Consider the following 115,343-nt stretch of genomic DNA (forward strand, 5'->3'; position numbering starts at 1 on the left):
GTACTACAGCTATGGTACCAATAAAGCTGATGTACTGCATTACAGTGTAGACGGACTGAACAACTTCGGTTTCCGCGTGGGTGTTTCATTCTAACCCGAGCAACTACTTGATTTTACATTAATAAGCAAGAGCCCCTCTACTTCGGCAGAGGGGCTCTTCATTTATTTATTTGCTTTGAATCGCTTTATAGATCGCATCCTGTATCTGTTCGCGAATTTCCAGACGGCTTAACTTCCGGTTGGTAACGTCCGGATAAATCCGGTTGCTCAGAAATACATAAACCAAGCCATTGTCGGGGTCTACCCAGGCACACGTTCCGGTAAACCCGGTATGACCATATACTTTTGCCGGTGTATGCTTTCCGCAAGGGCTCTTTTCCGGATTACGGGTATCCGGCTTGTCAAATCCAAGTCCGCGACGGCTGATTTTGGAAACTTCCGTTGTAAACAACTGGCAGGTTTCCTTGCTTAAATAACGCTGTTCGTTCAACTCACCACCGTTCAGCAACATCTGATAAACCTGTGCCACTTCACGTGCATTCGAGAACAATCCGGCATTTCCCGAAACGCCTCCCTGGAAAGCGGCAGCCTCATCATGCACAAATCCCTGAAGGGTAGTCTTACGCAAGAAGCGGTCGACAGAAGAAGGTATGACTTCCGATTTCGGAAAACGGCGCAAAGGAAGGTATCCTGTACGTTCCAGTCCCATCGGTTCATAAAATTCACGTTGCAAGTAGGCATCCATCGGCATTCCCGCAAGTTTCTCAACCAGAAGACGCAACAGGATAAAACCGACATCGCTGTATCGGTAAGTTTTAGGTTTCATCGGTGCGTCTGCAATCTTCTTCTCCATTTCCTTGAAGAAAGAAGGATTCAGCCACAGACTATCACAGATTTGCAAGGTGTAATCTCCGGTTTTAACCTTTGAAACATATTCCTTTTTAAATGCAAAATTAGGATTCGCCCATGTGGAAGTTCCCACCTGCAACGGATGCCGTGCATCTTTGCGGGACATGAACAGTCTGCCTTCATAACTATCTTCATCGATGGCTTCCCGATAAAAAGCAATTCCGGGCGGCAAGCCGGATTGATGGTAAAGCAGTTCCTGAATGGTTATGTCTTTCTTGTTAGTATGCTGGAGGAAAGGAAGATAGTCTGCTATTCTGTCCGTCAGATTAAAACGTCCCTTATCGTAAAGTTTCATTAAAGCAAGCACCGTACCAGTAGTCTTGGAGAGTGAAGCCAAGTCATAGATATCGGTCGGCTGCACACGTGCGCTTCCCGTTCCGGTGTGAGTGCCGAATGTCTTGTCTACCATCACATGACCCTCTTTCATCACGATCACCTGGCAACCGGGATAAGCTCCCTGACGAACACCGTCCAAAGCGATCGAATCAATTCGTTGCAGGGCGACAGAAGAAAGCCCATGTTCTTCCGGAATAAAATGCAAAGGTGTTTTCGGAGTAATCGTGACACCATCTCCTGCCTGAAAGAGTTCTCCAAGGCTGGCCGATAATCTTCCGTCCGCCGTAGCTTTGGCAAAGAGCACATCCGCCACCTGCCGCTGCACATCTTCATTAGGGCTGTGTCCCAGCACCACTGCCGAGGCACGGGCAACCGCACGCTGTATCTGCAACATCATCTTACCCTGCGTAAAGAAAGCATAGATGACCGGAGTTTCAGTAGTAAATTTACCGAAGAAAGTCTGATAAGGTGACAGCTTCTGTTCACTTACGGCGACAATAATCCGTTTATAGGCAGTCAATGAGTCCCGTAACCACTGATTCGCCTCTTCCGTCATACCGGGACGAAGGCGGAAACGTGACAAAGAAGTGTATTTCGACAACTGTTCCGCCAACGCATTGGTTTCACCCGCGTCACCGACTTCGAGCAATGCCATCGTTTCTTTTTGATTCGTATGCAAAGGGAGAACATGATTTTCATTATTCAGCACAGTAATCGCAGCCAAATTCAACCGGCGGATTAAATCACGTGTCTGAGGAGTATTGATCCGTTGTCCCAAACCAGACAGTTGAACAAACGGTTTCTTTTTTAGTCCGAGTACATATTTATAAGTCAATACCTTGCGGCATTTCTCTTCAATATCTTCGCGTGTCAAGTCTCCCTTATCAATGGCATCGAGTACAGCGGCTATCTCCTCCTTCAGGTTCCGGGGAGCCAGTACCATATCATTCCCTGCCTTCAGTGCCTGCAGACTGACATTTCCATTCCCCGAAACACCTTTCATGGCAAGTGCATCCGTGAAGATCAGTCCTTTGAAAGCAAATTCTTCTGTCAGCAAATCGTATACGATATTACGGGATAAAGAAGAAGGAAGTCCGCCTATCGGTTCAATAACCGGCACTTGCAGGTGTCCGACCATCATACCGCTCAATCCGGCACGGATCGCTTCTCTAAAAGGATGGAGCTCTACACTGTCCAGACGTTCGCGAGTGAAGGGAAGTACCGGAAGTGTTTTGTGCGAGTCTACATCCGTATCACCATGTCCGGGGAAGTGCTTGCAGACGGAAAGTACGCCTCCGCTTTCCAGGCCGGAAGCATAAGCTACTACCTTATCCGCCACCTGCACGGGGTCTTCACCGAAGGAACGGGTATTGATCACCGGATTCTTAGGATTGATATTCACATCCGCCACCGGAGCAAAGTTGACTTGCACACCTAACTGTGCACATTGGCGTGCCATCTCGCGACCGTATTCATAGATTAATTTATTATCCTGAATACATCCGAGCACCATATTTCGGGGAAAGACAGGAGTACCACGCAGACGCATTGCCAGCCCCCATTCTCCGTCAAAAGTGATCATTAACGGTAAATTTGCCATGCGCTGGGCTCGATTAGTCAGTTCCGCCTGGGTCTGCATCTTCCCACCGGAAAACAACAGTCCGCCGACTTTATAGGTATCGACGGCATCCTTCAGCAGTATCTGGTTGTGCTTGGTATCTACCGGAGCAATCGTATATATAAACAACTGACCGACTTTCTCTTTAAGCGTCAGCTTATTCATAATGGAGTCTACCCATTGTCGACAACGGACATCTTGTTTAGCTTTATAAAGTAGTAAAGGTTCTACGGGAGTATCTATTGCTTCTCCCCTGGCCTTGACAGGGAGAAATAGCAGGATAGCCAGTATATATGTTAGTAATCTCATTTTTTATTCAAAGTCAAATCTAGTCGTCCAACATAAATTCCATTCTTTCCGGTGTGCATAACGGGGACATTTTTCCCGTCTATGTTCAAATAATTCTTGGGGCTTTCCATAAAGGTATGAGAATGCCCACCCAGAATAACATCGATATTACGAGTGTTGGCTACCAGCTTCTCATCCATCTGAATGCCCAGATGTGACAGACATACTATGACATCACATCCTTCTTCTTTCAGTTGTGCGGCAATGTCATTGGATACGGCGATCGGGTCTTTATAGATTACCCCTTCGCATTTATTGGCCTGTATCAGTCCTTCCGGCTTCGCTCCCAACCCGAAAACTCCGATCTTCAAGCCGAAACGATCCAAAATGACATAGGGCTTTACGATATCTTTGAGTATTGTGGCATCAAGATCATAGTTGGCACATACTACCGGAAACTTGGCTAATTTAAATAGACGAGCCATGTTGTCCAAACCGAAATCGAACTCGTGGTTACCGATTGTCATTGCATCGTATCCCATTTCATTCATCAGGGTGACTTCTACTTCACCTTTAAACATATTATAATAAGGAGTGCCTTGCGAGATATCGCCACAGTCGAACAGCAGTACATCCGGATTTTCTTTGCGGAACTGCTGCAGGAAACTTGCCCGACGGACAAATCCACCCTGACCGTAGTTCCGGTCACCTTCCTGAGTCATAGGTTCAATCCGGCTGTGTACATCACTGGTTTGCAGTATGATTAGTTTTTTTGTTTCCTGGGCAGTTGCCAATGCAGGTAGTAAAAAGAGGAAAAGCATCAGCCACTTTCCGGTTCTTCCTTTGAATATATTCAAGACGGAAGTTATATGATTATGAGTTGTCATAGGATACTGAGATTTCATTGTAAACCTTGGTTATTTATTCTCTTTTCATTTTTTATTTCCGGTCAGATGCCGGAACAATGGTGATACGTCCATCCAGTTTAGAGGTAATCTTCTTGCCTGCAGCTGTCTGTTGCCTTACGTAGTCGAGGAACAGTCCGCGCAATGTCAATCCATCCGGACATTCACGCTTATCCGCGTTGATAAAGGGAGTGAGTCCGTCGTTTCCATCCGCCAGATAGTCAATGGTAGCTACGGTATAGTCTTTGTCATCTTCGATCTCTTTTCCCTGTACGGTTGCTTTCAGGAGTATTCCGTCTTTTGTTATTTCCAGACGTGCTCCGCTCAGTCCTTCACCGTGCAAAGAAGCTATGACTTCCATCAGTCTTTTTATTTCCGCACCTTTCATCGTCAGTACGCAGAGAGAATTTTCAAAAGGAAGTATTTCGAAAACAGCATCGACTGTGATATCACCCTGTGGAAGTATGTTGCGCAAACCGCCCATATTCATGATTCCAATATCGGCAGGATGCTTCAGTACACGCTCTGCAGAGAGTCGCAGCACTTCGGCGACCAGATTGGAAAGCAAGCTCTCAGGACGTCCTTTGTCCATCGTCATCTCGCTGACGCCAATCACCTCATACATCATCTTATCTATTTTTTCTTTGTAGGGTTTAAGCAGGACGGCAGCCTTTTCGTCGGGGTGAGCATCCCAGGTTGAATCCATGCAAATCCGGGTTCCTTCTATCTGGGCAACTTCATAATTTGCCTGAACTTCACGGGTAGATTGGCAGGAAGTGAATAGTATTAGTCCTGTCAGAATAGCTCCCGAAGTATACTTTACGTAATTTCGTTTCATCTTCTTTCTTTTGTTTATGCTACAAATGTACATTTTATATTTTAAAGTCATGCGGAAGAAGAAGAAACTTATAGCAAGTTTAGTCCTATTTCAAGGGGAATTAGCTGCAAAATGCACTTAAAAATGTTAATTGAAAGTATTCTGAGGCAGGGTTGATTTAATTTAAAAAAGGACGTTCCCAGGGAAAAAGGGGAAATTAGGAACGTCCCTTGAATAGAGTTAGCGAAAAGTCCGGTCTTTCGCAAGTGCAGACCTTTCCTCTCTTCACTAAAATAAACTAAGGACTATAGTGGGGAAATCCTTAGTGGGGAAAAACGACTATCAGCTTCTTCACAGGAGCGCATAATCGCAAAGTAGTCGCATTCGGTACTTATTCCATCAATGATATTTCTACACCATTAGAAATTCTTTTGTACCGATGAAGCAACATATTTTTTTAGAATATCTTCTTATAGTATCTTGCTAATGACTTTGTTTATTCAGCGATACAAATACTCACACGGTTTTCTTCTGGTGCTTTATATGGCTGAACAGTGTCTCCTTTGGAATCAACCATAATTCTGTCAGTGGTTATTCCTTTTGCCTTCAAAGCATCCGCAACATTGCCTGCGCGTTTTTCAGACAACGACTTGTTGATTTTAGGATTGCCTGTATTTACATCGGCATAGCCTGTCACTTTAACCTTTGCAGCCGGATTGTTCTGCAGATATTCTACCAACATATCTATTTTTGACTTTTGATCGTCTTGTATCTTCGCTGAGTTCAAAGCAAAGAAGATATCCTGTTTCATTGGCTGTACTACAACTTCTTTCTTCGGCTGTGGCTGTTCTACCACGGGAGCAGGCTTCGGTTGTTCCACTACTACAGGTTCTGCCTCATAATATACAGGTTTAGTTTCCGTATAGCCTTTACCGAATTTAATATTCAAACCAATGAGAGCATTGAACTGCCAGTCAGCATTTCCTGCCTTCTTTGAGTTGAACTTGTCGGATAAGACATTTGCATTACCTTCGATGTTGATGGACAAGCGATCATTCAGACGCAGATTACATCCTAAACCCATGCGCCCGGCAACGAGAAACTTTCCGTCCTGCCAAAGATATTCCATCTCATAGGTTCGTGTATCAAGTGCATTCGCCTCATCGTTATCAAAGCCACGATTTAATCCTCCTCCGAGAAAGACATAACCATTGAATACACGTTTGGGATTAAAACCACAAAACAATGTGCTAAGATCAGAAACGATGTCAATGTTACCTTGCAAATATTTGTACTGGTAATCCTGTTGCGGAGAAACCCAGCCTCCTTTTGCCTGCCATCCGCTGACACCAACACGTGCCCACCATGCAGGAGCAAACTGATAACCTACGTTTATCGCTGCTGCAGGAGAAATAAGATCACTAAACTTAGCTTCGCCAAGTGTGTGAGCAGCACCTACTTGCACTTGCATAAACCAATGAGGTTTGAATTCAGTTTTACCTTCTTCTTTTATTCTTTGTTCTTGTGCGAAAATGACTGTACTACTTAACAGTAAGGCGAATACAGGCATCCACAATTTCTTTATGTTCATGCTTATCTTTTCTTTTTAATATGATACTGCATTAACTTTATTAAAGAAGGGTATCCTTCTTTTGAAAAAGATACCCTTCTTATCTTTGTCGATATTGCTATCGTGAGAAATCAATCAATTACTGATGAGTCGGAGTAATTGTCAATGTTACTGTGCTGGTTACTTCACCGAAAGTATATTTAACCGTTACAGGAATAAATAGTTTGAATGGCGCATTTATAGTAAACTTACCGTTTTCATAAACAAGATCACCAAATGTTATGTCATTACCTGATTTCTGAAGATCACATGTATAAGCAATTGACATATTAGGTGCAACGTCCTTCAACAATTTTGGAGCAGCTTCACTTGCATTCAATGTTGTCATGATCTTATCCTTATCAATTGAAATTGCATTGCCAGTAACTCCATAATAAGTATAGAAGTCTACAGGTGTAACAGCAAATGCCTTACCTCTCCAATCAGTCAAACCAAGCAGCTTGCTCATGTCGATCTTAGCAGTTCCTGTAGTTGCATCTTGCAGTTCAGCAGACTTCAAGTCAACTACATTGATAGGACGTAAGAACTTCACATCGAACTTGTTACCAGTCAATGGCAAGATTTCATCATAGTCATTAGTTACCACAATTTCAATACCTACAGTGAACGGATCCACGTTGTAAGCAGACTTATTCAACAATACTTGTGCATTCTTGTCATCCTTATCGTAAGTAATAATACCGGCAGCATCAATTGTAGCAATCTCAGTTGCAGGTTCACTATTCTTACTAGCATTCAATTGAGTACCATTATTTGCAACAGTGAATGTGTATTTATCAGTTCCGATAGTTACATCCTTAGCTCCTGAGAAGATAAACTTCGCAGTCAACTTATCCTTCGTAAATGATGGGAAGTTCGCTTCTGTAACGTTAGAAACAACAACCTTACGACCTTCAAATACATCAAACAGATCGAGTTTGAAGTCTGTTACTGCTACAGTAACCGGTTCTTTCACATCAGCTTTTACATAAGACTTATCAGGTGACCAAGCTTCAGTAATCTTCTGGTCATTCTTAATTACTCCACTAGGCATTGCGATGCTTGCTTTCATCGTAATTGTAATATCTCCACGAGTTCCGTCTACTGATTCATAAGTCACAGTAGCGAACATCTCTGTCTTCGACTTTTTAACAAGAGCCAAAGCTTCCGCCGGAGTTACTGTCCACTCTACTACTGTAGTAGCAATAGCTTCAGGATCCGTTACTTCTGTTACTGTTCCTGTACTTCCTTCACCCAAAGCGATAGCACCTCCATCATCTTTCTTCAATGTATATGCTGTATGGAAGTCAGGCTTGTTCAACTTCGCTTCAGCATAAACATCATTCATGTTGAGGTAAGTCAATTTGGCAACATTGTTCTCACAACCATAGTAATAAGTATCTTTAGTGAATACTTTACCGAATCCGTCAATTGTACCCTTAACAATCTTTGTCTTAATCCATCCTACAGCAACTACCTGATTAGGAACCTTAGTGGTATCTACCAATTCTACACGTAACAATGGCTCGCGATGTTCAGTTGCTTCAGAATCCTGACCTTTATATTCAGGGTTAATAATACCTTTAGCAGCATCACTACCATTAAAGAATGAGTTCTGTTCTGTCTCATTATTAGCTCCACCAATGTAATTGGAAGCAGTGAAGACATATTTCAGACCGTTATCTTTAATATTAGTCATCTTAACTAATTCAGTACCATTGTTTTCTTTATAATAAGTAGAGATTTTATCTGCTAATTTAAGTGTACCATCTGTAGCTACAGTGTAATCTGCATTTGCATCAATAGCTTCTTGTGCCTTACCTGCATTAGCATTAGGAGTAGAACCAGTACGAGAAATGCTTTGTCCATATAAGATTACGTCTTCTGCATCAATTTTTGTTTCTAGAACGAAGTCGCTCATAAGTACCTTATATATACTAGCGTAATCAGAGGTAATTACTTTAGCTTCGTCAGCACCAATAGCTTTGGTCTGAGCCTGCAAAGCATATACAGCTACCTTACCAGAATTCAGTGCCGGTATCTTTTCTGCATCTGCATCCATTGCAACTTTAAGATAACGTTGTCCGTCTTCGGTTACGACATCTGATTTCTTTATATTAGCAGTTGGATCCATTGCAGCAGCACGAGAAACTGGATAATAATCCTTATCGCCTGAAAGGAATTTCAGGCTTTCAATCTGTGCCATTGAAGCACTAGCCGGATTCATGTGATAATAGGCCCAAATTTGTGGAGTAATAAAAGAAGCTGTAGCAGCAACCTCATATGTTTCACCGCTTTCTGTCGGTTTAGCGTATGCTTTCTGCGACCATGCATTATAAGTCAGATTATTAGCTTTCAATGCAGAGATTCCACCTACATAGCAAGTCGGTTCAAATATTAATCCTTTCAAAGGCATAGCATCGATAACAGAAAATTCACCTGTTACTTCTTTACCGTTTTCGATCGTTACAATTCTATATCCTGTAACGACTCCTTTTTCATCAAGGATAGCAGTAATAGATCCTTTTGCAGTCTCAGGAATCGCAACAGAAGTTTTTGTGCCATCATAATAAACATAGCCACCTTTTACAGTCAGTAACAATGGATCAAATTCCTTATACGTCGGAATTTCAGGGATTTCAGGAATGTCGATAGTACCAGAACTAACTTCTTTGCCATCCTTCTTCAAAGTAATCTTACCATCCTTTGTCACATCAAGAGTATACGATGGCAATTCTTCAGGCATTGGTATAGTGTACTCTTTACTATCCGCACCAGTCACTGTTAATTTGCCTGTAGATGCATCATACACCACAGACTTCACATAGCCTCCCACTTGAGCTTGCAATTCCGAGAGAGTTTTTTCAATTCCATCGACTCTGGCATTTACCGCATCAATGTCATCATCGTAGTCTTTACAACCTACGAACGATGCACCGGTAGCAAGCGCCAACGCTCCGAAAAACATCACTCTAACAAATTTTTTCTTCATAACTACTTAAAAATTACATTAATAATATATTATTAAACACTAAGTTCAAATAATATTCGCCCGTTACTTTGTAGGTAACGGGAAACAGTCTGTAGCTACTCCTGAAGAAGCGTCTGAAGGGTAGATTAAAACATGAGTATCAAAATATATTTAACCCCTGCTTTAGAACGGCAGCAGAGGGGAGGGAAATCTTTTGCAATAATAAGAGAGCATGATGTGTTCTTCACAAAAAATCCGCAGTTTTGTTTGGTGTATTTCCTTTTTTTAGTAGTTTATCAGAAAAAATATCTTTTTTGTTTGCATGTTTTCCAAAATATGTTCATCTTTGCAGCGTATTATCTCCCCGTTACCTACAAAGTAACAGGCTTTAATTCAAATGATTACCCACCGAGAAAGACTTCCTAAAGGAAGAGAAGACCATCACATTCGCTTCATCAATTTTCTTATTCTTGAAAGGTTTCAGATAAGTCTCTGTGACAGTGATAGATGAATGTCCCATCGCTTCTGAAATGACACCGGGATGTACCTCACAATAATAAGCCATCGTAGCCCATGTGTGACGCGCCGTATATGAACTCAGATCCGTAGTCAGTCCCAACACTTGTTTCAGAATCATCAGCTGATAATTAAAGTTACGCAATGCCAACTGGTATTCCTTATATGCCTCTTCCGTTCCTTCCTTGCTGGAAATCAACGAAAAGAGATAAGGAGAAGCAGGATCGGTATTCATATGCTGTTTGATCAATTTCACCGCTTCCGGCAAAAGAGTCACAGTCAGCATTCTGCCCGTTTTCCTCCGACGATAAGTAAGCACATTTCCATCTATATCATGCTTTTTCAGATAAGCAAGATCGACGAAAGGCATACCACGCAGCAAAAACATTAATATGAAAAAACCACGAGCACGCTGCAATTCCCTGTTTCCCGAATGCAACTGTTTCGGAAGTTCTTTCATAAGACGTTCCAAATCCTCTTTTTCCAATGCACGCTTTTTATCAGCGCGTGTCCCCGTATAGACATACCGGAAATGATGCGGTACATAAGGTGCAATGCGTCGGTCTACTGCCCGATTGTACACAGCTCTCAGCGTACGCATATAGGTAGAAACCGTATTCCAGCTACAATTTCTTCCACGCAGATACGCTTCAAAACTTTTCAAAAACTCCGGAGTCACTTTTCGAAAAGGCAGATTCCCGCTTTCATTGAATGCAAGGATTGCACTCATGCTACTCCTGTAAATATGGGCGGTCCCATAATTCCCACTTTCCCGTAGCCCGTCGGCTACCTTTTTCATAAATGAAATTAAATTCCCCATTTTTTACTGTTTAAAATGATCAATAAAGGCTGCTGCAAAAGAGAAGTGAACCCTTCTCCACATTCCCCGGCAGCGCCTTTTTTCCTATTCCCAATCATAAAGATACAAATCTATTGCCACATTTGTTTGATGTAACCCTAAAAACATTCGATACCAGTTCCCAGCCGATCATTTTCTCCAAAACATTTGGCTATCTGATAAATAATTCGTTACTTTGCACCGCTTTCGCGCAATCGCTGTCAAGAGAAGAGATACTTGGTATGTTGCGTTGTAACGATAAAACAATTTAATAATAGCAACAATGGATTTAATTAAAATTGCAGAAGAAGCATTTGCTACCGGTAAACAGCACCCGAGCTTCAAAGCAGGAGACACTGTAACAGTAGCATATCGTATCATCGAGGGTAACAAAGAACGTGTACAGTTGTACCGTGGTGTTGTTATCAAAATCGCCGGTCATGGAGACAAGAAACGTTTTACTGTACGTAAAATGTCAGGTACTGTAGGTGTAGAAAGAATTTTCCCAATCGAATCACCGGCTATCGATAGCATCGAAGTGAACAAGGTAGGTAAAGTTCGTCGCGCTAAATTGTATTACCTGCGCGCTCTTACTGGTAAGAAAGCTAGAATCAAAGAAAAAAGAGTTAACAACTAAGCTGAACTCTGAGATTCGAAATAAAAAAGAGGAAGTTCCGGTAACGGGATTTCCTCTTTTTTATTTCAAGTCTTTCTCTTCCATACTTTTGTCATAACGAGCGTTTGAACATAGTGACACCATCCTGCTGGTATAGTGTTACCATACCTACCGGATACCGACAGTATGTGATCAGGATAGTGTCATCATCGCAAAAGTCTCTATTGTTCGATTGGCAACAATAGAGAAAGCGGAATTCAATGTCCCATTTTTAAGATTTCCACTATTAATAAACAGAAAAAATCTGTGTTTCAGACAAATTATTGCATAAAATCACTTATAAATATGCAATATACAACTATTTTTCTGCATAAAACCAAAGCAATATGCAAGTTTTCAAAGGATTAAAAAGTGGGTTTGGTTTTAAAGGAACGAGGCGTTGGTTTTAAACCAACGGTATCTTTCTTTAAAACCAAGTTCATTTTACCCAAAGATTATCACAAACTCATCTACTTTCAGACGATTTGAATTCTATTTCAACTCCTGCTCCCAACATTCAACAAGTATCATTTTGTTTACCTAAAAACGATATTCTCAAATAATGCACTATTAGTAAGTGCACAAACAGATCAAATAAATAGCAAAACACGAGATATACAAGCATGAAGAGAACCATAGATGCAAAATTTATCGGTTATTCATAGAGCGGATCAGGAATTGATATTTTTTTAGCAACCATAGATGCATAAAATGTTCTAAAGTCTATTTCGAAGGAAAGATTCGTTTTTCCATATAAGTACCTATCACCTACCTCCTCACTTTATATATTGAAAAATAGTACATTGTTTTGTTTTTCAATACATAATAATTATCTTTGAATAAAAGAGTGCAATCATGAGAGTATAGCCAAAAGTAAAATAATTGAGATGTTAAAAACGTATAGATATGGCAAAGATTCAGAATGAGACTGCTTATAAAGCTGCAATGGAAAGAATAGAAGAACTTCTTCCATTAGTTGATGATGACACTCCTTTATCTGACAAAAATCTTATTGAACTAGATTTATTGTCAGCACTTGTAGAGGAATACAAGGATGAGTATTATCCAATAAAAACTCCTTCTTTGGTTGATATCATAAAACTTCGTATGTATGAAATGGGACTTAGTCAGGCTAAATTATCAGAATTGCTTGGAGTCAGTCCTTCCCGTATCAGTGATTATTTTACTGGCAGAAGCGAACCAACCTTAAAAGTAGCTCGTAAAATTAGCAGAAAATTGAATATCGATGTCAATATTGTATTAGGGGTATAAGATTCTTTGTTATTTTTCAGCATGCCTGTAAAACAAAAAATCCCCGGAAACTCAACGCCCCCGGGGATCCAATTACCTTTATTATAAAAAAATGATATTATTCTTTCAGATCTTTCAATTCCCAAGCCAAAGCACTGGCGCCCAGTACAGCAGCATCAGAATCTTTCAGTTCGGAAACAAGCAATTTAGTCTTGCCTTTATAGATATTCAGGATATTGTCATCGATTGCTTTCTGAATCGGTTTCATGATATAATCACCCGACTTAGCCAAACCACCGAACAATACAATTGCTTCAGGGCTGGAGAATGCAATAGCGTCTGCCAAAGCCTCACCTAAAATATTACCTGTAAATTCGAAGATTTCCTGTGCCAGTTTATCACCTTGTACAGCTGCATCATATACATCTTTTGAAGTGATGTTTTCAGCAGGAATATTACGAAGCAGGCTTGCATCAGTACGAGCAGCCAGGAATTCACGAGCAGTACGAGCTACACCGGTAGCCGAACAGTAAGTTTCCAGACAGCCTTTACGACCGCAACCACAAACACGACCGTCACGACGTGCAATTACGTGGCCCAATTCTCCGGCAAAACCGTCATGACCATAAACCATCTGACCGTTGATAACGATACCGCTACCTACACCTGTACCCAGAGTGATCATAATAAAATCTTTCATACCACGGGCAGCGCCGTAAGTCATTTCACCGATAGCAGCAGCATTAGCATCATTGGTCAAAGCAGTAGGAATACCCAGTCTTTCTTCAAACATAGCAGCCAACGGAAGAATTCCTTTCCAAGGCAAGTTCGGAGCAAATTCAATAGTTCCGGTATAATAGTTACCATTAGGAGCACCGACACCGATACCTCTGATCTTATCTACACCACCATTAGCGATGATCAACGGAAGCAAGTTTTTGCATACTTCGTCAGCATATTCTGCAGCAGTCGGATAGCCGGCTGTTTTAATCGAGCTACTGGCAATAATAGTTCCGCGTGCGTCTACAATCCCAAAGACGGTGTTTGTTCCGCCTATGTCAATACCTACTACGTAGGGTTTCTCCATGTTTGAATTCATGATACTTTATTTAAAAGGGTTAGTTAATTATAAAGTTTACTGCACACAAATTACGTAAAGAAGATTGAGTCTACAAAATGTTTTTTCAAAAAAGTTCACTCTGTTTGCAACTTTTCGTATCTTTCATGCGTCTAATAGTGAAAAATAAAAAGAAAAAAGAAACTTAATAAGGGAAATTGTGATAAAACTAACAGACATTAACAAGACCTACAACAACGGAGCACCTCTCCATGTACTCAAGGGCATCAATCTCGACATTCAGCGAGGTGAGTTCGTTTCCATCATGGGAGCTTCGGGTTCGGGCAAATCTACTTTACTAAACATATTAGGAATACTCGATAACTACGATACCGGGGATTATTATCTGAACAACGTACTTATCAAAGACTTGAGCGAAACGAAAGCCGCCGAGTATCGAAACCGTATGATCGGATTTATTTTCCAGTCATTCAACCTGATATCATTCAAGGATGCCGTAGAAAACGTGGCACTTCCCTTATTTTATCAAGGTGTGAGCCGCAAAAAGCGGAATGCACTCGCTCTGGAATATCTCGACCGACTGGGACTAAAGGAGTGGGCACACCACATGCCAAATGAGATGAGTGGCGGACAAAAACAACGTGTAGCCATCGCCCGCGCATTAATCACCCAGCCGCAAATCATCCTTGCCGACGAACCAACAGGTGCTCTGGACAGCAAAACTTCCGTAGAAGTAATGCAGATATTGAAAGACTTGCATCGAATGGGAATGACCATCGTCGTCGTAACCCACGAAAGCGGTGTTGCCAACCAAACGGACAAGATCATCCATATCAAAGATGGTATTATCGAACGGATTGAAGAGAACCTCGACCACGACGCCTCTCCATTCGGCCAAAACGGAATTATGAAATAAGTAATAGGTAATAAGTATTAGGTATTAATTCCATGCGGTCACAGCGCAGCCTAATACTTAATACCTAATACTTATTACCTATTACTTATAACTTATTACTTAAAATATGATTGATATTTGGCAAGAAATATATAGTACCATCAAACGCAATAAGTTGAGGACTTTTCTCACCGGATTTGCCGTCGCATGGGGAATATTTATGCTCATCGTCCTGCTGGGAGCCGGCAACGGGCTGATTCACGCGTTCGAACAGTCGGCTTCGGAACGGGCCATGAACTCCATCAAGATTTTTCCGGGGTGGACCAGTAAATCATACGACGGTCTGAAGGAAGGAAGGCGGATACGACTGGATAACAAAGACTTGAATACGACCAATAAGAATTTTCCGGATCATGTCATCAAGGCCGGAGCAACCGTATATCAGGGAGGTGTGAACCTTAGCTTCGGACCGGAATATGTCAACCTGAATCTTTCCGGAGTATATCCCAACCATACGGAAGTGGAAGTAGTAAAGCTTTTCAAGGGACGTTTCATTAACGAAATCGATATTAAAGAACGACGGAAAGTAATTGTACTCCACAAAAAGACTGCCGAAATCCTGTTCGACAAAACACATACCGATCCCATCGGACAATTCGTGAATGCGGGTAATGTTGTCTATCAGGTAGTAGGACTGTACAATGACAAAGGTGACAGCGGAGACAGCGACGCTTATCTTCCGTTCACAACTCTGCAAACGATTTATAATAAAGGAGACAAGCTGAATAACCTCATCATGACCACCAAGAATTTGGAAACAATAGAGTCTAACGAGGAATTCGAAGCCCACTACCGTAAAGTGATCGGCGCCAACCAGCGTTTTGACCCGACCGACCATAGCGCCATCTGGATATGGAATCGTTTCACCAATTATCTGCAGCAACAGCAAGGATCGGCGATGCTTCGTATTGCCATTTGGGTGATTGGCATTTTCACCTTATTAAGTGGAATTGTCGGAGTTTCGAACATTATGCTGATTACCGTTAAAGAGCGTACCCGAGAATTTGGCATCCGCAAAGCGCTCGGAGCCAAACCGCTTTCTATCCTTTGGCTGATAATCGTAGAGAGTGTCACGATTACCACCATATTCGGATATATAGGTATGGTGGCAGGTATCGGAGCCACCGAATGGATGAACAATGCCTTCGGAAACCAGACTATGGATAACGGTATATGGTCCGAAACGGTATTCCTGAATCCAACGGTTGACATAGGAATTGCCATCCAAGCTACACTCACATTAGTAATAGCCGGAACATTAGCCGGATTGTTCCCTGCCCGCAAGGCAGTCAGCATCCGGCCGATCGAAGCACTTAGAGCCGATTAAAGATTATGAGAATAGACATAGATACTTGTGAGGAAATCCTCATCACCATCACAAGAAATAAAACAAGAAGCCTGCTGACGGCATTCGGTGTATTCTGGGGAATCTTCATGCTCGTGGCGCTTATCGGCGGCGGACAGGGATTGCAGGATATGATGCAAAAGAACTTTGAGGGATTCGCCACCAACTCCGGCTTCCTTGCCGCCCAAAAAACGGGAGAAGCCTATAAAGGATTTCGTAAAGGACGCTGGTGGGATCTGGAAGCCATCGACATCGAACGCCTCCGCTCGCAGGTAAAGGATGTGGAAGTCATCACCCCTTCCGTTGCCCGTTGGGGATCCAACGCTATTTATGGAGACAAGAAATACGATTGCAGTGTGAAAGGATTATATCCCGACTATCTCCATATCGAATCACAGGAAATGGCATACGGGCGTTTTATCAACGACGTAGATATCCGAGAAGCGCGTAAGGTCTGCGTTATTGGCAAGCGTGTTTACGAAAGCCTGTTCAAACCGGGAGAAGACCCGTGCGGCAAATATGTACGGGTAGACGGCATCTATTATCAAGTCATCGGTATGTCTTCTTCCGAAGGAGATATGAACATACAGGGACGTGCCTCGGAAGCTGTCACCCTTCCATTCACCACCATGCAGCAGACTTATAATCTGGGCGGACAAATTGATGTAATCTGCTTCACCGTCAAACGAGGAGTAAAGGTATCCGATGTACAACCCCAGATGGAAGGAATCATCAAGGCAGCACACTATATTGCCCCTAATGACAAGCAGGCGCTTATGTATCTGAACGCTGAAGCAATGTTTTCCATGGTGGACAACTTATTCACCGGTATCCATATTCTGATCTGGATGGTAGGTTTGGGTACATTGCTGGCAGGCGCCATCGGTGTATCGAATATCATGATGGTGACAGTGAAAGAACGCACTACAGAAATCGGCATACGCCGTGCCATCGGTGCTCGCCCCAAAGACATCCTGCAGCAAATCTTATCTGAAAGCATGGTTTTGACAACTATCGCCGGTATGTTCGGAATTTCTTTTGCCGTCATGGTGCTGCAACTGGTTGAGATGGGAGCGAACTCCAACGGAGGAGATGCCCATTTCCAAGTCAGCTTCGGATTAGCAGTCGGAACCTGCGCCCTGCTGATCGCATTAGGTATGTTGGCAGGACTGGCACCTGCTTACCGTGCGATGGCTATCAAACCGATTGAAGCGATCAGAGATGAGTAGAAGTGGAGAGTTGAGAGTTAAATGAAGAATTAAAAATTAAACATATATATTCAAAATGAAAAAGTATCTGAAAATCACATTATTGGTAATTATTGCCATAATCCTTGTCGGAACGTTCGTATTTCTTTATCAGAAATCCAAGCCTAAAGTAATCGTATATGAAACACTGGCAGCAGAAGTCACGGACCTTGAAAAGACTACAGTAGCCACCGGAAAGGTAGAGCCGAGAGATGAAATTTTAATCAAGCCTCAGATTTCCGGTATTGTAGACGAGGTATTCAAAGAAGCGGGACAGAGCGTAAAAAAGGGGGAAGTAATCGCCAAAGTCAAAGTAATTCCCGAACTCGGACAACTGAACTCCGCAGAAAGTCGCGTCCGCCTGGCAGAGATCAATGCAAAGCAGGCCGAAACAGACTTTACCCGTATCAAGAAGTTATATGAAGATCAGCTTATCAGTCGTGAAGATTACGAAAAAGGAGAAGTAGCGGTAAAGCAGGCACGGGAAGAGAATCAGACTGCCAAAGATAATCTGGAAATTATAAAAGAAGGAATCACTAAAAACAGTGCTTCATTCAGTAGCACCATGATCCGCTCTACCATTGACGGACTAATTCTGGACGTACCAGTGAAAGCCGGTAACTCCGTAATCATGAGTAATACATTCAACGATGGTACCACCATTGCTACGGTGGCAAATATGAATGACCTGATTTTCAGGGGTAATATTGACGAAACCGAAGTAGGACGCATCCATGAAGGAATGCCGATTAAACTGACGATCGGAGCTTTACAGAATCTGACTTTTGATGCTATTCTCGAATATATTTCACCGAAAGGAGTAGAAACCAACGGAGCCAATCAATTTGAAATCAAGGCTGCCATCACTGTTCCGGATACCGTGCAGATTCGTTCCGGCTATTCCGCCAATGCAGAGATTGTGCTCCAGCGTGCCAGCAAAGTACTGGCAGTACCCGAAAGTACGATTGAGTTCAGCGGTGACTCTACATTTGTGTATATCATGACGGACTCTGTACCACAACAGAAGTTCGAACGTACACAGGTGACTACCGGAATGAGTGACGGTATCAAGATTGAGATAAAAAAAGGTGTAACCGCTCAGACCAAATTACGCGGTGCTGAGAAAAAAGATAAATAACTAAACTTCGACTATAACAATGAGAATAAAATTAGCATTCATACTTTTGACCGGAGCTATGATAGTTTCTGCACAGGAATCCGAAGTACTATTAAAAAATTATACATTACGCCAATGTATCGATTACGCCATTGAACATAATATCACTGTACGACAATCTGCCAATGAAGTAGAACAAAGCGCTGTTGAAGTTAGCTCGGCAAAGTGGGCACGGCTACCGTCCCTCAACGGTTCCGCTGGAGAGAATTGGGCATGGGGACGTAGTGGAGTTACCGAAAAAGACGCTGATGGAAAAGAATTTCAGGTATATAAAAATACATACAATTACGGTACAAACGTATCACTCTCCGCCAGCATCCCATTGTTTACAGGTTTCGAATTACCTAATCAATATGCGCTTGCCAAACTAAATTTCAAGGCAGCCGTAGCTGATTTGAATAAAGCCAAAGATGATATCGCTATCCAAGTCGCTTCCGCCTATCTGCAAGTACTATTGAACCAAGAGTTGAGACAAGTCGCTATCAACCAGACCAAGCTAAGCAAAGAACAGGCAGATCGGATTGCCCGTCTGCAAGAGGTAGGGAAAGCATCTCCTGCGGAAGTGGCAGAAGGTATGGCACGTGTTGCCCAAGACAAGTTATATGCAACCCAAGCTGATAATAATTATCAGATAGCACTCCTTGATTTAAGCCAGTTGCTAGAATTAGAAACTCCCCGGCTATTCTCCATCCAAAATGCTGATACGACATTTATTCTTAATCCATTGACACCGCCAGACGAAATTTACCAGTATGCACTTACTTCAAAACCGGAAATTCAAGCTGCTCAGTACCGATTGTCCGGAAGCGAAAAAAGTATTCGCATTGCACAAAGCGGTTTTTACCCACAACTCAATTTAGGAGGCAACTGGGGCACAAGTTATTCTTCGGCTCTAACCCCCACTTTCGGACAGCAAATGAAAGACAATCGTAACAAGAGCTTAGGTCTCAGTCTTAGTGTTCCTATATTTAACAGATTTACTACCCGAAATCGTGTCCGCACTGCACGTCTGAGACATCTTAATATGAGTCTGCAACTGGATAACGCCAAGAAAGTACTTTATAAAGAAATCCAGCAAGCCTGGTATAATGCAGTAGCTGCAGAAAGTAAATATAACTCCAGCGAAGTTGCAGTGAAAGCCAACGAAGAATCTTTTCGGTTGATGAGCGAAAAATTCAATAACGGTAAAGCTACTTTTGTGGAATACAATGAAGCGAAACTAAACCTGACCAAAGCACTGTCGGATAAACTGCAAGCTAAATACGATTATCTATTCCGTACTAAAATACTGGATTTCTATAAAGGAGAAATCATAGAATAGAACAGATTTCCAGCTATTTATCAAAAGCCTTAAAAATAGAATACATCGGAAACGTATTCTATTTTAAGACTTTACTCATGTTTTCAAACTTCCCCAAAAGCACTTGTTATTTATGTAAGAGATTTCTAAAACATATCCACCGGTTCATCCGTTACTATAGAAAGAACCAACAGTTATGAAACATATAATCATCGCAGTGATTCTAACAATTAGTAATGTATTTTTAGGAATTGCAAAACCAATGAAAAGTCAAGCGGAAATTTATTTTGCAGGAGGATGTTTTTGGGGAACCGAACACTTCCTGAAACAAATCAGAGGAGTAGAAAGTACTCAGGTGGGATATGCCAACAGCACTGTTGCCAATCCCAGTTATGAACAGGTGTGTTCGGGCAAGACAAATGCTGCCGAAACAGTGAAGGTTGTCTATGATCCGGAAGAAGTAAATCTGAGTTTATTGCTCAACCTCTATTTTCAGACAATCGATCCGACCAGCCTCAACCGACAGGGGAACGATCGTGGTACACAGTACAGAACCGGTATATATTATATCAATAAAGCCGATCTCCCCACCATCAATCAGGCGATCCAGGCATTAGCCACTCAATACAACAAACCGATTGCCGTTGAAGTGGAGCCATTGAAAAACTTTTATCCGGCAGAAGTCTATCACCAAGATTATCTGGATAAGAATCCGGGCGGATATTGCCATATCAATCCGGCTTTATTTGAAATGGCACGAAAAGCGAATGCTCCCAAGACCGCAACTTATCAAAAACCGGACGATGCCACTCTCCGTAAGAAATTATCTGCCGAACAGTATGCAGTGACTCAGAAAAATGCCACAGAGCCGGCTTTCCATAACGAGTTCTGGAATGAACACCGCCCCGGCATTTATGTAGATATCACTACCGGAGAACCGTTGTTTGTTTCCACAGACAAATTTGATTCCGGTTGTGGATGGCCCAGTTTTTCCAAACCGATTCAGAAAGAGCTAATCGCAGAGAAGAAAGATACTACTCACGGAATGATACGGACAGAAGTACGCAGCAAGACAGGAGATGCGCATTTAGGACATGTATTTACAGACGGGCCAAAGGACAAAGGCGGATTGCGGTATTGTATCAATAGTGCTTCGCTGCGTTTTATCCCGAAAGAAAAAATGAAAGAAGAAGGATATGGAGAATATCTGCCGCTCATTAAATAGAACAACCTAGTAAACAGCACCGCTTTCAGACAGATACAATAAAAACGGCGGATTCCCTCGTTTGGGTAATCCACCGTTTTCGTTTGTTAAAACCTTAAGAGAGAAAGAGAATTTCACAATCCCCGGTATTATTATCTTCCGGCAAGCAGCAAGTCTGCTTCATCTGTTACCGGAATCTGTATATTCATAGCCCAGTTGCCGGCTGATTCTTCAATCCATTTATAGTCATTCCACTTGTAGTTCATATACGCGATCGGCATATTAGCATCATTCAGTTCATAAACACTCTTTTCTACAGAATCATCATAAGCTCTGTGAGAATTATTCCAACGTGCATATACCAATGTGATTTCATTAGAAGAATAAGTATAATCGATCTTGAAATACGGAATCCATTTTTCAGTGGATGAGTCCCACTTGAAAGCTTCTTTAGCTGCTACTCTCTTTTGATCATCATAAATAAAATCATATTTCATGTGACGATAGAGAGAACCATCCAGTCTGTAAATCACCTTCGAAACAACAAGATCATCTACTATCTCTTCATTAGTAATGAAGTTATTGTCCTGTGCTTTCAACTCTGTATTAGCGATACCAGCAGCTACCATTGCCACTAAAACCATCATTCTGAATAATACTGTAGTTTTCATAATTGTATATTTTTTATTAGTTCAACTTTCTTTTTTTGTTCTTCTGTTTATTAGACGGAACGTCTATATGGAATGGTTGCAACTATCTGAACTTTTTTTCATCTTTTTTGTTGCCCGCCTTCGACTCTATAAATGCAAGGGGTATGCCAAAACGATAAACAGCTAATAATCAACACAAAGAATAAAAAATAAGATGTACGAAAATGAACAGTTGTACGCTCATAAGCGGACACACTAATAAAAAAGACTGTTTATATCTTGTTGAACAGAATATTATCTACCTTTGCAGCCAATAACTTATTAAAGGCAAAAGATGAAAAAGAACAGCAAAAAAAGTATTCTTCTTCTATCAATCGGAGGAGGCTTGTTTATCTGCCTTATCAGTATCTATTTGAGCCGCAATATGCTTCTGCAAAGCATAACTAACAAGCGCACGACTCATATTGAACAAACATACGGACTGCAAATTCATTATCAGAATCTACAGATGAAGGGATGTAACGAAGTTACCCTGCAAGGGCTTTCCATCGTTCCCGCCCAACGGGATACCCTTCTTACACTACAATCCGTCAACGTCAGGCTGAATTTCTGGAAACTGCTGAAAGGAAATATTGAAGTCCGCAATGTCCGTATGGACGGACTGGCAATCGCTTTTATCAAACGGGACAGTGTAGCCAACTATGATTTTCTATTCTCCGGACACCGCCCGGAAGCAACCACAGAGGCAGTCATAGAAACCAATTACGTCCATCGCATCAACCGAATATTAAACTTAATATATGGTTTCCTCCCTGAAAACGGTCAACTGACTCAACTTAATATAACCGAACGAAAAGACAGCAATTTCGTAACGGTCAATATCCCCACCTTTACAATCGAAAACAATCGCTTTCAGTCCACTATCAAAATAAAAGAAGATACACTGACTCAACAATGGGAAGCAGCAGGAGAACTGAACAGAAAGGTACATACCCTGCAGGCAGAACTTTTTGCCACAGAGAAAAAGAAAGTTTCAATACCGTATATCAACCGCCGTTTTGGAGCAGAAGTTACTTTCGATACCTTATATTATAGTATGACTAAAGAAAATCGTACCGAAAACCAACTGCAACTTGACGGTAAGGCGAAAGTAAGCGGACTTGATGTATTTCACAAAGCACTTTCTCCCGAAGTGATCCATCTGGATCGCGGACAACTCACGTATCAGATGAATATCGGCAAGCAAACGCTGGAACTGGACAGTACGACGACGGTATTATTCAACCAAATACTATTTCATCCCTATCTGCGGGCAGAAAAGAATGAAAATCAATGGCACTTCACTGCTGCCACAGATAAATCATGGTTTCCGGCCGACGAACTATTCAGTTCTTTGCCCAAAGGCTTATTCAGCAATCTGGAAGGTATAAAAACAAGTGGTGAGCTGGCTTATCATTTTCTGTTAGATATTGATTTTGCCCGACTAGACAGCCTTAAGTTTGAGTCCGAATTGAAAGAAAAAGATTTTCGGATAATAGAATATGGTGCAACATCTCTTTCAAAAATGAGCGAAGAGTTTGTCTATACCGCCTATGAAAACGGAGTACCGGTCAGAACATTTCCTGTCGGACCTTCATGGGAACATTTTACTCCTTTGGACAGCATTTCTCCATTGCTGCGGATGTCGGTCATGCAAAGTGAGGACGGAGCTTTTTTCTACCACAAGGGCTTTTTGCCTGATGCGATGCGTGAAGCTTTGATTTATGACCTGCAAGTCGAACGTTTCGCCAGAGGAGGCAGCACAATTACCATGCAGCTGGTAAAAAACGTATTTCTCAACCGGAACAAGAACTTTGCCCGCAAATTGGAAGAAGCGCTCATCGTATGGCTGATAGAGACAGAAAGGCTGACTTCTAAAGAACGTATGTATGAAGTTTATCTGAACATAGCCGAATGGGGACCGCTGGTTTATGGTATTCAGGAAGCCTCTGCCTATTATTTCAACAAACGCCCTTCGCAACTCACGACCGAAGAAAGTATTTTTCTGGCTTCTATTATCCCGAAGCCTAAACACTTCCGCAGTTCCTTTGCGGAAAACGGACGGTTGAAAGAGAATATGGAAGGCTATTATAAGCTGATTGCCGGACGCCTCGCCAAGAAAGGATTAATAAGTGAAATCGAGGCGGATAGTATCCGCCCCGATATCCAAGTTACGGGCGACGCCCTGAATAGTCTAGTCGGCGAAACGCCGGAGTCCAGTTCTCCTACCGCTGAGGAGCAATAATTTATTAATAAAGGAATAGGTTTTATCTTCTTGAGCTGCTTCCTCTTTCTGAAGAACGGGAAGAGGAACCTCGGTTGCTGTTGCTTCTCGAACTTTCTGAAGATGAGCTTCTTTCTGTTGATCTGCCGGATACGTTCCCTCTGCTGGAACTACTGCCGGAATTGCTGTTCCTACCGGAGCTGCTGCCACCCCGATTTGAACTATCATTATTCCGATTGGTGGTACTGCTATTAGGTCTGCTTGTTCGACCGGAAGAACTGCTTCCACGGTTTGTGCTCGTACCACTACTTGTCGGACGGCGACTGAAATTCGAAGACCCTGTACTCGTTCCCGGACGACTTCCTGAATGACGATCTCCTTCACCTCTGTTGTGGTCTCTGCCCGGAGTTACTTCCTTATTCGGTTTATCATCTTTGGACGGAGTAGATGGTCTGCCCGGAGTAGACGGTCGTTCATTGACCGAAGGTCTTTCAGAGTTGGAAGGTCTTCCGGAAGTGGACGGCCTGCCCGATGTAGATGGTCTGCCTGAAGTGGACGGTCTATGGTTCGTTTCTGGACGAGGACGGGAAGTATTTCCCGGACGTCCCGAAGTATTAGGTCGTGACGTTGCTCCCGGACGTCCCGAAGCCCCCGGTCGGGTAGGTGCATTATGCGGACGAACGGAAGTGTTCGGACGGAAACGTACAGAACCGAAGTCTGAACGACGATAAGAATGGAATACCCGCTGATCTCTTACCCGATATGGCGTAGGATAGTGCACAAAATTATTATATCTTCCCCGATAGAAACTTACATGATGGATGTGAGGACGATAGTGCGCGCCACTGTAAGTCCGGTAATGATAAGGTACACCAAAATAGAATAAACTACGATTCGGATAATTGATATAAATCCGGAAATTCCATCTTCCACCGGTGACATAAATCGGACGATAGAAATACTCAGCTCCCAGGAATCTGCGGTATTGCGCATCGCTCAACACCCAACGAAGATCATCGTTACGAATATCCAGCGCTTCATAGTAATCATCTAATGCCCACTCATCACCCCGTACTACATAATCCATAATATTACGAAGCGAATAAATGAAATCATAGTTAATCTCATACACATCATTATATTGAGGATTATTCAAGTCCAGTTCGTATGCCATCTTATCAGTAAGGAAACGTGTCTCCTTACGTACCTTGCTGGTACTCATTCCCGCCATTACAGTGGTACTGGCAGTCACGACTAATAATATAAATAGAATTCTTTTCATGGTTTCATTCTTTTTTAGTTACGTCCGCTATCGTAAGATTCCGCAAACTCCCTCATCTCTCTTTTGTCCATCTCAAAAGTGAAAACATCTGTCAGTATGGAGAAGTTCTTCTTATCTGCGATTTTCGGATAAAGTTTCTTTATCATATTCTTTTTATCTGTCTGAAAAGTACACATATCCACCAATTTACGGCATTGGGCACAAGTGAATCCCGAAGGGGGTACAACTTCATCCAGCATCCTGATACGGTCAGACTCAAAAGATTTACCTCTATATTCATTGAAGAAACGGTCAAAATCGGCTGAACTCATAGCTCTGGGCCGTACATATCCTATGTCTCCCGGTCGTTGGTCACCGTGGTAAGCCTGGATATATTCCTTCATCTTGTCACGGTCAAAAGACGAAAAGAGCTTATTGACCACCGGAGCAAAATTTTCTTTATCCACTATTTGCGGATACATACGTTTCATCACAGTCATCTGAGCATCCGAACCACTTATCTGATCAATGATCTTTCCGCACTGGGCAGAAGTAAAATTGCAATCCAACAAAACATCATCTATATATTTAATCTGCTCATCAGACATGATCACCATCCGGAAATCACTAAGAAAACGATCAAATTCATCATGCATCATAAGCGTTCTGCGACGGGAACTTTCTTCATAGCGTGGCGGACGAACCGGATCCGTATTGGTTACAACAACGGAAGGAGACATCACAACCGGAGGCAGCGGAAGAAGTATCTCATCACCATTAAAGGTATCCATACTCGTAACTCTTCCATCTGCAAAATATACAATAATCTTGATCGAGTTGCCGTAAAGCACTGAAGAAATCCGGTGGTACTCCCATTCCTCGCCATCTCCGTCAAAACGTCTGTAATCCGGTTTGCCCAAGATTTTTTCTACATTCTGCCGTGACATTCCCTGCTGAACTTCCATCACTTGCTTGTTGGATACGTAATAAGTAGAACAACTACCGAGTATTACCCACAACGTGAAAAACAGGATTATATGTATATTTTTCATAACCGTATCGTTTTTAGTGAACTAATGTATGATCAGCGTCCTTCGTATTCCTTGATGAAATCGTTCATTTTGGTCTTGTTACTGGAGAATGTAAGAGTACCGATCACTGTAAAGAAAGCCTCTTTATCTACAATATTAGGATACATCATTTTCATAATCTTCAGCCGTTCATTATCAAAGGTATAGAACTTCACCAATTGAAGACACTGCTCCGATGTAAAATCAGAGTTCGCCAATGCAGTTGTAATCAACCCCATACGATCTTTTTCAAAAGGCTCATTCTTCACACTATCAAAGAACTTCTTGAAAAGTTGGTCATTCATCACTCTGTCGTAGCGGTTATAGTCCGGACGGTGTCCACCCTGACCGGTTCCCGGTCTTCCGGGTCTGCCCGGACGGATATCTCCACGTTCCTCTACAATAATATCTTTTACTTCGTTTCCGTTAAAGTAAACGCGGTCATTATACAACCGTTCTCCTTTCCATACACGTTCTCCCGGGCGAGTCGGGCGGGAAGCGTACACTTCAATGGTATAATTTCCCGGTTTCAGATTGGCAACGAAACAAGTAGTAGTAGGATAACACATCTGCCTTCCGCCAAAATAAACAAGAATCGGAGTATCTCCGCCATCAATCCGGATTCCGCTGACAGACTGCGCTTTTAAAGAAAGGGCAGCGAGCAAAATACAGAAACTTATTATTATCTTACGCATAGCTTATCTGTTTTTAAAATTATTATCTTTAACTGATATCACAAAAATAGGGTGAGAAAACTCCCCACCCCAATGATTCTCTCTATTCCTGCATAGGGATTTCCCTATTCTGTTTAGGATTCTGCCAAAGTAATGCCGTTCTCATGCAAAGAAATCAATCGTTTCTTATACAAGTCACCTACACCTTTCTTAAAAGTTTTCTTGCTGACACCAAAGGTATCGTAGATATCCTCCGCAGGACTTTTATCGTTCAGATTGATCCGTCCGCCATGTTCCCGAATATATTCCAACAGAGTCTTCGAGAAATCATCTACTTTCTCAAATCCCGGTTTCTGAAGTATCAGGTCCACCTTACCATCTTCGCGTACCTGTTTCACAAACGCCTTCATCTGCATACCGGTCTCCAACGCACGGAATATTTCATTTTCATACAGCAACCCACTATACTTATTGTCTATAATCGCTTTGAAACCCAAGTCCGTCTTCTGCCAGATCAGGATATCCACTTCCGCACCCGGAGCATAATCGGGCATATCTTTCGACAGGTAGCGTTCTACCTTCGCCGAAGCTACAATACGATAACTTTCCTCATCCACATGAGCATGGACCACGTAAGATCTTCCCACCTGCATTTTCATCTTCTGCTCACTGAAGGGTACAAACAAGTCTTTCATCAATCCCCAGTTGAGAAATGCCCCGAACTGGTTCACCCAAGAGACTTCGAGACAGGCGAACTGCCCTACCTGCACCAACGGAGTCAGTGTCGTGGCAATCAGTCTTTCGTCAATATCCAGATAAAGAAATACATTCAACATATCCCCTACCTTACAGTCTTCGGGTACATAACGGGTGGGCAACAGGATTTCACCTTCATCTCCTCCGTCGAGATATAAGCCGAAATCGACTTCCTTTACCACTTCGAGCTGGTTGAATTTTCCTAATTCGATACTCATACTTTTATCTATTTATTATATAACGAACAAAGATAAGAAATAAAAACGAGACTAAAAGCAGAGCTCAGAAAGAAGGTTGTAAAAGAGCGATTTATGCGATAATCAGAGAAAAGTGGAGTCAGGCATTTTCGTTGAAGAGGCTAAGGTTGTTCCGAACTCTTAACGAACAAACATGACCAAGCTGCAAGCGGTTCTGATAAAAATCGTACTGTCGTACTCTATCCAAAGAGTATTTTACCAGAAATCTTATATGTTCTAAGCCTTGCACAACCTTTGCCCTGCAACGTAAACTACCGCCCCATAAAGACACACATAATTCTGTAAAAACAAGCATCCTGTGAAACGAATTGGCATATCATGGTTGTTATTTTGCGAACATAACAGTCTGCGATATATCTTATCGATTTATTTCTTGATTCAAATAGTTTTTGTAATTTTGTAAATGAACTAAAGAAACAGCAAAAAAGAAATAGATTATTTAAAGACATATAGCATAACTTGCGGACTATTATTTGATTCGGTTAAATCTGGTAAATTAAACAAGGAATCTAAAATATTGGTCGAAGCAGGTTTGTACCCTCTAAGGGCGCAGACTGTTTTACCTATTTTGATTCCGGGCTTACCAGAGCCTAACCGAAAAATAGAGAAAAGATAGTGTTGCGTCCTTTTTTCTTTTTAGGCAACCGGAACATCGATAATCCGATAAATATCGGTTAATTAAATTAATCAACTATGACAAAACAAATTAAAGTAATTCTGAAAATAGTTAGAAATGGAAATGGAGTAGTAATTACTCCGGAAATGGAAATTATACGAAAGGTGATTTTTTATGTTGAATTATTAAAGTAGGATATTATGAAAACATTTATATCGTGGATTATTGCCAATTTTGAAGGAGTTATATTTTGCATTATTTTTTCGATAATAGCTATATTTCTATTTAGTAATCCACCAATAAAAGACGATGGAACAATAATCTCACACAAAGGGCTACTTGAGCTTCTAATACTATCTGCAGTTTTTATTGGAGGATTAACCTTACAAACGAAAAATGTTGGTGTAGGAATAATAAAATATTTGCTGATAGTAGCCTTTCTCATTTGGAAACCTGGCTTAGATGATTCTCTAATACAGAATTTCCTAAGTTGGACTTTCCTCTGGATATTATTTATTGGAAGTAGTGTAATTGGACTTATATCTGCAATCTACGCATTCTTAAACTTTGATGATGTTGTTTCTCTCCGAATGCTATATCGTAACAGCTGTGTATCTTTATTTGAAGCAAACTGGCTATATACCATTGATCGATTTGCAGGTCTTTCACTCTCAATATTTTTAAATATAGGTTGGTTTATTATGATATTAAAACTATAGCGTCATGAACAATATTTTAGACAAATCATTAGATTCTCAATTTGATAAAATTGAAAATCTCACGTGGTTCCCTTGGGTGGGGAAAGGTTATAAATGTGCTAAACGAAAACTCTTAGTAGTTGGTGAATCTCACTATCTCAATGAAGATAGTGATGAAAATAATGAGAAAAGGAGAGAATTAATTATAAGAGATAAAGAACACACTAGAAATTGCTTATATGAGGTATTAATTAATAATTCTTGGTCTAGCAAAACATATTCTAATATAATGGAGGCCTTGTGTGACAGGGGTATTCTACCAGATAACAAAACAGCATTATCGGAAATCGCATACTATAATTTCATCCAAAGGCAAATGGATTATTCTAAAGATACTAAAGAACGTCCCAATATTAATGACTATAAAATTGCTTGGAAATGTTTTCTGCACATTATTGACATATTACAACCTACAGACTGCATTTTTGTTGGAGTTGAGTCAGTGACTTTATTTGAAGAAATAATGGATAAATATGGAGTTCAGTATACTGACATTGATGTACTGGAAAAACTCAATGACGCTTATCCTAAGAAAACCTCGATTAGATTGGACTCAAAAAATAATATCAATATTATATTCATCAAACATTCTTCTTGCTATTTTAGTCCCGGCAAGTGGCATGATTTCTTGAAACAACAAATACCGGAAGCTATAGAATGGCTAAATCGGGTTTAGAAAATATAATTATAACTACGGCATATCCTTTTATAAAAGAGGCTGCCGTAGTTTGGGTACAAAACTCCATTCTCTCTGATAATTACTCCTGCTGTCGTGAGAAATGCGGACTGATAAATGATAAGGGAGAGTTTGTTATACCTCCGATATATGACAATATAAAATATAACGGAGGAGCAAATATAGCTGTCAATATTGGATTTGAAGAGCATGAATCATATGAAGAGTCTGGAAAATGGGGCGTGATCGACTTGAATAATAATATTCTGATCCCACTAAAATATTCGGAAATTTATCTGTGGGAGAATGGTCTGTATGCTGTAGAATTTCTAAAAAAATGGGGAGTTATTGATATATCCGAAAAGATAATTATTCCATTCGAATATGATTGGATTTCGTGGTCAGATCAATATGGATGGATTCAAGCTCTCCTTCAAGGGAAATATGGGAGCATTACCATTGAAGGAGAAATAATGATCCCATTTATATATGATGAAATGCTATGCTGTGGAGATGCCCAATTAATTCCGGTAAAACACGGGAATCAAGCTTATTATATAGATAGGAATGGACATAGAGTTCTACTATAGTTTAAAAATAAATACAATTACTAATCTTATTTTATGGCAAAAGGCTTATTTGACAGATATATTTGGTTGATAGACACAATTTATCGTGCTGGAAAAATTACATTTGAAGAAATTAATAAGCGCTGGTTACGCACCGAAATGGGTAACGGAGAAGAAATTCCATTACGAACATTCCATAACCACCGGAAAGCGATTGAAACAATGTTTGATATCAATATTGAATGTAACAAACGGGCTGGTTACTATTATTACATAGAAAATGCCGATGATATTGATAAAGACAAGATAAAAAAATGGTTACTTAACACCTTTGCCATAAATAACTTAGCTAACGAAAGCCATCGTCTTAAACAAAGAATCTTGTTTGAGGATATCCCCTCCGGAAAACAATATTTATCCTCAATTATTGAAGCAATGCTGGAAAACCGGATTATTGAGATTACTTATCAGAGTTATTGGAAAGAAGAAGCTAATACATTTACAATTGAACCATTCTGTGTGAAAGTGTTCAAACAACGCTGGTATATCATAGCCCGCAGTCCTTATTATGATACTATAATGATTTATGCGCTCGATCGTATTCAGAACTTACAAGTTACGGATATAACGTTTAATTATCCATCAGATTTTGATCCACAAAGTTATTTTGAGTTTAGTTTCGGTATTGTCGTAGATGAAATTTGTAACATTGATAAAATCCGAATTAAAGTATATGGCAAAAAATGTCAATATATTAAAGCTTTGCCCTTGCATCACTCGCAAAGTGAAGTTGAAACGACCAAAAGCTATTCCATTTTTGAGTATTTATTAAAGCCGACCTATGATTTTTGCCAAGAACTATTATCGCATGGTGATGAAATAGAGGTATTGTCTCCAACATCACTCAAAGAACAAATTAAAGAGATTGTAAAAAACATGAGTAGATACTATAATTGAATAATATTTGCCTATTCTATATTCGTACAAAGTTGTTTGATGAAATGCACAGAAGTTCAGCACAATTACATTGTCGCCAAATCATTTCCAGCAACTTTCCATATCTCTACTTGGTGGTGTCATTCATATTGATACAGGAAAGTTTCTTATCCTCTGCAAAGATAATCTATTTTAGGCACATCCCTTTCACCAAAGGGATATAACTTTTCGTTATCAAACAAAACTATTTTCAATGAACAATCATCCGATTAAGTCGTTATCTTTGTAGCGGTAATAAGCAAGAACAGATTATTCATCTTTAAACATATATAATTATGGAATTTTTAACCAACGAGAAACTTACGATTGTAGGAGCAGCCGGAATGATCGGCTCCAATATGGCTCAAACAGCTATGATGATGAAACTCACTCCGAATATTTGTCTATATGATCCTTTTGCTCCCGCTCTGGAAGGTGTGGCAGAAGAATTATATCACTGCGGTTTCGAAGGCGTGAATCTGACTTATACTTCCGATATCAAAGAAGCATTGACAGGAGCCTCTTATATCGTATCTTCCGGTGGTGCAGCCCGCAAAGCAGGCATGACCCGTGAAGACTTGTTGAAAGGAAATGCTGAAATTGCCGCTCAGTTCGGTAAAGATGTCCGCCAATACTGTCCGAATGTAAAACATATCGTTGTCATCTTTAACCCTGCTGATATCACAGGATTGATCACACTGCTATATTCTGGTCTGAAACCATCCCAGGTTTCTACACTGGCAGCACTGGACAGCACCCGTCTGCAGAATGAACTGGTGAAATATTTCCATATTCCCGCTTCCGACATTCAAAACTGCCGTACGTATGGCGGACATGGAGAACAGATGGCCGTATTCGCCTCAACAACCAAAGTAAAAGGTGAACCGCTGACTGATTTCATCGGAACTACCCGTCTTCCGCTGACAGAATGGGAAGCATTAAAAGTACGTGTCATACAGGGTGGCAAGCATATCATCGATCTTCGTGGCCGTTCTTCTTTCCAAAGCCCGGCTTATCTTTCTATCGAAATGATCGCTGCCGCAATGGGCGGACAACCGTTCCGCTGGCCTGCCGGTACTTATGTTTCCAATGGTAAGTTCGACCACATCATGATGGCTATGGAAACTTCCATTACGAAAGATGGCGTTACTTACAAAGAAGTGGCCGGATCTCCTTCCGAACAAGAAGAACTGGAAAAGAGCTACGAACATTTGTGCAAACTTCGCGATGAAGTGATTGAAATGGGTATCATCCCGGCAATCAAAGACTGGCATTCTTTGAATCCCAATATTAACTAAATATTATTATCAAGACTAATTAAAAAGCCCTCTCTATAAATAGAAGTTCTCTCATATCACTGGATAGAGAGAACTTTTATTCGTTTTATGTAAGTTCCACCAAATTCCTATCTACTATCAGACATCAACATCCGGCCCTCATCTCAGTTTATGGCTTCTATGTCTACCGCCATAAAATACAAAGTTATCTGCCAATGATTTTTAACCAAAAATGATAAATCCGTTAACCGAGATATTTCTCATTAAAAATATCTCAGCCAACGGATTAAACGGCTAATAGTATGTCCTATTGGATAGATACTCCGTAAAGTTTGAACTCTGCCATACGGAAATGCCATCTTTCAGTAGATCCGACAACAGTCGTACCCTCACAGTTCCAGGTCTGTACCAAACGTATATATTTAACAGGAGTGGCACTATGGCAAGCCGATGTAGTAAAGGAAGCACCTACATTAATAGCTCCTGCTGCATCCAGCTCAGCCATAGAATAAGACTTCTTAGCATCAGGAATATCCGTAAATGAACCATCAGCCGACCATATAACATCAAAACCTCTTAATAAAGCAACTGGATTCTCATGACATTGAGTGAATGAAAGTGCAAAGTCCGTTACCCCCTCCGGAAGAGTGAGTTGAAAATAGGGATTAGTCTTCGTTTCACTAAAACCTCTGTTAGGGAATGGTGTTTGTACAAAAGTGAGAACATCTTTGTCAAACAAGTTCTCACTTGTTCCGTTTGCAAAGGCTGTAAAGTTAAAACTCAACATAGAAGCATCCAATCCTTTATTATTATACGTATATTCCTTACCTGTCACAGTCAAGATAAATTCATCTGTACCATAATCAAAACTGATTCCACTTACTTCTGTAATCCTAATAGCAACTTTTCCACCTATGACAAGATTTGTCAAATCACTGCCATTTCTTGCTGACACAGAAACTTTCAATGTAGCTTCTTTACCCGGTTCAAACGTTACGACTCCATCATTTTCCAGCGTAACTGTATTGGAAGGCAAAAATCCTTCTTTTCCATCGTTATTTACAATTTCCACCTTAACTGTAAAGTCCCATTGGTTGTCTATTTCCAGACCTAAAGGTATAACGAACAAAGCAGGTTCTGTTTCACTCGTAAATCCTTTGACACATTCTTCCTCCGAGACTTTAAATGCCACTTTCGGAGTAGTAATCACGGGCTTCACAATATACAGATTATTCATCGAATTCACAGAATCGGTAGAACTGACCAATGAAATGGGCAGGACAAAAGTCTTGTCTGCATTTTCCGGCTGCTCCATCAACGTCTGTATATCATTCGTTTTCATTACCACCTTGGAGATCTTATAAAGTTCTCCCGGCTGAAAATCAATTTCGCTTCCCTCTATCATATATGTTGTGGAAGGTAAAATCGTATAATCTTCGTTATATTCTTTCAACGCTTCATCCGACAATACAGTCAACTTAGCCTGAGCAGTTAATAACGGATCATATCCTGACTTCATGACTGTAATATCAAAAGAAGCATCTTGACCAGTATTGTAAAGGTTAATACTCTCTTCTCCGGTTTGTTTCAGAGACATAATCTTATGATATTCTGCCGGATATGTATCATCATACTCATCACATGCAGTATAAACAAACACAAGTCCGCATAATAATATTAATAAACTTTTCTTCATAAACCTACACTTTTTAAATATAATACAATTAATAGCCATAAGCCTGAACCATTTGTGGATTTCTATACACTTCGGCATTCTGGATAGGTGCCAGATATAAACGATCATCCCATCTGTACGGCTGGTTAATAGCTGTCGGTACATTAAAATCTTCAAATGACACATCCTTCACCATTTCATTCAATCCTTCGCGCTTGGCACCAAAGTATTTCTTACCCTCTGCCCAGCGGCGCACGTCATGATAACGGTGTCCCTCATTCCAAAATTCGATGAAACGTTCATTATGGATCATTTCAATCAGTCGTTCCTGTTCTGGCACAGTAGTAGGCGTAGGAACACCAGCACGATCACGGACAACCTTTAGATTCGCCAATGCGTCTGCCAAATTTACGCCACCTACATTAGCCTGACATTCTGCTAGGTTCAGATATAATTCTGCCAAACGAATTATGGGTATAGGTTTTGATTCTCCAGCTTGAAAAGCACCACCATCAAATACGAATTGTGCTGTCGGATTCACAAATTTCTGAGTCATAAAACCTGTAACATTGTAGTTACGCGGACTTCTAGCAAGATCATACCCATGTCCGGCGGACGTTTTCATGTTCAATATACATGGCGAACCTGCATCACCACTGCTTGTCTTAAATAACTTTGAACCGTAATCACCACCGTCGAACGCCATCCAAGCATAGAAGCGTGGCTCACGATTAACGTAAAGATTAACAATATCCTCCCTTTTATTTCCTGTTACTCCAGCTCTCTTAAACCATTCCGTTCTTGGGGTGAAATCTCCGGTAGCCGCAGCTTCTTCAGGCAACATTCCATCTTCCGTGTAGAAATGTTCAATCGTATATAATGTCGGAGAAATAGCTGAATATCCCCCAGCCCAAGCTGTCTTGTTTCCTGTCTGGAAAATATGTACTGGTATTCTTCCTTGTATTCTACCATTGATATTTATGCCTGTCAGTCCCCAAATCAGTTCTTTATTAGCAGGATAACGGCTGGCAACCGCATAACGGAGCATCATTACCCTTTCTTTGAATTCTCTATTCTCAGCGATATCATTATCTTCTTTTCCAGGTACATAAGGCAGCCATTTATCATTATTTCCCAGTTCCGTCTGATACAATTTCATATCAGCTTCCTGTGTTCCATAAAGCCGGCATTCACCCTCATTCGTTGCAAAGTCCAGAGCAGCCTGGCAGGCTTCCATTGCTCTTTCCCATTTTTTACCATTATAGCTACTACTCACCAATTCAATACCGTAATCGTCGCGTCCGACAGACTCCTGATATTTAGCATCAGCCCCCGTAAAGAATTCCCTATCACCGGGAGTAGATGTTTTATTCTTCCATGAAGAATAAGGAAATTTTCCATTCCAGAGAGGAGAAGCGGCATACATTAGGATGCGTGCCTTCAATGCTTTAGCCATAGTGGAAGTAGCACGTCCCCACTCTGTTCCTTCGCGAGTTGGCGGCAAATCTTGTGCTGCAATGTCGAGCCGACTTACAATCCAATTCACACAATAGTCAAAATGACATCTTCCGCCGAACTCTGAAGCCGAAGTGTTCTGAGGTTTATACTCTGTAACGATGGGTATAGGACCGTATTTACGAAGTAACGCAAAATGATAATAAGCAATCAGGAACCGGGCTTCTGCCAGCCATTGTTCTTTTTCACCGGGCAACCATTCATGCAACAACGTTTCTCCGGGATGTTCCTCCACCTGCCTCAAAAAGAGATAGCATTGACCGATATATTTATAATAAGTATCCCAAAGGCCATCAGTGTTGGCTGCCGAAATCAAATTAAATGCATAATCATCCCAATAAGCGCCACTGTCGTTTCTCCACTCTATCGGCAATGCATACTCATCTGTAGAACCGCAAAGCGCAGCCGTATGGTCAATAGGAGTATCAACCGCCTGAAGTCCTGCATAACAGGTAAACAGGAAGCCTAATGTACTTCTTCGGGTTTTTGTTGCATCTTGCAGCCCAGCCTGTTCCGGCGGAACTACATCCAAATAATCACAGGAAACAAGATTAAATGAAAGAGCAGCCAAAATCAGACTAACTCTAATTATGTTTTTTAATATATTCATATTTTCCATGGTTTAGATAATTATAGATTAAGTTGTATGCCCACATTTACTGTATGCTGTAATGGATAGCTGTTCCAGCTTGCCAGTTCCGGATCCCATAACTTAAACGGACTGAAACGAAGCAAATTTGCACCGCTGACATAAATACGCCCGTAAGGAATCTTATAACCGATTTCCAGATTCTTTAAACGCAGGAAAGAGCCATTACGCAGCCAGTAGGTACTATTAGCTGTATTATTACCAATATCACCGGTTGTCAATCCCATACGGGGATACTCGGCTTTCGGATTCGGGTTATCTACCGACCAGTGGTTATCAGCTATAAATTTCAACACATTCTTATTAGGTATGCGGTTTCCTTCCAGAAAAGGATCTAGGTTATTAATCATAATGGAACGTAATGCCGATCCGCTAAAGAAGATACCAAAATCAAATTTCTTATAATTAATAGTACCACCGAAACCATATTGCATACGTGGCACGGATCCATATTTGGAAATCATACACTGGTCATCTTCCGTCACTTTTCCGTCTCCGTTCAAGTCACGATACTTAATATCACCCACCATCGGTTTACTATTACCTACCATCTGTTCCGGGCTGTTATCAATTTCTTCCTGACTTTGGAACAGGCCTTCTGCAATATATCCGGTTATTCTAGAATATGGTTTCCCTGTTTCGGATTTCCAGATAGTAGGATAATCCGGTTCGTCTTTATAAACCAGCTTATTCTTATTATAGGTTAGATTTGCCTGAAAACTGACTCCTAAATCTCTAGAGACATTTTTCTTAAAACTAATGCTGAACTCAACACCCTTATTGTCCATCTTACCTACATTTCCCCAGGGTTTTGCTTTATCATATCCTAAAGAGACAGGCCATGACTGACGTTCCATAAATATATCATAACGTCTGTCATAAAAATAGTCTATCGTCATATTCCAATGATTAAACAGGGATACATCCATACCGATATCGAGCTTTTTAGCTTTTTCCCACACTGCATCCTGATTGGCATAATAAGAAACTTCCGGTCCCCCCAATGTATGGTTCATCGACTCACCGAATGTCCACTTTATCTGCTCCAATGCATTATTTGTCAATTTATCAATATATAAATAATAGCTTCCACCCGGCTGTTGCAAGTCATCGCTACCTACTAATCCATAAGAGCCTCTCACTTTTAAGCTATTCACCACATGTTTCAAAGGTTCAAAGAACTTCTCGTTACTAATGACCCATCCTAAAGACATTGCCGGAAAAAAGCCAAAACGTTTCTTTTTTGCAAGGCGTTCCGTACCATTATAACCAAAATTGATTTCAGCGAGATAACGTTGGCCATAGTCATATGTAACACGTCCGGAAACTCCCTGATTACGATTAGGGAGAATTGCACTTCGATATTCTCTTTGTCTATACATCAACATAGCTCCGACATTGTGTAGACCAAATTGACGGTTATAGCTAATATTCCCTTGAAATTCAAATGTCTGGTCAGAACTTCTGGCAATATCCGACTCTGTTATATAATCTGCACCTTCCTGAATACGCTCCATATCATACTCCATCGGGTTATCTTCACTATATCCCACTGCTCTGAAGAGGTAGGGAGTTATGGAACGATTATAGGAACTACTAGACCAATTTTTAAAATTCACCCAAAGATTTGCTTTTAACCCTTTTGTGATAAAACCGAAGTCTTGTTCAGCTTTAATGACAGTGTTCAATGTATTCGCATTCTGTTCTTTATAAGAAGTCATCATCTGCGCATAAGGATTAGGATACTTATAATCTGAACTTTGAAAATCAGAGCCATAACGAATATACGTATCACCAGATTGCGCCGGATAAGTGACAGGGAAAGTAACCGGCGTCGTCGTCAAAATCATCTTGAATAAATCGGCACTATTAATATTAGGTCCTTTATTCTGACGAATCTGAGCATTCATATTCATTTTGATTGTCGTTGTAGGAGTCAATTTATATGAAATATTATTCTGAAATGTATAGTTCATGATATTGATATTGTTATTCCACGAATAAGCTTTCTGTGTATTCAGCAAACCACTGTCATGACTAACATTTAAACTCATGTAATACTTCACTTTTGTCCCCCCACCCGATACATTAATATTGGCACGCTGCGTCATAGCCATCTTGTTAAAAATAACATCTTGCCAATCAACGTTTGGATACACATAAGGATTTACACCATCTCGAGTCAACTGTATTCTTTTATCCGAATACAATAGCTGTTCTCGCGGTTTATTCGGATTCCTTGCCAAGTCAGCCTCATTATAAAGTTCCATATATCTGGGGCCATCTACAAATTCCGGAAAATCGGAAATAATATTAAAGGAATTCTCAGCACTGACACTAACTTTCGTTTTCATGTTATAATCGCCCCCCTTGGTCGAAATAATCATCACACCGTTCGCACCACGCGCACCATAGATAGCCGTTGCGGAAGCATCCTTCAGAATAGAAAAACTTTCGATATTCTCAGCGGGCACATAATTCAGGTCAGCTGCTGAGATTTCCACATCATCCAACAAAACAAGAGGTGTCGTACGTCCACCGAAAGTTGAGATTCCCCGAATGTAAAAATCAGCTCCGGAACCAGGTTCACCAGTCTTGGTAGTAGCAATCACACCAGCCAGTTTACCGGCAAATGAGTTGGTCAACTGCGAAGTCGGCATTCTCAGAATATCACCTTTAACACTTGTTATAGCACCTGTTACACTTACTTTCTTTTGTACACCGGAACCTACAACTACAACTTCATTTAATGTCTGCTGATCTCCCGACATCGTAACATTGACTACCCGCAAGTCCTCCACCGGAGCTTCACGTTTCTGATAGCCTACATACGAAAAGACCAACACCGCTTTCGAGCCGCTTATGGTAATAGAATACCTACCGTCCAAGTTAGTAACAGTACCCACTTTCTGACCTTTCACAACGACATTTACACCCACCAGCGGTTCACCGTCTACTGCATCTGTCACTACACCGGTTACAACTCTCTTCTCACCATTCTGTTGTACGCCCAGCCTGCTTACCTTCAAAACCACTTCGTCACCTTTGACCACATAGGTAACATCACTTCCTTCGAACACGGCTGCCAATACTTTTTCTATCGTACCCTGACAGTCGATGTTCTTACGCTTCGCAGCATCCAAATCTGCCGCATCATAGAAAAACACGTATTTACTGTTTTCCTCGATTTGCCTGATTGCCTGTGCTTCGCTAATATACCCTTTCACCTTTATAATCCCCTGTGCTGCTGCCATAATCAGAGGAGAACAAAAGATTCCAAACCAAATACACACCAGGTATTTCCACCTACAATGTTGACGTTTTTCTTCCATACTAAATAATTAAAAGGTTAACTTAAAAAAAATATCACAAATATTTTTTATACATTGTCAATGACAAATGATATATTCTCCATTTTTCTTTTTATACTGCCAGCCAGTGCTGAAGCAGAACTTTTCGATCACTTCCTCCAATGATTCATTGTAACGAAGGCGTCCGTTCAGCATATTCTTTGTTGGCTGTTCATCTTCTAACGAAATCTTCACATTATATATTCGTCCCACAATTTCTATCCATGAACGCAAATCAACGTTTGTAAACTCATAATTACCGTTTTTCCACTTCACTCCTTTCATCTCGTCCAACTTTACGGTTGCATCCTTTGTATTGAAGGTCAGTTCTTGCGAAGGTTTCATCTCAATTGTCTGCCCGTTACTTTCTACAGTAAAATCGACAATCCCACTAAATAATGTGACTTTAGATACATTCTCCTGTTCCTGATTTACTAAGAAAGAAGTTCCTTTCACCTCTACAAAAGCATTATTAATGTAAACGATAAAATGTTCTCCATTCTGCTTATGCACATCAAAATGGGAATTACCCTTCAACCATACTTTCCTATTGTGAGCGAAATCTTCGGAATAACGGATAGAACTTCCCGGATGCATCCAGACCTGAGAACTATCGGGCAGCATATATAGGCGTCCCTCCTTTGAAATAACCTCTACAAAAGCATCTTTTACCGTTTTTTGCATTTCGTCTGAGAAGTACATCCATGTTGCTCCAAGTAGTATGACAAGGCTTACGGCAGCAGCAGACAACCAGTATGGCATATACAGACGCCTTTGAGGCATTCCGTAATCCAAGCATTTCCGCTTCACCGTTTTCCACATTGTCCGTCCCATTGCATCGTCAAGTTCTTCTTCACTGCGATCCATATTCCATTGTGCATGCATTCTTTCTTCAAACTCCTGATGATGGAAGAGTTCTGTCTGCTCCTTCTCATTTAGTTTATCAGCCAACAATGCTTTTATTTTTTCATGTAGTTTTTTATTAGTATCCATCCGTTTTTGATTTCTTTGTTTTATCGGTAAAAAATAAAATTAAAAGCCCTTCTATAATAAATACGCAACACATTTGCTTACTACTACATCACATTGAACTTTTTCTCAAAAAAAAACAGAAAGCACCCAGAGCCTATATTAACCTATCCTTTTTTTCGTACTTTTGCATAATGAATGAAACATATGCATAATGAGTAAAACTTTAGTTTTAGCAAAATTTAAACAGGGAGATGAGTCTGCATTCACCTTCCTGTATGAACATTACTGGCGAAAAGTATACCGATTTTCGGAAATTTATCTGACCGATAAAGATGAGATAAAAGAAGTTGTGCAGGATGTATTCATTAAATTGTGGGAATCACGCGCACAAATTAATGAAAACAAGGATATAGACGGATTACTTTTCATCATGACACGTAACGTTATTTTTGATTATTTCCGTAAAAGTCTGAATAAGGTAACAATGAAACTCACCGCCTTCGAAGTTGCCGAGAAAATAGCCGTACCCGGCGAAGACTTCGAAACCAAAGATTTACTGGAATATATATGGAAACTGGTTAGTTTACTTCCTCCACGACAACAGGAAGTCTTCACTATGAGCCGAAAACAACAAATGACCAACAAAGAAATAGCCGAACAGCTCTCTATCACCGAAAAGGCTGTAGAGCGCAATCTCTATCTTTCATTAAAGTTCATCAAAAAGAATTTGAATCTATTTATCCTTTTTATGATACAGTTATAAAAGATCATATTAATAGCATAAAATGGATTTTCACGCACTCTTCCTGACTTTCCTTTATAAATTATGATACCAAACTTCTTATTCGTTAAATTATAATTTCACCCGAACGGAAAGGACTCATATATTGCAGGAACTAAACATCTTAACTCGTTTTAACACAACACAATATAGTGCTGAATGAAAAAAACACGTATTTATTAATGAGCACTAATAACACCTTAATAACCTATAAACAAAAAAACATGAAACAGTATGTACTATTAGCTTTCCTTTCTCCAGTAGCATGCCTAATGGCTGCCACAGGACAGAAAGGTGGAAAAGTAAAAACGAAAGTAAACACTCCCAAGCAACCCAATGTCATCTTTATATATGCAGACGACCTAGGTTACGGTGATCTTGAATGCTATGGAGCAAAGAATGTAAAAACTCCCTATGTAGACCAGCTAGCAGAAAGTGGCATTCGATTCACTAATGCACATGCTACAGCGGCAACAAGCACACCGTCACGCTACTCCATGCTCACCGGGAAATACGCCTGGCGTGTTCCGGGAACCGGTGTAGCAGCCGGTAATGCAGGTATGATTATCCGTCCTGAAACTTATACCATGGCAGATGTATTCAAAAACTCCGGGTATGTTACCGGAGCTATTGGAAAATGGCACCTGGGACTGGGTGACAAAACAGGCACGCAAGACTGGAATGCCCCGCTTCCCGCAGCACTAGGAGACCTAGGATTTGATTACTCATACATTATGGCAGCTACAGCTGACCGCGTACCATGCGTATTTATCGAAAACGGAAAAGTAGCCAACTATGACCCTTCTGCCCCTATCGAAGTCAGTTATCAGAAGCCATTTCCAGGGGAACCATTGGGTAAAGACCATCCCGAACTACTGTACAACATGAAACACAGTCACGGACATGACATGGCTATTGTTAACGGAATTGGTCGTATCGGCTACATGAAAGGTGGTGGTAAGGCGTTGTGGAAAGATGAAAATACTGCCGATTCTATAACGGCACATGCTATCAATTTTATTAATGAACATAAAGATCAGCCCTTCTTCCTGTATTTTGCAACAAACGATGTACATGTGCCACGTTTCCCGCACGAGCGTTTCAGAGGCAAGAACAAAATGGGCGTACGAGGAGATGCCATCGCTCAATTCGACTGGACCGTAGGACAGATAACAACTGCCCTTGAAAAAATGGGATTAAGAGAAAACACGCTGATTATCTTATCCAGTGACAATGGTCCGGTAGTGGACGACGGCTATGACGACCATGCAGAAGAGTTGCTGAACGGACATAGTCCGGCCGGTCCTTTCCGCGGTAATAAATACAGTGCATTCGAAGGAGGTACGGCAGTACCTGCCATTGTCAGCTGGCCAAAAGAAATTCCCGGCTCGCAGGTATCCGACGCTTTAGTTTCTCAAATTGACTGGTTTGCTTCAATGGCGGCTTTTGTTAATGCAAAACTGCCTAAAGGCAGCGCTCCTGACAGCCAAAATCGTTTGAGCACATGGTTAGGAAAAGACCGGACGGATCGTCCGTGGGTCATCGAAGAAGCATCGACAATGTCCGTGCGTACCAAAGACTGGAAATATATTGAGCCTCATGATGGTCCTGCCATGATTACTTGGGGACCGAAAGTAGAAACCGGCAGTTTGAAAACTCCGCAACTTTATGATATGAGGACAAGTGAATTTGAAAAAGAGAATTTAGCGGATAAGTATCCTGGCGTAGTCTATGAAATGCAGAATATTCTGAGAAGAGTCAGAAAGTAAAAATAGACTAACTATCTATTGACAGTCAAAAACAGCACACTCGAAATTCTAATATAAACTAAGTACCCCCAATTAGTTAACGACCGGAACCCGACGACCTTTTTAAATCGTCTTGAGTTCCGGTTTTTTATATCTGTTTGCTCTCCGAGGTATCAAGTCATTTCTTTAGATACTGCAAAGAGCACTCCGCACACACCCCCTTTACTACATAATTCACACTATGCAAAGTGAATCCTTTCGGTAAGTCGATAACCGGAATATGAATCTTTTCCAGACAGAATGTCCGATGGCATTTCTCGCAATAAAAATGTGAATGCAGGTCTTTCAGGACACAGTTGCAGGAATCATCGCAAACGGCATACTTCCACGAACCGCTTCCGTCGTCTATGCTATGTATCAGGTGATGAGACAAAAAAAGCGTGATTGTACGGGATATAGTCGATTTATCAACCGTATCCAGCAACGTTTCAAGATCAAGCTGAGACACGGCACGCCCCGCTTCCATCATACTTTTCAATATGAGAAGTCTGATAGCCGTCGGCTTGATGTCTCTTTTTGCCAACTTATCCAGATAAACTTTTTCTTCCATATTCTTTTATTTTATCATTTTCTGTATCCTTACGGCATTCATGATAGCAATCAGTGCTACACCAACATCGGCGAAAACAGCTTCCCAAAGTGTAGCCAGTCCACCGGCTCCCAAAATCAGTACCAGCAATTTCACTCCAAATGCCAGTGAAATGTTCTGCCATACAATCCTTCGCGTCAGTTTTCCTACCTTTATCGCTTCAGCCACTTTGGAAGGCTGGTCGGTCTGTATCACCACATCAGCCGTTTCAATAGCCGCATCACTGCCTAGTCCGCCCATGGCAATACCTACATTACTTAAAGCCAGTACCGGAGCATCATTCATACCGTCGCCCACAAAGGCAACCTGATTCTCCGTATGTTGGCGTAATTCTTCCAAATGCTTCACTTTCCCGTCGGGGAGCAGATCACCATAGGCTTCCGAAATACCCAGCTTCTCTGCAAAGTTACTAACAATACTTTGTTTATCACCGGATAATATCTGAATGTTTTGAATTCCCAATGCTTTCAGGTTCTGGATGGCGATCCTTGCATCCTCTTTCAGACTGTCGGATAATAGCAGATAACCGGCATACTTGTTTCCTATCGCACAGACAACGATCGTATCTGTGATGAAAAGAAGTTCGGGTGGATATTCTATCTGAAATTTTGAAAGCAAACGCCCATTACCTGCCAAAACCTGAATTCCATTTACGGCAGCTTCCAGTCCGAGACCTGCATACTCCTTACTATCGGTTACAGAGGAAAGTTCGATATCCCGCTGTCCGGCATAATTCACCACAGCCTTAGCAATGGGGTGTGTACTGCTGCTTTCTACCGAGGCTATCATCCGGATTAATTCTTCTTCGGATACACCGGATTCACAGTTACAAAACTGTACTTCAAACGTACCTTTAGTAAGGGTTCCCGTTTTATCAAACACGACTGTATTAATCTTCGTAACAGCATCCAGAAAATTTCCACCTTTAAATAAAATTCCCAACCGGGAAGCTGCCCCGATGCCTCCGAAGTATCCTAACGGAATACTAACCACCAAAGCGCACGGGCATGAAATCACAAGAAAGACCAAAGCCCTGTACAGCCAGTCATTAAAAGTAAATAAGAACTGGGGAGTGATCAAGGAATAAATAAACGGCAGTAAAACAATCAGAACCGCCAGCCCTATCACAATCGGAGTATAAACACGGGCAAATTTACGGATAAACAGTTCTGCCGGTGCTTTTCGTTCGGAGGCATTCTGAACAAGTTCCAGAATACGGGCAAGAGCACTTTTATCAAAAGGTCTGATCACCTTGATACGGATTACTTTATCGGTAACAATCATTCCGGCAAGTACTTCCTCACCCATCCGGATACTTCGGGGGACACTCTCACCTGTCAATGCCGCCGTATTGAAAGCAGCTACCTCATTGAGCATCATTCCATCCAAAGGAACTCTTCCTCCTGTCTTTATTTCAATTGTTTCTCCTACTTTTACGTTTTGAGGATTCTCAATAACGACACGTTCATCTCTGACTACCGCCGCTTCTTCCGGACGGACATCCAGCAGAGCTCCGATATTACGCTTCGCCTTATCAACAGCCTTTTCCTGAAACAGTTCTCCGACGGAGTAAAACAACATCACCGCTACTCCCTCCGGATATTCACCGATATAAAACGCTCCAAGCGTAGCTACAAACATCAGCGTAAACTCACTGAAATAGTCCTTATCCTTCATACTCTCCCAAGCCTCTTTCATAACGGGCAGGCCGACCGGAAGATAAGCCACGACATACCATATCAGAGAGAAATATCCTTCACGGAAGAAAGGTAACTCCAGAGCGTTCATGATGATTCCACTTATCAACAGGATAAATGAAAGTCCCACTTTCCAATATTCAGCGAATATTGATTCTTTCTTTTCAATATGTTTTTCGGGTGCACATTCGTGTGTATGTGCGCAACAACTACAATGTCCCATAATCATTCTTTCTTTTTTATCTGCTGCAAAGGTAGCGAATGATTCGTGCAACAAAGTTGCAAAAGAAGATGCCATAGCCAATCTCCAAATAAATATCGTTCAAGGGATTGGCATATAAAGAAAGTTTCCTATTTTTGTATCTAAACAAAAAAATGGGCACAGCCCCACATATATAAATGGGAATAAGTAATATAAAACAATTATATAGCGAATGGAAATCGCTTCAGCCTCTTAAGCCTGAGGACCTGAAACGTTGGAATGATAAATTCAAGTTAGAGTTTAATTATAACTCTAACCACTTGGAAGGAAATACACTGACATACGGACAAACAAAACTATTATTAATGTTCGGTGAAACTTCGGGTAATGCCAGCTTGAAAGATTATGAAGAGATGAAAGCTCACAACGTAGGACTGGAAATGATAAAGCAAGAGGCGCAGGACAAAGAACGTCCGCTGACTGAAAGTTTTATTCGCGAGTTGAACCGTACCATCCTTGTGCAGGACTATTGGAAGAACGCCAAAACACCCGACGGACAAGACATCCGTATGCAGATAAAAGTAGGCGAATATAAATCACGCCCCAATTCCGTACTGACCGCAACAGGAGAAGTTTTCAGTTATGCTTCGCCCGAAGAAACTCCGGCATTTATGACGAGCTTGGTAGACTGGTACAACCTGGAAGCAGACAAAGGAATACTGACTCCTGTTGAATTGGCGGCGTTGCTTCATTACCGTTATATCCGCATTCATCCCTTCGAAGATGGCAACGGACGCATTGCCCGTTTATTAGTAAACTTTGTGCTGCACCGTTATGGATATCCGATGATCGTTATTCACTCCGAAGATAAATCCAACTATCTGAACATCCTCCATCAATGTGATGTAGAAGCAGGATTAACCCCTTCAGATGGTGCTAATGCCACTTTGAATGATATATTACCATTCGTCAACTATTTGAGCAGTTGCTTGATACGCAGTCTGACACTCGCAATCAAAGCCGCCAAGGGAGAAAGCATAGAGGAAGAAGGTGATTTCGATAAGAAAATAGCGATGTTACAGCGTAGATACTCAGATAAAGCTATCGAAAAAAGCAGTCGTTCCGTAGAACAGGCAAGAAGTGCTTTTTTTGAATTGGCCGTTTATGTGGAGCAAAAGATCAGTGGACTCCAAAAGCTATTTGACAGAACATTTATAACCAACACTCCCACTTGGAACATGGCTAGAAAAATAAATACACCCAATCCTGATGAGCCAATTATCCAGTCACACATTTTATATACTAAGTCAAAAGAGTATGGCTTTGTAGAGGATATCATACGTTTATCCAAGAAATCTCAGGTTGACTACTTTAAGCTAAAATATGATGCAGTAACTTTTCATTTTAATCATTGCCGATATGCAGGCGATAATACTTTTGATTTCCCATTCTGTATTTATATTCAATACTTATCAGATGGATGTGAAATAAGCTGTGACATCACATCCGATTCTGTGAAACTGTCTTATAATCCGGATGTTTTGGCTGAAGAAGGCAAAGAATACATGGATACTGCTTGCAACGAACTACTCAAACTACTTGAAGAAAAAATGAATGATAAGTCACCAGAAAACTAAATCAATAACTCATAATCCACCACATCCAGCCAACGGCCAAACTTTAATTTTTCCTTCTCGAAGCAGGATACTTGCTTGAATCCGATTCAGCTATGCCGCCAGCGAAACAGTACAAAAAGCCATCGGCACAACGACGCTCCACAAAATAATGGTCGTCTATCGTGGCATGGAGATAGTCGTATGTGAAGAAATCCCCGCTTTTCGTTGAGATTTCAGAATAAACACTTATCTTTGCATACACCTTTCTCCCCGTCAGCGTGACGTGAATGTAGGAGAAAGGTGTTTTTTATAAATATTGGAATATAAACGTATTACTTCTTCGCACATAAAGTTGGCTTACTTTTAAAATCAAGGAGAAGTGATGCAACAGATATTCCATGCTAATTGTTATATAGAATCCCTATATATAAAATTGGCATGGATGTCTGTTGTTTATCACTATTCTTGATAGGGTCTAGCCAACACCTATGTGTGGATAGTGAAACGACAACAGCGTCCGTGCCTTTCCTTTTTTTACCCCAACCCCACATCCTTTTTTTAGGGAGAGTGCATGGACGCCCAGTCGTTTTTAGAAGACAATCAAAACAACGAAAGCGATATGGATTTAGAAGAAACACTGGCACTTAAAAGAACCAATCACGAAAAGCTCATCCGGAATATGGATAAAGCTATCAGGAACGAGATGCTCAAATATGAAGAAGCAGAATTCTACATCCGCTTGCAGAGCGAATGTTTCAACCTCTACCCGATAGTCGTTAAAGCATTGGCACTGCAAATTATGGATAACAAAAAGCGTAGCATCTTCTGCTCCATCGTAAAAGGACACAAGCTAAAACGTCTGGCTGACTTTCACAAGCAAACACCGGAAGAAATAGCAATAGAATTCCGTTCTATCGTATGCGAATTGCGACGCAAGATTAATAACGGAGCGTTTACAGCCAAAGAGTCTGTCAATCTCCGGCTAAAAATGGAACGGGATATATTAGAATATAGAATACGGGATTATGATGAATTATGCCAAAGGTTACAGTTGAAAAACAAAATATTGCACGACCAACTTGACATGCTTCGGGATAATCAGAAAAGGCATTCGAAGGACGAACAAGAAATAACACATGAAAAAGAACAGGAAATAATACGGAAAACAAGAAAAGCATTGCTGGAAGAATTGCAGCGAAAGATGGAAATACAGATAGAAGAACAAACCCAAAACCTGCATCACGAATCTTTCGTCATGCGCTGTATGCAATGGTTGAAAAATGCCCTTAGGCTTCCAACCGTCTCTCACTAGAGTTAATAAAACACTTTGTTATTGTCACTTGTCACCTTTAAAGGATAAGCTCCTTATTATTAAGGCAGTAATGGTGATAATAGGTGGTGATAATAAGGTGATAATAGAATTTTTTCTGGTTTCTATTATCACCTGCTTTTAATAAGAAACAGGATTAACACGCTGATTAACAACTATAAAACAGACTATTCAGAAGCATTATCTGCATGTGTTAAAAACTCCATTTTCAGCGTGAATATGCGTTGTTTATGCCATATATAACTTAATGTATGCCGCCTGCATTAAGCCATAGCATAGTAACCTTAACAAGCTAACAAGGTTTGACTAATATATTTAGTACGTTTCATGTATTCGTTTCACGTGCGTGGACCGTTCGGTTCACGTACATGAACCCAATAGATCACGTACGTGGACTGATGGACCCATGTACGTGAAATGACTTCTTCTTACTGACAGAATACATTAATCTAACCTACATAATAGCCTAATGAACGGTTCTCCTACTATTAATCCCGGGTGATTATCTTCCCCTTGTATGGATAAACATTGCCACAAGCTTAATTAAGTGGTATGGGCGAAGGCTGTTTCCATGAAAACTGGCGCGACTTATTTTTCACGATTGCCAACCACCTTATAATACTCAATTAAATACTGTTGTAAGAATAACGAGTACAACACTCATTATTAACCATATAACATCCCTGGCAATCCAGCCAAGCGCCAAAGCCGTTATCAGTTTTATAAATTTATATTGTTTATATGAATAACCAAAACTCATTGAAATATTTCGGCCAGCCCAAAAGAAAGCAGCACCAAAGCCCAAATACAGTACTGAATTTAAGATTTGAAATAAAGGTGAAAAAACAGGACTTGCAATTAGTCGCGTCGACACCATAGCAGCTGTCACAAATTGACTTAAGATTGAAAAAGGTATAGATCCTAGAAAAATAGAAATAATAACTCTGAATACAATGTTACGCAGTTGCAGGTTATGATCCATTTTTTTTACTACAGTGTAATAAGCTATTGTTCCACAAATGAGAATAAGACATAAGTAGTAAACAGCAGAAAGATACGGTGCGTAATTTATTATTTTATCCATGTCTTTTATATTATATTTATTTTTAAGTTTGCGTGTACTATGTAATGGGAGTTGCCTTAAGCAAACTTAAAGCAACTCCTGTCTTAACTATTTAAAAGTATTACTGATTAGAGTTCCAGTTCTTTCCGGTCATTGCGGATAAATTCCAGCAACCGTTCCACCGCCTCTTCTTCGGGTATGTTTTTCTCTACACAAACTTTACCTTTATAAAGGCTGATCTTTCCGCGTCCGGCACCTACATAGCCGTAGTCAGCATCCGCCATCTCACCGGGGCCGTTGACGATACATCCCATGATACCGATCTTCAAGCCTTTCAGATGTGAGGTAGCCGCCTTGATACGCGCAATTGTCTTTTCCAGATCATAAAGCGTACGACCGCAGCCCGGACAAGAAATATATTCCGTTTTAGAAGTACGGGTGCGTCCTGCCTGCAAGATACCGAAGGCAGTAGCATCTACTACCGCATGACTCAGACTTCCTTGATTGAACAGAAAAATTCCGTCACATAAACCGTCAAAAATCAATGCTCCCATATCAACGGCGGACTTGATCTGCAAGTCTTCCGCCTCGTCCTCCGCATAATGCTGGAAGAAAACAACCGGATTCTCCAGACCTTCCGTCATGAGTTGATGCACCAATGCACGGTGCTCACCCAGGCGATTCGGATGATTGCTCTGAGAAATAACCACAACTTCGGGATGCACCTTAAGACAGGCAATCACTTCATCCGTCTGCGCCATGTAAGGCATAAACAGGAATTTCAGTTCTGCACCGCACTCGCCCATCAACGGCAACTGCGCATGATTGAAAGCAGGCCATGTTCCGACCTCCCCTTCCCATACATCGGCATCAAGGATATATTCCACTCCTTCTTCCCGCTGTTCGGGCAACGTTCTTCCGGCATAGATATAATCCGGAGTAAACTGCGGATTGACTTCCGTCTTCCCATCCATGCGGTCGGCAATAACGACAGGGAGATGTTCGCCCCCGATATTGCGCACTGCCCGCGTCTTGCGGCGCGAAGGAGAAAGATAATTAAATTCCGGTGCCTCCATGCCCGGGATATACGGATGATCCTGCCTCAACAGAACATAATCCACCAGCTTGCGCGCTACGGGAATTTCCGCTTCGGGAGCCTCACTAAGCGACACACGAATCGTATCTCCCAATCCGTCACAAAGCAGCGCACCGATGCCCAAAGCCGATTTTATACGTCCGTCTTCTCCGTCTCCGGCCTCCGTCACTCCAAGATGCAGGGGAAATGACATTCCCTCCTGCTCCATTACGGCAACAAGCAAGCGGACGGTCTTCACCATCACCACCGTATTGGAAGCCTTGATCGAAATCACCACATCCGTGAAATGTTCCGCCACACAGATACGCAGGAATTCCATGCAGGATTCCACCATCCCTTCGGGAGTGTCTCCGTAGCGGGACATGATACGGTCGGACAGGGAACCGTGATTGACTCCGATGCGAATAGCCGTATGATTCTCCTTACAGATATTCAGAAACGGCACAAAGCGGTCGTGAATCTTCTGTATCTCCTGCGCATACTCCTCGTCGGTATATTCCAGTTTTTTAAAAGTACGCGCTGCATCTACATAATTGCCCGGATTGATCCGTACCTTTTCTGCATATTGAGCTGCTACATCGGCTACCTTCGGATTAAAATGCACATCGGCCACCAACGGAACCATATATCCCTGACTTCGTAGTCCGATATTGATATTCATCAGGTTTTCCGCTTCCTTGACGCCTTGCGTGGTCAGTCGTACATACTCGCCGCCGGCATCGACGATGCGTTTGGCTTGTTCCACACAAGCTTCTGTATCCATAGTAGACGTGTTCGTCATCGACTGGATACGAATAGGATTGGGGCCGCCCAAAGGTACAGCCCCAATATTTACTTCGGATGTTTCTCTTCGAAAGTAATTGAATAAATCCATCTTTTCAATTGACAATTGACAGTTGACAATTGACAATTGAGAATCGAGAATCAACAACAAGCTCAACAAAGCACCCACAGCGCCGGCCCATTGTCAATTGTCAATTGTCAATTGTCAATTAATTAGTTTTATATTCGAACTTCACTTCTTTCAGTTCTTCGTTTGCCTTTACGATTTTCTTTTTCAGTCCTTCTTTGTAAGCAGCAAAAGCCTCAGCCAATGCCGCATCGCTCAATGCAAGCATCTGAATGGCAAGGATAGCCGCATTCATCGCTCCATTGATAGCAACCGTAGCCACAGGAATGCCCGGAGGCATCTGAATGATGGAGTACAGAGCGTCTACACCGTCGAGCACAGAGCCTTTTACAGGTACTCCGATCACCGGAAGTGTTGTGTTGGCTGCGATGACACCCGGAAGGGCGGCAGCCATTCCGGCAGCAGCGATGATTACTTTAATGCCACGGCTACGGGCATTTTTGGCAAACTCTTCCACAGCCTCCGGCGTGCGGTGAGCAGAAAGGGCGTTCATTTCGAACGGTACATGCATATCATTCAGCAGTTGCGCAGCCTTCTCCATAACAGGAAGGTCGGACGTGCTACCCATGATGATACTTACAATTGGAGTCATTTTCATCTAATCTAAAAGTTATTACATACATTCATTTACCTACCACCTCCCCCTACGGGGAGAGGCAGAAGTACTGCTTATTCAAATTCAGCCGTTGACCACTACCTTGTATGCTTCGGCATCGAGCAGGTCTTCCGCAGCACTGGCATCAGCAGGCTTCATCTTGATCAGCCAGCCTTCGCCGTAAGGATCTTTGTTTACCAGCTCCGGATTTTCTTCCAAAGCTTCGTTCTGTTCGAGTATCTCGCCTGCCAACGGTAAGAAAAGATCGGAAATGGTCTTTACCACTTCAATCGTTCCGAAAGTTTCTCCGGCTTCCAACGTTTCTCCTACGGTAGGAATATCAACGAATACAATATCGCCCAATTGTTCCTGTGCGTAATCTGTGATACCTACGTAAGCGATGTCTCCTTCTACGCGAATCCACTCGTGTTCATTCGTGTACTTCAAGTTCTGTGGAAAGTTCATAATAATTAGTTTTTAGGATTTATATTGTTTTTAAAATAAAAATACTCTGAATATAAGGTTGTACGCCGGATGGAGTATCAAAAAGGAGCAGACCAGCCCGACTACAAAACCGGAAAGAACCTCGCCCAAGGTGTGATGCCCCAGCACAATCCGCGCGGAGCCCAATATGCCTGCAATCAGAATAAACAGGCACAACCACACTACCGGATTATAGCTGAACAGCGCACTGAACGAAACCAGTCCGCCGATAATACCGCCCATCCCCGCCATGTGTTCGCTCAGTTTCCATTTCAGATTGACCAGAATGCAGATGATCGATATCACCAGGGAAACAAAAATGATTCCGGTCATATACCAGGGAATATTCAGTTTCCGCATCATCAGCAGGCAGAACACATACGAGATGATAGTCAGCAGGATAGGTACATAACGTTTCTTACGCTCACTCAGTTCCTGACGGGCAAACCCGTTGATCTTCCGGAACAGGAAAATGGTGATGGTGGGCGTCAGTATGGTGAAGCAGTAAACGATTCCCAACACAATTCCCTTATAAAGTATCGGCATGATACGGAGATAAGAAAACAGGAATAACACCAGAAACGCCAGAAACGGTATAGAAAATGGAGTAAACACGATGGAAGTGATCCGTGCCACCCGCAACATTGTTTTATCCGCTATGATATGCTCTTTTTCTTTATCCATCAGCACCTAATACTTAATACTTTATAGTTAATACTTTAAACTCACTTTCTCAGTCTTGCCACCGGTATATTCAACTGCTGACGGTATTTCGCCACCGTACGGCGGGCGATAGGATAGCCTTTTTCCTTCAGGATATCCGCCAGTTCGTCATCTGTCAGCGGTTTCTTTTTGTCTTCTCCGTCAATGCATTCTTTCAGAATCTTACGTATCTCGCGTACGGACATTTCCTCTCCGTCTTCCGTCGTATAGCCATCGCTGAAGAAGAATTTAAGCGGATAGATGCCGAAGTTGGTCTGTACGTATTTGCTGTTGCTGACACGGGAAATCGTAGAGATATCCAGTCCGGTACGTTCTGCCACATCTTTGAGAATCATCGGTTTCAGCAATGACTCGTCGCCTTCGAGGAAGAAAGGACGCTGCAAGTCGATAATCGCCTGCATGGTAGTCATCAATGTATTCTGCCGCTGCTTCACCGCATCGATAAATCCTTGTGCCGCATCCATCTTCTGTTTCAGGAACATCATGGCTTCTTTCGACTCTTTGGACTGGTTCGCCTTATTTTTGGTATGCTCCTCCACCATCTCGGTAAAGTCGCGGCTCATCCGGAGTTCGGGAACATTGCGGTTATTCAGGCTTACGTTAATCGTTCCGTCATCGTAGGTATCCACCAGAAAATCGGGAACAATCTGCTGTAGGTTTCTTCCGATCGTCTCTCCGAGCGAAGCGCCCGGACGGGGATTCAACTTGGTTATTTCGGCAATCGCCTCATTGAAAGTCTCTTCTCTGACATCCAGTTTCTTAATGATTTTCTCCCAGTGCTTCCGGGTAAATTCTTCATAACAGTCACTGATGATGCGCTCTTCCAGGTTCAATATCGGCGACGGCTTCTTCTCTTCGCTCTTCTTGCGCAGAATCTGTATCATCAGACATTCCTGAAGGTTGCGTGCTCCGATACCTGCCGGGTCAAAATCCTGCAGGATGCACAGAGCCTCTTCCAGTTCTTCTTCCGTAGATTCGATACCGGCGTAGATAGCCAGTTCGTCACAGATACTTTCCAGCGATTTGCGGAGCAGTCCGTCATCGTCCAGCGAACCGATCAGATATTCCACCAGTTCGCACTGGTGTTCGGTCAGGTTACGTTCACGGAGTTGTTCTTTCAGGATTTCATAAAAAGAGGTGGCGTCGGAGAAAGGAATATCTTCCGCCTGCTCGTCCCGCGAGCGGTTGTTCTCCTGCAATTTATAGTCGGGGATATCGTCTTCGGTGAGATAATCACTTAAAGAATCATAATCATTGGCATCGTTATCCATGCCTTCTTCCGGACTGACGCCATCGGCATATTCATCTGTAGCAGCGTCTTCTTTGCCTTCTTCAAGCGCCGGATTTTCCAATAGTTCAGCATGGATACGGTCTTCCAGCTCGACTGCGGGAAGCTCCAACAACTTCACGACCAGAATCTGCTGTGGCGATAGCGTTTGTATCTGCTGTTGCGCCTGCGATTGTATTTGACGGGAACCTTGTGCCATATTCGTTTTTGCTTTCTACTGTTTCTCGCTACAAAAGTAACTTTTTAACGAGAGATTACACAGATTAGTGGGATTATTTTTAATCCTATAACACAAAATTCTTTATCTTTGTTGCACGAACTTAAAAATTAGGACAGTATGTTTGCCAAAGAGACGTATATGCAGCGCAGAGCCCTGCTGAAAAAGAATTTAGGCTCCGGAGTTTTGTTATTTCTGGGAAATGACGAGTGCGGGCTGAATTATGAGGATAACACGTTCCGTTATCGTCAGGACTCCACTTTTCTTTATTATTTCGGTCTTTCGTGTGCCGGACTTTCGGCCATCATCGATATTGACGAAGACAAAGAAATTATTTTCGGTGACGAATTATCCATCGATGCCATCGTATGGATGGGCTCGCAGCCTACGTTACGCGAAAAATGCGAACGCGTCGGCATCAGGGAAATGATGGCTTCCGCCGATATCGTCGGCTATCTGCACAAATGCGTCCAGAGTGGAAAAGCAATTCATTATCTTCCTCCCTACCGCCCCGAACATAAACTGAAACTGATGGACTGGCTGGGTATACCACCTGCACGTCAGGAAGGTTCCGTACCTTTCATCCGTGCCGTCATAGCTCAGCGCAACTACAAGTCGGCGGAAGAAATCGTAGAAATAGAAAAAGCCTGTGACGTGACTGCCGATATGCACATCACCGCCATGAAGGTGCTTCGTCCGGGAATGTACGAATATGAAGTAGTAGCGGAAATGAACCGTGTGGCAGAGTCCAACAACTGCGAACTGTCGTTTGCAACGATCGCCACCATCAACGGGCAGACGCTGCACAACCATTATCACGGAAACAAAGTGAAACCGGGCGATCTGTTCCTGATTGACGCAGGCGCGGAAGTCGAGTCGGGTTATGCAGGCGATATGTCGTCCACGATTCCTGCGGATAAGAAATTTACAACCCGCCAGCGCGAAGTTTACGAAATTCAGAATGCGATGCATCTGGAATCTGTCAAGGCGCTTCGTCCGGGCATTCCTTATATGGATGTATACGAACTGTCCGCCCGTGTCATGGTAGACGGAATGAAAAATCTAGGACTAATGAAAGGAAATACGGAAGATGCTGTCCGCGAAGGCGCGCATGCCCTGTTCTATCCGCACGGATTAGGACACATGATGGGACTGGATGTTCACGATATGGAAAATCTGGGTGAGATATGGGTAGGATACAACGGTCAGCCGAAGAGCACGCAGTTCGGACGTAAGTCACAACGCCTCGCCATTCCACTGGAACCGGGATTCGTACATACCGTAGAACCGGGCATTTACTTCATCCCCGAACTGATTGATATGTGGAAAGCAGAAAAGAAGTTCACCGATTTTATCAATTACGACAAAGTGGAAACTTACAAAGACTTCGGCGGTATCCGTAACGAAGAAGATTATCTCATCACGGAGACAGGTGCCCGCCGACTCGGCAAGAAAATTCCGCTGACACCCGAAGAAGTGGAAGCTTTAAGATAACCTCTGCTTTAAAGGATAAGGCACCGGAATTCACATAAAACGATAAATGCCTGTACTACAACAAGTATAGGCATTTATTATTTCAAGGGGACGGTCATATTTTTAAGTATTAGTGTCAAAATTCTTATGCCTATACAGGACAATAAGCACTATATTTGCAAGTATCCCCCATCATAACAAACTATTAATACTTTAAACTAATGGCACGAACTACTTTGTTACTTTTATCTATTCTTTTTCTGCTACCCACGAATGCAGCAATCAAAAAACTACAGGTTGAATATCTGACCAATCCGATCGGGCTGGACATAACAGTTCCCCGATTCAGCTGGCAACTAGCGTCAGCGGAAAGAGGAGTCAGACAAACAGCCTATCAAATCACGGTAGCGACCGATGCAGCCTGTCTAAATCCGGTCTGGACTTCCGGAAAGGTGGCATCTGACGAATCATTGCACATCTGTTATGCAGGACCGGCTCTCACCCCTTCCACCCGCTATTATTGGAAAGTAACCGTGTGGAACAACAAAACCGGAGAAGAGACTTCGACGGAAAAGGCTTTCTTCGAAACAGGACTGCTGTCCGACGGATGGTCGGGAGCGCAATGGATCAAGGCAACTCAAATAAACAAGAATTCCAAAATCAATCCGGAAGACAAGAAACAGACAAAGGCACGAATGCTGCTGGAAATGGATGTCACCCTGACTTCCGGCAACGCATCCGTTCTTTTCGGCGCACGCGATGCTTCCAACGTATTCATGTGGTCTGTCAATACGCTGGACAATGAAAAAGAACCTTTGATCAGAAGACATATTTATGACGGAGGACGCTTGCAAAGTTCGGATACTCCGATCGGCAAATTCTTCACCAAATCCGACTTGCTGAATAAAGAACACCATCTGGCAATCGAAGCAAAAGATGGAGTGGTCAAGACTTATATTGACAAGGTACTGGTGGATACCTATACCGACACCGATTCCAAACTATCGAACGGATATATCGGCTTCCGGGCATTCAGAGGGAATAACACCAACGAAACGGCCATGTTTGACAATATCGTACTGACAGAGTACGAACAGAAAGGCGACAAGGAAGAAGCCAAAGTTGTTCTGAAAGAGGATTTCGAAAAACCTCAGTCCACCTTTGAAGAAGGAGAAATCGTAACTGTGGGAGGTAATCGTAAACTGAATATGGTTTCCGCTTCCGGAGACTATCGGGTATTGCAGGCTTCTATGAGCAGAGTACCCATGTTCCGTAAAGAATTCAAGGCAAAAAAGAAGATAGCATCCGCCCGCATCTACAGTTCGGCTCTGGGCGTCTATGATTTGTTTATCAACGGACAACGGGTAGGAAACAAGATGGAAGACGGCAGCATACGCTATGACGAATTGAAGCCGGAATGGACGGATTTCAGCAAAACAGCCCACTATCAGACGTATGACATCACCGATTTGCTCCGGAAAGGAGAAAACGCAGTCGGCGCCCAGGTATCCTCCGGCTGGTGGAACAGTGATGTCGCTCATGGAGAGTATGGCGCCCACGAAGTAGGATTCATCGCAAAGATTTTACTGAAATATACGGACGGCACTTCGGAAACGGTAGTAACGGACCTTTCCTGGCTGTCATCCATGGACGGTGCCATACGAATGGGAGACATCTACCACGGAGAAACCTATGACGCCCGCAAAGAAAGTGCATGGACGAAGCCCGGATATAATACTGCCAACTGGAACAAGACGGCTGTCAACCCTCACTTCAAAGGAGAGTTAATCGCCTTTGCCGGCCCCACCGTTCAGGTGCGTCCGCATCTGAGCCGTATCCCTTTGTCTACTACCGTTTACCAAGGTGAAAAAGATGGTAAAATCAATGTAGTGAGCGTTACGGACAAACCGGCTCCTATCCGCTTAAAGAAAGGTGAAACGGCCGTCTACAACTTAGGTCAGAACATGGTCGGCTGGGTTCGGTTCAAAGTAAAAGGTGCATCGGGAACGGAGATGAAACTCCGTTTCGGCGAGATGCTGAACGACACAGGAGATAAATCGCGCGGAGACGACGGTCCTGCCGGAAGTATATATACCGCCAACCTCAGAAGTGCAAAAGCAACATTGAAGTATATCCTGAAAGGAAGCAAGGAAGGCGAATCATTCCATCCGTCCATGACCTTCTTCGGTTTTCAGTATTGTGAGATAACGGCAAGTGAAGACATCGAGGTACTTTCCCTGATAGGGGAAGTGGTCGGTTCCGCTACCGAAGAGGGAGCTTCGTTTGTCACCAGCAGCCGGTCAATCAATCAGTTATACAGCAATGTCATGTGGGGACAAAGAGGCAACTATCTGAGCATCCCTACCGACTGCCCGCAAAGAGACGAACGTCTGGGCTGGACAGGAGACACACAAGTGTTCTGCCGTGCCGCTTCTTATAATGCAAACGTATCCGCCTTCTTCGAAAAATGGATGAGAGATATGCGTGACGGTCAGCGAAGTGACGGCGCCTATCCGGATGTAGCCCCACACTCATGGGTAGGCTACGGACAGGCAGCCTGGGCTGATGCCGGTATCATCGTTCCCTGGACTATCTATCTGATGTACGACAACAAAAAGATATTGCAGGACAATTATGCATCTATGGAAAAATACATGGAGTTCCTGTCCCATCAAAAAGGAGACGGTTATAACTATAACGGTGCCGGAACAAATTATGGCGACTGGCTATCGTACGAAGATACCGAACGCCGCTATGTCAGTGTATGCTACTACGCATATACGGCACAATTGATGGCCAAAATTTCGGAAGCACTGAAAACGGACGACTGTGATGCCTACGCCTCCAAAGCAAAGGTTTACAGAAAGCTGGCACAGGAAATCAAGAAAGAATTCCAGACACGCTACATCGATGCAGACAGAGATTTGAAACAAAAGAGCCAGACGGCCTATCTGCTTGCCTTGAAACTGGATTTATTCCCGACAGAAGAAGCACGGAAGAAAGGAGTGGAAACACTGGTCCGCAAGATTGCCGGCAACGGTAACCGTCTGAGCACAGGATTCGTGGGTACAGCCATCCTGAATCAGACATTAAGCCAGTTCGGAGAATCAAATACGGCTTACGATCTACTGCTGCAACGGAACAACCCTTCCTGGCTGTATAGCATAGACCAGGGAGCAACCACTATCTGGGAACGCTGGGATTCGTATACCAAAGAGAAAGGTTTTGGTCCCGTATCGATGAACTCGTTCAATCATTACTCCTACGGAGCAGTCTCCGAATGGATGTACCGCACAATGGGCGGTATAGATATCGACGAAACACGTCCGGGATTCAAGCACATCGTATTACAGCCGATTCCGGACAACCGTCCGGAAGTTGCCGCCGGTCAGGAACGGATTGACTGGGTAAATGCTTCGTTCCCTTCCTGTTATGGAGATATCAAGAGCAGCTGGAAAAAGGAAAATGACGGAGCGGTTTCTTACCAAGTGACAATACCTGCCAACACCACCGCCACTCTTCACTTACTATTACCTACTCTTGACTATGTAGTAGAAGAAAGCGGAAAAGCTGCCGTGAAAGCGGAAGGAGTTTCTTCGGTTACTTTCATGAATGGAAAGGCAGTATTAGAACTACAGTCCGGTACATATCAGTTTGTGGTTAAAAAGGAAAACAAATAGACAGAATGAAAAAAATATATTTAGTGACTGCACTTGCATGTTGTGCACTGCAACCGACCCTTGCACAAAAGCAAGAAGAATGCAAGCCCGTGAACCTTCATTGCGACCACCTGATCAATCCGCTGGGTATCGACAATGTCAATCCCTGATTGTCGTGGATGCTGAACGATGCCCGACAAGGAGCCCGGCAGACTGCTTATCAGATAATAATCAGCACAGACTCACTGAAAGCAAACAACGAAAACGGGGAAATTTGGAACTCGGGGAAAAAGGAATCGGATCAAATCCTTGTCACCTATCCGGAAAAGAATCTTCAACCCTTTACCAAATATTACTGGAAAGTGAATGTATGGGATAAGGACGGCAAAAAGGCTACTTCGGACATCAACAGCTTCGAGACTGGAATGATGGGAATGGAGAACTGGCAGGGTGCGTGGATTGGCGACAACAGAGACATCAACTATAAGCCCGCGCCCTATTTCAGAAAAACATTCGACACCCAAAAGAAAGTCAAATCCGCCAGAGCGTACATCGCCGTCGCCGGTTTATATGAATTATACATCAACGGAGAGAAAATCGGGAATCACCGGTTAGACCCGCTGTATACCCGTTTCGACAGACGGAATTTCTATGTGACTTACGACGTAACCAGCCAACTTCAGAAAGGTAAAAACGCAATTGGCGTACTGTTGGGGAATGGCTGGTACAACCATCAGTCAAAAGCCGTCTGGGACTTTGACCGTGCACCGTGGCGCAACCGCCCCGCTTTTTGCATGGACCTGAGAATTACCTACGAAGACGGCACTACAGAAGTAATCCGCTCCGAAAGAGACTGGAAGACTTCATCGGGCGCCTTGATCTTCAACAGCATCTATACAGCGGAACATTATGACGCCCGCCTGGAACAGAAAGGCTGGAATACGGCAGATTTTGACGATTCGAAATGGAAGGAAGCAGGTTACAGAGCCGTCCCTTCTCAAAACGTCGTATCCCAGCAGGTACAACCGATTCGTATCGTAGAAACAATACCGGCAAAAGCGCTTAAGAAAGTGAACGACACGACGTATGTATTCGACTTTGCCAGAAATATGTCCGGAGTGACCCGCATCAAGGTATCCGGAGAAGAAGGAACGGTAGTAAGGCTCAAACACGGCGAACGCATCTATGACAACGGACGGGTGAATATGTCAAACATTGACGTATACCATCGTCCGGTAGATGACACAGACCCATTTCAAACGGATATTCTCATCCTGAGCGGAAAGGGAGAAGACGAGTTTATGGCACGGTTCAACTACAAAGGTTTCAGATACGTAGAAGTGACAAGCAACAAGCCTGTCGCACTCGATCAAAACAGTCTGACTGCTTATTTCGTTCACAGCGACGTTCCGCAAAAAGGCGAAATCAACACGTCAAACCCACTCGTGAACCGATTGTGGTGGGCTACCAACAACGCCTATCTGTCCAATCTGATGGGGTATCCCACCGATTGCCCCCAACGGGAGAAAAACGGATGGACGGGAGACGGACATTTCGCGATTGAAACAGCACTATATAATTATGACGGCATCACAGTCTACGAAAAATGGCTAGCCGACCACCGTGACGAACAGCAACCCAACGGAGTATTACCCGACATCATTCCGACCGGAGGATGGGGATACGGCACGGACAACGGTCTGGACTGGACGAGTACAATCGCCATTATTCCCTGGAATATTTATCTGTTCTACGGAGACAGCAAATTATTAGCCGACTGCTACGAAAACATCAAACGATATGTAGACTACGTAGACCGTACCAGCCCAAGCGGACTGACTTCATGGGGAAGAGGAGACTGGGTTCCCGTGAAATCGCATTCGTCCAAAGAACTGACCTCATCGGTATACTTCTATGTAGACACCAAAATACTGGCCAATGCCGCGAAGCTGTTCAACAAGCAGGAAGATTACGAACATTATCAGGCGCTGGCGGAAAAGATCAGACAAGCGATCAATGACAAATATCTGAACAGGGAAACCGGAATATACGCCAGCGGTGTTCAGACGGAACTAAGTGTACCGCTGATGTGGGGTATTGTCCCCAAGGATATGAAAGCAAAAGTAGCCCGCAACCTGGCGAAGAAGGTGGAAGAAGCCGGTTTCCATCTGGATGTAGGTGTATTGGGAGCCAAAGCCATACTGAACGCCCTGAGTGAAAACGGAGAAGCCGAAACCGCTTATAAAGTAGCCGCACAAGACACCTACCCGTCATGGGGCTGCTGGATTGCCAACGGAGCCACCACCCTGCTCGAAAACTGGGATTTGAATGCTACACGTGACATTTCGGACAACCACATGATGTTCGGAGAAATCGGAGGATGGTTCTATAAAGGCTTGGGCGGTATCTTCCCCGACCCACAGCAGCCGGGCTTTAAACATATCCTCCTGCGCCCCAACTTCCCCAGTGATTTAAAGCAGTTTGAGGCCAGACACCGTTCTCCGTACGGAGAGATTCATTCCCAATGGGAACGTAAGAAAAAGAGTGTTGTGTACAGCGTGACGATCCCTGCCAACAGCAGCGCCACTTTATACGTGCCCGATACTGTGAAAGGAGAACGTGTCATAAAGTTAGAAGCCGGAAAACATACATTCGAGTGGAAGTTGCTCTAAATTTACACTTAATAGAACATTTTATCGACCTCTGTCTTTCTAATCTTTCCTAATATTGCGGCGTAATTAACAAACCGATCAGATGGAAAATAGAATGAGAAGACGAATGACAGTTATATTGAACAGTAAAATGAATATGAGAAGATTTTGCGTTTCAGCAGCGTTGTTACTGACAACGCTGCTTGCGGTTGCCGAAAACAATCCCTACCGGAGTGACGTATTTTGGGTAACCGTACCCGATCATGCCGACTGGCTTTACAAAACCGGAGAACAGGCAAATGTAGAAGTACAGTTTTACAAATACGGCATTCCGGGAGATAACATAGCGATTAATTTCGAAATAGGCGGAGAAATGATGCCTGCCGATACCAAGGGAACAGTCATCATGAGAAAAGGAAAGGCAACAATCCCCGTAGGCACCATGAAGAAACCGGGCTTCCGAGACTGCCGCCTGACCACCACCGTAGACGGAAAGAAATACTCCCATCACGTCAAAGTGGGCTTCTCGCCGGAAAAGCTCCGTCCGTATACCACCATGCCTGCCGACTTTCAGCAATTCTGGGAGAACGAAAAGGCGGAACTGGCCAAATTTCCGCTGATATACACCAAAGAGCACGTAAAGAAATACTCGACCGACCAAATAGACTGCTATCTCATCAAGCTGCAGGTGAACCAACGCGGACAAAGTATCTACGGCTACCTGTTCTATCCGAAGAAAAAAGGCAAATACCCCGTCGTACTATGTCCTCCGGGCGCAGGAATCAAAACGATCAAGGAACCTTTGCGACATAAGTACTACGCCGAACAAGGCTGCATCCGCTTTGAAATCGAAATCCACGGGCTGAACCCGGAAATGAGCGAAGAAGAATTCAAAGAAATCAGTGCCGCTTTCAACGGCAGAGAAAACGGATACCTGTCCAACGGTCTGGACAGCCGCGACAACTATTACATGAAACGGGTATATCTGGCCTGTGTCCGCAGCATCGACCTGCTGACCTCACTGCCGGAATGGGACGGAAAGAATGTAGTCGTTCAAGGCGGCAGCCAGGGAGGAGCATTAGCACTCGTCACCGCCGGACTGGATCAACGGGTAACGGCCTGCGTAGCCAATCATCCGGCTCTAAGCGATATGGCAGGTTACAAAGCCGGACGTGCCGGAGGTTACCCCCATTTCTTCCGAAATACCGTAGACATGGATACTCCCGAAAAAATCAGAACAATGGCTTATTATGATGTGGTGAACTTTGCCCAATTAATCAAGGCAGATACTTATATGACATGGGGATTCAATGATAACGTTTGCCCACCGACTACCAGCTACATTGTATATAATGTATTGAATTGCCCGAAAGAAGCATTGATCACTCCTATTAATGAACATTGGACCTCCAGTGACACAGAGTACGGACACCTGCTTTGGATAAAGAAACATCTGAAATAAAAGCAGTAGAAAAGGAAAAACCGCCGAAAGCGGAAGTAACTGTTATCATATCATTATTCAGGCACGGCTTACAGAGTTTTTACGGTTCTGTTTTAATCGAAACCATATTAATCTGTGTAAACCGTGCCTGAATAAATTCGCAAGAGAGTTTTAGCGTCTCTCTATTCTTTTAGTCTTCCCATTCCGATTTCGGGAAGGTTTTCTTCCCATACCATTTCATCCAGGCATAGGATTTTCTTTTTCTCATATAAACGGCATCACCACAATAGGTCAATGCCTCCCAGTTAAAAACCGAATGAGAACTAATTGCTTTTTCAAACCAGTAAAGCAAGTGATATGTCATGAACGGAAGCACCATCCACCACCATGAGAACCATAGTGATAAACCCAATGCTGGGATTAAAGTCAATAAAAAACACTCCCAGAATTGCCGTGCATGTATTCTTAACTCCATTTCTTCCCAAACTTCCAAATACTTGTACCGAGTAAAGAATAACCCTCCTATCATAAAATAATGCTTCTTTTTCCCTAGAAAGCATTTTGCTAGTAAATTGTTATAAAATATCATATACCCTTTTTTTGTTGTGTAATAACATAAACGGAAAGAACGTACAAATGTTCATTATTTAAGCCTAATCTTACAGTTATTTCCTTTCCCTGGAATACAACAACATATTGCCACGCTTGTTTTTTGCGGCGCGAAGTTACGAACTTATATTTATACAATAACTATAAATTCCAAAATAATTCTCTTAAATAAATTTATTATCTAATATTTGAAGCTACTTCCTCCCAAAAACTCCCTGAGTAAAGACGTCGGGGGAATTTCCTTATCTTGCACCGGAACGAAATATTTAATGAATTTCAGCAACCGGTACGCCTCACAATATTCCGGACAATTGCGCGGAACACCCATCAAAATAGGTTCTGCATGCAGGCGAAGCACTGCAAATTCAAACAACAGCGCCGAATTGAACATCACATCCGCATTCTCCTGATAAGGGAATATCCATTTATCTTCACCGGCACGCACACTAGGCCAGCGGGAGATAGTCTCGCGGGCCGAATATCCCCGGTAATTAAAGTCGCGGATAATGCGGCGAAGCAAACGATTGTCTGTCGTAGGAATCCAGTTATGATCGTCCAAAGAAATAGTGGTCAATGCCGAGACATAAATCTTGAACTTCTTTTCATCCGGGATATGCGGTGTCAGTTCCGGATTCAACGCATGAATACCTTCCAGAATGAGAATCGTATTATCTTCAATTTTCAGTTTATCACCTTTATATTCCTTCTTCCCCAGAGAGAAGTTAAAGCGCGGAAGCTCCACTTCCTCACCACGCAGCAAAGCCTGTAACTGCTGGTTAAACAATTCCAGATCGAGCGCATACAGAGACTCATAATCATAGTTACCGTTTTCATCCAGAGGTGTCTCTTCACGGTCTACGAAATAATTGTCCAAGGAGATCGGGAAGGGTTTGAGCCCGTTCGTCATCAACTGGATGGAAAGACGTTTGCTGAACGTGGTCTTTCCCGAAGAGGACGGACCGGAAATCAAAATCAGTTTCACCCGGTCGCCGTTTTCCCCACGATGGAAGATCGTATCAGCAATCTGGGCTATTTTCTTTTCCTGCAATGCTTCCGCTACATTGATTAAATCCGTAGCGTGCCCTTCCTCGCAGGCGAGGTTAAAGTCGCCGGCGTTATTAAGTCCCATGATATAGCTCCAGTTGAGATACTCCTTAAATACATCCAGCATCTTCTCCTGCTTCACCACTTCCTCCAGCACATCCGGATTCTCTTTATTGGGAATGCGCAGCAAGAGGCCATCATAGTATTTCACGATGTCGAACAACTTGATATATCCGGTACTGGGGAGCAGATTACCATAATAATAATCGACCGTATCGCCCAGCGTATAATAATAGGTATATAGCGAACCGGAAGTTTCGAGCAGCCTCACCTTATCATTCATCCCGCGTTCGCTGAACACACGCACGGCCTCAGCCGTATGGCATTCGATGCGGTGATAAGAGATATTTTCTGCGATAATCTCCTGCATACGCTGTTTGATACGCGTCACATCTTCCAATGTAATGGGGCGGCCGATCCTCAGATTACAAAAATAACCTTTGGATACCGGGTGTTCCACAAACAGCTTCCCTTCGGGAAAAAGTTCACTGACAGCTTTGAACAAGACAAAGCAGAGTGACCGCACATACGTACGCATACCGGATGAATCGCGCACATCCAGAAACTCTATATCCTTGTTATTATATACTTTGAAATTGAGACCTTCGGAACGGTTATTCACCTTGGCACTGACTACCTGATAAGGAAAATTAAGATTAAAACCGTAATAAATATCCAAAAGTGAGCTTCCGATAGGGAATTCTTTATAAATATTATTATTTTTGCAACATATTTGTAACATCTGTTTCATCGTAGTCTTTTTAATAAGGTGAATAACATGGGACTAAATATACTTAGTAATCAGATAGAGAACAAACAACCACTAAAATTATTATAGATGGAATATTCTTTTTATGATTTTTTAAAGCTCATAGGCTCGTTAGGGCTCTTCCTTTATGGCATGAAGATAATGAGCGAGGGCTTACAAAAAGTCGCAGGTGACAGGCTACGAAGTATCCTGACAGCTATGACCACCAATCGGGTAACGGGGGTATTAACAGGAGTGTTAATCACAGCCCTTATCCAGTCCTCCTCGGCGACAACAGTAATGGTCGTCAGTTTCGTCAACGCCGGTTTGCTTACACTGGCCGAGTCTATCAGTGTCATCATGGGTGCCAATATCGGTACGACGGTTACGGCATGGATTATTTCAATTTTCGGATTTAAGGTTGATATGGCCGCTTTCGCTCTTCCACTTCTGGCCATCGCCCTTCCGCTCATCTTCTCCGGCAAGAGCAACCGCAAGTCCATCGGTGAATTCATTTTCGGTTTTTCCTTCCTTTTCATGGGACTTTCTTACCTGAAAGCAAATGCTCCCGACCTGAACGCCAATCCGGAAATGCTCGCCTTCGTACAGAACTACACGGATATGGGATTCTTCTCCATTCTCCTGTTCTTATTCATCGGTACCATACTGACTATGATCGTACAGGCCTCAGCCGCCACGATGGCAATCACATTAATTATGTGCGCCAACGGCTGGATCAGTCTGGAACTGGGAGCAGCGCTCGTACTGGGCGAAAACATCGGAACTACCATCACGGCCAATCTTGCCGCATTAACAGCCAACACACAGGCTAAGCGGGCAGCATTGGCCCATTTTGTTTTTAATGTATTCGGTGTGATCTGGGTATTGATCATCTTCCATCCTTTCATGGAACTGGTCAACTGGGTAGTGGATACTTTCTTCCAGAGCAATAATCCGGAAGTAGCCATTTCTTATAAACTGTCCGCTTTCCACTCTATCTTTAATATCTGTAACGTATGTATCCTGATATGGGGAGTGAAACTGATCGAACGCACCGTATGCGCATTAATCCACCCGAAGGAGGAAGACGAGGAACCTCGCCTTCGGTTTATCACCGGTGGTATGCTTTCTACTGCGGAGCTTTCTATCCTGCAGGCACGCAAGGAAATCCACCTGTTTGCAGAACGTACCCACCGTATGTTCGGAATGGTGCAGGACTTGATGCACACCGAAAAGGACGATGACTTTAACAAGCTGTTCAGCCGCGTAGAAAAGTACGAGAACATCAGCGACAATATGGAACTTGAAATAGCCAATTATCTGAATCAGGTATCCGAAGGCCGCTTAAGTTCTGAAAGTAAGTTGCAGATACGTGCCATGCTGCGCGAAGTGACGGAAATCGAAAGTATCGGCGACAGCTGTTACAACCTGGCACGCACCATCAACCGGAAACGCCAGACGAATCAGGACTTTACCGAAAAGCAATACGAGCACATCCACTTCATGATGAAGCTGACCGACGATGCCCTCGCACAAATGATTGTGGTGGTAGAGAAACCGGAACACCAAAGCATTGATATCAACAAGTCTTTCAACATCGAAAACGAAATCAATAACTACCGTAACCAACTGAAAAATCAGAATATTCTGGATGTCAACAACAAGGAATATGATTATCAGATGGGAGTCTATTACATGGATATTATCGCCGAATGTGAGAAACTGGGCGACTATGTAGTGAATGTGGTAGAAGCCAGCAGTGATGTAAAAGAGAAGAAAGCCTCTTAAATAAAGAGGAACTCAATCAAAGAAATGGATAGTCAATTTTATGCTGCAACGCATAAATTGGCTATCCATTTCTTTTTTATTTCCACACAGACAAAACAACCCTGAAAATACAGTTCATCCGACGTTACTTTCCCCCCGTATTCCATCCGGCTAATGCCCGTTTGTACGGACACCCATACTTTACAAAGCTGTTACATTTTTCACAGACGTTAACGATTACATTTCTTTTCCGTGAAGTTCCCGTTAAGCTTTTACTGCGCCTATTGCAGGTCTTTTTTTTGCATATACATTTGCGCCAAAATACACAGGGGCCTATGTTTTGTACCATTTTCCAATGATCGGACAGAGGCATTCCAAAAGAAAACCAAATCTCTAATTTAAAGCAAAAAAAATGAAAATTAAAAAAGTATTGATGGGAGTTGCACTGGCAGCAATGTGTTTAATGAGCGCACAAGCGCAACGCCGCAATGAGATTCAAGTTCCCAATCTGAATGGATACACTACTTTAAAATGTGACTTTCACATGCACAGTGTTTTTTCGGACGGTCTGGTATGGCCTACCGTACGTGTAGACGAAGCATATCGAGAAGGACTGGATGCCATTTCTCTGACAGAACATATAGAGTACCGCCCGCACAAAAAAGACATCATAGCAGATCATAACCGCTCTTATGAACTGTCTCAGAAGCAGGCGAAGAAGTTAGGAATACTTCTAATCAGAGGCAGTGAAATCACCCGTTCCATGCCTCCGGGACATTTTAATGCAATCTTCCTGAACGACTCCAATCCATTGGAACAAAAGGCATATAAAGACGCTTTCAATGAGGCAAAAAAACAAGGAGCCTTTATCTTCTGGAATCATCCAGGCTGGGCACGCCAGCAGCCGGACTCCACCCTGTGGTGGCCTGAGCATACACAGCTCTACAATGACGGCTGCATGCACGGCATTGAAGTAGCCAACGGTGGTCTTTTCATGCCCGAAGCCATTCAATGGTGTCTGGACAAGAATCTGACCATGATAGGAACTTCCGATATCCACCAGCCTATCCAGACAGACTATGATTTTTCAAAAGGCGAACACCGCACGATGACGTTTGTCTTTGCCAAAGAACGTTCTCCGGAAGGTATCCGTGAAGCACTCGACAATCGCCGCACTGCCGTTTATTACCGCGAACTGGTGATCGGGCGTGAAGAAGTCCTCCGTCCCTTCTTTGAAAAATGCGTAGACATAAAAGAAGTGAAACGCACCGAAAAAGAAGTGACATTTTCTGTCATGAACGCTACCGATCTGGTGCTGAAACTGAAAAAGACCGCACATGATCCTTCTTTGGTCTATTTCCGCGAAATGACATTGAAACCACATACGCAGCATACAATCTCTGTGAAGTTTGACAACGGTATCAAAGGAGGCGACTGCAATTTTGAAGTTACCAACTTCATCGTAGCCCCCGATAAAGGTTTGGATTACACCATCAAACTATAAAGTTCCAGCCATCAAAGCCATGTAATATCAAGATATCCGACGAACTACATGCGGATAATCGTTTAATTTTAAATTATTACTTTATGAATCGTTACTTATCCCTAGCCTGCTGGCTGGTAGCTTTCTTTTATTTATCAAGTTGCGAAAGCTACAGTGAGCCCACCGAGAAAGCCCACCAAGCCGATCAACCGATTGTACTGACCTCCTTCTATCCCAAAGAAGGCGGAGCACGTGACAAAATTCTTCTGGACGGAAAAAACTTCGGCACCGATGTGAGTAAAATCAAAGTATATTTCAACAATGCCAAGGCCTCCGTCGTTTCATCAAGCGGAAGCCGTATTTATGCCATTGTACCGCGCCTTCCGGGCGATAATCCCCGTATCTCTGTAGTGGTCGACACCGATTCCGTCGCTTACGAAGAAACATATGCTTATCATACACAGGCATTGGTCAGCACGGTCACCGGAAACGGTGAAACGAGCTTCCTTGCCGGAACACTCTCCACCGCTCAGGTGTATGGCAAATATCTTGATCTGGATGCCGAAGGCAATCTTTTCATGTCATGGCGTGACGGCGGTACATTTGGAATCGCCCGGATAAACGAACAGCAGAACATTGTGACTCCTCTCATTGAAGCAGATGCCGCCAACCGTATCTTATATGCCAACGGCTTAACGGTGGACCGTGCCACCGGAATGCTGACCGCCGCGCACGAATCGGTCAAAGAAGTGACATTTACTTTCGACCCGCGTGAAGCCTGGTACCCCCGCCAGCGTAACATAAAATACTCACAGTCGGATCTGAACTCAATCGTAGATGCCGACAAATACAAGAATTTCGTCACCTTCTGCCCTTACGACGGCTATCTATATACACGATACCGTGATGGAAAGATCGCTAAAATAGATCCCGACACATTCGAAGGACACATTATCCATCAAGGTCCCAGCGGATCACAATACGGACAGGCGATTAATCCTGCGAAGCCCTGGCTTTTGTATATAACGCTTCACTCCAACGCCCCTACCGCATACAGACAAGGGATTTCGGTGCTCGACCTCCGCGATCCGGATGGAACAGGCGGATTTAAGCGTCTCAATGCTCCCGGCGGCAGCGCTTTCCGTGACGGTCCGATTGAAGATGCCCTCTTCAATTATCCCAAGGATATCAAGTTTGACAACGACGGCAATATGTTCGTAGCCGACTATGGCAACCATTGCATCCGCATGATATCTGCCGACAATATCGTCACGACAGTTGCCGGACAGCCCGGCGTCGCCGGATACAAGGACGGAGGACCGGTAGAGTCCTTATTCAAGAATCCCTGGGGAGTGGCTGTCAATGAACAGGGAGACATTTACATCGCAGACTGGGGTAATGCACGCATTCGCAAATTGGTTATCGAATAACAAAGTAAACTCACAATGAAAATCAAACAGATTTTATACTTAATGTCGTTCTGCTTATTGCTTTCGGCAACAACCTTCGCGCAGCAAGTTCAGGAATTTACCATTTCCGGAACAGTCGTGGATAAGGACAAGCTATCCATGCCCGGCGTATCGGTATACATCAAAGACAAGCCCTCCAAAGGTACCACAACCGACAATGACGGTAATTTCAAGCTGAAAGTGGTTTATGGAGACAAAATGATATTTTCTTTTATCGGCTTCAAACCGTCGGAGCACGTGGCCATCGAGCCCCAAACCGACTTAACGGTCACACTGCTTGAAGACAACAATTCCCTTGATGAAGTAGTTGTCGTCGCACTGGGAAACGTTCAGCGGAAAATCAGCTCGGTAGGTGCCATTACGACGGTCAGCACTAAAGATATCCAGTCCCCCTCCCCTTCCATCAGTAACTTGTTGGGAGGCAGGGCAGCCGGTGTCATTTCCTTGCAGAGCAGTGGCGAGCCCGGTCAGAATATCGCTGATTTCTGGGTACGTGGTATCGGTACGTTCGGAGCCAACAGCAGTGCCCTTGTACTGATTGACGGTCTGGAAGGCGACCTCAACACCATCGACCCTGCCGATGTCGAAAGTTTCTCCATTCTGAAAGACGCGTCGGCAACTGCCGTGTACGGAGTAAGGGGAGCCAACGGAGTCGTCTTGGTCAACACCAAGAAAGGCCTTTCGGGCAAAATTCAGATTACCGGACGTTTCAACACCACGCTGTCCGTCCTCAACCGTCTGCCGGAATATCTGGGAGCTTATGAGTATGCGCAGTTAGCAAACGAAGCCAGAGCGGTACGAAACGAAACACCTTTGTATGACGATACGGAAATGGGAATTATACGCGACGGTCTCGACCCCGACCTCTATCCCAACGTAAACTGGCAGGATGAGATACTCAACAAAACATTCTGGCGGCACACTTATTATGTAAGCGGACGTGGCGGCAGCGATGTGGCACGTTATTTCCTGAGCCTGGGCGGTAAAAACGAAAGTGCGGCCTACAAGGTAGACAAGAACAGTATATACAGTTCGAACGTCAGCTACAACACCTATAATTACCGTATCAATCTAGACGTGAACCTGACCAAATCAACGAAAGTTTATTTGGGTTCGGACGGATTCCTTTCCCAGTTGAATCAGCCCGGCGTAGCCAATACCGAATATATATGGGGAGCACAGTCGCGGCTTACTCCATTGTCCATTCCCACCCAATACTCCAATGGTATGCTGCCCGGACGCGGTGCCGGAGAGCTGTCATCGCCTTATGTCATGATCAACCATACGGGAAAGGCTGCCAACGAAGTGTACAAGGGCAAATCAACTTTGGCAATCAATCAGGACTTTTCCGAATTGATCAACGGGCTTAAACTACGTGTACAGGGAGCATACGATATCCACAGCTACTTCAATGAACGGAGAAGCGTGCAGCCGGCCCTCTACAATGCGCTGGGCAGAGCAAGCGACGGATCGCTCATCATGCAGGAGACCGTACAGGAGAAAAAAGCCTCGTACAGCAAGTCCACCCGCCAGTACCGCAAATACCACTTTGAGGCTACACTCAATTATGACCGGCTTTTCGGTACAGATCACCGGACATCCGCGCTGGTCTATTATTACATCAGCGATTCCAAAGACACGGACGACGCTACAAGTAATTTATCGGCCATTCCCTTGCGCTATCAGGGAGTATCCAGCCGGTTTACTTATGGCTACAAGGATACTTACCTGCTGGACGTCAACTTCGGATATACCGGTTCCGAAAACTTCCAGCCCGGCAGACAATACGGTTTCTTCCCGTCCGTCGCATTGGGCTGGGTACCTACCGGCTACAAGTTTATACAAGAGGCGCTCCCTTGGCTCGACTATCTTAAAATAAGAGCTTCGTATGGTTCGGTAGGTAACGACCGGATTACCGATGTCCGCTTCCCCTACCTTACAAAAGTGAACGAAGGCACCGGATCAGCTTGGGGCGTTCCCGACATCGAGATTATCGGTGAGACACGTATCGGAGCTGATAACCTGGCGTGGGAAAAGGCCATCAAGTCCAATGTGGGTATTGAAGGAAAGTTGTTTAATAACAAGATCGATTTCGTTGTCGATATTTTCCATGATCAGCGTAACGGTATTTTCCAGCAACGCGTACAGGTACCCGAGTTCGTAGGAGTGGTCTCCAATCCATACGCGAATGTGGGTAAAATGAAAAGTTACGGTGCCGACGGAAACATCAGCTTCACGCAGGATTTCACTCCCGATTTCGGCTTCACCTTACGGGGTAATTTCACGTACTCCAAAAATAAAGTACAGAACTGGGAGCAGGCTTATCTGGAGTATCCCTATCTGGAATACAATAATTTCCCGTACAATTCCATCCGCGGATATCAGGCAGTCGGACTGTTTAAAGATGAAGATGACATCAAATACAGTCCCAAGCAGACTTTCGGGGAGGTAATGCCCGGTGACATCAAATATAAGGATATCAATGGAGACGGTATGGTGGACAAGCTGGACATGGTGCCGTTGACACACAGCACTTATCCGCTGCTGATGTACGGACTAGGGGCAGAAATCCGCTACAAGAATCTGACTCTGGGTGTATTGTTCAAGGGAACCGGCAAGACCTCTTTTTTCTATGTAGGTCAAAAAACAACGGTAAACGACGAAACCCGCCTCAACGGAATGGGATATATGCCTTTCTTCGAAGGTAATACCGGAAATGTACTCACTCTGGCGGCAAATCCGGCCAACCGATGGATTCCCAAAGATTATGCCATCGCACACGGGATCGACCCATCCCTTGCCGAAAACAAGGATGCGCGTTTCCCGCGCCTGCAATATGGAAATAACAGCAACAACAGCCAGTTATCCACCTTTTGGCAGGGCGATTCACGCTACATACGCCTGCAGGAAATCACCCTGAGCTACCATCTTGCGACAGCTTTTCTGAGACGCATAGGTGTTTCTTCACTGGATATCCAATTCGTAGGTAACAACCTCTATGTATGGGATAAAGTGAAACTCTTCGATCCGGAACAGGCACGCTGGAACGGCCGTGTATATCCCATCCCTTCCACCTATTCCCTGCAATTATATGTCAATCTCTAATAAATACATCACCCGATAGAATGAAAACATCCCTAATAAAAAAAACAGCAAGAACGTTCTTCTTGGTTCAGGCAGTCATGTTGGTAACGTCCTGCAGCAACTTCTTAAACATAGACAATTACTTTGATGATGAATTCAACATCGACTCGGTTTTCACCAATGCCCGATATATGGAAGCGTATATGTGGGGAGCGGCAGCCATGTTCCCGGATGAGGCACAGACCATCCGTAACGGGTACACACCGGGACCGATGGCGACCGACGAAGGATTTAACGGACTGACCGGAAGCGGAACGGCCAATATCTATCACGGCATGGATTTCGCCAACGGAAAGATCACACAGGATTTCTTCGGAGACGGCTCCCCCAACCTGAACCAATGGGGCAAGTATTACAAAATCATCCGTAAGTGCAACAGCATCCTGCAAAACCTCGACCGCCCGAAAGACCTGACAAACTCGGAACGGCTCAGACTGGAAGGATACACACGTTTTATCCGTGCCTTCGCCTACTACAATCTTTTGGTCGATTACGGTCCGGCAATCTTGCTGGGAGACGAAGTAGTGAATACCAACGAACCTATCGAATACTACGACCGTCCCAGGGCCACCTATGACGAAACAATGAACTATACTTGTGAGGAGTTCGAAAAAGCGGCACGGCTGCTGCCCTCACCTCAGGATGTTTCTACGCTGGACTTCGGACGCCCCACCAAAGGAGCCGCACTCGGCCTGGTAGCCCGCCTGCGATTGATACACGCCAGCCCGCTATTCAACGGGGGGCCTGTTGCCAGCTCCTATTTCGGCAACTGGAAACGCAAGACCGACGGTGTGCATTATGTCTCCCAGCAATATGACGAAAGCCGGTGGGCAGTAGCTGCCGCCGCCGCAAAACGGGTGATGGATATGGGAGCGTACAAGCTCTATACGTATGCAAAAGACGACAACACGCCGGAGCTTCCCGCCGGAGTCACTTCCGACCCCAATTTCTATGACGCCTACCCGAACGGAGCCGACGGAATAGACCCTTTCAAATCTTATTCGGACATCTTTACCGGCGAAGCCGTAGCGTCCATCAACCCGGAATTGATCTGGGGAAGAAACACGACGTACCTCAACGAAACCATCAGCAAAGGTTCTTTCCCTCCCTCGATGGGTGGATGGGGACGTTTCTGCGTCACTCAGAAAGTGGTAGACGCCTATCTGATGGACGACGGCCGTACGAAAGAAGAAGCCGCCGCCGACGGATATTACTCGGAGACAGGCTTCACTTCCGAACCGCGTAACTTTTCCGGCTATCCCCTCAACGCCGGTGTATATAAGATGTACGCCAATCGTGAAATGCGGTTCTACGCATCTGTAGGATTCAATGAGGCAGTATGGCAGGCATTGTCCAGTTCGACTCTCAATAACCACACAGCCAAGTACTACTATCAGGATGAAGACGGTCGTGGCGGTGTTACAGCCACTTCGCCCAACTATCCCATCACCGGATACGTAATCAAAAAGTACAATAACCCGATGGATGCCTGGACCGGCACCGGAGCCCGCCATATCCAGAAAGCCTATCCCATCATCCGCTATGCGGAAATCCTGCTATCATATGCGGAGGCACTCAACAACCTGACCGGCCCCCACACCGTAGAACTGGACGGTCAGCCTTATACCATGAGCAGGGATAAAGAGGAAATTAAAAAAGCATTCAATCAAGTCCGCTACAGGGCCGGACTGCCGGGGCTGACAGCCAATCAACTCAACAGTACGCCGGAAGTACAGAAACAGATAGAACGCGAACGTATGGTAGAGTTTTTATGGGAAAACAGACGTTTCTATGATGTCCGCCGCTGGGGTATTTATGAAGAGACAGAGCAGGAACCTATCCGTGGAATGAATCCCGACGGCGCAACCAAAGAGACCTACTACCAGCGTGTCATCCCTAGTTCTTCCTCATTCCTGACGAGGGTGGTTGACAAAAGGTCTGTCTGGGTGCCCATACCACGCAACGAAATGAGAAGACTGCCTTCTCTCGACCAAAATCCGGGTTATTAATCTAAATAACAAAAAAGAAAATGAAACGAGATTTTATAACGATACTCGCACTTATGATAGCACTTTCGTCATGCAATGACGATGCGCTGTTTGAAAAGGAAATGTACAAGAATGTAGTGGCCCTAATCAGCAGTGACTACTATAACACGTTTGAAGAAGTGGTCACCTTGTCCCCTACCGGAGAAGAGGCGACAGGATATATCGCAGCCTGCACCGGAGGCACCCATGCCCCGAAACAAGACATGGTGATCGGGCTGGAAGAAGACCTGACTTCACTGGATTTTTACAACCGGTCTCTTTACGACGTCGATGAAGCCTGCTATGCCAAATTCCTGTCCAGTGACAAATACGAAATCGTAGACTACAAGATTCAGATCAATGCAGGCGAACGGACAGGCAGAACCATGATCAGGATACGTCCCGAAGGACTGTCGCCGGATTCTACCTACTTCGTAGGATTAAAAGCTACGGATATCTCGGGCGTCGAGATTAATGAAAGCAAAAACACCATTCTATATCAGATACTTATCAAGAACGATTATGCAACGCAGGGCGAAAACGTTTACTATTCAATGACCGGGATGGCAGACGGGATGGCAACCGCAGGTAACAAGAAGATGTTTCCACTCACCCACAACAGCGTACGCGTGATAGCCGGAACGGAGTCTTTTGAAAGCAATGTGGATCACATCAACAAAACCGCCATCATACTGCAAGTGGAGGAAAACAATCATGTCACGATAAAACCGTACAAGGATATTGAGGTAACTCAGATAGACGGTGACTCCAAATACCCCAATACATTCAAGGTAGAGGAATCTTTCGGTCATACTTATAATGTATTTCTGCTATCGTACCGATACACAAAGGATGGGAAAAGCAAGGTGATGCAAGAGGAATTGCGGCTGGAAATAAATAATTAACGCAAAAACCTCGTAAGGTTAACCTTTTTCTCTTTAATATTAATAACTTTGTATGCAAATCTTCTTTCGTACCACTATAGTGGCACGAAAGAAGAACTATAGTTCCCCTTGTGCCCCACTATAGTGGTACGCATGGGGAACTGTAGTAGAACGAATTAATATTTAAGCCGGATTCCTTAGTTTATAGGAACGGAAACATTAATAACACAACAAAATAACTTAAGTTATGAGCGCACAGTATGACCTTTACGAGACTCCCGATATCAAGCAGACAGGAGAAAAACAACCCCTTCATCCCCGCATTGTTCCCAAAGGGACTATCGGTCAGGACGAATTTCTGGACCGCGTGCACAAATTTACGGGAATCAGCCGTAGTTTGCTGGCAGGAGCAATGCAGTCTTTTCAAAATGAGTTAAAAGATTTACTGGCTAACGGCTGGATTGTAGAATTAGGCGAGATCGGCTATTTCTCCGTATCGCTGCAAGGACCACCCGTAATGCACAAGAAAGATGTGCGTGCACAATCAATCAAACTAAAAAACATCAACTATCTACCGACCAAACAATTCAAGCGGGAAGTAGGGTATGACATGAGATTGGAACGTACCGAATCCCTCACCCGCCCCAAAGGTAACGGACGTAGCGAAGCGGAATGTCTGGCACTAATAACCGCCCACCTTGAAAAATATCCTTGCATGACTCGCACTGATTATTGCCATATGACCGGTCACGACAAAAAGCGTGCACTAAAAGAACTGAACGCTTTTATCGAAAAAGGGATACTGATGCGCTACGGAGCAGGAAAACAGGTGGTTTATGCGAAGAAAATGATTTGAAGCATATAGCGTATGTCCCTAATTGAACTCATTAGATGAATAAGCCTGTTTACAACCTTCTTCGGGCAGAGGCAACAAGCATCTATATACAGATACTTTAAAACATCTTCTTTCGGAGACAATACACCCAAAAGTCGATCAATTTTCCAACAATGATACCGAAGGAACTAAGCGCCAAAGCGATGTAAACAGCGATAATCAACGGCTGTTCGTCTATCCATTTATTGACAAGTCCGGACATCCGTGCAAAAACACCGCCCGCAATAGTCAGGACAATGGTCGAGATAATATGTATTTGTATAAACTTGTCTTTCTCGTCCGAGTCCAGCCCCCTGTCTTTTAAATACCGGACAAGCCACAGGCACGGAACAAAGATGAATATCGCAATAAGCGCAACCGTCATCACTTCTTCCACAGGAACCTCATGCAAGCCTCCGTCGAAAAAGCGTAAACTGTGTATTCTTAATAAACAGGAAGTCATCATTTATACTACATCCGTTAATTTTTTATTCATATTCTTCATTCCCTTTCCATCGCCTAGCCGGTCGTTCTCCGGACATCCCGGCTCCTGAGTCACCGGAGTCACGTTGGATTCTTGAATCTACAAAGGTATGGATATGATATGAAAAGGACAATTTTCAATCGGAAAAAGATGAAAGGAGAACAACAAAAAAACATCTGACCATTTCTTTAGTTGAAGAAACTTATTAACGCACTTTGAGTTTTTTGCTTGGCAGTTCATTTGGAAACACATACATTTGCATCGTGATCACAAAACAAAAGAAACAGATTTACTAACTATTAAAAAACAAAAAAGATTATGGCACTTAAGTATGTCGTTAAAAAAAGAATGATTGGTTTCGGTAAAGAGAAAACCGAAAAGTATGTAGCACAGAATTTTATTACCAATACGGTTAATTTCAAGGATTTGTGTGATGAGATTTCTAAAGTGGGAATGGTTCCCAGCGGAGCGGTCAAGTTTGTACTCGATGCACTGATCGATACGCTGAATATAAACTTAAACAAAGGCATTTCCGTACAACTGGGTGATTTCGGTCAATTCCGTCCCGGCATCAGCAGCGAAAGCCAGGAGACGGAAGCGGCAGTGGATTCCGACACGATTCGTCGGGTGAAAATCGTATTTACTCCGGGATACAAGTTTAAGGATATGCTGAAAAAGGCAAGTATTCAAAAACTGGTAACCGGCAGCGAGATCGTTGACAACGAAAACACTCCTACTCCTCCCAACCCCGACGGCGGCGGTGACGGCGGCGATGAGGAAGCACCTGACCCGACAGTATAAAAACAGGAACAAAAAAAGCTCTGCATGAGCTGAAACGCAAAAATGACCGGAAGCACTGCTTTCCGGTCATTTTTTTAATAATCTCTTCTCTCTCTTAATTTTTTATCCTTCGTACGGTTCAAAGTCCTCTTTTCCGACTCCGCAAAGTGGACAAGTCCAATCATCCGGAATGTCTTCAAATGCTGTTCCCGGTTCAATTCCGCTCTCGGGATCTCCTTGTGCGGGGTCGTAAATGTATTCACAGACTGTGCAAATGTACTTTTTCATAACGTTCGTTTTTTTATTGGTTTACTAAATAATATAACGCAAATAAAATGCAAATTGTTCGAACTTATTTCTTATCCCGAGTAAAAAAGTTATCTTTGTAACATATTTGTAGAACAAAACCAACAAGTTACATCATGCTAATTGCATTGCTACCTATCCTGCTAATTATATGTGCAATCCTCCTGCTCAGCTATCTATGGGAACGGAGAAAATGTCTTCGGATGCAAAAACGACTATTCCGGGAATCCAGAAAGCTGGAACACACCAACCACATCGCCAGCGCCATTCTGAAAAATGTCCATGCCTATATCTTATTAATAGATAATGACTTCAAAGTATTAAAAACAAACTACTATCAACTCACCGGAACTCAAAAAGGTCTGGAAGAAAAGAGAGTGGGCGACTTATTGCAATGCCGCAACGCATTATCGGCGGAAGGAGGCTGCGGTACTCATGCTTACTGCGGTTCCTGCCCCATACGTTGTGCCATCCGTCAGGCTTTCGAACAAAGAAGAGGCTTCACTGATCTGGAAGCTACTCTGAACGTGCTTACTTCCGAAAAGAAATCCGTAGAATGTGACGCCGTGATATCCGGTTCCTATTTTCTCCTTAACGAAGAAGAGAACATGGTACTCACGGTGCATGACATCACCCAACTTAAACAAGCCGAGAAAGAACTGACACTGGCCAAAGAGAAAGCAGAAAATGCCGACCTTTCGAAGTCTGCCTTCCTTGCCAATATGAGTCACGAAATCCGCACGCCTCTCAACGCCATCACGGGATTTGCAGAAATACTTGCCAGCGCCAATACGGAAGAAGAAAAGGCACAATATCAGGAAATCATAAAGATGAATGCCGATCTGCTACTGCAACTGGTAAACGATATTCTGGATATGTCGAAAATAGAAGCCGGCACACTCGAATTTGTATATACAAAGGTAGATATCAACCTGTTACTATCCGACCTGCGACAGCTTTTCCAAATGAAAGTCAACGATGCAGGAGGAAATATTCAAATAATAGCAGAACCAAGCCTTCCCTCCTGTAGTATAGAGACCGACCGGAACCGTATCGCGCAGGTGCTCTCCAATTTTACCACCAACGCCATAAAATTCACGCAGGAGGGAACGATCTGCATCGGTTATGAAGCCAGAGATACCGAACTCCATTTTTATGTGACCGACTCAGGAGCAGGAATCCCTGCCGACAAACTACCGGAAGTTTTCGGCCGCTTTGTGAAACTGAACAAAGACAAGAAAGGAACGGGGCTGGGACTTTCCATCTCTAAAACCATCGTAAACAAATTGGAGGGGCAAATCGGTGCAGACTCCGTAGAAGGCAAGGGATCAACGTTCTGGTTTACCATTCCCTATCGTACTTGCGGACGTCCCGAATAAAGTAACTTCATAAAAAGTTTTAATTAAACATTTTATCACAATTTTATGTTGTATTTTTGCGGTCCTAATCAAACGCATGTATTTGCATGAGTACTACAAAAAAAGACGATTATTATCATGTAGGCCTTACGGATGACGAAGTCCTACAAAGCAGGGAAAAGAACGGTGTCAATCTGTTAACACCCCCCAAGCGTCCTTCCTTATGGAAGCTCTATCTCGAAAAGTTTGAAGATCCGGTTGTGCGGGTATTGTTGGTAGCCGCCGTATTTTCACTGATCATTTCCATCATCGAAAATGAATATGCCGAAACTATCGGAATCATAGCTGCCATCTTATTAGCCACAGGTATCGGCTTCTTTTTCGAATATGATGCCAATAAAAAATTCGACTTACTGAACGCCGTCAATGAAGAAACACTCATAAAAGTGATTCGTAACGGACACGTACAGGAAATCCCACGTAAAGACGTCGTTGTAGACGATATTATCATACTGGAAACAGGCGAAGAGATTCCTGCCGACGGCCAGCTGCTGGAAGCGATCTCCCTGCAAGTGAACGAATCCAACCTGACCGGAGAACCGGTAATCAACAAGACTGTGATCGAAGCGGACTTTGACGAAGAAGCAACCTATGCCTCCAACTTAGTGATGCGCGGAACGACAGTGGTGGACGGACACGGTACCATGCGCGTACTGCACGTGGGAGATGCCACAGAAATCGGCAAGGTAGCACGCCAAAGCACCGAAGAAAACCTGGAACCGACCCCTCTGAATATACAGTTGACCAAGCTCGCGAACCTGATCGGTAAAATCGGTTTTACCGTTGCCGGACTTGCCTTCCTTATCTTCTTTGTAAAAGATGTACTGTTGTACTTTGATTTCGGTTCGCTGAACGGCTGGCACGAGTGGCTTCCGGTTTTCGAACGGACCCTCAAATATTTCATGATGGCCGTTACTTTGATTGTAGTAGCCGTCCCCGAAGGATTGCCCATGAGCGTAACGCTCAGCCTGGCCCTGAATATGCGCCGTATGCTCTCGACCAACAATCTGGTGCGGAAGATGCACGCCTGCGAGACGATGGGAGCTATCACCGTGATCTGTACGGACAAAACGGGTACACTGACTCAAAACCTGATGCAGGTACACGAACCCAATTTCTACGGAATCAAGAATGGTGGTAACCTGGGCGATGATGACATCAGCGCTCTTGTCGCAGAAGGGATCAGCGCCAACTCAACCGCTTTCCTCGAAGAAGCGGCAACGGGCGAAAAACCGAAAGGTGTCGGTAACCCTACGGAAGTCGCCCTGTTATTATGGCTCAACAGTCAGGGAAGAAATTATCTCGAACTCCGTGAACACGCCCGCATCCTCGACCAGCTCACCTTCTCGACCGAACGTAAATTTATGGCGACTCTCGTCGAGTCTCCGATCATCGGCAAGAAAGTACTTTATATAAAAGGAGCACCCGAAATCGTGCTTGGCAAATGTAAGGAAGTCGTGCTGGACGGCCGACAGGTAGATGCCGTCGAATATCGTTCGACAGTAGAAGCCCAGCTACTGAATTATCAGAATATGGCAATGCGCACACTCGGCTTTGCCTTCAAAATAGTAGGAGAAAACGAACCGAATGACTGCACGGAACTGGTGTCTGCCAACGACCTTAATTTCTTAGGAGTCGTAGCCATCTCAGACCCGATTCGTCCGGATGTACCCGCCGCCGTTGCCAAATGCCAGTCGGCTGGTATCGGCATCAAGATCGTTACCGGTGACACACCGGGAACTGCGACGGAAATTGCCCGTCAGATCGGACTGTGGCAACCGGAAACAGATACCGACCGGAATCGTATCACCGGTGTTGCCTTTGCCGAACTGAGTGACGAAGAAGCGCTGGACCGTGTGATGGACCTCAAAATCATGTCCCGCGCCCGCCCGACGGACAAGCAGCGTCTCGTACAACTGCTCCAACAAAAAGGAGCCGTAGTCGCCGTAACCGGAGACGGAACGAACGACGCACCCGCCCTGAATCATGCGCAAGTTGGTCTGTCAATGGGTACAGGTACGTCCGTAGCCAAAGAAGCCAGTGACATCACACTGCTCGACGACTCGTTCAACAGTATCGGCACCGCTGTCATGTGGGGACGTTCTCTTTATAAGAATATCCAGCGTTTCATCGTATTCCAGCTGACGATCAACTTTGTAGCCTTGCTGATCGTGTTATTGGGATCGATGATCGGAACAGAACTTCCGCTGACAGTGACACAAATGCTGTGGGTGAACCTGATCATGGATACTTTTGCCGCTTTGGCCCTCGCTTCCATCCCTCCCAGCGAAACCGTCATGCAGGAAAAACCGCGCCGCAGCACTGACTTTATCATCAGCAAAGCGATGCGTAACAATATATTAGGTGTAGGTACGATCTTCCTCGCCGTATTGCTCGGAATGATTTATTATTTCGACCACAGCGCGCAAGGTATGGATGTACATAACCTCACCATTTTCTTCACTTTCTTTGTCATGCTGCAATTCTGGAACCTGTTCAATGCCCGTGTATTCGGCACTACCGACTCGGCATTCAAGGGACTTTCCAAATCGTATGGCATGGAGTTGATCGTTCTGGCCATTCTGGTCGGACAATTTCTGATCGTACAGTTCGGTGGAGCTGTATTCCGCACAGAGCCGCTCGACTGGCAGACGTGGCTTCTGATTATAGGCGTTTCGTCCACGGTGTTATGGGTTGGAGAACTTATTCGCCTTGTTCAACGTAGTATTCACAAATGAGAAAATAATGAAAAGTAAAGGAATTAAAAACTTACTTATTGATTTAGGCGGTGTACTGATAAATCTCGACCGCGAACGTTGTATTGAGAACTTTAAAAAGATCGGGTTCCAGAACATAGAAGAAAAGTTCTGCACCCACCAGCTGGACGGAATCTTCTTGCAGCAGGAGAAAGGACTGATCACTCCTGCCGAATTCCGTGACGGCATTCGGGAGATGATGGGAAAGACAGTAAGCGACAAGCAGATCGACGCAGCCTGGAACAGCTTTCTGGTAGACATCCCGACCTACAAGCTCGACTTGCTGCTCAAACTACGAGAGAAATACGTAGTCTATCTGCTTAGCAACACGAATGACATCCACTGGAAATGGGTATGCGAGAATGCCTTCCCCTACCGTACGTTCAAAGTAGAGGACTATTTTGAGAAGACGTATCTCTCTTATGAAATGAAAATGGCCAAGCCCGAACCGGAAATATTCAAGGCAGTGACCGAAGATGCGGGTATTGACCCGAAAGAGACTTTTTTTATTGACGATTCCGAAATAAACTGTAAAGTAGCTCAGGAACTAGGTATCTCGACCTACACACCGAAAGCCGGTGAAGACTGGAGCCATCTTTTCAGAAAAAAATGAGAGTGTAAGTATGCAGATTATAAATGACACATCGGCTATGATTCCCGAACCATGCGTAGCTACCATCGGTTTCTTCGACGGAGTACACATGGGACATCGCTATCTGATTCAACAGGTGAAGGAGATAGCGGCAGCCAAAGGTCTGCGTTCTGCATTAGTCACATTCCCCGTTCATCCGCGCAAAGTGATGAACGCCGCTTACCATCCGGAACTTTTAACTACTCCCGAAGAAAAAACAAACCTGCTCGCAGGCACGGGAGTAGATTATTGCCTGATGCTTGATTTTACACCCGACATCTCCCGTCTGACCGCCAAAGAATTCATGACTCAGATACTGAAAGAACGTTTTCAGGTAAAGTATCTGGTGATAGGATACGATCACCGTTTCGGTCACAACCGCAGCGAAGGGTTTGACGATTATGTACGCTACGGGCAGGCAATCGGCATTGAGGTCATCCGTGCACAGGCTTACACAGATGATATACAGATAGATACCACCCAAAGTGCTCCGGTCAGTTCTTCTTTAATCCGCAAGTTGCTGCATCAGGGAGATGTAGACGCAGCTGCCCGCTGTCTGGGCTATGAATACTTTCTGGACGGAACGGTAGTAGGCGGCTATCAGGTAGGCCGGAAGATCGGTTTTCCGACTGCCAATTTAAGCGTGGATGATCCCGACAAACTGATTCCCGCAGACGGAGTCTATGCCGTATGGGTCACATTCGACGAGAAGACCTATATGGGAATGCTGAATATAGGTGTCCGCCCTACCATCGGCAATGGTCCCAACCGCACAATCGAAGTGAATATCCTTCACTTCCACTCCGACATTTACGACAAATTTATCCGGCTTACTTTCGTGAAGCGGACACGCCCCGAACTGAAATACGATAGTATCGACGAACTAATCGCGCAGCTTCACAAGGATGCGGAAGAAACTGAAGCCATTCTCCTCGCCGCCAAACAGAAGAAATAATCCCCCTTTCCTCTAATTTAATCGTATTAATAATCCTCTTTTCGGCTGAAACGAGTTCGATAATATCGAAAAACATATCTTTTTTATTGTTTTTCGATAAATAATTTCTCTTTTTCCTTTGCCAACTCAAAACTTACCTCTACATTTGTATATCGATAAACGATAAATAATCATCGATAAACAAACATTCTCTATTTAATCATCTATTAAAAAATAACACTTTATGAAAAAGTCATTAATGAGTATATCGATGCTGGTAGTATCCATCTCAATGATAGCCATGTTTCTGTGCAGCTTCATTGCCAGTAAATAACAAACTATTATCTTTGTATCCCATCCAAGAATACTAAGAATATGAGAACTGCTATTAAACTGATATTACTAAATCTGCTCATCGCACAGATCATTGCTCCCATTTTAGTCATGATTCCCTGTGTGATTTATCTGGTAGCCACTACCGGAAACTTAGACAGAGACACGCTCATCACCATGCTTATGATTCCGGCGCAACTGGCCGGTCAGCTGATGATGGGTATCTATTTATGGAAAGCCGGATACATCAGCACAAAAAAAATAACCTGGTCGCCCGTTTCGTCCTCGTATCTGTTCTTCAGCGCATTGGCTGTCCTCACCTGCGGATTCGTCGTATCCGCACTGGCGGAACTGATGAAGTGGATTCCCAACATCATGGAACAATCCTTCGATATCCTCCAGTCCGGCTGGGGAGGCATTCTCGCCATAGCCGTCATAGGTCCCGTACTCGAAGAACTGCTATTTCGCGGAGCCATCACCAAAGCATTGCTACAGCAGTACAGCCCGACAAAGGCAATTCTGCTTTCAGCCCTTTTATTCGGTGTTTTCCATATCAATCCTGCCCAGATACTTCCGGCATTCCTGATCGGTATCCTGTTTGCATGGACGTATTACAAGACTGCCAGCCTCATCCCCTGCATACTGATGCATATACTGAATAATTCGTTATCCGTATTTCTCAGTACAAAATATCCGGAAGCAGAAAATATGAGCGATCTGATGAACACTAGCTCCTATCTAATTGCTATTTTTGTAGCAGTTTTGATACTGGCAGGAGTTATCTGGGCGATGCGTCGTACGACCGTCCATTATCCCTGGAAAGAAGAAACAAATATCACGGACTAAAAAAATAACAGCGATGAAAAGACGTTTGAATATTCTCAGCATATTGGTATTCATTGTTCTGGGACTTTCTCTGTATACCACAGGATACCAGTTCGGAACAGGCATGAAAGCCGGAATGAGTCTTGCCAAAGAACAGCACAAGGAATCGAAAGCATGTGACAGACCTATGCTTGCAGGCGATTTCCGCTTTGTGGATGTCGTACCTACGATCGCCATGATCAAACCGGATACGATCATCAATGCCCGTAACAATGAGAAAGTGCCCGTCATGTATACGCAAATGGCGGTACGCACCGGGAAAGAGGTGAATTACAGTTACCTGATTATCAGCAGTTCCTGTTCGCTCATGAATGCCCTGCTCACCATCTCCGCACTTATTATCTTTGTCATGCTGATTCTGAGCATCAACAAATCGCAGATATTCGAATGGAAGAATGTCCGCCGCTTGCGCTGGCTGGGCAGTCTGCTGATTATGTCCTTCGTGTTTTACCTGATTCCGCAGGTCGTCAACTATTGGGGACTGAAAGAAGTATTCGCGCTTGAACATTATATCATCGCTCCCCTGGCGCTACAGACGACTGATTTATTATTGGGACTCGGCTGCCTGATTGTAGCCGAAACATTCGCTATCGGGCTGAAAATGAAAGAAGAACAGGAGCTCACCATTTAACTCAAACCGAGAAAATAAAATTATGGCAATTATAGTAAACCTTGACATCATGATGGCGCGCAGAAAAATATCTCTGGGCGAACTGGCGGAGAAAATAGATATCACCCCCGCCAACCTTTCTATATTAAAAACCGGAAAAGCTAAGGCAATCCGTTTCTCTACGCTGGAGGCTATCTGCAAAGTGCTGGACTGCCAGCCGGCAGATATACTGGAATATCAGGAGGAGGAAAAAGAAAATGAACGGTAGATACCTGGTCCGCAGGATATCCACCGTTCATTCTATATTACCTTTTTATCTTTATTTCCCTTCTTTTGCCTTAAATGCCAGCGCATACATACGTATCTGCTTTACCATCGACAGCAACCCATTGCTACGGGTAGGAGACAAATGATCTCTCAAACCTATCTTATCGATAAAATAAAGATCAGCATTCAGTATTTCATCGGGCGTATGTCCCGAAAGGACTTTGATCAATAAAGCAATGATTCCTTTCACAATCAAAGCGTCACTTTCCGCATTAAAGACGATCTTTCCATCCACATCGTCCGCCTGAAGCCATACACGGCTCTGACAGCCTTCGATCAGATTCTGTTCGGTCTTATACTTTTCGTCGAGCGGTTCCTGTTCATTACCTAAGTCAATGAGCAGCTGGTAGCGATCCATCCAGTCATCGAAGTCGCTGAATTCAGCAATCACTTCGTCTTGTAATTCATTAATTGACATGAAGATATTTACGGTTTACTAATTAACTATTTACTTTTCATTATAAATCACTTCCAGCACTGTCTGTCCGACGGCTTTCAGCGTATTCTTGTCGATATGGTCCATATTATCATGAATGGTATGCCAAGTCGGAGGGAAGCCTGTTTCCGGATCATTGGGAATGATATCGATTGTCTTGATACGGGCCAGACGGTTAATAAACAGATGGTCGTCGGTGATGGTATCGCCTCTCTCATCAATGAAGGTTTTCCCATAACCTGCTTTTTTAGCCGCTTTCCATACTTTCTTGTTGATATCCGGAGCAAACTCTTCGGAATATCCTTCTTTCAAAAATACGCTGTTCTCACCACCCACCATATCGAGCAAGATACCAAAACGGGCATTATACCCTTGCACGTGAGGATTGCGCGACCAATACTGCGAGCCGAGACACCAAGCCTCTTCCTTGTGCTTTCCCTCGTAGAATTGAGGAGTTCCGTAGTCTTCCGCATCCAGAAAGATGATATCAATACCCAGTTCCGGCTGTTGCTGGTTGACCAACCGGGCGATTTCCAGCAAAGCTCCCACTCCGCTTGCTCCGTCGTTGGCTCCCAGAATAGGGGTATGGTGATTCTTTTCGTCAGCATCATTATCCGCCCACGGACGGGTATCCCAATGTGCAAACAACGCTATTCTCTTCTTACTTTCCGGCTTGTAAGAGCCGATGATGTTCCGCGCCTTCAACAGTGTGCCGTCATAGGCAATCAGATCGGCATACTGATTCGTTACCTTCGCACCGAAAGCCTCCAGCTTTCCGGCCAGATAATTGCCACAAGCTACGTGCTCCTTCGTATTGGGGACACGGGGACCAAAATCTACCTGATTCTTTACATACAAATAGGCACTGTCCGCATCAAACTGAGGTACATTTACCACCACTTTTTCACTTTGTTCATTCGTACCAGTTGCCTTGCTGCCTCCTCCACAAGAAAAAGCAGATAATAATACAAAGGCACTCGTCAATACTATCATAGATTTCTTTTTCATCGTCCTTTTATCTATATGAAGCCTCAAAATTAGTCATTTTCACCACAGTATCGTTCAGATAGAATGGATTATTAACAAATAAACTTTAACTCCACATTTTTCTTTCCAACGGTCAATTCCACTTTCGCGCCATTGATAAGCGGCAAATTATGCGTCACATGACCTACCGGAAAATTAAAACAAACCGGATAGTCATATTCTTTCACCAAATCGGCCAGAGCGGGATACAGCTCCTTACCCAACGAACAGTCTTCTTCGTATTCGGTAAATTGACCGATAATGAGTCCGGACAGTTTTTCAAGCACACCGCCCAGTTTCAGATTGTACATCATGCGCTCAATCGCATGAGGACGTTCACTGACATCTTCGAGAAACAGGATAGTTCCTTCGGCAGGAATATCATAAGGAGTGCCGCGCAGCCCGTAAGCTACCGCCATATTTCCGCCACGCAGGATACCTTCGGCCGTACCTTGCCTGTTCAACTTATGCTTTTCGCAAGTATAAACGGGCAGATTGCCGAAGAGAATATCTTTCAGATAGGCCACGCAAGGGTCTTCCTCCGGTTCCACGGTCAGATGACGCGCCATCAGCGAATGCAGGGAGGCATATCCATTCTTCTGAAATAAATTATGCAAGGCAGTGATGTCGCTGAATCCCAGCAACCACTTCGGATGTTCACGAAAGGCGGTGAAGTCAATCTTGTCCACCAGATGCACGGCCCCGTATCCTCCTCTGCTGCAAAGAATAGCTTTCACCTTGGGATCATCCATCGCACTCTGCAAGTCTTGCAGACGTTGCCGGATTGTTCCAGCATAACGTCCGGAAGAACCGCCGGCATATTTCCCCACAGAGACTTTCAATCCCCATGATTCAAGCCGTTTCTTCGCACGTTTCAGAAACTCTTTGTCTATCTTGCTGGAAGGTGACACAATCACTACTTTGTCACCTTTCTGTAAAAAAGAAGGAAGTTGAATATTCATATTTAATGTTTTATTTGAGTGACTTTCGCTGATAAAAACGCACCCAGTCCACTTCCATTTCTACCGGAAGGTCTTTGGGATCGACTGCTCCGACCCACGAACCGCCCAACTGCATATCGATCAGCAGATAAAACGGCTGGTCGAACGGGAATTGTCCCTCCTTCTGCGTCTGTATGCGGGGATAAGTAAACGTATGTATGTCGTTGACATAGAACGAAAGACTGTCCGGATACATTTCTACAGCGAAAACGTTATAGCGATCGGGATGGATGACTCCTGTGGAGTGTGACTTGGGATGATCCTTGATGCCCAAAGTGTACGTATAATGAGAATGAACTGTCTGATAAGCGATAGAGTCGTCATTCAGACGCTCCATCACATCTATTTCGCCTCCCGACGGCCATTTGGCATTTTCGGGCAACAGCCAGATAGCCGGCCATGCTCCTTTTGCGGCATTCAGCTTGGCGCATATCTCGATGCGTCCGTCAAGGAATGCCTTTTTACCTTTGGTATAAACGCCTCCTGTCAGATAAGGTGCCGTATCATTGGGCAGCGTCTGATTGGCAATGCCTCTTAACACCAACTTGCCTTTGCGCATGGCAAAGCAGGAATCAAAGTCCGTCATATAATTATTCCAGTCGGCCTTCCCTCGCGGAATCTTGCTCCAAACCTGCGGGTCAAAGCCTTTTTTCTGATTAAAATTCTCTTCCCATACCAGCGACCAGCCGGAGGAAGAAACTCTTGTCGTTTTGCAGGAAACGAGTACCCAACAAAGGAGTAATGTGCTAATAAATAATAGATTTCTGAACTGTTTCATTTTGTTTTAAAGTTTAAGGGGGATTCATTTGCAAAAATACAGGAAAAAACGGTTCGGTGTATATCTACACACTAAAACAACTAAAATATAACAAAATGTTACATAACAGGCGTAAGTTTTCGGGTTATGAGTATTATTTTCTCAATGATTTTTCTGATATTTGCTAAAAATCTAACGTTATGGAACCTATTCAGAACTTTGCCCAGCTAACAGCCCATCTTAAACAACAGAATCGTAGGAAACGAATTGCCGTAGTCTGCGCCAACGACCCTAATACGGAATATGCCATTACCCGTGCTTTGGAAGAAGGAATTGCAGAGTTTCTCATGATCGGGGATTCGGCTATTCTGGAAAAATATCCTGCCTTGAAGCAATATCCCGACTACGTGAAGACCATTCACATCGAAGATTCGGACGAAGCGGCACGTGAAGCTGTCCGCATCGTGCGTGAAGGGGGAGCGGATATTTTAATGAAAGGTATCATCAACACGGACAATCTGCTGCACGCCATCCTTGACAAAGAGAAAGGACTGCTACCCAAAGGGAAAATCCTCACGCACTTGGCGGTGATGGAGATTCCGACTTACCATAAACTGCTGTTCTTCTCCGATGCCGCAGTGATTCCACGCCCCACGCTGCAACAACGGATTGAAATGATCTGGTATGCCATCTGCACTTGCCGCCATTTCGGTATCGAGCAGCCTCGCGTTGCACTGATACACTGTACCGAGAAAGTGAGCGCCAAATTCCCGCATTCGCTGGATTATGTAAACATCGTGGAGCTTGCCGAAGCGGGAGAATTCGGAAATGTAATCATCGACGGTCCGCTGGATGTACGCACTGCCTGTGAGCAGGCGAGCGGGGACATCAAAGGAATTGTTTCGCCTATCAACGGACAGGCGGATGTGCTGATTTTCCCCAATATAGAATCGGGAAATGCGTTCTACAAGTCCGTCTCCCTGTTTGCCAATGCGGATATGGCGGGATTGTTGCAAGGGCCTATCTGTCCGGTGGTGCTCCCTTCCCGCAGTGATTCCGGCTTATCGAAATATTACAGCATCGCAATGGCCTGCCTGCAAGTGGCCGGCTGCGAATGCAGAGAGAAGCTCAACCTGAACCGTTAATCATAATTCAAACCTTATAACTCCAAAGATATGAAGATTCTGGTCATCAACCCCGGCTCCACTTCTACGAAGATAGCAGTCTACGAGAACGAAACTCCGTTGCTCGTCCGTAACATCAAGCATACGGTCGAAGAATTATCCGTTTATCCGCAGGTGATAGACCAGTTTGAATTTCGGAAGAATCTGGTTCTTCAGGAATTAGAGGCAAATGGAATACCCTTTGCATTCGATGCTGTCATCGGACGCGGCGGCCTCGTCAAACCCATTCCGGGAGGAGTCTACGCAGTCAACGAAGCCATGAAGCAAGATACTTTGCACGCCATGCGTACCCATGCCTGCAACTTAGGCGGACTGATTGCAGCCGAACTGGCCGCTTCCCTTCCTGATTGCCCGGCTTTCATCGCAGACCCGGGAGTGGTGGATGAACTGGAAGATGTAGCGCGTATTTCGGGTTCTCCGCTGATGCCTAAGATCACCATCTGGCACGCCTTGAATCAGAAAGCAATCGCCCGCCGCTTCGCAAAAGAGCAGGGAACGAAATATGAAGAACTGGACTTGATAATCTGTCACTTAGGTGGCGGTATCTCTATAGCCGTTCATCAGCATGGCAAAGCCATTGACGCCAATAATGCTTTAGACGGCGAAGGGCCTTTCTCGCCGGAAAGGGCTGGCACCCTTCCTGCCGGTCAGTTGATCGATATTTGTTATAGCGGACAGTTCACGAAAGATGAATTAAAGAAGCGTATCTCCGGACGTGCCGGACTGACGGCCCATCTGGGCACTACCGATGTTCCCGCCATTATCAAAGCCATAGAAGAAGGTGACAAAAAAGCTGAACTGATACTGGATGCCATGATATATAATGTTGCGAAAGCCATTGGCGGAGCCGCCACCGTACTCTGCGGGAAAGTAGATGCCATTCTGCTGACAGGAGGTATTGCTTATTCGGACTATATCATTTCAAGATTGAAGAAAAGAATCTCTTTCTTAGCCCCTATACATGTCTATCCCGGTGAAGGGGAAATGGAGTCATTAGCATTTAATGCTTTAGGGGCATTAAGAGGGGAACTTCCTGTACAAATCTATAAATAACAAACGTAGCCATTCCTATTTTTACCTGTAAGGCTCTTAGCTCCGCACGGCAATCACCTCAATTGTTACTGTTTCTTCGTGTACAGTATAAATGATTCGGGCAGATACATTATATAGCCTCCACAGTGATTTGATAGCAGTTTTGCTCTCATGCTCTAACAGTTTATCTATATCCCTTTATTCATGAGGGTTACAGCAATGGGAGCAACTGTGGTAGCAGAGTGAGAGCAAACGTTTGCTCTCACTGAAAGTTTCATTCGCTTGAAACTAATGCTGGAACTACTTGAAGGGGATAAAGGCAGTAGGAATCTAAAGTACTTCTTCCAGTAGCACAAGTTCCCAACTACACCATACTATCGTAATTAGTTTTAGTCCGCCTTTCGCTTTTGCCTCCGCTACCAATTCATCCTGGCTGTAACGAAGTAACTGCTCCCGCGCCTCATCGGCAAGTGCCCTTATTTCTTTCTCCGAAGCGCCAGCCTTTGCATACTTCACTTCGAGCAGATAAGTTAATGGCGGCATTACAGGAACCGACGGACTAGGTTTGAAAAGGAAGTCGGCAAAACCTTTATTCAGTTCGTATTCCGGATACAGTTGATAATAACGGTACATACCTAAATAAGCCAACAAAAAGCCCTTAATATGTGCTTCGCCCTCTATATATTCGCGAATACGGCTTTGCTCACGGATAGCCTCTGCTATAAAATTAAACAACGGTTTCCAGTCTCCTCTGAAAGCCATATTCTCAAATAACATCGTCATCCGGTTCATATCAATCTTGAAAATATCATGTTTGATATATCCTTGGATCAAAAAGCTAAAAAGCTGTTCTCTGACCACCAGATTCGGGACATGCAGAATGGGTCTTCCCACCATATCGACTCCTTTAATAGAAAGAAGTCCGAAATAGAATAACAAAGACTTGAAATTGCATACATCCGTCATTTCCAATGCGGAAAAGTGTGTAGCAATGTCCGTAGTTATTTCTCCCTGCTCGGCTATTTCTTTAATAACAGAGAAGTTCTCCCCCAATCCGTGGTCAAGACGAATCAAGTAAGCTAATTTATTAAAGTCAGTACGAATGTTGGGGTCTACAATTTCATCAGGCTTTTCTCCATGCAATACAAAAGATTTCATAAAGTAAAGCACCATATCGGAGTTAAACATACAATCTGCTAATCTACTTCTACTAAAGCAGTAATTGTCATAGTTGGGTTTCATCATGACAATTGTCTCATCTACCGTTTGCATGAGCACTCCCTGTTCTTTATAATAAGTAAGCATTTCACGCAGTTCCGCTTCACTGAAACCTACTAAATCATTAAACCAAGGATCAGTCGTAATATTGGTTCCGATATTAAAACCACTGGTGACGTCATCCATCGTGACAGGACTCACTCCTGTGATAAACATACGCTGAAGAGCGGACCCCGTACCGGTGGTAGCAGCCTTTATCACATTAAAGAATCCACGGACAAAGCCTTCACCATGAGTCGCCTTTTGATAATACTCTGTACCATAGGTCGAAAGAATCGTATTCGTAAAATTATCATATTCATCAATAAGGAGATAAATAGGGAGATTTCCTTTACGGGAAGCATAAGAATTGATAGCTGATAAAAAAGCACCCGGATCTTGCTGTATCTCTTCATCGAGAACATCCCAAATTTCTTTTCCCAAAAGATCTTCATATTTGAACACAAAATCCCTAAGCTTACTACAGCAATGCAATTTAAATGATCGCTCTACTTCATTGACATTAGAACTTACTTCCGAAAAGTTGAACCGCATAATGAGATAACGATTATGCTTCGGGGTTGGATGTTGACCTATATAAAGATGCCCGAATAGCTCATCAAAGTCATTAGCATATACTACATCGTAATAAGCCTCCAACATAGCCAAAGTCAAACTCTTTCCAAACCGACGAGGACGAATCAGGAAAAGATAAGCCGGTTGCATCTCGATTCTCTCGATGAACATGGTCTTATCTACATAGTAATAATTGTCCTTTTGAATTCGGGCAAAGTCCGTCAATCCATAGGGTATTTGTTTCATCATATCACGATTCCTTTCATTATATTTGTTCTTTATTTCTGCAAGCTCTGCTCTATATTTTGCAAACGACGTTCCAGTGCTGCGTACTTTTCATCCTTCTCTTTCAGCAGACGTTCGTAGAGTTCAGTGATTTTTTCGATAGGATTAAAGTTATTCACTCTATTATCAACACTATTGTCACTATCTTCTGTATAAGACTTAACTGTACCCAAACTAATCTTTGCTCCACCTGTATATTGTTCCGAATCATTCACCGTATTATTTTCAAACACCACCGTCTGCGCATCCTCTTCCAAACTCTTCAGATACTCGAAAGGGACTCCCAATGCCCGTGAAAAGCGGTGTAACATTTCATCATCAATCACTCTCATCTGCTCATATTTAGATACTGCTGATTGTGATAAATGTACTAATTGGCTTAAAACCTCCTGATTCATATTCTTTTCTATACGAAAACGACGTATGTTATGTCCATGATGAACTCTCCCAACAGTTAATTCTTCTGCTTCCATGATTCTTTTTTCTTTTTAAAATCCAACAAATATACAAATGAAAAGTTTCGTTCGAAGCAAATATACGAAAAAAACGAATAGATGTGGTAATATGAATAAAAGGAATATTCCAACTTAGCAAATGGAATAAAAATCATATTGCTTTCATTCTAAAGTTCAAAAAGAAATTAGAACTTTGCCAAGTATAAAATAAACACCAAACGAACAAATATGATAAAAGTATTAACCGAAATAGAATACAAGTTCTTAAAAGAATTCATTGCCCTGATAGAAAAATACAACTTACTTTTCACTACAGATGAAAAGGGAGAAATTGAAGTCACAGTTCATAGACAACAATTAGCAACAGAAACAAATCAGAATTCAGATTTACTACATACTCCCATACACTTAGGAGATTGTTTCGACGAAACAGAACTAAATTACATATTAGATCAAACTGATGAAAGAATAAAACAGATAGCAGAAGAATATCAGTCAGAAGAGATATTCACCCAACATCTAAGCAAAAACAATAAATCCTAATCTATATATAAATACCCCACCAGTCTTTTTTTATCCCCACGGCCTCTTTCTTTTTTATAAGGAAGGGGTCGTCCCTTTTAAAATAAAGACATCAACTCCAAACAGCGGAAAGCTTCATATTCGAATCAGTTATACGCTAAATTGTTAGTCCATATAATTCAAGTATCAGTATCATATGGGGCAAGCGTTGGTTTCCTCGGAGGAAACGCCAGTTCCCTTTAAAAGGAACGGTCGTTTCCATTAAAAGGAACGCCCGTTCCCTCACCGGGAAACGACAGTTTCCATTACAAGAAATGACAGGAAACTATAAGTCATTGAGATCTAACTACATAGAGTTCTATCGGTAATGTTATAGAGTTTATGTTCATGTCCACACTGTATAGCTCATTTCCACACTGTTTTGAGCTAAATGATAGTCGGTTCTATCTTCCATTCTCCTCCTTCGGGAAGGAGGAGAATGGAGTTACTATTGTGTACTACTGTTTAGTTCATTCCTTTGCAGTTTTCAGGAATCTGATGATGGAAGAAAATAATAAACTGAAGAATATAACCATGACTATAATGCTTTTTCTATAACTCCCATAAAAACTTATTAAAAAAAAGGGAGCGAAGCCCCCCTTGACTTCACTCCCCCACAATCTTTCTCCTCTACTTTTTGCCTAATACACGGAGAAAACAAGTTTGAATTAAAAAAAGTTACACCTAATATTTATAAACCTCTAGAAATTTCTACCAGTATCCCACCAGAGGCGAGTTCCACCGTTATCTTCACCTCCCAAAGCTTTCTTCAAAGCAGAATATTGAGTAGGATTGTTTTTTTGAATGTCTGACGGATATGGCAAGCGACGAATACGTATGTCAGTATCGATAGCTCCACCACTATTGTTCACAAAGACTTTGAACAACTGCGGATAACCTGTACGGCGTTGTTCTGTCCAAGCCTCATAGCCTTCAGGATAACAAGCAATCCACTTCTGTGTAAGGATCCTTTCCAGTTGCTCTTCCGGAGAAGCACCTCCATCCCACTTCGGAGTCACTTTAATCAGCGCTTTCACATCATATTTTGCTTCGAAGGCATCGACATAATCGGAAGGAGTAGCATCACTTGTGAGATAATCACCTACATTCACTCCCCATTGCTGACAGGAAACCGTAATACCTTTCTCGTAGCAGTCTTTCACATTTTCGGAAGTAAATCCACGCAAGGCAGCCTCAGCACGAAGGAACCATACTTCGGCAGCAGTCATCAAGATAGCATCGGTCTGTTTGGTAATCGTACTCTTGGAATGCAGACGGTAACGGTTCTCGTCTTTTACAGTAACTCCTGTTCCTTGGGGAACACCTTTATAAGTACCGGCAATCTTATTTCTTTCGGCAATAATCAAATTACCCTTTTCGTCTTTTATATCACCACCTTCCGCTTTCGAGTAATACTTAATCAGTCGCGGATCATTATATCCTACCAAAACAGACTCCATCGTAGCACCCATGAATACTTCTCCCCAGCCTTCATTGACTGTTCCCAGCGGATTCTTATAACCGCTTTCGGTAGAAACAGCAACTGTTTCATCCGCACTCTCCAACACGCCACCGGCAGTTGCATCCATCGCTTTGGCAACTTCTGCTCTCGCCAGATCAGGAGCACTCATCGATACACGGATTGCAAGCCGCAAGCGGAGAGAGTTTGCAAACTTCACCCACTGTGACAGTGTACGTTTGCCTGCGGGCATCAGAATATCGGCAGCAGCAAAAGGTTCGAGAGCGGCATTGGCTTTCTTATATTCGTTGATCAGTTTGACTCCTTCGTCCAAATCTTTGAAGAACTGACGGTAAGCGGCTTCCTGACTATCGACATTATCACCCTCTTCCTGTCCGAATTTAGTGTAGACAATAGGGCCATAAGTATCAGCTATACGGTGCATCAACTCGACTTTCAGGATTTTGGTCACTCCCAGCAAACCTTTCTGTTCCTGATTGATCTTCTCCGATTTCTGAGCGGCGGTCATTATATATCCATAAGTATATGTCCATGCCGAGCCTGTCCAGCCGTCATTCAAAGCATATACAGAGTTCTTGTCATTGAAACTGTTGTTCATATCGTGAAAATATCCGGCAAACATATCATGACCCAGATTCTGTATAGTCTGGAAAGTCCAGTCGGTACCTTTTCCCCAATCGTAATTAAAGTAAATACCCTGTTGCATGACTCCGAGGTTCAGCACATATTTCTGAAGATCATATTCCTGAAGTTCAGGCGTATATCCGGCTTTATTGGCATTATCTGATTCAAAACCATCCGTACATCCGGTAAATGTCATCAGTCCGGCTACTAACAGATTCGCTATATATAGATTTTTTTTCATAATTCGCTTGCTTTAAAGTTAGAATGTAAATTTAACGTTGAAACCAATGTTACGGGTTGTCGGCATACCGAATACATCAACTCCCTGATTAGTGTTACCTACAGACAAGATAGCATCCGGATCGAAAGGAGCATCTTTGTAGAAGAAGAACAGGTTACGTCCCACCAATGATACATCGATACCAGTGAATACCTTAGTCTTGGCCAGCAAAGTAGACGGGAACGAATAGCTCAGAGATAATTCGCGTAAACGTATATTGGTCGCACTGTACATATAACGCTCGGAAATACCGTTACGGTCACCTACTACTGAATAGAAACCTTCTACATTCTCAAATCTTGTTCCGTCAACTTCCACATAACCTCTGTCACGTGCTTCAGCCGTAGCCTTCGTTACGCCTCTGCCGTCCAATGTAGCTTGTGTCAGAGACATGACATCACCGCCTTTGCGCATATCGATCAGGAAATACAGAGAGAAACCTTTATAAGTGAAGGTATTAGCCCAACTCAACAGGAAGTCCGGATTGCAATTTCCCAGATATGTTTTATTACCTGACTCTGAAATAGGTTTGCCTTCATCGGATACCTTAATCTTACCTTGTTCGTCACGTGCGAACGTATTTCCATAGATGTCTCCCAAAGAGCCGCCTTCTTTAATCTGCATCATATATGCCATAGAGAAACCCGGGTCACCATATACGAAGGAAGTATAATTCGGAGCCAGTTCGACTACCTTATTACGGTTTTGTGAATAATTGAAAGTCGTTTTCCAACGGAAATCTTCGGTCAGCACCGGAGTAGCTCCCAATGTGATTTCAAATCCTTTGTTGCGAATCTTACCTGCATTGATATAACGGTATGCATAATCTTCACCCGCACTGGTCGGAACTTTCAGCAACTGATTCTTAGTATCTGTCTTGTAGTAAGTAAAATCAAAATCAACACGGCTGTTGAACAGTCTCCATTCCAGACCAAATTCAATAGAGTTACTGATTTCCGGTTTCAGGTCACCTCTGTTATATACGTCTACTGCCTGCAACTTTCCTCCGGCTCCGATGATATCGGACAAATCGGTAATACCAATCGGTAAGTCGTTACCTACCTGCGCCCATGATCCGCGAATCTTTCCGAAAGAAATCCATTGCGGTAATTTAAAGCTTTCGTTGATCACCCAGGAAAGACCTACAGAAGGATAGAAGAATCCTTTATCCATACTATTGGTATGTGACAACGTGGACGACCAGTCATTACGTGCTGTCAAGTCGAGGAACAATGCGTCTTTCCATCCTACCTGTGCTGTTGCGAATACGGATTGAATCGTACGTCTGCGGTCAATCACCTGCTCGGCAGAAGCACTGGTGTTCATTACAATATTGGGAACAGTGAACAAGTTGGGTTTGTACAAAGAAGCTGTCTTGGAATCCAATGTCAATGAATTCTCGGTCTGCACATTAATACTACCACCCAAAGCGGCATTCACGGAGAAATCGCCGAAATGCTTGTTGAACATAGCCATCACGTCACCATAAATCAGGAAGTTCTGTGTGTCGGCATATACATAGCGGCCGTTATTTCCTACAATGGCAGGAGAAGTGCTCGCATACATTTTCTGGTCAAACTTATCGCTGACGTAATCCACATTTCCACGAGCTTGCAGGTTGAGCCAGTCGGTTGCTTTCAGATTGGCAGTCAGGGAGGCCAATGCACGGTAGCGCTTATTGTTATTCAAGATACGGTTCTTTACCCAATATGGGTTTTGTGTCCATTCGCTCGGAGTGGTAAACCAGCTCTGTACAGGCATATTACGATTCTCATCGAACTTTTCGAAATTAGTGGCATATTCGCTCAGGTCCTGTCCGCGCGGGAAACCATAAACGTCCACCAACGGATTAAGGTAGATACCTCCGGAAGTAGGAGAGTTTTTAATAGTCTGCACCATCAGGTTAGCATTGGCGTCCAGTTTCAGACGGTCATTGAAAAGAGAAGCACTCTCACGCAAAGTCAGATTGTGCTTACGCAACTTGTTGGAGTCGACAATACCTTTGGCGGTCGTGTTGGCATAAGAGAAGTAAGTCTGCAATTTCTCATTACCGGTCATCACAGAAACCGAGTTGATAGCGGTCACTCCATTGCTGAACCAGTTTCCGGCATTATCATAGTCCTTCACATTTTCCTTTTCGCCCCAGCTTGAACCAGCTTTCGCTCCATAACTATTTTGAAATTCCGGCAAACTGATCGCATGATCAACCGTCAGACCGGATGAGTAAGTAATTCTCTGAACTCCCGCTTTACCTTTTTTAGTCGTAATAAGAATCACACCGTTGGCTGCCTGCGAACCGTACAATGCAGCAGCAGAGGCACCTTTCAGAATACTCATGCTTTCAATATCATCCGGATTCAGATTGGAGATACCGTCACCCGCGTCACGGTTGACACCGTCATTCTTACCACCCATAACAGTAGATACGGATTCTGTGGTGCTATTGAGCATAGGCACACCGTCAATCACATACAACGGCTGGTTATTTCCGTCTTCGTTGGCCGAGCGGGTACCACGGATAGATACTTTGGCCGAACCTCCCAGACCGGAAGCACTCTTGCTGATCTGCACACCTGCCGATTTTCCGGCAAGGGCGGCAATCATGTTAGGGTCTTTGGCACGGGTCAGTTCGTCGCCTCCGAGCTGTTGGGTAGAATAAGTCAGCGAGGCGGCTTTTTTCTTGATACCCATAGCAGTTACCACTACCTGCTCCAGTGCCATCGACTCTTCTTCCATCTTGATCTTGAAAGTGGTTTGTCCGCTGACAGAGAGGCTCTGCGGTTGGTAACCTACATAGGTGATATTAATGATAGCGTCGCTTGGCACTTTCAAAGTAAAGTTGCCATCCAAATCGGTGATTGTACCATTCGTCGTACCTTTTTCCACGACACTGGCGCCAATGATAGGCTCGCCTCTCATGTCGGTCACGACACCTTTCACCGTAATTTGTTTCTGTTGCTGTGTGGATGCATGCTCCGTTACGTTCTTGGTCAGCACAATATTATTGCCTTCCACCACATAATGGATACCTGTTCCTTCAAAAGCCTTATCGAGTATTTCGGATACCGGCTGATTGGTAGCATCTACATTAACTACCCGCTTGGTATCGACACTTTTTTTATTGTAGACAAACAAATAGTCGGTCTGAGACTCAATCTGGGTAAGCAATTCGCTTACTTTCAGAGTCGAACGCGGAATGCTTATTTTAGCACTCTGAGAGTATCCATTCTCACAATAAGCCTGGAATGTTACGAACAGAAGAAGGAATAATGTGATCTTCATAGTCAGTATTATTTGCTTAGATTCTAAACTTTTTGGGCAAAAAAGCCCTTTCAAAGAAATTTTTCTCATATCTTTGCAACGTGTTAAGTTAATAAATTGATTAAGGTCGATTTTTGACTGTTTCGAATCGGGAAGTATGGGGGTACTTTCCGATTCTTTTTCGGTAAGGGGTATATTTATTGACTGTTATTCATAATCATTATGTTTTTAAAGGGTTAGTACTAATTTAAGGTGTATATCATTGAGCTCAGTTATTCATCTTAATTTTTATTCCGGCTTTATTCTATCCGGATGCTGTCTCCTTCCTCACTGATCGAATAAGTAAACGGGTGATCTTTCTGGATAACCTTGAGAATGTGCTCGATACCGTCCTGTTCCTTGAACTTGCCCGTACAGCGATAATTCAGCACTTTCGGATTCTCTATGGTGATCTTCACATTATAATATTTCTCCAGCTTGGTGAGGATGCAACTGAAAGGAGAATCGTCGAAGCAATACAGTCCTTCCCGCCAGCGCAGATAATCATAAGAAGGCAGAACGGCTTTTTTATATTTTCCCTGATAGGAGCCGAAGAACTCATTCTTAGTCAGACGGGTCAGCGGATGTTCATTGTCATAAGCGTAGATATCAACGATGCCCTCTACCAAGGTAGTCTCAAATTCATTGCTTCCTTTATATGCGCAGACGTTGAAATGAGTACCTACCACTCTGACCTGATTGGTCTCCGTATTTACGTAGAAAGGTATCTCCTTATTCTTCGCTACTTCGAAGTAAGCCTCTCCGTCCAGTTCCACATCTCTGTCGCGGCGCCCGAAGTCAGATCTGTAACTCAGCGTCGATTCAGAATTCAGCCAGACTTTGGTTCCGTCCGCCAGCGTAATCTGTGCCCGTTGACCGGCAGGAACAGTGACCGTCTGCAACTGTGCCAATTTATCATACCGGTATTCATTAATCAGAAGTCCGCAACTGACAGCTACGATTACAGCAGCAGCTATACGGGCACTCCACCTTAACATGGGAATGATGCGAGCGCCCGCGCCTGCTTTCTCTCTCGTTTTTCTCTTAGAGTCAGTAAAAAGGGCGATGTCAAACAGCATACGTTCTTTCTGCAATGTCTTCCGGTTTTCCTCCGATTCGTCCACCCAGTTAAGAATGCGTTTTTCTTCGTCAACAGAAGTCTCGCCCTTAAAATATTTATGTAGTAAATCCTGGTTCATAGATGTTGTCTTTTCCTATTTATATTTATAGAAAGGCTTTTTCTCCCCCTTCTATATATAAAACAGGTCAGCTCTGAACAACCCTAACGAAAAATGCGATTATTTTTAAAAAAGAATAGAAACCAGGTAATCTTTCAGTTCGGTACGCAGAATTTTCAATGCTTTGGTGATGTGGAACTCCACACTTTTGACGGAAATGCCGAGTTGTTCCGCTATCTTCTTGTTCGGAGTATTTTGATAACGGCTCAATATAAAAATCTGCCGGCTTTGGTTCGGCATACGTTTCAACGCTTTCTGCACGATATGCTGTATTTCCGAATCAAAGATCGCATCCGGTTCGCAGGCTTCCAGTGTAGAGATTCGCAGGTCCAGTTCCCGCTGGCTATGGCTATTTATTTCTTCTTCGGCACGAAGGCGCACTTGCAGATGTGCCAGGTAGTTGAGCGCTTTGTTTTTGATGATCGTCAGCAGCAGACCGTGCAGATTGGAATCTTCTTCCCACTTATCCCTGTTTTCCCACAGAGTAATCATTGACTCCATCAATATATCTTCCGCCTCCTGCCTGTCTCTTATATAAGAATAGGCAAACGACAAAAACTTCTCCTGATTCTCATGAAAGAATTCAGAAAAAAGTTGAATTGAAGATATATTGTTCGTTCTGTGCATCACGCATAAGATTTACAGGTATTTTCATTAGTTCGTACAAAAGAACACATATTTTCGCAGAAAAGCAAAAAAACAGACAAAAAAAATAGCCCGAATACTGAGTAATCGGGCTATTACATTATCTAAAAGCTATCTGCTTTTTTACTTCTTTTCCGGTCTTGGCATCAATACTTTTCTTGAAAGTTTGAATTTTCCTGTCTTCGGATCGATGTCGATCAGTTTCACTTCGATCTCATCACCTTCCTTGATTCCGGCTTCTTCCACTGTTTCCAGACGTTTCCAGTCGATCTCGGAAATGTGCAGCAAACCGTCTTTACCCGGCAGGAATTCGATGAATGCACCGTAAGGCATGATAGAGCGAACTTTACCTTTGTATACTTCGCCTATTTCAGGAACAGCAACGATTGCTTTGATCATGCGCATTGCATCATCAATACACTTCTTGTTGGTTCCGGAAACTTCGATGCGTCCCATACCGTCTGTTTCTTCGATAGTGATAACAGCACCGGTTTCTTCCTGCATACCCTGAATGATTTTTCCACCAGGGCCGATTACAGCTCCGATAAATTCTTTAGGAATAGTCATTGTTTCAATGCGAGGAGCATGATCTTTCAGGTCAACACGCGGTTCAGCGATTGTCTCGGTGATCTTGTCAAGGATGTGCATACGTCCTTCTTTAGCTTGGTTCAAAGCACGTTCCAGAATTTCGTAAGACAGACCGTCTACCTTGATATCCATCTGAGTAGCAGTGATACCGTCTCTTGTTCCGGTTACCTTGAAGTCCATATCTCCGAGGTGGTCTTCGTCACCGAGGATGTCAGACAATACAGCATATTTTTCTTCACCCGGATTCTTGATCAGTCCCATAGCAATACCCGATACCGGCTTCTTGATCTTCACACCGGCATCCATCAATGCCAGTGTTCCGGCACATACGGTAGCCATAGAAGAAGAACCGTTAGATTCGAGGATTTCCGAAACAACACGTACTACGTACGGATAGTCAGCAGGAATCTGTCCTTTCAAGGCACGCCAAGCCAAGTGACCGTGACCGATTTCACGACGGCCTACTCCACGTTGAGCTTTTGCTTCGCCTGTAGAGAAAGGAGGGAAGTTATAGTGCAGCAGGAAACGTTCTTTTCCGTGTTCCAATACATTGTCGATAATCTTTTCGTCGAGCTTCGTACCCAGAGTGACAGAAGTCAGAGACTGAGTTTCACCACGAGTGAAAATAGCAGACCCGTGAGGACCGGGCAGAGGACCAACCTCACACCAGATCGGGCGGATTTCAGTAGTCTTACGACCATCCAGACGCTTGCCTTCGTCAAGGATTGAACGACGCATCGCTTCTTTTTCTACATCATGATAGTAACGGTCGATCAGCGGAGCTTTTTCTTCGAGTTCTTCTTCAGAGAACTGAGCCTTGAACTCTTCGCGGATAGCATCAAAAGCATCGAAACGTTCATGCTTGTTGTTATTTCCGGAAGCAGCTACTGCATAAGCCTTGTCATAACAAGCCTCACGAACTGCCTTACGCAATTCTTCATCGTTTACTTCATGGTTATATTCACGTTTCACTGTCTTGCCTACTTCTTCAGTCAGCTCCATCTGAGCCTTGCAATGCACTTTGATAGCTTCGTGAGCTACCTTCATTGCTTCCAGCAGTTCAGCTTCGGATACTTCGTGCATTTCGCCTTCTACCATCATGATGTTATCATAAGTAGCGGCAACCATCAGATCCATATCAGCTTTTTCCAGTTGGTCAAAAGTAGGATTGATTACAAACTGACCGTCGATACGTGCTACACGTACTTCTGAGATCGGTCCGTTGAAAGGAATATCTGAAACAGCGAGTGCTGCAGAAGCTGCCAATCCGGCCAATGCGTCCGGCATATCTACACCGTCAGCAGAGAAAAGGATGATATTTACATATACTTCTGCGTGATAATTATCAGGGAATAATGGGCGGAGAGCGCGGTCAACGAGACGGCAAGTCAAAATCTCATAATCGGAAGCTCTACCTTCTCTCTTGGTGAAGCCACCAGGAAAACGGCCGAATGCCGCAAATTTTTCTTTATACTCTACCTGCAAAGGCATGAAATCTGTTCCGGGAACTGCATCTTTAGCGGCACAAACAGTAGCTAATAACATGGTGTTTCCCATGCGTAGCATTACAGAACCGTCTGCCTGTTTTGCCAACTTTCCCGTCTCGAGTGTGATGGTTCTTCCATCAGGTAACTCGATCGTCTTAACAATTGGGTTAATCATAAAAATTGTTTTATCTATACTTTTCTTTCAAAATTCCTGCAAAGATATACATTTCTCGTTGTAATCAGGTGGAAATGAGCTAAAAAGTTAGAGGCTATATGTTTTTTTTGCAAAATAGAGGTGAAGAAGCAGGCAAAAAGCTTTGAGTAATCTCGAAAAGACGTATATTTGCAACTCTTAAAAAACACACGAGATATGAAAAAGATAACTTTTGTAGCGCTTGCCGCACTTACCATTACAGCTTGTAGTTCCGGTCCTGAGTTTGAAGTGAACGGAGACATATCAGGGGCCGACGGGAAAATGCTTTATCTCGAAGCTTCCGGTCTGGAAGGTATTGTTCCGCTTGATTCGGTTAAATTGAAAGGAGAAGGTACATTCAAGTTTAAACAACCCCGCCCCGAATCACCCGAGTTTTATCGCTTGCGGGTAGACAACAAAGTCATCAACTTTTCTGTGGATTCTATCGAAACGTTACAGATTAATGCTCCGTACGTTGATTTCTCTACTGCCTACACGGTAGAAGGATCTGAAAACAGCAGCAAGATAAAGGAACTGACGCTGAAACAAATCAATCTTCAAAAGAATGTGGACGAACAACTGAATGCGCTGCGTGCCAACAAACTGGGACACGATACGTTTGAAGAGAACCTCGCAACACTGCTGAAGAACTATAAGGAGGACGTCAAAGTGAATTATATATTCGCAGCTCCCAACACGGCAGCCGCTTACTTCGCCCTGTTCCAGAAACTGAATGACTATCTGATCTTCGATCCGCTGAACAACAAGGACGACGTAAAATGTTTTGCAGCCGTCGCTACCAGCCTCAACAATACATATCCGGATGCCGTACGTTCAAAAAATCTATATAATATCGTAATCAAAGGGATGAAGAATACCCGTCAGCCACAAAGCAAGTCTCTGGAAATTCCACAGGACAAGATCATCGAGACCGGTATTATCGACATCGCCCTGCGTGACGTGAAAGGAAATACCCGCAAACTGACCGACCTGAAAGGGAAAGTAGTGCTGCTGGATTTCTCCGTATTCCAGTCACCGGCAGGAGCGCCTCACAATATGATGCTTCGCGAACTATATAATAAATATGCAAAGGATGGGCTGGAAATCTACCAGGTATCTCTCGACGCAGACGAGCACTACTGGAAAACCGCAGCAGGCAACCTGCCCTGGGTTTGCGTACGTGACGGCAACGGTGTCTACTCGACCAACGTAGCTGTATATAATGTTCGTCAGGTTCCATCCATCTTCCTGATCAACCGGAACAACGAACTGAAGCTTCGCGGCGAAGACATCAAAGACCTCGAAGCATCCGTCAAGTCATTACTCTAAGTTGTTATAATTTAGCATATTTCATTTAAATATGTTACACAGCATCATTTTTCACTTGACAGATATCACTTAAAAGTCTATCTTTGCAGAGAAATAATTGAAGAGAGGGTTCCAACATGTGCCATGTTGGAATTCTTTTTTGTTTATATGACCATTTTAAATAAAAGGAGGAAAAACATCATGGCTTATATGTCAGAAGAAGGTTACAAAAAGTTAATGGCAGAATTAAAGGAACTGGAAACAGTGGAACGCCCCAAAATCTCTGCGGCTATAGCCGAAGCAAGGGATAAAGGCGACTTGTCGGAAAATGCAGAATATGATGCAGCCAAAGAAGCACAGGGGATGCTTGAAATGCGCATCAACAAATTGAAAACGGTCATTGCAGATGCCAAGATCATCGACGAGTCCAAACTAAAGACAGACTCTGTACAGATTCTGAACAAAGTGGAGCTGAAGAACGTCAAGAATGGCATGAAGATGACTTATACCATCGTTTCCGAAAGCGAAGCTAACCTGAAAGAAGGCAAGATTTCCGTAAACACCCCGATTGCACAAGGTCTGCTTGGCAAGAAAGTAGGTGATATTGCAGAAATTACCGTACCACAGGGTAAAATTGCATTAGAAGTAGTAAACATATCAATTTAACAGAAAGGCAGGTCTCCGTGTGAGGCTTGCCTTCTTTTATCTATCAAAGATTATGGCAACAATATTCAGTAGAATCATCGCAGGCGAAATTCCTTGCTACAAGATAGCGGAGAACGACCAGTTTTTTGCTTTTCTTGATATCAATCCATTGGTAAAGGGACATACGCTGGTAGTCCCCAAACAGGAAGTAGACTACATCTTCGATTTAAGTGACGAAGACCTCGCAGCAATGCATGTATTCGCAAAGAAGATAGCCCGTGCCATCGAAAAAGCCTTCCCTTGTAAAAAGGTAGGCGAAGCGGTTATCGGCCTGGAAGTACCGCATGCCCATATCCACTTAATTCCTATTCAGAAGGAATCGGATATGTTGTTCTCCAATCCGAAGCTGAAATTATCGGATGAAGAATTTAAATCCATTGCGCAAGCAATCAACTCCTCTCTATAAAACATGATGACGACATAAGCGAGCGGGCACCCTGAGAAGGGCGCCCGCTTTTTTTCATATCATACATTATATATGATTATTTCTTCAAGGGGTCCGGCGACTTGTCTTTGCTTTCGGCTACCTCAACCAGATAAACGCCGATACAAATAAAAATGATGGCACACGTCTGCGTCCAGCTAAAACGGTCCTGTCCGAGAGCCAGAGAAGCAATGGTCGCAACAATCAGAATCAGATAACCGTAGATTGCAACGACTGTTGTTTTCAGATACTTCAGACCGACCGGAAGCAGCATATAGCTGATCGTCGTCGGAAATATGAGTACAAACATCAGTATCAGGAAAGGTGTCCAATGGAACGGCATAGAAAACACCGGCGCATCGAATCCCGTAATAAATGTCACGATAATAGCGGAGACCGCCGCACCGGAAAATGTATATCTCAACATAGTCATCGCCCCGATAGATGAAAGGATACGCTGACTCAGAATCAGATAGACAGCATAAACGATGGAACTGATCAGGCAAAGCATATTCCCCACGAAAGCATCGGAGGCCAAATCATCGCTCTGTTGGGTCAAGATGCAGACCAGTGCACCGACCAGTCCGATGGAGATTCCGAGAATTTTCTTCCATGTCGCCTTCTCCTTATAAAAGAAAATCATAATCAGAAACACCCAGATAGGCTGCAGACTGGTAAATATGGAACTGGATACAGGAGTCGTTTTACTCAGACCCGCCAGATAAAGAAACATAAAGCCGTACAGCCCGAATGCCCCTAACAGGAAAAGCAGCCATTTGTCTTTGGCGGAGGACTTTTCCGGCGGCATGAACCATCCGATCACCCAGAATGCAGCGGCGGCAAAGGTGCAACGAAGCGTCGCACCTGTCAACGGGCTCATCCATAGGGGAAGCAGATACTTCAGGGCATTCATATTCAAACCGCTGAATATTTTTGATACAGCCATACTCAGATTGGCTTCCAGTTTCTTATTCTTCATCTTTTTTTATTTCAGTTGATCGTTAAACAAAAAGGTATCGCGTCGCAGGTAAGCCCAAAAGAATGTGACAATAGTTATCAACAAGTTGAAGACAAAAGGAAACTCTTGCGACTGGGTATGAAACAGATTTTGGAGAAAATCTATAATAAAAGGATAAAGCAAGATGGCGAGATAATTCATCATCATTACAAAAGCCAATGCCATTGTCGCCTTTTGAGGCAGTGCCGTATGCGTCGTTTTATCATACAGCATAGGCTGAATAACGCCATATCCCAAACCGACCAGGATACATCCCGGAATAATCAACCATTCGATTGGGGCAATCCAGATCAGTGCCAGCCCCACAGCCATAGACAGGAGGCTGTATGCTTTTGTACGTTCTTTCAGTTCATCCACTATCTTGTCCAGACAGAAACCCGGAGCCATAATCGCTAAAAAGAAAAGCGAGATCATCAGTCCCGAATTGCCACTGGAGAAATGGTGTTTCTCCATCAGGAAAGAAAGGTTGAATATGACTGCCAGCACAATAAAAGTCGTCACTCCGTAAAAAAGCATGATCTGAAGCAGATGCCTGATATGGATTCCATATTTACTTCCTCCGGTATCTGCGGCAGCCGTTTGTTCGGATGGCGTGGTACTTTGAGAAGAAGGTTCGACGGCGGTGTCAGACCGGCTCTCTTTTAAGTGACCGACCAGCAGAATAGAAATCAATGGGAGCAGATAGACCAAAAACGGCAAATGCCAGCTGACCTCCGCCAGATATCCGGTCACGGCAGTAGCTATCACCAGTGTAAAATTGGTAATGGCAGAACTCAATCCGAATTGTTTCACCCGGTAAGTACCCACAAAATATTTTGAGATTAATCCCGTGGACAGAGGAATAATCAGTCCAGAGCCGATGCCCAGCAGGGCACTCACGACGATCAATTGCCACATTTTGTTGGAGATCAGATATAAGATACCGCTTGCAGCAAAGAGCCAGAGTCCGATTTTCAGGATACGGACAAAATCAACCTTTTCCGTGAGCTTACCGCCCAAAAGGATAAAAGGGATAATCAGCAACGACGGCAGCGAAGTCAACATCTGAATATCCAGGTCGGTCGCTTTCGGAAAGATTTTGGTAAGGTCGCCCAATATAGGCGAAACAGCCAGCCCCGGCAAAGAGGTCAATGCCGAGATAGACCAGATAGCTATTAAAGTGATAAGAGGTATTGTTCCCCTTCCAGTTTGTATTTTCATATACCGGTTCGTTAAAAGTTTAGGTCTGATGAAAACAATGATTACCTTATAAAGTTCAAATGAGGCAACAGTGAATATTCAAAAAACGGGTGAAAAACACCCAAAAACTATCAGATTATGGCCTAAAAACTATCCGCAAACAGTTTTTAGGCTAAATTCCGTCAGTTTCACCCCCGCCGTACTTAAAAAAATCCCGTAAACTTGCATCATCGAAATTTAACAACGAATATTCACAATTTAAAAAGCAACGTATATGAAAAGTGTAAGCTTCAGAAAAGATTTAGTAGGAGTACAAGACGAATTACTCCGTTTCGCTTATAAGCTGACAACCGACCGCGAAGAAGCAAACGATTTGTTGCAGGAAACATCATTAAAAGCATTAGACAATGAAGATAAATATATGCCTGACACAAATTTTAAAGGATGGATGTATACCATCATGCGCAATATCTTTATCAACAACTACCGCAAAGTAGTTCGTGACCAGACATTCGTTGACCGGACGGACAACCTTTACCACCTGAATTTACCGCAGGACACAGGGTTTGAAAGTACCGAAAAAGCCTATGACCTGAAAGAGATGCACCGTGTAGTCAACTCATTACCCAAAGAATACAGAGTCCCGTTTGCCATGCACGTTTCCGGCTTCAAGTACCGCGAAATCGCGGAAAAGCTGAACCTGCCGTTAGGCACAATAAAGAGCCGCATATTCTTCACCCGTCAGAAATTACAGGAAGAACTGAAGGACTTCCGCTAAACCTTAACAACACAATTCAATAGGTATCAGATAACTATAAGCTGCCAGTTGTCAGCGAATAGCCAAAGGCAAGAGGGAAACAACCCCTTCTTGCCTTTTTTATTTCCGTTCCCCCCACCTTACGCCTGCCCCAAAGCCGCCCCTTAATAAACGCCAAATAATGTAAAAGCCGAAAACTTTCAAAACCATCTGCTGTTGTTGAGGGAAATTCGACGGGGAAAATCCCCATCGCCCTAAACCTTTTAAAAAACAAATTAGTATGGAAGATTTAAATTTCAGAAAAGGTGATGCAAAAACCGACGTATTCGGTTCAGACAGAATGTTACAACCCTCTCCGGTAGAAAGAATTCCTGATGGACCAACCACCCCTGAAGTCGCTTACCAAATGGTTAAAGATGAAACTTTTGCCCAGACTCAGCCACGCTTGAACTTAGCTACTTTCGTAACCACTTATATGGACGATTACGCTACCAAGCTGATGAACGAGGCAATCAACATCAACTATATTGATGAAACCGAATACCCTCGTATCGCCGTAATGAATGGTAAATGTATCAACATCGTTGCCAACTTGTGGAACTCTCCGGAAAAAGATACATGGAAAACCGGTGCATTGGCAATCGGTTCTTCCGAAGCTTGTATGCTGGGCGGTGTAGCTGCATGGTTGCGCTGGCGTAAGAAAAGACAAGCTCAGGGTAAACCGTTTGACAAACCGAACTTCGTTATCTCAACAGGTTTCCAGGTAGTATGGGAAAAGTTCGCGCAACTGTGGCAGATCGAAATGCGTGAAGTGCCTTTGACTCTTGACAAGACCACTCTCGACCCCGAAGAAGCGCTGAAGATGTGTGATGAAAACACGATCTGTGTTGTACCTATCCAAGGTGTTACATGGACAGGACTGAACGATGACGTTGAAGCACTGGACAAAGCTCTCGACGCTTACAACGCCAAAACTGGTTATGACATTCCTATCCACGTAGACGCCGCCAGTGGTGGTTTCATTCTTCCGTTCCTCTATCCGGACACGAAGTGGGATTTCCGTCTGAAATGGGTACTTTCTATCAGTGTATCCGGTCATAAGTTCGGTCTGGTATATCCGGGACTTGGCTGGGTTTGCTGGAAAGGCAAAGAATACCTGCCCGAAGAAATGTCATTCAGCGTCAACTATCTGGGTGCCAACATTACTCAGGTCGGCTTGAACTTCTCTCGTCCTGCCGCTCAGATTCTGGGACAATACTATCAATTCATCCGTTTGGGATTCCAAGGTTACAAGGAAGTACAATATAATTCTTTGCAGATTGCCAAATACATCCACGGTGAAATCGCCAAGATGGCTCCGTTCGTCAACTACTCCGAAAATGTAGTGAACCCATTGTTCATCTGGTATCTGAAACCGGAATATGCAAAGAGTGCCAAGTGGACATTGTACGATCTGCAGGACAAACTGTCTCAGCACGGCTGGATGGTTCCGGCTTATACATTGCCTTCCAAGCTGGAAGATTATGTAGTAATGCGTGTGGTTGTCCGCCAGGGATTCAGCCGCGACATGGCAGATATGTTGCTGGGTGATATCAAGAACGCAATTGCCGAACTGGAAAAACTTGATTTCCCGACTCCTACCCGCATGGCTCAGGAAAAGAATCTTCCGGTAGAAGCCAAGATGTTCAATCACGGTGGTCGTCGTCATAAAACCGTTAAAAAATAAATTGATCTATGGACAAAAAAGTAACACTCGCTCAATTGAAAGAAGTGGTACAGGAGGCATACGATCAGGTGAAAACGAATACAGGCGGTAAGAATGCCGACTATATCCCTTATCTGGCCAATGTCAACAAAGATCTCTTTGGAATCAGTGTCTGCCTGCTCAACGGGCAGACCATCCATGTGGGAGATACTGACTACCGCTTCGGCATCGAATCCGTATCCAAAGTACATACGGCTATCCTTGCACTGCGCCAATATGGTGCCAAAGAAATATTAGACAAGATCGGAGCTGACGCAACGGGCCTGCCTTTCAATTCAATCATCGCTATCCTGCTGGAAAATGACCATCCGTCTACCCCGTTGGTAAACGCCGGTGCCATCTCCGCCTGCAGTATGGTACAACCTATCGGCGACTCTGCCAAGAAGTGGGATGCCATCGTAGAGAACGTGACCGATTTATGCGGCAGCGCTCCCCAGCTGATTGATGAATTGTACAAATCCGAATCGGATACGAACTTTAACAACCGCTCCATTGCGTGGTTGCTGAAGAACTACAACCGTATTTATGATGATCCGGATATGGCGCTGGACCTGTATACCCGCCAATGCTCATTGGGAGTAACGGCCTTGCAGCTTTCTGTGGCAGCCGGAACAATCGCCAACGGTGGTGTGAATCCGGTGACAAAGAAAGAAGTATTCGATGCCAGCCTCGCTCCCAAGATCACTGCAATGATCGCTGCCGTAGGCTTCTACGAGCACACGGGAGACTGGATGTATACCTCCGGTATTCCGGCCAAAACCGGTGTAGGCGGTGGTGTAATGGGCGTATTGCCCGGACAGTTCGGTATTGCCGCATTCGCTCCTCCTTTGGATGGTGCAGGCAATTCGGTAAAAGCACAATTGGCTATCCAATATGTCATGAATAAACTGGGACTGAACGTATTCAGTGACAATCACTTGATCGTAGTCGACTAGTTTATCCGCTCTATGAGAAAAACAAAAGGTTGCTATCCTTCGAGGGGGTAGTAACCTTTTCTACTATCAATATCTTACTTCTATTTTCCTTAAGTACTCTATTCAAAAAAACAATGTACTTGAACACTAATATTCTCATACCTTTGAGAAAAATTTCTCAAAGGTATGAGAATACGTTGAGTATATAGAGACTCATATCGCACTGTGTATCATCCCAATACAAATCGATACGGATATGAGTCTGACCTTATAAAAAGGTTTATGTCCCCTGTGCAGGCGCCTTCTTTTCTTCCTCTTCCGCATAATACTGCTTTTTCTTTTGATTAGACTGCTGAATCAGATTCGTAATATAGACTGTAAAGATCGGGAACATCATCATTCCCAAAGCTGCCAGCAGTACGGAGAGTACTCTTCCGGTGGTCGTCATCGCGATTATATTCGACCCGACGGTAGTCACATCCATAAATGCCCACCACAAAGCGTCTCCATAATCTGTGACCAGCGGATTCACTTTATGTTCAAGGACAAAGAAGGCAAGGCTGGCGAAATAGACCGTTGCCAGCAACATCGTCAGATAGGAGACGAACAGGCTGGAAGCCCGGTTATAGGTGAGCCAGCCCACTACGATGGCCAATGCGTATCCCCCTCTCAGCAAAGGAATAAAGCGGAG

89 protein-coding genes and 2 pseudogenes (2 of these 91 cut by a window edge) are annotated in these 115,343 nt (G+C 43.6%); 47 read left to right on the forward strand and 44 right to left on the reverse strand.

All coding sequences use genetic code 11. The features are described 5' to 3' along the window. On the forward strand, positions 1-94 hold the final stretch of the coding sequence (locus ACHLI0_RS10330; protein ID WP_055221726.1) for a porin family protein. 533 nt of this gene lie to the left of the window's left edge; only the last 94 of its 627 coding nucleotides appear in the window; its start codon lies off the left edge, out of view; the stop codon is at positions 92-94. 72 nt (positions 95-166) lie between these two features. On the opposite strand, the gene ACHLI0_RS10335 is transcribed toward ACHLI0_RS10330, so the two are convergent. The 6 genes from ACHLI0_RS10335 to ACHLI0_RS10360 form a co-directional block, all read right to left on the reverse strand. Further along, positions 167-3,172, reverse strand: a complete 3,006-nt coding sequence (locus tag ACHLI0_RS10335) for a serine hydrolase domain-containing protein (protein ID WP_490749091.1) — start codon at positions 3,170-3,172, stop codon at positions 167-169. Then, positions 3,169-3,972, reverse strand: coding sequence for a bifunctional metallophosphatase/5'-nucleotidase (locus ACHLI0_RS10340; RefSeq protein WP_490749569.1), 804 nt, complete (start codon positions 3,970-3,972; stop codon positions 3,169-3,171). Before ACHLI0_RS10340 ends, ACHLI0_RS10335 begins: the two co-directional genes overlap by 4 nt. Before the next feature lie 118 nt (positions 3,973-4,090). After that, positions 4,091-4,894: a 5'-nucleotidase C-terminal domain-containing protein gene (locus ACHLI0_RS10345; protein ID WP_490749092.1), complete on the reverse strand. Its 804-nt coding sequence runs from the start codon at positions 4,892-4,894 to the stop codon at positions 4,091-4,093. A gap of 475 nt (positions 4,895-5,369) precedes the next feature. Further along, positions 5,370-6,464 carry an OmpA family protein gene (locus ACHLI0_RS10350; protein WP_490749093.1) on the reverse strand — a complete coding sequence of 365 codons (1,095 nt, stop codon included), beginning with the start codon at positions 6,462-6,464 and terminating at the stop codon, positions 5,370-5,372. A 118-nt stretch (positions 6,465-6,582) separates the two neighbouring features. Next, positions 6,583-9,450 carry a hypothetical protein gene (locus ACHLI0_RS10355; RefSeq protein WP_490749094.1) on the reverse strand — a complete coding sequence of 956 codons (2,868 nt, stop codon included), beginning with the start codon at positions 9,448-9,450 and terminating at the stop codon, positions 6,583-6,585. A gap of 391 nt (positions 9,451-9,841) precedes the next feature. After that, a complete protein-coding gene (locus ACHLI0_RS10360; RefSeq protein WP_490749095.1) occupies positions 9,842-10,789 on the reverse strand; it encodes a tyrosine-type recombinase/integrase in 948 nt (315 codons plus the stop codon). A 301-nt stretch (positions 10,790-11,090) separates the two neighbouring features. Here ACHLI0_RS10360 and rplS point away from each other — a divergent pair, with 301 nt between their 5' ends. Further along, positions 11,091-11,444: a 50S ribosomal protein L19 gene (gene rplS, locus ACHLI0_RS10365; protein WP_005675578.1), complete on the forward strand. Its 354-nt coding sequence runs from the start codon at positions 11,091-11,093 to the stop codon at positions 11,442-11,444. A gap of 924 nt (positions 11,445-12,368) precedes the next feature. Next, positions 12,369-12,734: a helix-turn-helix domain-containing protein gene (locus tag ACHLI0_RS10370; RefSeq protein WP_490749096.1), complete on the forward strand. Its 366-nt coding sequence runs from the start codon at positions 12,369-12,371 to the stop codon at positions 12,732-12,734. Between the two features lie 97 nt (positions 12,735-12,831). Here the strand turns inward: ACHLI0_RS10370 and ACHLI0_RS10375 are convergent, their stop codons facing one another. Continuing rightward, on the reverse strand, positions 12,832-13,812 hold the full coding sequence (locus tag ACHLI0_RS10375; RefSeq protein ID WP_008763623.1) for an ROK family protein: 981 nt from the start codon (positions 13,810-13,812) through the stop codon (positions 12,832-12,834). 178 nt (positions 13,813-13,990) lie between these two features. Here ACHLI0_RS10375 and ACHLI0_RS10380 point away from each other — a divergent pair, with 178 nt between their 5' ends. From ACHLI0_RS10380 to msrB, 6 genes are all read left to right on the forward strand, one after another. Beyond that, on the forward strand, positions 13,991-14,707 hold the full coding sequence (locus tag ACHLI0_RS10380; protein ID WP_008765150.1) for an ABC transporter ATP-binding protein: 717 nt from the start codon (positions 13,991-13,993) through the stop codon (positions 14,705-14,707). Positions 14,708-14,813: 106 nt separating this feature from the next. Next, a complete protein-coding gene (locus ACHLI0_RS10385; RefSeq protein ID WP_008763621.1) occupies positions 14,814-16,073 on the forward strand; it encodes an ABC transporter permease in 1,260 nt (419 codons plus the stop codon). Positions 16,074-16,078: 5 nt separating this feature from the next. Further along, positions 16,079-17,320: an ABC transporter permease gene (locus tag ACHLI0_RS10390; protein ID WP_196069121.1), complete on the forward strand. Its 1,242-nt coding sequence runs from the start codon at positions 16,079-16,081 to the stop codon at positions 17,318-17,320. 55 nt (positions 17,321-17,375) lie between these two features. Next, on the forward strand, positions 17,376-18,476 hold the full coding sequence (locus tag ACHLI0_RS10395; protein WP_008763619.1) for an efflux RND transporter periplasmic adaptor subunit: 1,101 nt from the start codon (positions 17,376-17,378) through the stop codon (positions 18,474-18,476). 19 nt (positions 18,477-18,495) lie between these two features. After that, a complete protein-coding gene (locus ACHLI0_RS10400) occupies positions 18,496-19,836 on the forward strand; it encodes a TolC family protein (protein ID WP_016269884.1) in 1,341 nt (446 codons plus the stop codon). A gap of 175 nt (positions 19,837-20,011) precedes the next feature. Further along, positions 20,012-21,040 carry a peptide-methionine (R)-S-oxide reductase MsrB gene (gene msrB, locus ACHLI0_RS10405; RefSeq protein WP_490749097.1) on the forward strand — a complete coding sequence of 343 codons (1,029 nt, stop codon included), beginning with the start codon at positions 20,012-20,014 and terminating at the stop codon, positions 21,038-21,040. 131 nt (positions 21,041-21,171) lie between these two features. On the opposite strand, the gene ACHLI0_RS10410 is transcribed toward msrB, so the two are convergent. Then, positions 21,172-21,690 carry a DUF3836 domain-containing protein gene (locus ACHLI0_RS10410; protein ID WP_490749098.1) on the reverse strand — a complete coding sequence of 173 codons (519 nt, stop codon included), beginning with the start codon at positions 21,688-21,690 and terminating at the stop codon, positions 21,172-21,174. A gap of 313 nt (positions 21,691-22,003) precedes the next feature. Between ACHLI0_RS10410 and ACHLI0_RS10415 the strand changes: the two genes are divergently transcribed. Then, positions 22,004-23,953, forward strand: a complete 1,950-nt coding sequence (locus ACHLI0_RS10415) for a biosynthetic peptidoglycan transglycosylase (protein WP_490749099.1) — start codon at positions 22,004-22,006, stop codon at positions 23,951-23,953. A 22-nt stretch (positions 23,954-23,975) separates the two neighbouring features. On the opposite strand, the gene ACHLI0_RS10420 is transcribed toward ACHLI0_RS10415, so the two are convergent. The 4 genes from ACHLI0_RS10420 to ACHLI0_RS10435 form a co-directional block, all read right to left on the reverse strand. Continuing rightward, positions 23,976-25,214 (reverse strand): hypothetical protein, encoded by a 1,239-nt coding sequence (locus ACHLI0_RS10420; protein ID WP_490749100.1) that lies wholly within the window; start codon positions 25,212-25,214, stop codon positions 23,976-23,978. Positions 25,215-25,228: 14 nt separating this feature from the next. After that, positions 25,229-26,245 (reverse strand): DUF4476 domain-containing protein, encoded by a 1,017-nt coding sequence (locus tag ACHLI0_RS10425; RefSeq protein ID WP_490749101.1) that lies wholly within the window; start codon positions 26,243-26,245, stop codon positions 25,229-25,231. A gap of 32 nt (positions 26,246-26,277) precedes the next feature. Further along, a complete protein-coding gene (locus ACHLI0_RS10430) occupies positions 26,278-26,958 on the reverse strand; it encodes a proline and serine-rich protein 1 family protein (protein WP_016269890.1) in 681 nt (226 codons plus the stop codon). Between the two features lie 113 nt (positions 26,959-27,071). Further along, a complete protein-coding gene (locus ACHLI0_RS10435) occupies positions 27,072-27,911 on the reverse strand; it encodes a CvfB family protein (RefSeq protein ID WP_008765158.1) in 840 nt (279 codons plus the stop codon). 855 nt (positions 27,912-28,766) lie between these two features. Here ACHLI0_RS10435 and ACHLI0_RS10440 point away from each other — a divergent pair. The 5 genes from ACHLI0_RS10440 to ACHLI0_RS10460 all read left to right on the forward strand — a co-directional run bounded on the left by ACHLI0_RS10440 (position 28,767) and on the right by ACHLI0_RS10460 (position 32,842). Continuing rightward, positions 28,767-29,285 (forward strand): hypothetical protein, encoded by a 519-nt coding sequence (locus tag ACHLI0_RS10440; RefSeq protein ID WP_490749102.1) that lies wholly within the window; start codon positions 28,767-28,769, stop codon positions 29,283-29,285. Between the two features lie 4 nt (positions 29,286-29,289). Further along, positions 29,290-30,000 carry a hypothetical protein gene (locus ACHLI0_RS10445; protein WP_490749103.1) on the forward strand — a complete coding sequence of 237 codons (711 nt, stop codon included), beginning with the start codon at positions 29,290-29,292 and terminating at the stop codon, positions 29,998-30,000. Then, on the forward strand, positions 29,982-30,590 hold the full coding sequence (locus tag ACHLI0_RS10450; RefSeq protein ID WP_490749104.1) for a WG repeat-containing protein: 609 nt from the start codon (positions 29,982-29,984) through the stop codon (positions 30,588-30,590). The genes ACHLI0_RS10445 and ACHLI0_RS10450 overlap by 19 nt, the downstream gene beginning before the upstream one ends. Positions 30,591-30,623: 33 nt before the next feature. Continuing rightward, on the forward strand, positions 30,624-31,526 hold the full coding sequence (locus ACHLI0_RS10455) for a WYL domain-containing protein (RefSeq protein WP_490749105.1): 903 nt from the start codon (positions 30,624-30,626) through the stop codon (positions 31,524-31,526). A gap of 314 nt (positions 31,527-31,840) precedes the next feature. After that, complete coding sequence (locus ACHLI0_RS10460) at positions 31,841-32,842, forward strand: malate dehydrogenase (RefSeq protein ID WP_413555556.1); 1,002 nt, start codon at positions 31,841-31,843, stop codon at positions 32,840-32,842. Positions 32,843-33,128: 286 nt separating this feature from the next. On the opposite strand, the gene ACHLI0_RS10465 is transcribed toward ACHLI0_RS10460, so the two are convergent. The 4 genes from ACHLI0_RS10465 to ACHLI0_RS10480 are packed head-to-tail and all read right to left on the reverse strand — an operon-like array spanning position 33,129 to position 41,003. Beyond that, on the reverse strand, positions 33,129-34,517 hold the full coding sequence (locus ACHLI0_RS10465) for a DUF1735 domain-containing protein (RefSeq protein ID WP_490749106.1): 1,389 nt from the start codon (positions 34,515-34,517) through the stop codon (positions 33,129-33,131). A gap of 28 nt (positions 34,518-34,545) precedes the next feature. Next, on the reverse strand, positions 34,546-36,621 hold the full coding sequence (locus tag ACHLI0_RS10470) for a RagB/SusD family nutrient uptake outer membrane protein (RefSeq protein WP_413555554.1): 2,076 nt from the start codon (positions 36,619-36,621) through the stop codon (positions 34,546-34,548). 20 nt (positions 36,622-36,641) lie between these two features. Further along, positions 36,642-39,992, reverse strand: coding sequence for a TonB-dependent receptor (locus ACHLI0_RS10475; protein ID WP_490749107.1), 3,351 nt, complete (start codon positions 39,990-39,992; stop codon positions 36,642-36,644). Between the two features lie 57 nt (positions 39,993-40,049). Next, positions 40,050-41,003, reverse strand: a complete 954-nt coding sequence (locus ACHLI0_RS10480; protein WP_225695644.1) for a FecR family protein — start codon at positions 41,001-41,003, stop codon at positions 40,050-40,052. Between the two features lie 190 nt (positions 41,004-41,193). Here ACHLI0_RS10480 and ACHLI0_RS10485 point away from each other — a divergent pair, with 190 nt between their 5' ends. Further along, positions 41,194-41,745 (forward strand): RNA polymerase sigma-70 factor, encoded by a 552-nt coding sequence (locus tag ACHLI0_RS10485; protein WP_413555553.1) that lies wholly within the window; start codon positions 41,194-41,196, stop codon positions 41,743-41,745. A 242-nt stretch (positions 41,746-41,987) separates the two neighbouring features. Then, positions 41,988-43,532, forward strand: a complete 1,545-nt coding sequence (locus ACHLI0_RS10490) for a sulfatase family protein (protein ID WP_490749108.1) — start codon at positions 41,988-41,990, stop codon at positions 43,530-43,532. Between the two features lie 157 nt (positions 43,533-43,689). On the opposite strand, the gene ACHLI0_RS10495 is transcribed toward ACHLI0_RS10490, so the two are convergent. Both ACHLI0_RS10495 and ACHLI0_RS10500 read right to left on the reverse strand, forming a co-directional pair. Then, positions 43,690-44,121: a Fur family transcriptional regulator gene (locus tag ACHLI0_RS10495; protein WP_211479259.1), complete on the reverse strand. Its 432-nt coding sequence runs from the start codon at positions 44,119-44,121 to the stop codon at positions 43,690-43,692. Positions 44,122-44,127: 6 nt separating this feature from the next. Then, the gene (locus ACHLI0_RS10500) at positions 44,128-46,080 is read right to left on the reverse strand and encodes a heavy metal translocating P-type ATPase (RefSeq protein WP_490749570.1); all 1,953 of its coding nucleotides are present in this window, start codon (positions 46,078-46,080) and stop codon (positions 44,128-44,130) included. 176 nt (positions 46,081-46,256) lie between these two features. Between ACHLI0_RS10500 and ACHLI0_RS10505 the strand changes: the two genes are divergently transcribed. After that, the gene (locus ACHLI0_RS10505) at positions 46,257-47,696 is read left to right on the forward strand and encodes a Fic family protein (RefSeq protein ID WP_490749110.1); all 1,440 of its coding nucleotides are present in this window, start codon (positions 46,257-46,259) and stop codon (positions 47,694-47,696) included. Here ACHLI0_RS10505 and ACHLI0_RS10510 read toward each other — a convergent pair. After that, positions 47,693-47,782, reverse strand: a pseudogene (locus ACHLI0_RS10510) (GNAT family N-acetyltransferase); the annotation flags it as partial. The gene ACHLI0_RS10505 and the pseudogene ACHLI0_RS10510 overlap by 4 nt on opposite strands. Positions 47,783-48,294: 512 nt before the next feature. On the opposite strand from ACHLI0_RS10510, the gene ACHLI0_RS10515 reads away from it, so the two are divergent. Then, on the forward strand, positions 48,295-48,987 hold the full coding sequence (locus tag ACHLI0_RS10515; protein WP_490749112.1) for a hypothetical protein: 693 nt from the start codon (positions 48,295-48,297) through the stop codon (positions 48,985-48,987). A 640-nt stretch (positions 48,988-49,627) separates the two neighbouring features. On the opposite strand, the gene ACHLI0_RS10520 is transcribed toward ACHLI0_RS10515, so the two are convergent. The 6 genes from ACHLI0_RS10520 to rpoN all read right to left on the reverse strand — a co-directional run bounded on the left by ACHLI0_RS10520 (position 49,628) and on the right by rpoN (position 55,362). Beyond that, complete coding sequence (locus tag ACHLI0_RS10520) at positions 49,628-50,089, reverse strand: hypothetical protein (protein WP_490749113.1); 462 nt, start codon at positions 50,087-50,089, stop codon at positions 49,628-49,630. A 107-nt stretch (positions 50,090-50,196) separates the two neighbouring features. After that, positions 50,197-52,038, reverse strand: coding sequence for a 4-hydroxy-3-methylbut-2-en-1-yl diphosphate synthase (locus tag ACHLI0_RS10525; protein ID WP_490749115.1), 1,842 nt, complete (start codon positions 52,036-52,038; stop codon positions 50,197-50,199). 118 nt (positions 52,039-52,156) lie between these two features. Beyond that, positions 52,157-52,666, reverse strand: a complete 510-nt coding sequence (purE, locus tag ACHLI0_RS10530) for a 5-(carboxyamino)imidazole ribonucleotide mutase (protein WP_008763604.1) — start codon at positions 52,664-52,666, stop codon at positions 52,157-52,159. Between the two features lie 87 nt (positions 52,667-52,753). After that, positions 52,754-53,134 (reverse strand): glycine cleavage system protein GcvH, encoded by a 381-nt coding sequence (gene gcvH, locus ACHLI0_RS10535; protein WP_195568048.1) that lies wholly within the window; start codon positions 53,132-53,134, stop codon positions 52,754-52,756. Between the two features lie 30 nt (positions 53,135-53,164). Beyond that, the gene (locus ACHLI0_RS10540; protein WP_008763602.1) at positions 53,165-53,836 is read right to left on the reverse strand and encodes a hypothetical protein; all 672 of its coding nucleotides are present in this window, start codon (positions 53,834-53,836) and stop codon (positions 53,165-53,167) included. A gap of 41 nt (positions 53,837-53,877) precedes the next feature. Beyond that, positions 53,878-55,362 carry an RNA polymerase factor sigma-54 gene (rpoN, locus tag ACHLI0_RS10545; RefSeq protein WP_008763601.1) on the reverse strand — a complete coding sequence of 495 codons (1,485 nt, stop codon included), beginning with the start codon at positions 55,360-55,362 and terminating at the stop codon, positions 53,878-53,880. 138 nt (positions 55,363-55,500) lie between these two features. Here rpoN and ACHLI0_RS10550 point away from each other — a divergent pair, with 138 nt between their 5' ends. The 4 genes and pseudogenes from ACHLI0_RS10550 to ACHLI0_RS10565 all read left to right on the forward strand — a co-directional run bounded on the left by ACHLI0_RS10550 (position 55,501) and on the right by ACHLI0_RS10565 (position 64,625). Further along, positions 55,501-56,874 (forward strand): aminopeptidase P family protein, encoded by a 1,374-nt coding sequence (locus tag ACHLI0_RS10550; RefSeq protein WP_195568044.1) that lies wholly within the window; start codon positions 55,501-55,503, stop codon positions 56,872-56,874. Between the two features lie 200 nt (positions 56,875-57,074). Then, the gene (locus tag ACHLI0_RS10555; protein WP_490749116.1) at positions 57,075-60,533 is read left to right on the forward strand and encodes a glycoside hydrolase family 78 protein; all 3,459 of its coding nucleotides are present in this window, start codon (positions 57,075-57,077) and stop codon (positions 60,531-60,533) included. A gap of 5 nt (positions 60,534-60,538) precedes the next feature. Beyond that, positions 60,539-63,184: pseudogene (locus tag ACHLI0_RS10560) on the forward strand (glycoside hydrolase family 78 protein). A gap of 136 nt (positions 63,185-63,320) precedes the next feature. After that, positions 63,321-64,625, forward strand: a complete 1,305-nt coding sequence (locus tag ACHLI0_RS10565) for an acetylxylan esterase (RefSeq protein ID WP_490749117.1) — start codon at positions 63,321-63,323, stop codon at positions 64,623-64,625. Between the two features lie 169 nt (positions 64,626-64,794). Here the strand turns inward: ACHLI0_RS10565 and ACHLI0_RS10570 are convergent, their stop codons facing one another. Together ACHLI0_RS10570 and ACHLI0_RS10575 are read right to left on the reverse strand one after the other, a co-directional pair. Next, positions 64,795-65,193, reverse strand: coding sequence for a hypothetical protein (locus ACHLI0_RS10570; RefSeq protein ID WP_008763595.1), 399 nt, complete (start codon positions 65,191-65,193; stop codon positions 64,795-64,797). Positions 65,194-65,394: 201 nt separating this feature from the next. Further along, positions 65,395-67,068, reverse strand: a complete 1,674-nt coding sequence (locus ACHLI0_RS10575) for a nucleoside kinase (RefSeq protein ID WP_008763594.1) — start codon at positions 67,066-67,068, stop codon at positions 65,395-65,397. A gap of 87 nt (positions 67,069-67,155) precedes the next feature. Between ACHLI0_RS10575 and ACHLI0_RS10580 the strand changes: the two genes are divergently transcribed. The 7 genes from ACHLI0_RS10580 to ACHLI0_RS10610 all read left to right on the forward strand — a co-directional run bounded on the left by ACHLI0_RS10580 (position 67,156) and on the right by ACHLI0_RS10610 (position 78,695). Next, the gene (locus ACHLI0_RS10580; RefSeq protein ID WP_008765170.1) at positions 67,156-68,853 is read left to right on the forward strand and encodes a Na/Pi cotransporter family protein; all 1,698 of its coding nucleotides are present in this window, start codon (positions 67,156-67,158) and stop codon (positions 68,851-68,853) included. Positions 68,854-69,244: 391 nt separating this feature from the next. After that, positions 69,245-70,336: an Sb-PDE family phosphodiesterase gene (locus ACHLI0_RS10585; RefSeq protein ID WP_490749119.1), complete on the forward strand. Its 1,092-nt coding sequence runs from the start codon at positions 69,245-69,247 to the stop codon at positions 70,334-70,336. An 83-nt stretch (positions 70,337-70,419) separates the two neighbouring features. Next, positions 70,420-71,745, forward strand: coding sequence for an IPT/TIG domain-containing protein (locus tag ACHLI0_RS10590; protein WP_490749120.1), 1,326 nt, complete (start codon positions 70,420-70,422; stop codon positions 71,743-71,745). A gap of 15 nt (positions 71,746-71,760) precedes the next feature. After that, positions 71,761-74,889, forward strand: coding sequence for a SusC/RagA family TonB-linked outer membrane protein (locus tag ACHLI0_RS10595; protein WP_490749121.1), 3,129 nt, complete (start codon positions 71,761-71,763; stop codon positions 74,887-74,889). Between the two features lie 20 nt (positions 74,890-74,909). Further along, positions 74,910-76,937 carry a RagB/SusD family nutrient uptake outer membrane protein gene (locus ACHLI0_RS10600; protein WP_196045693.1) on the forward strand — a complete coding sequence of 676 codons (2,028 nt, stop codon included), beginning with the start codon at positions 74,910-74,912 and terminating at the stop codon, positions 76,935-76,937. A gap of 20 nt (positions 76,938-76,957) precedes the next feature. Beyond that, on the forward strand, positions 76,958-77,860 hold the full coding sequence (locus ACHLI0_RS10605) for a BT_3044 domain-containing protein (protein WP_490749122.1): 903 nt from the start codon (positions 76,958-76,960) through the stop codon (positions 77,858-77,860). A 226-nt stretch (positions 77,861-78,086) separates the two neighbouring features. After that, positions 78,087-78,695, forward strand: a complete 609-nt coding sequence (locus ACHLI0_RS10610) for an HU family DNA-binding protein (protein ID WP_008765176.1) — start codon at positions 78,087-78,089, stop codon at positions 78,693-78,695. A 97-nt stretch (positions 78,696-78,792) separates the two neighbouring features. Here the strand turns inward: ACHLI0_RS10610 and ACHLI0_RS10615 are convergent, their stop codons facing one another. Then, complete coding sequence (locus ACHLI0_RS10615; RefSeq protein ID WP_490749123.1) at positions 78,793-79,179, reverse strand: hypothetical protein; 387 nt, start codon at positions 79,177-79,179, stop codon at positions 78,793-78,795. A gap of 336 nt (positions 79,180-79,515) precedes the next feature. On the opposite strand from ACHLI0_RS10615, the gene ACHLI0_RS10620 reads away from it, so the two are divergent. Next, positions 79,516-79,998, forward strand: a complete 483-nt coding sequence (locus ACHLI0_RS10620; protein WP_490749124.1) for an HU family DNA-binding protein — start codon at positions 79,516-79,518, stop codon at positions 79,996-79,998. Between the two features lie 102 nt (positions 79,999-80,100). On the opposite strand, the gene rd is transcribed toward ACHLI0_RS10620, so the two are convergent. Then, complete coding sequence (gene rd / locus ACHLI0_RS10625) at positions 80,101-80,265, reverse strand: rubredoxin (protein WP_008763586.1); 165 nt, start codon at positions 80,263-80,265, stop codon at positions 80,101-80,103. A gap of 221 nt (positions 80,266-80,486) precedes the next feature. Here rd and ACHLI0_RS10630 point away from each other — a divergent pair, with 221 nt between their 5' ends. From ACHLI0_RS10630 to ACHLI0_RS10660, 7 genes are all read left to right on the forward strand, one after another. Further along, positions 80,487-81,662 carry a sensor histidine kinase gene (locus tag ACHLI0_RS10630; protein WP_221647295.1) on the forward strand — a complete coding sequence of 392 codons (1,176 nt, stop codon included), beginning with the start codon at positions 80,487-80,489 and terminating at the stop codon, positions 81,660-81,662. Between the two features lie 86 nt (positions 81,663-81,748). After that, complete coding sequence (locus tag ACHLI0_RS10635) at positions 81,749-84,439, forward strand: calcium-translocating P-type ATPase, PMCA-type (protein ID WP_490749125.1); 2,691 nt, start codon at positions 81,749-81,751, stop codon at positions 84,437-84,439. A 7-nt stretch (positions 84,440-84,446) separates the two neighbouring features. Continuing rightward, positions 84,447-85,070 (forward strand): HAD family hydrolase, encoded by a 624-nt coding sequence (locus ACHLI0_RS10640; protein ID WP_258970042.1) that lies wholly within the window; start codon positions 84,447-84,449, stop codon positions 85,068-85,070. A gap of 10 nt (positions 85,071-85,080) precedes the next feature. Further along, positions 85,081-86,043, forward strand: a complete 963-nt coding sequence (locus tag ACHLI0_RS10645) for a bifunctional riboflavin kinase/FAD synthetase (protein WP_490749126.1) — start codon at positions 85,081-85,083, stop codon at positions 86,041-86,043. 354 nt (positions 86,044-86,397) lie between these two features. After that, on the forward strand, positions 86,398-87,201 hold the full coding sequence (locus ACHLI0_RS10650; protein WP_490749127.1) for a CPBP family intramembrane glutamic endopeptidase: 804 nt from the start codon (positions 86,398-86,400) through the stop codon (positions 87,199-87,201). A gap of 13 nt (positions 87,202-87,214) precedes the next feature. After that, a complete protein-coding gene (locus tag ACHLI0_RS10655) occupies positions 87,215-87,871 on the forward strand; it encodes a DUF2975 domain-containing protein (RefSeq protein WP_234169634.1) in 657 nt (218 codons plus the stop codon). Between the two features lie 22 nt (positions 87,872-87,893). Beyond that, complete coding sequence (locus ACHLI0_RS10660; protein ID WP_008763579.1) at positions 87,894-88,118, forward strand: helix-turn-helix domain-containing protein; 225 nt, start codon at positions 87,894-87,896, stop codon at positions 88,116-88,118. Between the two features lie 51 nt (positions 88,119-88,169). Here ACHLI0_RS10660 and ACHLI0_RS10665 read toward each other — a convergent pair whose 3' ends face one another. From ACHLI0_RS10665 to ACHLI0_RS10680, 4 genes are all read right to left on the reverse strand, one after another. Next, on the reverse strand, positions 88,170-88,595 hold the full coding sequence (locus ACHLI0_RS10665) for a SufE family protein (RefSeq protein ID WP_008763578.1): 426 nt from the start codon (positions 88,593-88,595) through the stop codon (positions 88,170-88,172). 30 nt (positions 88,596-88,625) lie between these two features. Next, the gene (locus ACHLI0_RS10670; protein ID WP_008765186.1) at positions 88,626-89,621 is read right to left on the reverse strand and encodes a M20 family metallopeptidase; all 996 of its coding nucleotides are present in this window, start codon (positions 89,619-89,621) and stop codon (positions 88,626-88,628) included. A 71-nt stretch (positions 89,622-89,692) separates the two neighbouring features. Beyond that, positions 89,693-90,601 carry a S66 peptidase family protein gene (locus ACHLI0_RS10675; protein WP_061473111.1) on the reverse strand — a complete coding sequence of 303 codons (909 nt, stop codon included), beginning with the start codon at positions 90,599-90,601 and terminating at the stop codon, positions 89,693-89,695. 10 nt (positions 90,602-90,611) lie between these two features. Further along, positions 90,612-91,418 (reverse strand): glycoside hydrolase family 16 protein, encoded by an 807-nt coding sequence (locus ACHLI0_RS10680; RefSeq protein WP_008763575.1) that lies wholly within the window; start codon positions 91,416-91,418, stop codon positions 90,612-90,614. Between the two features lie 179 nt (positions 91,419-91,597). Between ACHLI0_RS10680 and ACHLI0_RS10685 the strand changes: the two genes are divergently transcribed. Then, the gene (locus ACHLI0_RS10685; protein WP_008763574.1) at positions 91,598-92,542 is read left to right on the forward strand and encodes a phosphate acyltransferase; all 945 of its coding nucleotides are present in this window, start codon (positions 91,598-91,600) and stop codon (positions 92,540-92,542) included. Positions 92,543-92,572: 30 nt separating this feature from the next. After that, positions 92,573-93,634, forward strand: coding sequence for a butyrate kinase (gene buk / locus ACHLI0_RS10690; RefSeq protein WP_008765189.1), 1,062 nt, complete (start codon positions 92,573-92,575; stop codon positions 93,632-93,634). A 309-nt stretch (positions 93,635-93,943) separates the two neighbouring features. On the opposite strand, the gene ACHLI0_RS10695 is transcribed toward buk, so the two are convergent. Both ACHLI0_RS10695 and ACHLI0_RS10700 read right to left on the reverse strand, forming a co-directional pair. After that, positions 93,944-95,695, reverse strand: a complete 1,752-nt coding sequence (locus ACHLI0_RS10695) for an ATP-binding protein (protein ID WP_490749131.1) — start codon at positions 95,693-95,695, stop codon at positions 93,944-93,946. A gap of 29 nt (positions 95,696-95,724) precedes the next feature. Next, complete coding sequence (locus ACHLI0_RS10700; protein WP_048691870.1) at positions 95,725-96,204, reverse strand: helix-turn-helix domain-containing protein; 480 nt, start codon at positions 96,202-96,204, stop codon at positions 95,725-95,727. Between the two features lie 210 nt (positions 96,205-96,414). Between ACHLI0_RS10700 and ACHLI0_RS10705 the strand changes: the two genes are divergently transcribed. Further along, entirely contained in the window at positions 96,415-96,729 is a 315-nt protein-coding gene (locus ACHLI0_RS10705) for a hypothetical protein (RefSeq protein ID WP_055300412.1), read from the forward strand. 719 nt (positions 96,730-97,448) lie between these two features. Here the strand turns inward: ACHLI0_RS10705 and ACHLI0_RS10710 are convergent. The 5 genes from ACHLI0_RS10710 to pnp form a co-directional block, all read right to left on the reverse strand. Then, positions 97,449-99,092, reverse strand: coding sequence for a SusD/RagB family nutrient-binding outer membrane lipoprotein (locus ACHLI0_RS10710; protein WP_055230034.1), 1,644 nt, complete (start codon positions 99,090-99,092; stop codon positions 97,449-97,451). 18 nt (positions 99,093-99,110) lie between these two features. Further along, positions 99,111-102,482 carry a TonB-dependent receptor gene (locus tag ACHLI0_RS10715; RefSeq protein WP_490749134.1) on the reverse strand — a complete coding sequence of 1,124 codons (3,372 nt, stop codon included), beginning with the start codon at positions 102,480-102,482 and terminating at the stop codon, positions 99,111-99,113. Between the two features lie 209 nt (positions 102,483-102,691). Further along, a complete protein-coding gene (locus ACHLI0_RS10720; protein ID WP_490749135.1) occupies positions 102,692-103,630 on the reverse strand; it encodes a FecR family protein in 939 nt (312 codons plus the stop codon). A 105-nt stretch (positions 103,631-103,735) separates the two neighbouring features. After that, positions 103,736-104,296, reverse strand: coding sequence for an RNA polymerase sigma-70 factor (locus ACHLI0_RS10725; RefSeq protein WP_490749136.1), 561 nt, complete (start codon positions 104,294-104,296; stop codon positions 103,736-103,738). Between the two features lie 141 nt (positions 104,297-104,437). Continuing rightward, a complete protein-coding gene (gene pnp / locus ACHLI0_RS10730; RefSeq protein ID WP_490749138.1) occupies positions 104,438-106,564 on the reverse strand; it encodes a polyribonucleotide nucleotidyltransferase in 2,127 nt (708 codons plus the stop codon). A 195-nt stretch (positions 106,565-106,759) separates the two neighbouring features. On the opposite strand from pnp, the gene ACHLI0_RS10735 reads away from it, so the two are divergent. The 3 genes from ACHLI0_RS10735 to ACHLI0_RS10745 all read left to right on the forward strand — a co-directional run bounded on the left by ACHLI0_RS10735 (position 106,760) and on the right by ACHLI0_RS10745 (position 109,001). Next, the gene (locus ACHLI0_RS10735) at positions 106,760-107,911 is read left to right on the forward strand and encodes a TlpA disulfide reductase family protein (protein WP_008763566.1); all 1,152 of its coding nucleotides are present in this window, start codon (positions 106,760-106,762) and stop codon (positions 107,909-107,911) included. A 180-nt stretch (positions 107,912-108,091) separates the two neighbouring features. Then, complete coding sequence (greA, locus tag ACHLI0_RS10740; protein ID WP_008765198.1) at positions 108,092-108,556, forward strand: transcription elongation factor GreA; 465 nt, start codon at positions 108,092-108,094, stop codon at positions 108,554-108,556. A 52-nt stretch (positions 108,557-108,608) separates the two neighbouring features. Then, entirely contained in the window at positions 108,609-109,001 is a 393-nt protein-coding gene (locus ACHLI0_RS10745; RefSeq protein WP_074859205.1) for an HIT family protein, read from the forward strand. A 76-nt stretch (positions 109,002-109,077) separates the two neighbouring features. Here ACHLI0_RS10745 and ACHLI0_RS10750 read toward each other — a convergent pair whose 3' ends face one another. Both ACHLI0_RS10750 and ACHLI0_RS10755 read right to left on the reverse strand, forming a co-directional pair. Further along, positions 109,078-109,998, reverse strand: a complete 921-nt coding sequence (locus tag ACHLI0_RS10750; RefSeq protein WP_008765200.1) for a DMT family transporter — start codon at positions 109,996-109,998, stop codon at positions 109,078-109,080. A gap of 6 nt (positions 109,999-110,004) precedes the next feature. Next, positions 110,005-111,237, reverse strand: coding sequence for an MFS transporter (locus ACHLI0_RS10755; protein WP_048698245.1), 1,233 nt, complete (start codon positions 111,235-111,237; stop codon positions 110,005-110,007). A gap of 253 nt (positions 111,238-111,490) precedes the next feature. Between ACHLI0_RS10755 and ACHLI0_RS10760 the strand changes: the two genes are divergently transcribed. Continuing rightward, complete coding sequence (locus tag ACHLI0_RS10760) at positions 111,491-111,994, forward strand: RNA polymerase sigma factor (RefSeq protein ID WP_011108357.1); 504 nt, start codon at positions 111,491-111,493, stop codon at positions 111,992-111,994. A gap of 34 nt (positions 111,995-112,028) precedes the next feature. Here the strand turns inward: ACHLI0_RS10760 and ACHLI0_RS10765 are convergent, their stop codons facing one another. Next, positions 112,029-112,223, reverse strand: coding sequence for a hypothetical protein (locus tag ACHLI0_RS10765; RefSeq protein ID WP_081013496.1), 195 nt, complete (start codon positions 112,221-112,223; stop codon positions 112,029-112,031). A gap of 30 nt (positions 112,224-112,253) precedes the next feature. Between ACHLI0_RS10765 and gad the strand changes: the two genes are divergently transcribed. Together gad and glsA are read left to right on the forward strand one after the other, a co-directional pair. After that, on the forward strand, positions 112,254-113,699 hold the full coding sequence (gene gad, locus ACHLI0_RS10770; RefSeq protein WP_055221819.1) for a glutamate decarboxylase: 1,446 nt from the start codon (positions 112,254-112,256) through the stop codon (positions 113,697-113,699). A gap of 8 nt (positions 113,700-113,707) precedes the next feature. Beyond that, positions 113,708-114,673 carry a glutaminase A gene (gene glsA / locus ACHLI0_RS10775; RefSeq protein WP_008765205.1) on the forward strand — a complete coding sequence of 322 codons (966 nt, stop codon included), beginning with the start codon at positions 113,708-113,710 and terminating at the stop codon, positions 114,671-114,673. A gap of 259 nt (positions 114,674-114,932) precedes the next feature. On the opposite strand, the gene ACHLI0_RS10780 is transcribed toward glsA, so the two are convergent. Next, positions 114,933-115,343 carry the 3' portion of a potassium channel family protein gene (locus tag ACHLI0_RS10780; protein ID WP_055221821.1) on the reverse strand. Its footprint extends 330 nt past the window's final position, so the window shows 411 of its 741 coding nt (coding positions 331-741); its start codon lies off the right edge, out of view; its stop codon occupies positions 114,933-114,935.

Source organism: Bacteroides sp. RCH18, assembly GCF_058231005.1.

Bases quoted from the DNA above. Each gene is read 5' to 3' on its own strand.
- rplS (WP_005675578.1), top strand. From the start codon at position 11,091: ATGGATTTAATTAAAATTGCAGAAGAAGCATTTGCTACCGGTAAACAG.
- ACHLI0_RS10585 (WP_490749119.1), top strand. From the start codon at position 69,245: ATGAAAATTAAAAAAGTATTGATGGGAGTTGCACTGGCAGCAATGTGT.
- ACHLI0_RS10715 (WP_490749134.1), bottom strand. From the start codon at position 102,482: ATGAGAAAAATTTCTTTGAAAGGGCTTTTTTGCCCAAAAAGTTTAGAA.
- ACHLI0_RS10615 (WP_490749123.1), bottom strand. From the start codon at position 79,179: ATGATGACTTCCTGTTTATTAAGAATACACAGTTTACGCTTTTTCGAC.
- ACHLI0_RS10710 (WP_055230034.1), bottom strand. From the start codon at position 99,092: ATGAAAAAAAATCTATATATAGCGAATCTGTTAGTAGCCGGACTGATG.
- ACHLI0_RS10340 (WP_490749569.1), bottom strand. From the start codon at position 3,972: ATGCTTTTCCTCTTTTTACTACCTGCATTGGCAACTGCCCAGGAAACA.
- ACHLI0_RS10640 (WP_258970042.1), top strand. From the start codon at position 84,447: ATGAAAAGTAAAGGAATTAAAAACTTACTTATTGATTTAGGCGGTGTA.
- ACHLI0_RS10680 (WP_008763575.1), bottom strand. From the start codon at position 91,418: ATGAAACAGTTCAGAAATCTATTATTTATTAGCACATTACTCCTTTGT.
- ACHLI0_RS10590 (WP_490749120.1), top strand. From the start codon at position 70,420: ATGAATCGTTACTTATCCCTAGCCTGCTGGCTGGTAGCTTTCTTTTAT.
- ACHLI0_RS10495 (WP_211479259.1), bottom strand. From the start codon at position 44,121: ATGGAAGAAAAAGTTTATCTGGATAAGTTGGCAAAAAGAGACATCAAG.
- msrB (WP_490749097.1), top strand. From the start codon at position 20,012: ATGAAACATATAATCATCGCAGTGATTCTAACAATTAGTAATGTATTT.
- ACHLI0_RS10645 (WP_490749126.1), top strand. From the start codon at position 85,081: ATGCAGATTATAAATGACACATCGGCTATGATTCCCGAACCATGCGTA.
- ACHLI0_RS10665 (WP_008763578.1), bottom strand. From the start codon at position 88,595: ATGTCAATTAATGAATTACAAGACGAAGTGATTGCTGAATTCAGCGAC.
- ACHLI0_RS10390 (WP_196069121.1), top strand. From the start codon at position 16,079: ATGAGAATAGACATAGATACTTGTGAGGAAATCCTCATCACCATCACA.
- ACHLI0_RS10575 (WP_008763594.1), bottom strand. From the start codon at position 67,068: ATGAAACAGATGTTACAAATATGTTGCAAAAATAATAATATTTATAAA.
- ACHLI0_RS10425 (WP_490749101.1), bottom strand. From the start codon at position 26,245: ATGAAAAATATACATATAATCCTGTTTTTCACGTTGTGGGTAATACTC.
- ACHLI0_RS10355 (WP_490749094.1), bottom strand. From the start codon at position 9,450: ATGTTTTTCGGAGCGTTGGCGCTTGCTACCGGTGCATCGTTCGTAGGT.
- ACHLI0_RS10675 (WP_061473111.1), bottom strand. From the start codon at position 90,601: ATGAATATTCAACTTCCTTCTTTTTTACAGAAAGGTGACAAAGTAGTG.
- ACHLI0_RS10660 (WP_008763579.1), top strand. From the start codon at position 87,894: ATGGCAATTATAGTAAACCTTGACATCATGATGGCGCGCAGAAAAATA.
- ACHLI0_RS10505 (WP_490749110.1), top strand. From the start codon at position 46,257: ATGGGAATAAGTAATATAAAACAATTATATAGCGAATGGAAATCGCTT.
- ACHLI0_RS10630 (WP_221647295.1), top strand. From the start codon at position 80,487: ATGCAAAAACGACTATTCCGGGAATCCAGAAAGCTGGAACACACCAAC.
- ACHLI0_RS10485 (WP_413555553.1), top strand. From the start codon at position 41,194: ATGAGTAAAACTTTAGTTTTAGCAAAATTTAAACAGGGAGATGAGTCT.
- ACHLI0_RS10550 (WP_195568044.1), top strand. From the start codon at position 55,501: ATGTTTGCCAAAGAGACGTATATGCAGCGCAGAGCCCTGCTGAAAAAG.
- ACHLI0_RS10435 (WP_008765158.1), bottom strand. From the start codon at position 27,911: ATGAGTATCGAATTAGGAAAATTCAACCAGCTCGAAGTGGTAAAGGAA.
- ACHLI0_RS10750 (WP_008765200.1), bottom strand. From the start codon at position 109,998: ATGAAGAATAAGAAACTGGAAGCCAATCTGAGTATGGCTGTATCAAAA.
- rd (WP_008763586.1), bottom strand. From the start codon at position 80,265: ATGAAAAAGTACATTTGCACAGTCTGTGAATACATTTACGACCCCGCA.
- ACHLI0_RS10440 (WP_490749102.1), top strand. From the start codon at position 28,767: ATGAAAACATTTATATCGTGGATTATTGCCAATTTTGAAGGAGTTATA.
- ACHLI0_RS10475 (WP_490749107.1), bottom strand. From the start codon at position 39,992: ATGGAAGAAAAACGTCAACATTGTAGGTGGAAATACCTGGTGTGTATT.
- ACHLI0_RS10360 (WP_490749095.1), bottom strand. From the start codon at position 10,789: ATGGGGAATTTAATTTCATTTATGAAAAAGGTAGCCGACGGGCTACGG.
- glsA (WP_008765205.1), top strand. From the start codon at position 113,708: ATGGACAAAAAAGTAACACTCGCTCAATTGAAAGAAGTGGTACAGGAG.
- ACHLI0_RS10335 (WP_490749091.1), bottom strand. From the start codon at position 3,172: ATGAGATTACTAACATATATACTGGCTATCCTGCTATTTCTCCCTGTC.
- ACHLI0_RS10555 (WP_490749116.1), top strand. From the start codon at position 57,075: ATGGCACGAACTACTTTGTTACTTTTATCTATTCTTTTTCTGCTACCC.
- ACHLI0_RS10515 (WP_490749112.1), top strand. From the start codon at position 48,295: ATGGATTTAGAAGAAACACTGGCACTTAAAAGAACCAATCACGAAAAG.
- ACHLI0_RS10670 (WP_008765186.1), bottom strand. From the start codon at position 89,621: ATGAAAAAGAAATCTATGATAGTATTGACGAGTGCCTTTGTATTATTA.
- ACHLI0_RS10480 (WP_225695644.1), bottom strand. From the start codon at position 41,003: ATGGATACTAATAAAAAACTACATGAAAAAATAAAAGCATTGTTGGCT.
- ACHLI0_RS10525 (WP_490749115.1), bottom strand. From the start codon at position 52,038: ATGGATTTATTCAATTACTTTCGAAGAGAAACATCCGAAGTAAATATT.
- ACHLI0_RS10725 (WP_490749136.1), bottom strand. From the start codon at position 104,296: ATGCACAGAACGAACAATATATCTTCAATTCAACTTTTTTCTGAATTC.
- ACHLI0_RS10635 (WP_490749125.1), top strand. From the start codon at position 81,749: ATGAGTACTACAAAAAAAGACGATTATTATCATGTAGGCCTTACGGAT.
- ACHLI0_RS10460 (WP_413555556.1), top strand. From the start codon at position 31,841: ATGGAATTTTTAACCAACGAGAAACTTACGATTGTAGGAGCAGCCGGA.
- ACHLI0_RS10580 (WP_008765170.1), top strand. From the start codon at position 67,156: ATGGAATATTCTTTTTATGATTTTTTAAAGCTCATAGGCTCGTTAGGG.
- ACHLI0_RS10370 (WP_490749096.1), top strand. From the start codon at position 12,369: ATGGCAAAGATTCAGAATGAGACTGCTTATAAAGCTGCAATGGAAAGA.
- ACHLI0_RS10465 (WP_490749106.1), bottom strand. From the start codon at position 34,517: ATGAAGAAAAGTTTATTAATATTATTATGCGGACTTGTGTTTGTTTAT.
- greA (WP_008765198.1), top strand. From the start codon at position 108,092: ATGGCTTATATGTCAGAAGAAGGTTACAAAAAGTTAATGGCAGAATTA.
- ACHLI0_RS10400 (WP_016269884.1), top strand. From the start codon at position 18,496: ATGAGAATAAAATTAGCATTCATACTTTTGACCGGAGCTATGATAGTT.
- gad (WP_055221819.1), top strand. From the start codon at position 112,254: ATGGAAGATTTAAATTTCAGAAAAGGTGATGCAAAAACCGACGTATTC.
- ACHLI0_RS10420 (WP_490749100.1), bottom strand. From the start codon at position 25,214: ATGAAAAGAATTCTATTTATATTATTAGTCGTGACTGCCAGTACCACT.
- purE (WP_008763604.1), bottom strand. From the start codon at position 52,666: ATGACTCCAATTGTAAGTATCATCATGGGTAGCACGTCCGACCTTCCT.
- pnp (WP_490749138.1), bottom strand. From the start codon at position 106,564: ATGATTAACCCAATTGTTAAGACGATCGAGTTACCTGATGGAAGAACC.
- ACHLI0_RS10500 (WP_490749570.1), bottom strand. From the start codon at position 46,080: ATGGGACATTGTAGTTGTTGCGCACATACACACGAATGTGCACCCGAA.
- gcvH (WP_195568048.1), bottom strand. From the start codon at position 53,134: ATGAACTTTCCACAGAACTTGAAGTACACGAATGAACACGAGTGGATT.
- ACHLI0_RS10655 (WP_234169634.1), top strand. From the start codon at position 87,215: ATGAAAAGACGTTTGAATATTCTCAGCATATTGGTATTCATTGTTCTG.
- ACHLI0_RS10415 (WP_490749099.1), top strand. From the start codon at position 22,004: ATGAAAAAGAACAGCAAAAAAAGTATTCTTCTTCTATCAATCGGAGGA.
- ACHLI0_RS10600 (WP_196045693.1), top strand. From the start codon at position 74,910: ATGAAAACATCCCTAATAAAAAAAACAGCAAGAACGTTCTTCTTGGTT.
- ACHLI0_RS10610 (WP_008765176.1), top strand. From the start codon at position 78,087: ATGAGCGCACAGTATGACCTTTACGAGACTCCCGATATCAAGCAGACA.
- ACHLI0_RS10755 (WP_048698245.1), bottom strand. From the start codon at position 111,237: ATGAAAATACAAACTGGAAGGGGAACAATACCTCTTATCACTTTAATA.
- ACHLI0_RS10620 (WP_490749124.1), top strand. From the start codon at position 79,516: ATGGCACTTAAGTATGTCGTTAAAAAAAGAATGATTGGTTTCGGTAAA.
- ACHLI0_RS10760 (WP_011108357.1), top strand. From the start codon at position 111,491: ATGAAAAGTGTAAGCTTCAGAAAAGATTTAGTAGGAGTACAAGACGAA.
- ACHLI0_RS10410 (WP_490749098.1), bottom strand. From the start codon at position 21,690: ATGAAAACTACAGTATTATTCAGAATGATGGTTTTAGTGGCAATGGTA.
- ACHLI0_RS10430 (WP_016269890.1), bottom strand. From the start codon at position 26,958: ATGCGTAAGATAATAATAAGTTTCTGTATTTTGCTCGCTGCCCTTTCT.
- ACHLI0_RS10745 (WP_074859205.1), top strand. From the start codon at position 108,609: ATGGCAACAATATTCAGTAGAATCATCGCAGGCGAAATTCCTTGCTAC.
- ACHLI0_RS10450 (WP_490749104.1), top strand. From the start codon at position 29,982: ATGGCTAAATCGGGTTTAGAAAATATAATTATAACTACGGCATATCCT.
- ACHLI0_RS10540 (WP_008763602.1), bottom strand. From the start codon at position 53,836: ATGGATAAAGAAAAAGAGCATATCATAGCGGATAAAACAATGTTGCGG.
- ACHLI0_RS10375 (WP_008763623.1), bottom strand. From the start codon at position 13,812: ATGAATTCAAACATGGAGAAACCCTACGTAGTAGGTATTGACATAGGC.
- ACHLI0_RS10685 (WP_008763574.1), top strand. From the start codon at position 91,598: ATGGAACCTATTCAGAACTTTGCCCAGCTAACAGCCCATCTTAAACAA.
- ACHLI0_RS10605 (WP_490749122.1), top strand. From the start codon at position 76,958: ATGAAACGAGATTTTATAACGATACTCGCACTTATGATAGCACTTTCG.
- ACHLI0_RS10470 (WP_413555554.1), bottom strand. From the start codon at position 36,621: ATGAATATATTAAAAAACATAATTAGAGTTAGTCTGATTTTGGCTGCT.
- ACHLI0_RS10565 (WP_490749117.1), top strand. From the start codon at position 63,321: ATGAGAAGATTTTGCGTTTCAGCAGCGTTGTTACTGACAACGCTGCTT.
- ACHLI0_RS10595 (WP_490749121.1), top strand. From the start codon at position 71,761: ATGAAAATCAAACAGATTTTATACTTAATGTCGTTCTGCTTATTGCTT.
- ACHLI0_RS10395 (WP_008763619.1), top strand. From the start codon at position 17,376: ATGAAAAAGTATCTGAAAATCACATTATTGGTAATTATTGCCATAATC.
- ACHLI0_RS10650 (WP_490749127.1), top strand. From the start codon at position 86,398: ATGAGAACTGCTATTAAACTGATATTACTAAATCTGCTCATCGCACAG.
- ACHLI0_RS10350 (WP_490749093.1), bottom strand. From the start codon at position 6,464: ATGAACATAAAGAAATTGTGGATGCCTGTATTCGCCTTACTGTTAAGT.
- ACHLI0_RS10720 (WP_490749135.1), bottom strand. From the start codon at position 103,630: ATGAACCAGGATTTACTACATAAATATTTTAAGGGCGAGACTTCTGTT.
- ACHLI0_RS10490 (WP_490749108.1), top strand. From the start codon at position 41,988: ATGAAACAGTATGTACTATTAGCTTTCCTTTCTCCAGTAGCATGCCTA.
- ACHLI0_RS10700 (WP_048691870.1), bottom strand. From the start codon at position 96,204: ATGGAAGCAGAAGAATTAACTGTTGGGAGAGTTCATCATGGACATAAC.
- ACHLI0_RS10570 (WP_008763595.1), bottom strand. From the start codon at position 65,193: ATGATATTTTATAACAATTTACTAGCAAAATGCTTTCTAGGGAAAAAG.
- ACHLI0_RS10455 (WP_490749105.1), top strand. From the start codon at position 30,624: ATGGCAAAAGGCTTATTTGACAGATATATTTGGTTGATAGACACAATT.
- buk (WP_008765189.1), top strand. From the start codon at position 92,573: ATGAAGATTCTGGTCATCAACCCCGGCTCCACTTCTACGAAGATAGCA.
- ACHLI0_RS10445 (WP_490749103.1), top strand. From the start codon at position 29,290: ATGAACAATATTTTAGACAAATCATTAGATTCTCAATTTGATAAAATT.
- ACHLI0_RS10695 (WP_490749131.1), bottom strand. From the start codon at position 95,695: ATGATGAAACAAATACCCTATGGATTGACGGACTTTGCCCGAATTCAA.
- ACHLI0_RS10520 (WP_490749113.1), bottom strand. From the start codon at position 50,089: ATGGATAAAATAATAAATTACGCACCGTATCTTTCTGCTGTTTACTAC.
- ACHLI0_RS10765 (WP_081013496.1), bottom strand. From the start codon at position 112,223: ATGGGGATTTTCCCCGTCGAATTTCCCTCAACAACAGCAGATGGTTTT.
- rpoN (WP_008763601.1), bottom strand. From the start codon at position 55,362: ATGGCACAAGGTTCCCGTCAAATACAATCGCAGGCGCAACAGCAGATA.
- ACHLI0_RS10385 (WP_008763621.1), top strand. From the start codon at position 14,814: ATGATTGATATTTGGCAAGAAATATATAGTACCATCAAACGCAATAAG.
- ACHLI0_RS10705 (WP_055300412.1), top strand. From the start codon at position 96,415: ATGATAAAAGTATTAACCGAAATAGAATACAAGTTCTTAAAAGAATTC.
- ACHLI0_RS10345 (WP_490749092.1), bottom strand. From the start codon at position 4,894: ATGAAACGAAATTACGTAAAGTATACTTCGGGAGCTATTCTGACAGGA.
- ACHLI0_RS10735 (WP_008763566.1), top strand. From the start codon at position 106,760: ATGAAAAAGATAACTTTTGTAGCGCTTGCCGCACTTACCATTACAGCT.